Source organism: Bradyrhizobium sp. 190 (genome assembly GCF_023073415.1).
Lineage (GTDB): Bacteria > Pseudomonadota > Alphaproteobacteria > Rhizobiales > Xanthobacteraceae > Bradyrhizobium.
In genome coordinates this window covers 1-114018 of sequence record NZ_JADPJL010000037.1, presented here as the reverse complement: position 1 = coordinate 114018, position 114018 = coordinate 1, and the positions used below count along the sequence as shown (strand labels likewise).

The 114018-nt window shown below is 63.0% G+C and carries 108 protein-coding genes; 63 read left to right on the top strand and 45 right to left on the bottom strand.

Annotated features, from left to right (window positions below; genetic code table 11):
• Positions 1–36: 36 nt before the first annotated feature.
• The 6 genes from IVB22_RS22635 to IVB22_RS22610 all read right to left on the bottom strand — a co-directional run bounded on the left by IVB22_RS22635 (position 37) and on the right by IVB22_RS22610 (position 5630).
• Positions 37–1263, bottom strand: coding sequence for an ABC transporter substrate-binding protein (locus tag IVB22_RS22635; protein WP_247519455.1), 1227 nt, complete (start codon positions 1261–1263; stop codon positions 37–39).
• A gap of 17 nt (positions 1264–1280) precedes the next feature.
• Positions 1281–2294 (bottom strand): branched-chain amino acid ABC transporter permease, encoded by a 1014-nt coding sequence (locus IVB22_RS22630; RefSeq protein WP_247519454.1) that lies wholly within the window; start codon positions 2292–2294, stop codon positions 1281–1283.
• A 2-nt stretch (positions 2295–2296) separates the two neighbouring features.
• Positions 2297–3175, bottom strand: coding sequence for a branched-chain amino acid ABC transporter permease (locus IVB22_RS22625; RefSeq protein ID WP_247519453.1), 879 nt, complete (start codon positions 3173–3175; stop codon positions 2297–2299).
• Positions 3176–3186: 11 nt separating this feature from the next.
• Positions 3187–3900 (bottom strand): ABC transporter ATP-binding protein, encoded by a 714-nt coding sequence (locus IVB22_RS22620; RefSeq protein WP_065731784.1) that lies wholly within the window; start codon positions 3898–3900, stop codon positions 3187–3189.
• Positions 3897–4694: an ABC transporter ATP-binding protein gene (locus IVB22_RS22615; protein WP_247519452.1), complete on the bottom strand. Its 798-nt coding sequence runs from the start codon at positions 4692–4694 to the stop codon at positions 3897–3899. The genes IVB22_RS22620 and IVB22_RS22615 overlap by 4 nt, the downstream gene beginning before the upstream one ends.
• Before the next feature lie 69 nt (positions 4695–4763).
• Positions 4764–5630, bottom strand: a complete 867-nt coding sequence (locus tag IVB22_RS22610; protein WP_214489280.1) for an IclR family transcriptional regulator — start codon at positions 5628–5630, stop codon at positions 4764–4766.
• Between the two features lie 182 nt (positions 5631–5812).
• Between IVB22_RS22610 and IVB22_RS22605 the strand changes: the two genes are divergently transcribed.
• The 7 genes from IVB22_RS22605 (at position 5813) to IVB22_RS22575 (ending at position 15647) form a co-directional block, all read left to right on the top strand.
• Entirely contained in the window at positions 5813–7909 is a 2097-nt protein-coding gene (locus tag IVB22_RS22605; protein WP_247519451.1) for a 3-hydroxyacyl-CoA dehydrogenase NAD-binding domain-containing protein, read from the top strand.
• Between the two features lie 94 nt (positions 7910–8003).
• A complete protein-coding gene (gene pimA / locus IVB22_RS22600) occupies positions 8004–9692 on the top strand; it encodes a dicarboxylate--CoA ligase PimA (RefSeq protein ID WP_247519450.1) in 1689 nt (562 codons plus the stop codon).
• 179 nt (positions 9693–9871) lie between these two features.
• Positions 9872–11062 carry a pimeloyl-CoA dehydrogenase large subunit gene (gene pimC / locus IVB22_RS22595; protein WP_247519449.1) on the top strand — a complete coding sequence of 397 codons (1191 nt, stop codon included), beginning with the start codon at positions 9872–9874 and terminating at the stop codon, positions 11060–11062.
• 149 nt (positions 11063–11211) lie between these two features.
• Entirely contained in the window at positions 11212–12354 is a 1143-nt protein-coding gene (gene pimD, locus IVB22_RS22590) for a pimeloyl-CoA dehydrogenase small subunit (protein ID WP_247519448.1), read from the top strand.
• A 165-nt stretch (positions 12355–12519) separates the two neighbouring features.
• Positions 12520–13293 (top strand): SDR family NAD(P)-dependent oxidoreductase, encoded by a 774-nt coding sequence (locus IVB22_RS22585; protein ID WP_247519447.1) that lies wholly within the window; start codon positions 12520–12522, stop codon positions 13291–13293.
• 254 nt (positions 13294–13547) lie between these two features.
• Complete coding sequence (gene glpK / locus IVB22_RS22580) at positions 13548–15047, top strand: glycerol kinase GlpK (protein WP_247519446.1); 1500 nt, start codon at positions 13548–13550, stop codon at positions 15045–15047.
• A gap of 6 nt (positions 15048–15053) precedes the next feature.
• A complete protein-coding gene (locus IVB22_RS22575; protein ID WP_247519445.1) occupies positions 15054–15647 on the top strand; it encodes an N-acetyltransferase in 594 nt (197 codons plus the stop codon).
• Positions 15648–15773: 126 nt separating this feature from the next.
• Here the strand turns inward: IVB22_RS22575 and IVB22_RS22570 are convergent, their stop codons facing one another.
• On the bottom strand, positions 15774–16190 hold the full coding sequence (locus tag IVB22_RS22570; protein ID WP_247519444.1) for a DUF6636 domain-containing protein: 417 nt from the start codon (positions 16188–16190) through the stop codon (positions 15774–15776).
• A gap of 208 nt (positions 16191–16398) precedes the next feature.
• Between IVB22_RS22570 and IVB22_RS22565 the strand changes: the two genes are divergently transcribed.
• Positions 16399–17028, top strand: a complete 630-nt coding sequence (locus IVB22_RS22565; protein WP_247519443.1) for a glutathione S-transferase family protein — start codon at positions 16399–16401, stop codon at positions 17026–17028.
• 131 nt (positions 17029–17159) lie between these two features.
• Here the strand turns inward: IVB22_RS22565 and IVB22_RS22560 are convergent, their stop codons facing one another.
• The 4 genes from IVB22_RS22560 to metF all read right to left on the bottom strand — a co-directional run bounded on the left by IVB22_RS22560 (position 17160) and on the right by metF (position 23678).
• Positions 17160–17717 (bottom strand): group 1 truncated hemoglobin, encoded by a 558-nt coding sequence (locus IVB22_RS22560; RefSeq protein ID WP_247519442.1) that lies wholly within the window; start codon positions 17715–17717, stop codon positions 17160–17162.
• A 235-nt stretch (positions 17718–17952) separates the two neighbouring features.
• On the bottom strand, positions 17953–18615 hold the full coding sequence (gene maiA / locus IVB22_RS22555; protein WP_247519441.1) for a maleylacetoacetate isomerase: 663 nt from the start codon (positions 18613–18615) through the stop codon (positions 17953–17955).
• 289 nt (positions 18616–18904) lie between these two features.
• Positions 18905–22759 carry a methionine synthase gene (gene metH, locus IVB22_RS22550; protein WP_247519635.1) on the bottom strand — a complete coding sequence of 1285 codons (3855 nt, stop codon included), beginning with the start codon at positions 22757–22759 and terminating at the stop codon, positions 18905–18907.
• 4 nt (positions 22760–22763) lie between these two features.
• Positions 22764–23678, bottom strand: a complete 915-nt coding sequence (gene metF / locus IVB22_RS22545; RefSeq protein ID WP_247519440.1) for a methylenetetrahydrofolate reductase [NAD(P)H] — start codon at positions 23676–23678, stop codon at positions 22764–22766.
• Between the two features lie 382 nt (positions 23679–24060).
• Between metF and IVB22_RS22540 the strand changes: the two genes are divergently transcribed.
• Positions 24061–25077 carry an LLM class flavin-dependent oxidoreductase gene (locus IVB22_RS22540; RefSeq protein WP_247519439.1) on the top strand — a complete coding sequence of 339 codons (1017 nt, stop codon included), beginning with the start codon at positions 24061–24063 and terminating at the stop codon, positions 25075–25077.
• Positions 25078–25225: 148 nt separating this feature from the next.
• Here IVB22_RS22540 and IVB22_RS22535 read toward each other — a convergent pair whose 3' ends face one another.
• Positions 25226–26086, bottom strand: coding sequence for a prephenate dehydratase (locus IVB22_RS22535; RefSeq protein WP_247519438.1), 861 nt, complete (start codon positions 26084–26086; stop codon positions 25226–25228).
• Positions 26087–26206: 120 nt separating this feature from the next.
• Complete coding sequence (locus tag IVB22_RS22530; RefSeq protein ID WP_247519437.1) at positions 26207–26953, bottom strand: 3-deoxy-manno-octulosonate cytidylyltransferase; 747 nt, start codon at positions 26951–26953, stop codon at positions 26207–26209.
• A 210-nt stretch (positions 26954–27163) separates the two neighbouring features.
• Here IVB22_RS22530 and IVB22_RS22525 point away from each other — a divergent pair, with 210 nt between their 5' ends.
• The 6 genes from IVB22_RS22525 to IVB22_RS22500 all read left to right on the top strand — a co-directional run bounded on the left by IVB22_RS22525 (position 27164) and on the right by IVB22_RS22500 (position 35731).
• Positions 27164–27715 (top strand): cytochrome c family protein, encoded by a 552-nt coding sequence (locus IVB22_RS22525; RefSeq protein ID WP_247519436.1) that lies wholly within the window; start codon positions 27164–27166, stop codon positions 27713–27715.
• Positions 27716–28003: 288 nt separating this feature from the next.
• Entirely contained in the window at positions 28004–29905 is a 1902-nt protein-coding gene (locus tag IVB22_RS22520) for an extracellular solute-binding protein (RefSeq protein WP_247519435.1), read from the top strand.
• A gap of 14 nt (positions 29906–29919) precedes the next feature.
• Complete coding sequence (locus IVB22_RS22515; RefSeq protein WP_247519634.1) at positions 29920–31803, top strand: extracellular solute-binding protein; 1884 nt, start codon at positions 29920–29922, stop codon at positions 31801–31803.
• Complete coding sequence (locus IVB22_RS22510; RefSeq protein ID WP_247519434.1) at positions 31803–32915, top strand: microcin C ABC transporter permease YejB; 1113 nt, start codon at positions 31803–31805, stop codon at positions 32913–32915. The genes IVB22_RS22515 and IVB22_RS22510 overlap by 1 nt, the downstream gene beginning before the upstream one ends.
• A complete protein-coding gene (locus IVB22_RS22505) occupies positions 32915–34093 on the top strand; it encodes an ABC transporter permease (protein WP_247519433.1) in 1179 nt (392 codons plus the stop codon). The genes IVB22_RS22510 and IVB22_RS22505 overlap by 1 nt, the downstream gene beginning before the upstream one ends.
• Before the next feature lie 9 nt (positions 34094–34102).
• Entirely contained in the window at positions 34103–35731 is a 1629-nt protein-coding gene (locus IVB22_RS22500; protein WP_247519432.1) for an ABC transporter ATP-binding protein, read from the top strand.
• A gap of 80 nt (positions 35732–35811) precedes the next feature.
• Here the strand turns inward: IVB22_RS22500 and IVB22_RS22495 are convergent, their stop codons facing one another.
• Positions 35812–36684: an NlpC/P60 family protein gene (locus IVB22_RS22495; RefSeq protein WP_247519431.1), complete on the bottom strand. Its 873-nt coding sequence runs from the start codon at positions 36682–36684 to the stop codon at positions 35812–35814.
• Positions 36677–38059 (bottom strand): M17 family metallopeptidase, encoded by a 1383-nt coding sequence (locus IVB22_RS22490; protein WP_247519430.1) that lies wholly within the window; start codon positions 38057–38059, stop codon positions 36677–36679. Before IVB22_RS22490 ends, IVB22_RS22495 begins: the two co-directional genes overlap by 8 nt.
• A 137-nt stretch (positions 38060–38196) precedes the next feature.
• Here IVB22_RS22490 and IVB22_RS22485 point away from each other — a divergent pair, with 137 nt between their 5' ends.
• Positions 38197–39051 carry a tetratricopeptide repeat protein gene (locus tag IVB22_RS22485; RefSeq protein ID WP_247519429.1) on the top strand — a complete coding sequence of 285 codons (855 nt, stop codon included), beginning with the start codon at positions 38197–38199 and terminating at the stop codon, positions 39049–39051.
• 302 nt (positions 39052–39353) lie between these two features.
• On the opposite strand, the gene IVB22_RS22480 is transcribed toward IVB22_RS22485, so the two are convergent.
• The 9 genes from IVB22_RS22480 to IVB22_RS22440 form a co-directional block, all read right to left on the bottom strand.
• A complete protein-coding gene (locus tag IVB22_RS22480) occupies positions 39354–40328 on the bottom strand; it encodes a type II secretion system F family protein (protein ID WP_247519428.1) in 975 nt (324 codons plus the stop codon).
• A 10-nt stretch (positions 40329–40338) separates the two neighbouring features.
• On the bottom strand, positions 40339–41319 hold the full coding sequence (locus IVB22_RS22475; RefSeq protein WP_247519427.1) for a type II secretion system F family protein: 981 nt from the start codon (positions 41317–41319) through the stop codon (positions 40339–40341).
• 7 nt (positions 41320–41326) lie between these two features.
• Positions 41327–42790 (bottom strand): CpaF family protein, encoded by a 1464-nt coding sequence (locus tag IVB22_RS22470; protein WP_247519426.1) that lies wholly within the window; start codon positions 42788–42790, stop codon positions 41327–41329.
• 22 nt (positions 42791–42812) lie between these two features.
• A complete protein-coding gene (locus IVB22_RS22465; RefSeq protein WP_247519425.1) occupies positions 42813–44084 on the bottom strand; it encodes an AAA family ATPase in 1272 nt (423 codons plus the stop codon).
• Positions 44081–44821, bottom strand: a complete 741-nt coding sequence (locus IVB22_RS22460; protein ID WP_247519424.1) for a CpaD family pilus assembly protein — start codon at positions 44819–44821, stop codon at positions 44081–44083. The genes IVB22_RS22465 and IVB22_RS22460 overlap by 4 nt, the downstream gene beginning before the upstream one ends.
• 21 nt (positions 44822–44842) lie before the next feature.
• Positions 44843–46318, bottom strand: a complete 1476-nt coding sequence (locus IVB22_RS22455; protein WP_247519423.1) for a type II and III secretion system protein family protein — start codon at positions 46316–46318, stop codon at positions 44843–44845.
• A gap of 17 nt (positions 46319–46335) precedes the next feature.
• Complete coding sequence (gene cpaB, locus IVB22_RS22450; protein ID WP_247519422.1) at positions 46336–47127, bottom strand: Flp pilus assembly protein CpaB; 792 nt, start codon at positions 47125–47127, stop codon at positions 46336–46338.
• A gap of 126 nt (positions 47128–47253) precedes the next feature.
• Positions 47254–47778 carry a prepilin peptidase gene (locus IVB22_RS22445; protein ID WP_247519421.1) on the bottom strand — a complete coding sequence of 175 codons (525 nt, stop codon included), beginning with the start codon at positions 47776–47778 and terminating at the stop codon, positions 47254–47256.
• 191 nt (positions 47779–47969) lie between these two features.
• Positions 47970–48137 (bottom strand): Flp family type IVb pilin, encoded by a 168-nt coding sequence (locus IVB22_RS22440; protein WP_247519420.1) that lies wholly within the window; start codon positions 48135–48137, stop codon positions 47970–47972.
• A 462-nt stretch (positions 48138–48599) separates the two neighbouring features.
• Between IVB22_RS22440 and IVB22_RS22435 the strand changes: the two genes are divergently transcribed.
• From IVB22_RS22435 to IVB22_RS22410, 6 genes are all read left to right on the top strand, one after another.
• Positions 48600–50057, top strand: coding sequence for a hypothetical protein (locus IVB22_RS22435; protein ID WP_247519419.1), 1458 nt, complete (start codon positions 48600–48602; stop codon positions 50055–50057).
• Complete coding sequence (locus IVB22_RS22430) at positions 50054–51106, top strand: acyltransferase (protein WP_247519418.1); 1053 nt, start codon at positions 50054–50056, stop codon at positions 51104–51106. The genes IVB22_RS22435 and IVB22_RS22430 overlap by 4 nt, the downstream gene beginning before the upstream one ends.
• A 58-nt stretch (positions 51107–51164) precedes the next feature.
• Positions 51165–51992 (top strand): sterol desaturase family protein, encoded by an 828-nt coding sequence (locus tag IVB22_RS22425; RefSeq protein ID WP_247519417.1) that lies wholly within the window; start codon positions 51165–51167, stop codon positions 51990–51992.
• Between the two features lie 135 nt (positions 51993–52127).
• Complete coding sequence (locus IVB22_RS22420; RefSeq protein ID WP_247519416.1) at positions 52128–52628, top strand: pilus assembly protein N-terminal domain-containing protein; 501 nt, start codon at positions 52128–52130, stop codon at positions 52626–52628.
• 179 nt (positions 52629–52807) lie between these two features.
• Complete coding sequence (locus IVB22_RS22415) at positions 52808–53362, top strand: TadE/TadG family type IV pilus assembly protein (protein ID WP_247519415.1); 555 nt, start codon at positions 52808–52810, stop codon at positions 53360–53362.
• 20 nt (positions 53363–53382) lie between these two features.
• Entirely contained in the window at positions 53383–53955 is a 573-nt protein-coding gene (locus IVB22_RS22410; protein ID WP_247519414.1) for a TadE/TadG family type IV pilus assembly protein, read from the top strand.
• Between the two features lie 124 nt (positions 53956–54079).
• Here IVB22_RS22410 and IVB22_RS22405 read toward each other — a convergent pair whose 3' ends face one another.
• The 3 genes from IVB22_RS22405 to IVB22_RS22395 form a co-directional block, all read right to left on the bottom strand.
• Positions 54080–54292, bottom strand: a complete 213-nt coding sequence (locus IVB22_RS22405; protein WP_002714433.1) for a cold-shock protein — start codon at positions 54290–54292, stop codon at positions 54080–54082.
• 271 nt (positions 54293–54563) lie between these two features.
• A complete protein-coding gene (infA, locus tag IVB22_RS22400; RefSeq protein WP_247519413.1) occupies positions 54564–54848 on the bottom strand; it encodes a translation initiation factor IF-1 in 285 nt (94 codons plus the stop codon).
• A gap of 24 nt (positions 54849–54872) precedes the next feature.
• Entirely contained in the window at positions 54873–56357 is a 1485-nt protein-coding gene (locus tag IVB22_RS22395; RefSeq protein ID WP_247519412.1) for a DEAD/DEAH box helicase, read from the bottom strand.
• Positions 56358–56954: 597 nt separating this feature from the next.
• Here IVB22_RS22395 and urtA point away from each other — a divergent pair.
• From urtA to IVB22_RS22320, 15 genes are all read left to right on the top strand, one after another.
• Positions 56955–58238 carry an urea ABC transporter substrate-binding protein gene (gene urtA, locus IVB22_RS22390; protein WP_108514304.1) on the top strand — a complete coding sequence of 428 codons (1284 nt, stop codon included), beginning with the start codon at positions 56955–56957 and terminating at the stop codon, positions 58236–58238.
• 158 nt (positions 58239–58396) lie between these two features.
• On the top strand, positions 58397–60010 hold the full coding sequence (gene urtB, locus IVB22_RS22385) for an urea ABC transporter permease subunit UrtB (protein WP_247519411.1): 1614 nt from the start codon (positions 58397–58399) through the stop codon (positions 60008–60010).
• The gene (gene urtC / locus IVB22_RS22380) at positions 60007–61173 is read left to right on the top strand and encodes an urea ABC transporter permease subunit UrtC (RefSeq protein ID WP_247519410.1); all 1167 of its coding nucleotides are present in this window, start codon (positions 60007–60009) and stop codon (positions 61171–61173) included. Before urtB ends, urtC begins: the two co-directional genes overlap by 4 nt.
• Positions 61174–61177: 4 nt before the next feature.
• On the top strand, positions 61178–61939 hold the full coding sequence (urtD, locus tag IVB22_RS22375; RefSeq protein WP_247519409.1) for an urea ABC transporter ATP-binding protein UrtD: 762 nt from the start codon (positions 61178–61180) through the stop codon (positions 61937–61939).
• Between the two features lie 160 nt (positions 61940–62099).
• Complete coding sequence (gene urtE, locus IVB22_RS22370) at positions 62100–62795, top strand: urea ABC transporter ATP-binding subunit UrtE (protein WP_247519408.1); 696 nt, start codon at positions 62100–62102, stop codon at positions 62793–62795.
• A gap of 45 nt (positions 62796–62840) precedes the next feature.
• Complete coding sequence (locus tag IVB22_RS22365) at positions 62841–63677, top strand: urease accessory protein UreD (protein WP_247519407.1); 837 nt, start codon at positions 62841–62843, stop codon at positions 63675–63677.
• A 63-nt stretch (positions 63678–63740) separates the two neighbouring features.
• Positions 63741–64043, top strand: coding sequence for an urease subunit gamma (locus tag IVB22_RS22360; RefSeq protein WP_025588283.1), 303 nt, complete (start codon positions 63741–63743; stop codon positions 64041–64043).
• A 168-nt stretch (positions 64044–64211) separates the two neighbouring features.
• Complete coding sequence (locus IVB22_RS22355) at positions 64212–64517, top strand: urease subunit beta (protein ID WP_247519406.1); 306 nt, start codon at positions 64212–64214, stop codon at positions 64515–64517.
• Entirely contained in the window at positions 64514–66229 is a 1716-nt protein-coding gene (gene ureC, locus IVB22_RS22350; RefSeq protein ID WP_247519405.1) for an urease subunit alpha, read from the top strand. The genes IVB22_RS22355 and ureC overlap by 4 nt, the downstream gene beginning before the upstream one ends.
• A 46-nt stretch (positions 66230–66275) precedes the next feature.
• Positions 66276–66575, top strand: coding sequence for a putative quinol monooxygenase (locus IVB22_RS22345; RefSeq protein ID WP_247519404.1), 300 nt, complete (start codon positions 66276–66278; stop codon positions 66573–66575).
• 24 nt (positions 66576–66599) lie between these two features.
• The gene (locus IVB22_RS22340) at positions 66600–66899 is read left to right on the top strand and encodes a putative quinol monooxygenase (protein WP_247519403.1); all 300 of its coding nucleotides are present in this window, start codon (positions 66600–66602) and stop codon (positions 66897–66899) included.
• 21 nt (positions 66900–66920) lie between these two features.
• Positions 66921–67502 carry an urease accessory protein UreE gene (gene ureE / locus IVB22_RS22335; RefSeq protein ID WP_247519402.1) on the top strand — a complete coding sequence of 194 codons (582 nt, stop codon included), beginning with the start codon at positions 66921–66923 and terminating at the stop codon, positions 67500–67502.
• Complete coding sequence (locus tag IVB22_RS22330) at positions 67483–68220, top strand: urease accessory protein UreF (RefSeq protein ID WP_247519633.1); 738 nt, start codon at positions 67483–67485, stop codon at positions 68218–68220. The genes ureE and IVB22_RS22330 overlap by 20 nt, the downstream gene beginning before the upstream one ends.
• 153 nt (positions 68221–68373) lie before the next feature.
• Positions 68374–69012 (top strand): urease accessory protein UreG, encoded by a 639-nt coding sequence (ureG, locus tag IVB22_RS22325; protein ID WP_247519401.1) that lies wholly within the window; start codon positions 68374–68376, stop codon positions 69010–69012.
• 377 nt (positions 69013–69389) lie between these two features.
• Entirely contained in the window at positions 69390–71039 is a 1650-nt protein-coding gene (locus tag IVB22_RS22320; protein WP_247519400.1) for an HWE histidine kinase domain-containing protein, read from the top strand.
• Between the two features lie 236 nt (positions 71040–71275).
• Here the strand turns inward: IVB22_RS22320 and IVB22_RS22315 are convergent, their stop codons facing one another.
• A complete protein-coding gene (locus tag IVB22_RS22315) occupies positions 71276–71824 on the bottom strand; it encodes a sigma-70 family RNA polymerase sigma factor (RefSeq protein ID WP_247519399.1) in 549 nt (182 codons plus the stop codon).
• Complete coding sequence (locus IVB22_RS22310; protein ID WP_171709688.1) at positions 71824–72012, bottom strand: NepR family anti-sigma factor; 189 nt, start codon at positions 72010–72012, stop codon at positions 71824–71826. Before IVB22_RS22310 ends, IVB22_RS22315 begins: the two co-directional genes overlap by 1 nt.
• 306 nt (positions 72013–72318) lie before the next feature.
• Between IVB22_RS22310 and IVB22_RS22305 the strand changes: the two genes are divergently transcribed.
• From IVB22_RS22305 to IVB22_RS22295, 3 genes are all read left to right on the top strand, one after another.
• Positions 72319–73125, top strand: a complete 807-nt coding sequence (locus IVB22_RS22305; RefSeq protein ID WP_247519398.1) for a response regulator — start codon at positions 72319–72321, stop codon at positions 73123–73125.
• Positions 73126–73253: 128 nt separating this feature from the next.
• Positions 73254–74252 carry a DUF808 domain-containing protein gene (locus IVB22_RS22300; RefSeq protein WP_247519397.1) on the top strand — a complete coding sequence of 333 codons (999 nt, stop codon included), beginning with the start codon at positions 73254–73256 and terminating at the stop codon, positions 74250–74252.
• A gap of 704 nt (positions 74253–74956) precedes the next feature.
• Positions 74957–76231, top strand: coding sequence for an MFS transporter (locus IVB22_RS22295; RefSeq protein WP_247519396.1), 1275 nt, complete (start codon positions 74957–74959; stop codon positions 76229–76231).
• An 18-nt stretch (positions 76232–76249) separates the two neighbouring features.
• Here IVB22_RS22295 and IVB22_RS22290 read toward each other — a convergent pair whose 3' ends face one another.
• Positions 76250–76456, bottom strand: coding sequence for a hypothetical protein (locus IVB22_RS22290; protein WP_247519395.1), 207 nt, complete (start codon positions 76454–76456; stop codon positions 76250–76252).
• Positions 76457–76477: 21 nt separating this feature from the next.
• On the opposite strand from IVB22_RS22290, the gene IVB22_RS22285 reads away from it, so the two are divergent.
• Positions 76478–76690: a PRC-barrel domain containing protein gene (locus IVB22_RS22285; RefSeq protein ID WP_247519394.1), complete on the top strand. Its 213-nt coding sequence runs from the start codon at positions 76478–76480 to the stop codon at positions 76688–76690.
• Between the two features lie 546 nt (positions 76691–77236).
• On the opposite strand, the gene IVB22_RS22280 is transcribed toward IVB22_RS22285, so the two are convergent.
• Complete coding sequence (locus IVB22_RS22280) at positions 77237–77728, bottom strand: peptidoglycan-binding domain-containing protein (protein WP_247519393.1); 492 nt, start codon at positions 77726–77728, stop codon at positions 77237–77239.
• 518 nt (positions 77729–78246) lie between these two features.
• Between IVB22_RS22280 and IVB22_RS22275 the strand changes: the two genes are divergently transcribed.
• The 3 genes from IVB22_RS22275 to IVB22_RS22265 all read left to right on the top strand — a co-directional run bounded on the left by IVB22_RS22275 (position 78247) and on the right by IVB22_RS22265 (position 79757).
• Positions 78247–78489 (top strand): hypothetical protein, encoded by a 243-nt coding sequence (locus IVB22_RS22275; RefSeq protein WP_247519392.1) that lies wholly within the window; start codon positions 78247–78249, stop codon positions 78487–78489.
• A 3-nt stretch (positions 78490–78492) separates the two neighbouring features.
• Positions 78493–79101 carry a 2-hydroxychromene-2-carboxylate isomerase gene (locus tag IVB22_RS22270; protein WP_247519391.1) on the top strand — a complete coding sequence of 203 codons (609 nt, stop codon included), beginning with the start codon at positions 78493–78495 and terminating at the stop codon, positions 79099–79101.
• Between the two features lie 251 nt (positions 79102–79352).
• Positions 79353–79757 carry a hypothetical protein gene (locus tag IVB22_RS22265; protein WP_247519390.1) on the top strand — a complete coding sequence of 135 codons (405 nt, stop codon included), beginning with the start codon at positions 79353–79355 and terminating at the stop codon, positions 79755–79757.
• A 791-nt stretch (positions 79758–80548) separates the two neighbouring features.
• Here IVB22_RS22265 and IVB22_RS22260 read toward each other — a convergent pair.
• The 3 genes from IVB22_RS22260 to IVB22_RS22250 form a co-directional block, all read right to left on the bottom strand.
• Complete coding sequence (locus IVB22_RS22260) at positions 80549–81001, bottom strand: hypothetical protein (protein WP_247519389.1); 453 nt, start codon at positions 80999–81001, stop codon at positions 80549–80551.
• A 168-nt stretch (positions 81002–81169) separates the two neighbouring features.
• The gene (locus tag IVB22_RS22255) at positions 81170–81529 is read right to left on the bottom strand and encodes a YqjD family protein (RefSeq protein WP_247519388.1); all 360 of its coding nucleotides are present in this window, start codon (positions 81527–81529) and stop codon (positions 81170–81172) included.
• A 75-nt stretch (positions 81530–81604) separates the two neighbouring features.
• Positions 81605–82708 carry an AI-2E family transporter gene (locus IVB22_RS22250; protein ID WP_249805315.1) on the bottom strand — a complete coding sequence of 368 codons (1104 nt, stop codon included), beginning with the start codon at positions 82706–82708 and terminating at the stop codon, positions 81605–81607.
• Between the two features lie 308 nt (positions 82709–83016).
• Between IVB22_RS22250 and IVB22_RS22245 the strand changes: the two genes are divergently transcribed.
• Positions 83017–83775: a L,D-transpeptidase gene (locus tag IVB22_RS22245; RefSeq protein ID WP_247519387.1), complete on the top strand. Its 759-nt coding sequence runs from the start codon at positions 83017–83019 to the stop codon at positions 83773–83775.
• A gap of 35 nt (positions 83776–83810) precedes the next feature.
• On the top strand, positions 83811–84455 hold the full coding sequence (locus IVB22_RS22240; protein WP_247519386.1) for a DUF2865 domain-containing protein: 645 nt from the start codon (positions 83811–83813) through the stop codon (positions 84453–84455).
• A 75-nt stretch (positions 84456–84530) separates the two neighbouring features.
• Here the strand turns inward: IVB22_RS22240 and IVB22_RS22235 are convergent, their stop codons facing one another.
• Positions 84531–86624, bottom strand: a complete 2094-nt coding sequence (locus tag IVB22_RS22235; protein WP_247519385.1) for a methyl-accepting chemotaxis protein — start codon at positions 86622–86624, stop codon at positions 84531–84533.
• Positions 86625–86832: 208 nt separating this feature from the next.
• On the opposite strand from IVB22_RS22235, the gene IVB22_RS22230 reads away from it, so the two are divergent.
• Positions 86833–86988, top strand: a complete 156-nt coding sequence (locus IVB22_RS22230; RefSeq protein WP_247519384.1) for a Thivi_2564 family membrane protein — start codon at positions 86833–86835, stop codon at positions 86986–86988.
• Positions 86989–87054: 66 nt separating this feature from the next.
• On the opposite strand, the gene IVB22_RS22225 is transcribed toward IVB22_RS22230, so the two are convergent.
• The 4 genes from IVB22_RS22225 to cysD all read right to left on the bottom strand — a co-directional run bounded on the left by IVB22_RS22225 (position 87055) and on the right by cysD (position 92374).
• Complete coding sequence (locus tag IVB22_RS22225; RefSeq protein WP_247519383.1) at positions 87055–87255, bottom strand: CsbD family protein; 201 nt, start codon at positions 87253–87255, stop codon at positions 87055–87057.
• Positions 87256–87341: 86 nt separating this feature from the next.
• Entirely contained in the window at positions 87342–89504 is a 2163-nt protein-coding gene (locus IVB22_RS22220; protein ID WP_247519382.1) for a malate synthase G, read from the bottom strand.
• 134 nt (positions 89505–89638) lie between these two features.
• On the bottom strand, positions 89639–91555 hold the full coding sequence (gene cysC, locus IVB22_RS22215; RefSeq protein WP_247519381.1) for an adenylyl-sulfate kinase: 1917 nt from the start codon (positions 91553–91555) through the stop codon (positions 89639–89641).
• A gap of 24 nt (positions 91556–91579) precedes the next feature.
• A complete protein-coding gene (cysD, locus tag IVB22_RS22210; RefSeq protein WP_247519380.1) occupies positions 91580–92374 on the bottom strand; it encodes a sulfate adenylyltransferase subunit CysD in 795 nt (264 codons plus the stop codon).
• Between the two features lie 255 nt (positions 92375–92629).
• Between cysD and cysG the strand changes: the two genes are divergently transcribed.
• The 12 genes from cysG to IVB22_RS22150 all read left to right on the top strand — a co-directional run bounded on the left by cysG (position 92630) and on the right by IVB22_RS22150 (position 104096).
• Entirely contained in the window at positions 92630–94066 is a 1437-nt protein-coding gene (gene cysG / locus IVB22_RS22205) for a siroheme synthase CysG (RefSeq protein WP_247519379.1), read from the top strand.
• Positions 94063–94374, top strand: a complete 312-nt coding sequence (locus IVB22_RS22200; RefSeq protein ID WP_247519378.1) for a DUF2849 domain-containing protein — start codon at positions 94063–94065, stop codon at positions 94372–94374. Before cysG ends, IVB22_RS22200 begins: the two co-directional genes overlap by 4 nt.
• Before the next feature lie 25 nt (positions 94375–94399).
• Positions 94400–96055: a nitrite/sulfite reductase gene (locus tag IVB22_RS22195; protein WP_247519377.1), complete on the top strand. Its 1656-nt coding sequence runs from the start codon at positions 94400–94402 to the stop codon at positions 96053–96055.
• A complete protein-coding gene (locus IVB22_RS22190; protein ID WP_247519376.1) occupies positions 96042–96557 on the top strand; it encodes a DUF934 domain-containing protein in 516 nt (171 codons plus the stop codon). Before IVB22_RS22195 ends, IVB22_RS22190 begins: the two co-directional genes overlap by 14 nt.
• Before the next feature lie 5 nt (positions 96558–96562).
• Entirely contained in the window at positions 96563–97285 is a 723-nt protein-coding gene (locus tag IVB22_RS22185; RefSeq protein ID WP_247519631.1) for a phosphoadenylyl-sulfate reductase, read from the top strand.
• Between the two features lie 121 nt (positions 97286–97406).
• Entirely contained in the window at positions 97407–98396 is a 990-nt protein-coding gene (locus IVB22_RS22180) for a sulfate ABC transporter substrate-binding protein (protein ID WP_247519375.1), read from the top strand.
• A gap of 70 nt (positions 98397–98466) precedes the next feature.
• The gene (gene cysT, locus IVB22_RS22175; protein WP_256467445.1) at positions 98467–99273 is read left to right on the top strand and encodes a sulfate ABC transporter permease subunit CysT; all 807 of its coding nucleotides are present in this window, start codon (positions 98467–98469) and stop codon (positions 99271–99273) included.
• Between the two features lie 49 nt (positions 99274–99322).
• Entirely contained in the window at positions 99323–100258 is a 936-nt protein-coding gene (cysW, locus tag IVB22_RS22170) for a sulfate ABC transporter permease subunit CysW (RefSeq protein WP_247519629.1), read from the top strand.
• On the top strand, positions 100248–101297 hold the full coding sequence (locus IVB22_RS22165) for a sulfate/molybdate ABC transporter ATP-binding protein (RefSeq protein ID WP_247519374.1): 1050 nt from the start codon (positions 100248–100250) through the stop codon (positions 101295–101297). Before cysW ends, IVB22_RS22165 begins: the two co-directional genes overlap by 11 nt.
• Before the next feature lie 195 nt (positions 101298–101492).
• On the top strand, positions 101493–101990 hold the full coding sequence (locus tag IVB22_RS22160) for a CAP domain-containing protein (protein ID WP_247519373.1): 498 nt from the start codon (positions 101493–101495) through the stop codon (positions 101988–101990).
• A gap of 136 nt (positions 101991–102126) precedes the next feature.
• Positions 102127–103302, top strand: coding sequence for a DUF3734 domain-containing protein (locus IVB22_RS22155; protein ID WP_247519372.1), 1176 nt, complete (start codon positions 102127–102129; stop codon positions 103300–103302).
• A gap of 5 nt (positions 103303–103307) precedes the next feature.
• On the top strand, positions 103308–104096 hold the full coding sequence (locus tag IVB22_RS22150; RefSeq protein WP_247519371.1) for a 3-hydroxybutyrate dehydrogenase: 789 nt from the start codon (positions 103308–103310) through the stop codon (positions 104094–104096).
• Between the two features lie 29 nt (positions 104097–104125).
• On the opposite strand, the gene IVB22_RS22145 is transcribed toward IVB22_RS22150, so the two are convergent.
• From IVB22_RS22145 to IVB22_RS22135, 3 genes are all read right to left on the bottom strand, one after another.
• Complete coding sequence (locus IVB22_RS22145; protein ID WP_247519370.1) at positions 104126–104956, bottom strand: sulfite exporter TauE/SafE family protein; 831 nt, start codon at positions 104954–104956, stop codon at positions 104126–104128.
• Positions 104957–105238: 282 nt separating this feature from the next.
• The gene (locus IVB22_RS22140; RefSeq protein WP_374207606.1) at positions 105239–106606 is read right to left on the bottom strand and encodes a polysaccharide biosynthesis C-terminal domain-containing protein; all 1368 of its coding nucleotides are present in this window, start codon (positions 106604–106606) and stop codon (positions 105239–105241) included.
• A gap of 223 nt (positions 106607–106829) precedes the next feature.
• A complete protein-coding gene (locus IVB22_RS22135) occupies positions 106830–107666 on the bottom strand; it encodes a protein-disulfide reductase DsbD domain-containing protein (RefSeq protein ID WP_247519368.1) in 837 nt (278 codons plus the stop codon).
• A 135-nt stretch (positions 107667–107801) separates the two neighbouring features.
• On the opposite strand from IVB22_RS22135, the gene IVB22_RS22130 reads away from it, so the two are divergent.
• A complete protein-coding gene (locus IVB22_RS22130; protein ID WP_247519367.1) occupies positions 107802–108452 on the top strand; it encodes a YqgE/AlgH family protein in 651 nt (216 codons plus the stop codon).
• Positions 108453–108620: 168 nt separating this feature from the next.
• On the opposite strand, the gene IVB22_RS22125 is transcribed toward IVB22_RS22130, so the two are convergent.
• Both IVB22_RS22125 and IVB22_RS22120 read right to left on the bottom strand, forming a co-directional pair.
• Entirely contained in the window at positions 108621–109508 is an 888-nt protein-coding gene (locus IVB22_RS22125; protein ID WP_247519366.1) for a TauD/TfdA family dioxygenase, read from the bottom strand.
• A gap of 146 nt (positions 109509–109654) precedes the next feature.
• The gene (locus IVB22_RS22120; RefSeq protein ID WP_247519365.1) at positions 109655–110434 is read right to left on the bottom strand and encodes an SDR family NAD(P)-dependent oxidoreductase; all 780 of its coding nucleotides are present in this window, start codon (positions 110432–110434) and stop codon (positions 109655–109657) included.
• An 83-nt stretch (positions 110435–110517) separates the two neighbouring features.
• Here IVB22_RS22120 and IVB22_RS22115 point away from each other — a divergent pair, with 83 nt between their 5' ends.
• The 3 genes from IVB22_RS22115 to IVB22_RS22105 all read left to right on the top strand — a co-directional run bounded on the left by IVB22_RS22115 (position 110518) and on the right by IVB22_RS22105 (position 112267).
• Positions 110518–111024, top strand: a complete 507-nt coding sequence (locus tag IVB22_RS22115) for a GNAT family N-acetyltransferase (RefSeq protein WP_247519364.1) — start codon at positions 110518–110520, stop codon at positions 111022–111024.
• A 38-nt stretch (positions 111025–111062) separates the two neighbouring features.
• Positions 111063–111797: an SDR family NAD(P)-dependent oxidoreductase gene (locus IVB22_RS22110; protein WP_247519363.1), complete on the top strand. Its 735-nt coding sequence runs from the start codon at positions 111063–111065 to the stop codon at positions 111795–111797.
• A gap of 101 nt (positions 111798–111898) precedes the next feature.
• Positions 111899–112267, top strand: a complete 369-nt coding sequence (locus tag IVB22_RS22105; protein ID WP_247519362.1) for a CsbD family protein — start codon at positions 111899–111901, stop codon at positions 112265–112267.
• Positions 112268–112364: 97 nt separating this feature from the next.
• On the opposite strand, the gene IVB22_RS22100 is transcribed toward IVB22_RS22105, so the two are convergent.
• Positions 112365–114018, bottom strand: a 1654-nt coding sequence (locus IVB22_RS22100; RefSeq protein ID WP_247519361.1) for an SGNH family hydrolase, incomplete at its 5' end; no start/stop codon positions are given.

Sequence of the window (114018 nt, the reverse complement as noted above, 5' to 3'; positions counted from 1 at the left end):
TGATCCCCGGGAAACTACCGTCCGGCGGAATATTAGTTAATGGCCGGCGTCGCCGCTGATGACGTCGCCGAACAGGTCCCACTTCTCGCCCTTGAAGCGCATCATCTGAAGTTGCTCGATCGGCGCGAAGTCGGTGGCCGACGTGTTGATCTTGACGCCTGGCAGCAGCGTATCGGGCGTGAAGTCCTTCAGGTTCGCGGCCTGCTTCATGATGTTTGCGCGGGTGAGGTCGTCACCGCACATCTCGAGGATCTTGGCCAGGGTCTGGGCTGCGCCGTAGCCGTAGACCACCGAGCTGTTGAGCCTGTCGGCCTCGGGATAGTACTTGTCGAGCAGGGCGAGAAACTTCTTCATCCCGGGATCGTCTTGCCATTGCGGGTCGGCTGCGTCCTTGGCGTAGGCGGCCGACAGGATGCCTTGCGCGTTCTCGAATCCCGCCGGCTTGATCACGCTGCCGACCGAAATCGAAACGTTGGATAGGATGTGCATCGGCTTCCAGTCGATCTCGGCTAGCTTCTTGATCGCCTGGGCCGCGAACTTTGGCGTTGTGATGCTGATGAAGACATCGGCGCCCGTGGCCTTGAGCTTGACGATATGGCTGTCGATCGTCGGCTCCGAAATCTCGTAGCTTTCCTCGGCGACGATCATCGACGCCTTGGCGCCGAAGCCGTCCTTGAGTCCCTTGACGTAGTCCTTGCCGAAATCATCGTTCTGGTAGAGCACGACGATTTTGGCGTCCGGCTTTTCCTTCATCACGTATTTCGCGTAGATCAGCGCTTCGCTCTGATAGCTGGGCTGCCATCCGATGGTCCACGGAAAGTGCTTCGGATCGTTCCACTTGGTGGCGCCGGTGGCGACGAACAGTTGCGGGACCTTCTTGGAATTCAGGTATTTCTGGATCGCACTGTTGGACGGCGTGCCGAGCGGATTGAATACCACCAGCACCTCGTCGCTCTCGACGAGTTTGCGCACCTGTTCGACGGCCTTCGGTGGACTGTAGGCGTCGTCATAGGAAACGAACTTGATCTTGCGTCCGTTGATGCCGCCATTTTCGTTGACCATCTTGAAATAGGCTTCTTCGGTCTTGCCGATGACGCCATAGGCGGAGGCCGGGCCGCTGTAGGGCACGATGTGACCGATCCTGATTTCAGTATCGGTCGCACCGGTATCGTACTTCTTTTGGGCAAGTGCACTGCCGTTTGTGACAGCGAAAGTCACGAGCGCCGTCCAAAAGGCGGCGCTTCTTATTGTTGCGGAACGCATTGATTCTCCTGGGTGAGTTACTTCTTGAGTTTACCGATCAGTTGCTGGGCAACGATCGCGACCTGCCTTGCGCCGTGCGGCACGAGGAAGATGACGAGGAACAGGAGCACGCCGAATACGGCGCCGGAGAGACCCTTCGAGATATGCTCGGCGATATTCGGCACGAAGATGATGAAGGCGGAGCCTACGATCGATCCCGGCAGCCAGCCCACGCCGCCGACGACCATGCCGAGGAACAGCGAGATCGCGAGCGTGATGGTGTAGCCGTCGGGGGCCACGAACTGCACCGCGATGGCGCCGAGACCGCCGGCAACACCGGTGATGCCGGCTGAGACGCCGAACGCCAGCGTCTTGTACAGCGCAACGTCGACGCCCATCGCGGAGGCCGCGATCTCGTTGTCGCGGATCGCCATGAAGGCGCGGCCCGAGCGCGATTTCAGCAGGTTGACCGAGGCGATATAGATCCCGATCGAAACCACGAGCGTGAAATAATACAGCCACCTGTCCTGCGAGATCGGCAGCCCGAACGGCGCATCCGGCTTGGTCACCACCAGGCCCTGAACGCCGCCGGTCCAGTGTTCGAAGAAGCCGAGCTTCAGCAGTTGTGGCATGGCCACGGCCAGCGCGAAGGTCGCCAGGGCCAGATAGATGCCGCTCAAGCGCAGCGCCGGCTGACCGAACAAAAACCCGAAGCCAAAGCAGATGATGCCGGCAATGGGTAATGTCAGAGCGTAGTTTACGCCCATATGCTCCATCAGAATGGCGGAGGTATAAGCGCCGACCGCGTAGAAGGCGCTTTGGCCCAGCGAAAACTGGCCGCTGCCGCCGGTCAGGATGTTCAGCGCCAGAACCGCCAGCGCGTAGATCAGCAACATCGTCATCTGGAAAACGATGAAGTTCTTCACGAACATCGGCCCGATGATCAACAATGCCAGCACCACGAGCGAGGTGCCGTAGCCCAGTGTCATGGCTCGCTTCGGAACGGCCTCGACCGCCGGTGCCTCGTTTGCGACTTCGTCAACTGAGCTCATGATCAAACTCGCTTCACGATGGGCCGGCCAAACAGGCCCGCCGGTTTGAGAACCAATACGGTGATGATTAGGGCCAGCGCGATGGGCAATTTCAGTTCATTGCCGACGCCGGGGATATAGGTTCCAGCGAGATTTTCGAATACGCCGACCAGGAACCCCCCAATCACCGCTCCGAGCGGGCTGGTGAGGCCGCCGAGGACTGCGGCGGCAAACCCGTAGATCAGGACGCCGCCCATCATGTTGGGCTCCAGGAACACGACAGGTGCGATCAGGATGCCGGCGATCGCGCCGATCGCGGACGCCATGCCCCAGCCAAGCGCGATCATCCAGCTGGTGTTGATGCCGACCAGCCGTGCCGATTCCGGCAACGACGCGGCCGCGCGCATCGCAAGGCCAATCCGGGTGAACTGAAAGAACAGATAGAGCAGGATCAACAGTCCCACCGTGACGCCGATCATGCCGGCCTGATGGGTCGAGATCAGCTGACTGCCGAGAAAGGGCGAGGATCCGAACGGCGTCGGAAACTGCTTGATCGTGAAGTCCCAGGTCAGCCCCGCGACGCTGTTCACGATCGCAAACAATGCGATGAAGCCGGCGACGTTGGTCAGGACCGGCGCCTTGGCAAGCGGCTTGAACAACATACGCTCGATGGCGATGCCGCCCGCGAACGAGAACGCCAGGGTGAGAAGGAATGCCCACCAATACGGCACACCCCATTGCATCAGCTGCCAGGCGATGAACGTCGAGAACATCGCCATCTCGCCCTGAGCGAAATTGAGATGGTCGATCGCCTGGTAGATCATGACGACGGCGAGCGCCATGCAGGCATAGATCGCACCTGTGGCAATGCCAGCCAGGACTTGGTTGATAAAAAGTTCCACGGCTGCGCTCCTCAATAACCGAGATAGGATTTACGGACGTCTTCGTTGTTCGCGATTTCGGCAGCGCTTCCCGACATCACGATACGTCCGGTTTCAATAACGTAGGCCTTGTCCGCGAGCTCCAGCGCGAGTTGCGCGTTCTGCTCCACCACCAGAATGGTGACCTTGTCCTCGCGGTTGATCTTGCCGAGGATCTTGAAAAGCTCGCGCACGATAAGCGGCGCGAGGCCGAACGACGGCTCGTCCAGCAACATCAGCCGCGGACGCAGCATCAGCGCACGCGCAACCGCGAGCATCTGCTGCTCGCCGCCCGACAGTGTGCCGGCCTGCTGGGTGTGCCGTTCTTTCAGCACCGGGAAGTGCTCGTACATGCGCTCGATATCGGCCACCACGCCCTTCTTGTCGTTGCGGGTGATGGCGCCGAGCTGCAGGTTTTCCTCCACCGTCATGGTGGTGAAGGTGCCGCGGCCCTGCGGCACATGCGCAATCCCGAGACGAACGACGTTTTCGGTCGATTTGCCGGAGAGCGGCTTGCCCTCGAACTCGATCGCGCCGGTCGAACGCACCATGTTGCAGATCGCCCGCAAGGTGGTGGTCTTGCCGGCGCCGTTGGCGCCGAGCAGCGTGGTCAGGCTGCCCTCGTTGAGGGAGAAGCTCAGGCCATGAAGCGCCTGGACCTGGCCGTAATAGGCACGGAGATCCTTGATGTTGAGCATCGCGGTCATTGGTCCTTGCTCCCCAGATAGGCTTTGATGACATCCGGGTCGGCCTGGACCTGGGCCGGTGTTCCTTCGGCGAGCTTGCGGCCGAAGTTGAGTGCAACGACGTGGTCGGCGATCGACATCACCAGACCCATGTGATGTTCGACGAGCAGCACGGTCATGTGGCGCTCGTCGCGAATGCGGCGGATCAGATCGCCGAGCACATGGACTTCTTCGTGGTTGAGGCCACCGGCGGGCTCGTCGAGCAGCAGGATCTTCGGATCGGCGGCGAGTGCGCGCGCGAGTTCGACGCGCTTCTGGGTGCCGAAGGGCAGGCCGGAGACCACCGTGTGGGCGACGTCATTGAGATCCAGATAATCGAGGATCTCGTGGACCTTCTTGTTGACGTCGGCTTCGGTGCGGCGAACCCAGGCGAGCTTCAGCGAGTCCGAGATGATGTCGCTTGAAGTGCGCGCGTGGGTGCCGACGCGAACGTTGTCGAGCACCGACAGATTGGGAAACAGCGCGACGTTCTGGAAGGTGCGGCCGATGCCGATTTCGGCGATCCGGTGCGGCGGACGCGTCAGGATGCTCGCGCCCTCCATCAGGATATCGCCGGAGCTCGGCTGATAGAGTCTGGAGAGACAGTTGAACAACGTCGTCTTGCCGGCGCCGTTCGGTCCGATCAGGCCGAGGATTGCGCCTTTGTGCATGTCGAAGGACACGCCATTCAGCGCGATGATACCGCCGAACACGACGCTGACGTCGCGAACCGCGAGCAGGGGAGCATTTCCCTGCGCGAGCTGTGCCTGCGTCATGTCGTCTCGCCCGCCCTGATCACGGAGCGGGAATGACCGAGCGAAAATTTTCGCCGGTCATGGTGAAGGCTATCTGATCCCCTCGGCCAAACGTGCAACTTTCCCTCCTGCTTTCAACTTCTTGTTTTCTGTTTTTTTGGATTGCGGCGCTGCGCCGCCCAGCGCTGCCTCGATTTTCCTTACCATCGTGACAAGGCGAGGTCCAATGTCGGCCATCAAGCGTTCTTCCGTAAAGCGGAATGCCGGCGCGCCGCAATTGAAGGCATACGGCCCGGTTCCGTCATTGAGCTTCAGCGCCACACCTACCGCGTGCACGTCGTTCTGCCATTCACCTGCGGAAATCGCGAAGCCGTGTTTCGCCACGGTTTCGCCCGAGCGTTCGATGCCGTCGCGCATCCGTGCCCATCGGCTGCCGTAATGGTCGCGCAGGTCGCGCAATAAAGAGGCGCGTTCGTCGTCGGGCAGTGCCCAGATATAGGCACGTCCCATCGCCGAAGTCGCAATCGGTACGCGCGAACCGACGTCGAGCTGTACGCCGAGCGTCAACCCGTTACGGCTCTGCCCGAAATAGATCATGCTGTGACGGTCGCGTCCGCCGACGGCGACGGCGCCGCCGGTCTCGCGCATCAGTTCTTCACGATAGGGCTCGGACAAATGCCGAACGCCAAGATTGGCAAGGGCGGCATACCCCAGCGCCATGGCTGATGGCGCGAGCTGATACTTCTCGAAACGCGGAACGGGTGTAAGATAACCCAGCTTGGTCAGGGTGTAGGTCAGCCGGGAAATGGTTGGCTTCGGCAAATTAGTACGGGCGGCGAGTTCTTGATTGCCGAGCAGTCCGTCGTTGGGATGAAATGCGCGCAACACATCAAGTCCGCGGGAAAGCGCGACGACGAAGCTGCGATCGGTCGCCACTTTTTTCCCTGGACGCTTCATTACCCGCTACTGCTGATGAGCTCGTTGACAACGGACGTGCTTCAAAATAACCCTCCGTGTCAAGATGTGGAATTAAATTTCGCAGTGCGAAATTAGCGAAATCGACCCGTAGCTACTCAACGCAAGTTGAGCGGCATCCAAGAACAAACGATCCAGAGAACAAACGATCCAGGGAGAGTCCCGTGAGCGAAGTGGTAAAACTCGAGCGTCAAGACGTCATCGCCATCGTCACGGTCAACAGCCCTCCGGTAAACGCGCTCAGCGCCGCGGTGCGCGGCGGCATCTTCGAATGCATGAAGAGCGCGATTGCGGACGCCGAAGTGAAGGCCATCGTGCTGACCTGCGCAGGCCGCACCTTCATCGCCGGCGCCGACATCACCGAATTCGGCAAGCCGCCGAAGCCGCCGGGTCTCGCCGAAGTGCTTGTCCTGATGGAGAACTCGCCGAAGCCGATCATTGCCGCCATTCACGGCACGGCGCTCGGCGGCGGCCTCGAAGTCGCTCTGGCATGCCACTATCGCGTTGCGACCAAGGAAGCCAAGCTTGGCCTGCCCGAAGTGAAGCTCGGCCTTCTGCCCGGCGCCGGCGGCACGCAGCGCCTGCCGCGCGCGGTCGGTCCGGAACTCGCGGTCAAGATGATCGTCAGCGGCGATCCGATCAGCGCAGCGGAAGCCCTGAAGAACGGCCTGATCGAGGAAATCGTTGAAGGTCCGGCCGCCGGCGGCGTGGCCTTTGCCCTCCACGTGCTCGCGGAGAAGCGCCCTCTGCGCAAGCTGCGCGATGACGACTCCAAGCTCGCGGCGGCCAAGGCCGACATTTCGATCTTCACCAATGCGGTTGCCGCATTGACCAAGAAGGCGCGCGGACTGGAAGCGCCGTTCGCCGCAGCCGATGCGGTGCGCGCCGCCATCGAGCTGCCGTTCGACGAAGGGTTGAAGAAGGAGCGTGAAGGTTTCCTCAAGCTCGTCGCCAGCGACCAGTCCAAAGCGCAGCGCTACGCCTTCTTCTCCGAGCGCGAAGCCGCCAAGATCGCCGGTGTGCCCGAGGGCACCAAGCCGCGTCCCGTCGAGCGCGTCGCCATCATCGGCGCCGGCACCATGGGTGGCGGTATCGCGATGTCGTTCGCCAATGCCGGTATTCCGGTGACGCTGATCGAGACCGGCGAAGAGCAGCTCAAGCGCGGCCTCGGCGTGATGCAGAAGAACTACGAGGCAACCGCCGCGCGCGGCGGCATCCCCGCCGACGCTCCGGCCAAGCGCATGGGCCTGATCACAGGCGTGGTTGGCCTCGAGAATGTCAAGGACGCTGACCTGGTGATCGAGGCCGTGTTCGAAACCATGGCGGTCAAGAAGGAAGTGTTCGAGGCGCTCGACAAGCACGCCAAGCCGGGCGCGGTGCTGGCTTCCAACACCTCGTACCTCAACATCGACGAGATCGCGAAGGTTACAAAGCGTCCGCAGGACGTGCTCGGCATGCACTTCTTCTCGCCGGCCAACGTCATGAAGCTGTGCGAGATCGTCCGCGCCGACAAGACCGCGCCGGATGCGCTGACAACTGCCGTCTCGATCGCGCGCAAGATCGCAAAGGTGCCGGCCGTGGTTGGCGTCTGCGACGGCTTTGTCGGCAACCGGATGCTGGCCCAGCGCGGCAAGCAGTCGGAAAAGCTGCTGTTCGAAGGCGCGTTGCCGCAGCAGGTCGACGCCGTGGTGACGAAATTCGGCATGCCGATGGGCCCGTTCGCAATGAGCGATCTCGCCGGCCTCGACATCGGCTGGCGTTCGCGGAAAGACCGCGGCATCAAGTCGGAAATCGCCGACGCGCTGTGCGAGGCCGGGCGCTTCGGCCAGAAGACCGGCAAGGGCTATTACAAGTATGAAGCCGGGTCCCGCGCGGCGCTGCCGGATCCGGAAGTCGAAAAACTGATCGACGAGACCTTGCAGCGCCTCGGCCGCAAGAAGCGCGTCGTCAGCGACGACGAGATCCTCGAGCGCATGATGTACCCGATGATCAACGAGGGTGCGCGCATCCTCGAAGAGAACATCGCGGCGCGTCCGAGCGACATCGACGTGATCTGGCTCTACGGCTATGGCTGGCCGATCTATCGCGGCGGCCCGATGTTCTACGCCGATCAGGTCGGTCTCAAGCACATCGCCGAGCGTCTCTCCTATTACGCCAAGGAGACCAACGATCCCTCGCTCGAACCGGCGCCGCTGCTCAAGCGTCTCGCCGCCGAAGGCAAGACCTTTGCGTCGCTGGCCGCGCAGTCGAAGGCGGCTTGATGGCAACCACCCGTCATTCTCCGATGCGCAATTGCGCATCGGAGGTGCGCCGGGAGGCGCAAGTTCGGAATGACGACCTATCTTCTAGAGAGCCATGACCCACCCCGGCGAACAGTTCTATCCGGAAGGCGTCCGCTGGGACGACGCGATCGCGCGCGGCACGCTGCCGGACCTGTTGTCGGAAGCCGCCGCCGAATTCGGACCGCGCCCCGCGATCGAATTCCGCGACCGGCCGATCAGCTACGCCGAACTGGAAGACAGGGTCGAGATCGCTGCCGGCGCCTTCCTTCGCGCCGGCTACGGCAAGAACAGTTCGGTCGCGCTATTCCTCGGCAATTCGCCGGATCATCCCGTCAATTTCTTCGGCGCGCTGAAGGCGGGGGCGCGTGTCGTGCACCTGTCGCCGCTCGACGGCGAGATCGCGCTGTCGCACAAGCTCACGGACTCCGGCGCGCGCGTGCTCGTCACCAGCAATCTGTCGGTGCTGTTGCCGACCGCGCTGAAGTTTCTCGACAAGGGTCTGCTCGACCGCCTGATCGTCTGCGAGGACGATCACTGGGGCAAGGTCGGCACGCCGCAGGCGGCGCTGCCGGACAATCCGAAGATCATCACCTACAAACAATTCACCGATGGCGCGGCGAAGCCGGCGCAGTGGCCGGCGATCTCGGCGGATGACGTCGCGTTACTGCAATATACCGGCGGCACCACGGGATTGCCCAAGGGCGCGATGCTCAGCCACGGCAATCTGACTTCGGCGGTGTCGGTCTACGATGTCTGGGGCAGGCCGGCGCGCGCCGAGCGCAATGCGATCGAGCGTGTGATCTGCGTGCTGCCGCTGTTCCACATCTATGCGTTGACGGTGGTGCTGCTCTCCGCAATCCGGCGCGGCCATCTGATCTCGCTGCACCAGCGTTTTGATGTCGAGGCCGTGATGCGCGACATCGAGGTCAAGCGCGCGACCGCCTTCCCGGGCGTGCCGACGATGTGGATCGCGATCGCAGCACTTCCCGATCTCGACAAGCGCGACTTGTCCTCGCTGGTGTCCTGCGGCTCCGGCGGCGCGCCGCTGCCGGTCGAGGTCGCCAGAATTTTCGAGCGCCGGGTCGGCATGAAACTGAAGAGCGGCTGGGGCATGACCGAGACCTGCTCGCCCGGCACCGCTCACCCCAAGGAAGGCCCGGACAAGCCCGGGTCGATCGGCCTGATGCTGCCCGGTATCGAGATGGACGTGGTGTCGCTGGACGACCCGACCAAGCTGATGCCGGTGGGCGAGGCCGGCGAAATCCGCATCCGCGGTCCGAACGTCACCAAGGGTTACTGGAACCGGCCGAAGGAAACCGCCGAAGCTTTTGTCGGCGACCGCTTCCTCACCGGCGATATCGGCTACATGGACGCCGACGGCTATTTCTATCTGGTCGACCGCAAGAAGGACATGATCATCTCCGGCGGCTTCAACGTCTATCCGCAGATGATCGAGCAGGCGATCTACACCCATCCTTCCGTTCAGGAAGTGATCGTGATCGGCATCCCGGACGATTACCGCGGCGAAGCCGCCAAAGCCTTCATCAAGCTGCGTGCGGATGCAAAGGCCTTTACGCTGGATGAATTGCGCGCCTTCCTCACCGGCAAGCTCGGCAAGCACGAGATTCCGGCGGCGGTCGATTTCGTCGACGAGTTGCCGCGCACGCCGGTCGGAAAGTTGTCACGCCACGAATTGCGCATGCAGCAACAGCCGCAGGCTGCGCCATCGAAACAGCAAGCCGTATCGGGAGGTCGTTCCTAGACTCCGCCGTCGTCCCGGCCTTGAGCCGGGACCCATACGCCGCGGCCTTGGTTCGGGGCAGTCTGGGAGACGGCTTTTGCAACGCTAACGACGGTGGTTATGGGTCCCTGCGTTCGCAGGGACGACGAGATAGAGAGTTCGCGTTACCAATAAGTCCAATTCGCTCACAGGAGGATCCGATGGATCTCGCTTTCAGCAAGGAAGAAATCGCGTTTCGTGAGGAGGTGAGGGCCTTCTTCCGGGACAACGTGCCGCCGGAGACGCGGCGCAAGATGGTGGAGGGGCGTCACCTCTCCAAGGACGAGATGGTCGCCTGGTGGCGCATCCTGAACAAGAAGGGCTGGGGCTGTTCGCACTGGCCGAAGGAATATGGCGGCACGGGCTGGACCTCGGTGCAGCACTACATCTTCAACGAAGAGCTGCAGATGCACCCGGCGCCGGCGCCGCTCGCCTTCGGCGTCAGCATGGTCGGCCCGGTCATCTACACCTTCGGCAACGAGGCGCAGAAGAAGCAGTACCTGCCGCGCATCGCCAATGTCGACGACTGGTGGTGCCAGGGCTTTTCGGAGCCCGGCTCGGGATCGGACCTCGCCTCGCTGAAAACCAAGGCCGAGCGCAAGGGCGACAAGTACATCATCAACGGCCAAAAGACCTGGACCACGCTCGCCCAGCACGCCGACATGATCTTCTGCCTGTGCCGCACCGACACCAATGCGAAGAAGCAGATGGGCATCTCCTTCATCGTGTTCGACATGAAGTCGAAGGGCGTTACCGTGCGCCCGATCGAAACCATCGACGGCGGCCGTGAGGTCAACGAAGTGTTCTTCGACGACGTCGAGGTGCCGGTCGAGAATCTGATCGGTGAGGAGAACAAGGGCTGGGATTACGCAAAGTTCCTGCTCGGCAACGAGCGCACCGGTATCGCCCGCGTCGGCGTCTCCAAGGAGCGGCTGCGCCGCATCAAGGATCTCGCCTCCAAGGTCGAACAGAACGGCAAGCCCGTGATCGAGGACCAGGGCTTCCGCGAGAAGCTGGCGGCCTGCGAGATCGAGCTGAAGGCGCTCGAGCTCACGCAGCTTCGTGTCGTCGCGGATGAAGGCAAGCACGGCAAGGGCAAGCCCAACCCGGCGTCCTCGGTCCTGAAGATCAAGGGTTCGGAAATCCAGCAGACCACCACCGAACTCCTGATGGAAGTGATCGGCCCGTTCGCCGCGCCTTACGACATCCACGGCGACGACGGCTCCAACGAGACCATGGACTGGACCGCCCAGATCGCGCCGAGCTACTTCAACAACCGCAAGGTCTCGATCTACGGCGGCTCCAACGAGATCCAGCGCAACATCATCACCAAGGCGGTGCTGGGGCTTTAGTGGCGCAATGACGCGGCCGCACGCACCGTCGTCATGGCCGGGCTTGACCCGGCCATCCACGTCTTGACGCAAAGAAAGCAAGACGTGGATGCCCGGGACAAGCCCGGGCATGACGGAGAAATTTGGTTAAGCCGGAGAAAGTAAAGAACATGGATTTTGATTTGTCCGAGGAGCAGCGCCTTCTCAAGGAAAGCATCGACGGTCTCTTGACCGACTCGTACGATTTCGATGCGCGCAAGAAGTACCAGAAAGAGAAGGGCGGCTGGAGCAAGGCCGTCTGGGGCAAGCTCGCCGAGCAGGGCTTGCTGGGCCTGCCGTTCGCCGAAGCCGATGGCGGCTTTGGCGCCGGCGCGGTCGAGACCATGATCGTGATGGAGGCGCTCGGCAAGGCGCTGGTGCTGGAGCCGTATCTCGCCACCGTCGTGATCGGCGGCGGCTTCCTGCGTCACGGCGGCTCGGCCGAGCAGAAAGCCCAGCACATCCCCGGCATCATCGACGGCAGCAAGACCTTTGCCTTCGCGCAGCTCGAGAAGAACTCCCGCTACGACCTCGGCGATGTCGCAACATCAGCCAAGAAGAAGGGCGCTGGCTGGGTCATCGACGGCGAAAAATTCGTCGTGCTCAACGGCGAGAACGCCGACACCCTGATCGTGACGGCACGCACCAAGGGCGGCCAGCGCGACAAGACCGGCATCGGCGTGTTCCTGGTCCCGGCCGCCGCCAAGGGCGTCACCCGCAAGGGCTATCCGACCCAGGACGGCCTGCATGCCGCCGACATCACGCTGACCGGCGTCGAGGTTGGCGCAGATGCTGCGATCGGCGATCCCGAGAACGCTCTGCCGCTGATCGAGCGCGTGGTGGATGAAGCCCGCACCGCGATGTGCGCGGAAGCGGTCGGCGCGATGGATGAATCGCTGAAGGCTACCGTCGAGTATCTCAAGACCCGCAAGCAGTTCGGCGTGCCGATCGGCAGCTTCCAGACCCTGCAGCACCGCGCCGCCGACATGTTCGTAGCCCTCGAACAGGCCCGCAGCATGTCGATGTTCGCGACCATGGCGGCCGATTTCGACAGCGCGAAAGAGCGCGCGACCGCGGTCGCCGCCGCCAAGGTGCAGATCGGCAAGTCCGGCAAGTTCATCGGCCAGCAGTCGATCCAGCTTCACGGCGGCATCGGCATGACCCAGGAAGCCAAGATCGGCCACTACTTCAAGCGGCTGACCATGATCGAAAACACCTTTGGCGACACTGACTATCATCTCCGCCGCGTCACAGATGCGGGCGGGTTGGTATAACGCGTTCGTCGTAGGTCACGCGACCGCAGCCATATGAAAGTCGTCATGCCCGGGCTTGTCCCGGGCATCCACGTCTTGGCGGCAAAGGAAGTCGTGGATGGCCGGGTCAAGCCCGGCCATGACGGAAAAAGTTGCAACAAACAAAAACAACAGGGAGCACGCCTAGTGAAAAATACCCCGTTCGATCTCACCGGAAAAGTCGCCGTCATCACCGGCTCCAGCCGCGGCATCGGCCGTTCCTCCGCCGAACTGCTCGCCAAACTCGGCGCGAAAGTCGTGATCTCCAGCCGCAAGGCCGACGCCTGCCATGAAGTCGCCGAAGGCATCAAAAAGTCCGGCGGCGACGCCCATGTCATTCCCTGCAACATCTCGCGCCGCGAGGAAGTCGAGGCGCTGATCTCTGGCACGACCAAGCATTACGGCAAGGTCGACATCCTCGTCTGCAACGCGGCGGTGAATCCGTATTATGGCCCGCTGCTCGACATCAAGGACGAGGCCTTCGACAAGATCATGGGCAGTAACGTCAAGAGCAACATCTGGCTCTGCGCGCTGACGATCCCGCAAATGGCCGAACGCGGCAACGGCTCGGTGGTGATCATCTCGTCCATCGGGGGCCTGCGCGGTTCCACCGTGATCGGCGCCTACGGCATTTCCAAAGCCGCTGATTTCGCGCTGTGCCGCAGCCTCGCCGGCGAATGGGGCCCGAAGGGCGTCCGCGTCAATTGCGTGGCGCCGGGCCTGGTGAAAACCGATTTCGCCCGCGCCTTGTGGGAAGACCCGGAAAATCTCAAGCGCCGCACCGCCGGCACGCCCCTTCGCCGCATCGGCGAGCCCGACGAAATCGCCGGCGCAGTGGCGTATCTCGCCTCCGATGCTTCGACCTTCATGACCGGCCAGACGATTGTGGTCGATGGCGGCGTGACGACAGCCGCGACGTGATCTCTTACCCTCCCCTGGAGGGGGAGGGTCGACGCTCATGAAATGAGCGGCGGGGCGGGGTGACGGTCTCTCCACTCGAACAGTGCCCGAGCTGAGAGACCGTCACCCCACCCCGTCTCACATTTCGCTGCGCTCAACGTGAGCCGACCCTCCCCCTCCAGGGGAGGGTAAGGGCAGTCGGCTCCCCATATTGACCTCCGCCTCCCAATCGGATTGCCTCTCACGCAACCAAAACTTCCCGGGGAAGCAACGTCATGTCCTTTGTGCTGGCCATCGATCAGGGCACCACGTCCTCACGCGCCATGGTGTTCCGCAGCGACATCTCCATCGCCGCTACCGCGCAGCAGGAGTTTCCGCAGCATTTCCCGGCCTCCGGCTGGGTCGAGCACGAGCCCGAGGACATCTGGACCTCGACGCTGACGGTCTGCCGCGCCGCGCTGGAAAAGGCCGGCCTGAAAGCAAAGGACATCGCCGCCATCGGCATCACCAACCAGCGCGAGACCACCGTGGTGTGGGACCGCGCGACGGGGCAGGCGGTGCACCGCGCCATTGTCTGGCAGGACCGCCGCACATCAGATATCTGCGCCAAATTGAAGAGCGAAGGCCACGAGCCGGCAATCTCGGCCAAGACCGGCCTGATCATCGATCCCTATTTCTCCGGCACCAAGGTCGCCTGGATACTCGACCACGTCCCGGGCGCACGCGAGCGCGCCGGCCGCGGCGAGCTGATGTTCGGCACGGTCGATTGCTATCTCTTGTGGCGGCTGACAGGCGGCAAGATGCACGCGACCGACGCCACCAACGCCTCGCGCACGCTGCTGTTCAACATCCACACCGGCGAGTGGGACGACGAACTCTTAAAGCTGCTGCGCGTGCCGCGCTCGATGCTGCCGGAGGTAAAAGACTCCTCCGCCAAATTCGGCGACAGCGACCCGACCCTGTTCGGCGGCGCGATCGCGATTTCAGGTATCGCCGGCGATCAGCAGGCCGCGACCATCGGCCAGGCCTGCTTCACGCCCGGCATGATCAAATCGACCTACGGCACCGGCTGCTTTGCGCTGCTCAACACCGGCACGACGCCGGTCGCCTCGAAGAACAAGCTGCTCACCACCATCGCCTATCAACTGAACGGCAAACGCACCTACGCGCTCGAAGGTTCGATCTTCGTCGCAGGCAGCGCCGTGCAATGGCTGCGCGATGGGCTAGGCATCATCAAGCAGGCGTCCGAAACCGGCCCGCTCGCCGACAGATCCGATTCCATGCAGAGCGTCTATCTGGTGCCGGCCTTCGTCGGCTTAGGCGCCCCCTACTGGAATCCCCGCGTGCGCGGCGCGCTGTTCGGCCTGACCCGCAATACCGGCCCCGCCGAACTCGCGCACGCCGCGCTGGAGAGTGTCTGCTACCAGACCTCCGATCTCCGCGAAGCGATGCGCGCCGACTGGCCCGGGGAGAAGGCCGCCAACGTGCTGCGCGTCGATGGCGGCATGACGGCGTCGGACTGGACCATGCAGCGCCTCGCGGACCTGCTCGACGCCCCGGTCGATCGCCCGATGATCCAGGAGACGACGGCGCTGGGGGCCGCGTATCTCGCGGGGCTACAGGCCGGCGTCTATCCCGAGCCGGCAAAATTCGCCGACAACTGGCGGCTGGAGCATCGCTTCAAGCCGAACATGAGCAAAGCCACGCGCGATCGGAAGTTGGCGGGCTGGGCGAGGGCGGTGAAGGGCGTGCTGGCGAGCGACGAGGGGGAGTAGCGTCGGATGATTCTGCCCGACGGCTATTCCGACGTTCCCGCTGGCAAGGTCGCCGCCATCGTCACGCATCTGGAGATGACCGCGCGCCCCACGCCGCGTCCGGATCCCGCCGACGCGTGGTCGCTGCGCCGGATTGAGATGCCACCCCTCGACTGGTTTCGTGATCTCTATCGCCGCGTCGGTGAGGAATGGCTGTGGTTTTCGCGGCTGCGGATGCCACCCGCTGAACTGGCAGCGATCCTTCACTCCCCGCTGGTGGAAGTCTACGCGCTGGAGCGCGAGGGCCGCGACGAAGGCCTGGTCGAGCTGGATTTTCGTGACGCCGGCCAATGCGAACTCGTCTTCTTCGGCGTCACCGCAAAGCTGGTCGGCAGCGGTGCCGGCCGCTGGCTGATGAACCGTGCGCTGGAATTGGCATGGTCCCGGCCGGTCGACCGCGTATGGGTGCACACCTGCACTTTCGATCATCCGGCTGCGCTGGCGTTCTACCAGCGCTCGGGTTTCCGTCCGTTTCGGCGGCAGGTGGAGATCGCGGACGATCCGCGGCTTGACGGCACCGCGCCGCGCGATGTGGCGCGGCATGTGCCTATCATCGAGTGATGGGCGGGCACACTCTCAACCGTCATCACCGGGCTTGCCCCGGTGATCCAAGTCTTACTTTCTTGGTAGGAGACAAAGACGTGGATGGCCGGGACAAGCCCGGCCATGACGAACGAGAGCGTGGTCTCAAAACATCTCCTGCTTCACCCGCGCGAGCGAGAACCCGCGGCGGTCCGTGTTGAAACAGGTCACGCCCGCCTGCTCCGACTTGCACGTAAACCCGCCGCGCTGCCACACCTCGCCATAGCCCAGCACCGGCAGTGATTTGTCCATCACGGTGTCGCCGTGGCAGATGCGTGCGGCGGCGCCCTTGGCGTTCATCTCGAAGGCGCCGCCGTAGTCGAGCTCGCAATCGGCGGGGCGTCGCGGCTTGGTTTCCATTGCACTGATGTCGCAACGGAGGATGTTCTGCTTGTCGTAGTCGAAATATTGGCAGGCGATGTTTTTCGATGGCGACTGGAAGCCTGTGGGAGCGGTTTGGGCGTGCGCTGTGGCGGCAAGTGTCAGCACGGACAGCGCGGAAAGCATGGGTAAAGTGCGCATCGTCACGTGACTCGCCGGTTGCAATGTGAAGCAGCGTACTTAGGATGGCGAGGAGCGCAACCCCGCCCCGCGTGTCATGCCCGGACTTGATCCGGGCGTCCATCCCTCCTCGAGAGATTCTTTTGAAGAGGGATGGATTGCCGGGTCGAACTCGGGTGGACGCGCTTCGCGCTTTTGCCCGGCAATGACGAACCTGAGTGGGAACAACATGATCCTGATCGGCCAATACGACTCCCCCTTCGTCCGCCGCGTCGCCATCGCCATGCGGCTTTATGGCATCGCTTTCGAGCACAAGCCGTGGTCGACCTTCGGCGACGCCGACAAGATCGCACCCTTCAATCCGCTGCGGCGTGTGCCGACGCTGGTGCTTGATGACGGCGAGGCGCTGATCGAGAGCGCGATGATCCTGGATCATCTCGACGATGTCGTCGGCCCCGACAAGGCGATGATCGCGCGGAGCGGCGAGGCGCGGCGGCGGCACTTGCGGATCTCGGCGCTGGCGATGGGCCTCGGCGACAAGGGCGTCAGCCTGCTTTACGAGCGCGTGCTGCGGAAGGAGAAGCAGCTCGATCTCTGGGTCGAGCGCTGCAAGTCGCAGATATCGGGCGTGCTGGAGGTGCTGGAAAGGGAGCGCGCTGATGTCAAGACGCCGTATTGGTTCGGCGAAAACATCGGCCATGCCGATATCGCGGTCGCCTGCGTGTTGCGCTTCACCGGTGAGGCGCATCCCGCGCTGTTCGACGCGCGCTATCCCGCGCTGAAGGCGCATTCCGAGCGCTGCGAGGCGCTGCCGCCGTTCCAGGAAATCGTTCAACCGCTGGCGCCGCCGAAGGGGTGATTTTCGTAGGGTGGGCAAAGCGTAGCGTGCCCACCGTTCGGCAGCATTGAAGAAAGATGGTGGGCACGCTGCGCTTTGCCCACCCTACTTCTCTACTTCTCACGGCTGGCGATCGTCCCGAAACACGAGCCTCAGCCGCGCTTGGTGGCGACGTAGCCCGCGGTGACTTCGTCCTTGTGAGCGGCGAAGGCTGCGAGCACTTCGGCCTTCTCGCGCTTCGGGACTTTGGCGAAGTCCAGCGACCGCCCGAGTTCGGCTGCGACCTCGTCGAATTCAGCCGGTGAGATCCGCAAGTCGCGGTGGGCCTCCTCGAGGCCAAGCGGCGTCGTCCCGGGTTTGGTGGCCGTGAACTGGAGCGGTCCGCCTGAAACGTTGCAGACCCACAGGGTTCGCTGGAACTTGAGGCCGGGCAGCCTTGTCAGGTTCTTTGTGTGCCATTCCTTCAGCCGCGGATTCTTGGATTTCTGACCGACGACAGGGTTCTTCACGACGGCGTCGCTGAAGTGATCGACGACCGCCGCGATGGCGAAGACGCCGCCGAGCCGGTCATACAGGCTCTTGTCAGGCTTGGTTTGCTGGGCCTGAGCGTAAGCATTATTACCGCCCGCCAAAGTCATCGGGGCGGCGGCCAGCGCCAGCCCGGCGACGACGCGTCGTCTGGTAATGGAAGTCGAATGAGTCTTTGCCATTGGGCACCTCCTTTAAGTGGGATTCGAGACGCACTGCCGTCCAGCTCGGCATCGTCGGGTGCAATCGGGGCTGTCCGCATTGCACGCGTGACGATTTCCTTGCTGCCCATCGGATGCGATTTATGGCGAAAGGTTCCTGACAAAACGACGCTGGCGGAGCTATGCGGCAACGTTGTGCCACGCGCTGATCCCGAAGAGCAGCGATTGTCGGCCAAGCCGGGTAAGCGTACGGAACTTACGCCTTGGGCCGCATCGCTTCCGGGGTGTCCGGCTGCACCAGCGGATGCGCTCTTGCAAATTCCGGCAGCGTCATCGCGGTCGCGAAGATGCGCTTCACGGTCGGATAGATTTTCAGGTCGATCTGCTGCGTTACTGCGGCAGTGACGTGGCCGACCATGCAGATGTCTGCCAGCGTCGGTTGATCGCCATGGCAGAATTTTCCCGTGTCCTTCTGGCCGGCCAGATGCCCCTCCAGCGCCGCCAACGTCTCGACGGTCCAATGCCGCCGCCATGCCGCTTGCTGCGTGTCGCGCAGATTGAGTTCGTGATCGAGATAGCGCCGCACCCGCGGCGTCAGCAGCGGGTGGCCCTCGCAGGCCACCATCAGCGCCAGCGCGCGAACGCGGGCGCGGCCGTTGATATCGGCGGGCAGCAGCGGCGGGGAGGGATATTTCTCGTCGAGATATTCGAGGATGGCGAGCGACTGGAACAGCGTGGTGCCGTCGTCCTCGACCAGCGCCGGCAGCGCCATCTGCGGATTGATGCGGCGATACTCGGCTTCGCGATGCGCGTTGGCGTCGAGGTCGACGAACACGACATCGACAGGGACGTTCTTGAGATTGAGCGCGATGCGAACGCGAAAACTCGCCAGCGATCGCCAGAACGAGAAGAATTTCATGGGGGCTCCACGCACTCGTCATGCGCGGGCTTGACCCGCGCATCCATCCATCTTCGTGAGATGAATTAGCGGGTCAAGCCCGGTGATGACGAAGTTGCTGCAGTAGCGACGGTGCTTCTTACCCTCCCCTGGAGGGGGAGGGTCGGCTCGCATGGAGCGAAGCGAAGGGCGAGACGGGGTGGGGTGACGGTCTTTCAACTCGGGTACTGTTCGAGGGGAGAGACCGTCACCCCACCCCGCCGCTCCTTTCAGAAGCGTCGACCCTCCCCCTCCAGGGGAGGGTAAGAGCTCAGCCCGCCCCGACCGCTTTCTTGCGCCAGGCCAAGTGCACGGCGCAGGTACAGCCGGGCGGATGCGAGGAGACGTCGTTGGCAGGTACGATCTCCGCCGCCACCGGTGCCTTCGCCACCGCCTGCTCCTGCGACGGGATGTAATTCAGCACCGGCGCCAGCCAGCGTTCGGTCTCGGCCACTGTCATGCCCTTGCGCGCCGCGTAGTCCTCGACCTGGTCGCGCTCGATCTTGCCGACGCCGAAATAGAAGCTTTCGGGATGCGAGAAATAAAGTCCCGACACCGACGAGCCCGGCCACATCGCAAAACTCTCGGTCAGGACAACGCCGGCCGTGTTCTCCGCATCGAGCAGCCGGAACAGCGTCGCCTTCTCGGTGTGATCGGGTTGCGCGGGATAGCCGGGCGCCGGGCGGATGCCGGCATATTGTTCGAGGATGAGCTGATCGGCGGCTAGCGCCTCGTCCGGCGCGTAGCCCCAGAATTCCTTGCGGACGCGCTGATGCATCCGCTCGGCAAAGGCCTCCGCCAGACGATCGGCCAGCGCCTTGCACAGGATCGAGGAATAATCGTCATTGGCGTTCTTGAAGCGGTCGGCGACCGCGTCCTCGCCGATCCCGGCGGTGACGACGAAGGCGCCGATATAGTCGGGTACGCCGGACGACGCGGGGGCGATGAAATCCGACAGCGCGGCGTTGAAGCGGCCTTCGCGCTTCTCCAACTGCTGGCGCAGTGTGTGGAAAGTCGCGATCTTCCTGGCTCGCGCATCGTCGGCATAGACGGCGATATCGTCGCCATCGGCATTGGCCGGCCAGAAGCCGATGGTGGCGCGGGCCTTGAACCATTTCTCCTTGACGATGAGATCGAGCATCTTGCGCGCGTCGTCATAGAGCGAGCGCGCGACTTCGCCGATCTTGGGATCGTCGAGAATGGCCGGGAAGCGCCCGGTCAATTCCCAGGTCTGGAAGAACGGTGTCCAGTCGATGTATTCGGCAAGCTCCGCCAGATCATAGGCGTCAAAACTCCTGATGCCGAGGAATGCCGGCTTCTTCGGCGGCGTCTTGGCGAAGTCGGCCTTGACCGCGTTGGCGCGGGCGTCCGCCAGCTTGAGCCGTTTCTTGTCGGCCTGCGCGCGAAAGTGGGCCGCGGAAATCTTGGCGTATTCGGCGCGGATGTCGGCGGCATAGGCCTCGCGCCGCTCGGGCGAGAGCAGCGACGACGCCACGCCGACGGCGCGGCTGGCGTCGTTGACATGCACCACCGGCCCTCCCTTGTAGTTCGGGTCGATCTTGACGGCGGTATGGACGCGGCTCGTGGTCGCGCCACCGATCAGCAGTGGCATCTTCATGCCCTGCCGCTCCATTTCGCCGGCCAGGAAACTCATCTCGTCGAGCGAGGGCGTGATCAGGCCGGAGAGCCCGATGATGTCGGCGTCTTCCGCCTTGGCGGTTTCGATGATCTTGCTGGCGGGCACCATGACGCCGAGGTCGATGACTTCGAAATTGTTACATTGCAGCACGATGCCGACGATGTTCTTGCCGATGTCGTGAACGTCGCCCTTGACGGTCGCCAGCACGATCTTGCCGGCGGCGTTGCGGCCGTCGGTAGCAGTCCCATTCGCAAGGTTGCGCGCCTTCTCCTCCTCCATGAACGGCATCAGATAGGCGACCGCCTGCTTCATCACGCGGGCGGACTTCACCACCTGCGGCAGGAACATCTTGCCGTCGCCGAAGAGGTCGCCGACGATGTTCATGCCGGCCATCAACGGGCCTTCGATCACGTTCAGCGGCCGCTCGACCGTCAGCCGCACGGCTTCGGTGTCGGCCTCGATGAATTCGGTGATGCCGTGCACCAGCGCGTGGGAGAGCCGCTTCTCGACCGGCCATTCGCGCCAGGCGAGATCCTGCTCCCTGGTCTGCTTCTCCTTGCCGCGGAATTTTTCCGCCAGTGCAAGCAGCCGCTCGGACGCGCCCGCGTCGCGGTTGAGGATGACGTCCTCGCACACCTGGCGCAGCTCGGGGTCGATGTCGTCATAGACGATCATCTGCCCGGCATTGACGATGCCCATGTCCATGCCGGCCTTGATGGCATGATAGAGGAACACCGAATGCATGGCCTCGCGCACCGGCTCGTTGCCGCGGAACGAGAACGAGAGATTCGACACGCCGCCGGAAATATGCGCATGCGGCAGGTTCTGGCGGATCCAGCGCGTCGCCTCGATGAAGTCGACGCCGTAATTGTTGTGTTCTTCCAGCCCGGTCGCGATCGCAAAGATATTCGGATCGAAGATGATGTCCTCGGGCGGAAAACCGACCTCGTTGACCAGGATGTCGTAGGCACGCTTGCAGATCTCGGTCTTGCGCGCAAACGTATCCGCCTGGCCGACCTCGTCGAACGCCATCACCACAACGGCCGCGCCATGGCGGCGCGCGATCTGGGCCTCGTGGATGAACTTCTCCACGCCCTCCTTCATCGAGATCGAGTTTACCACCGGCTTGCCCTGAACGCATTTCAGGCCGGCTTCGATCACGGCGAACTTCGAAGAGTCCACCATCACGGGCACGCGCGCGATATCGGGCTCGGCGGCGACGAGATTGAGGAAGGTCACCATCGCGGCTTCAGAGTCGAGAAGGCCCTCGTCCATGTTGACGTCGATGATCTGCGCGCCGTTCTCGACCTGGTCGCGCGCTACCTGCAGCGCTGCAGTGTAATCGCCAGCGGTGACCAGCTTGCGGAATTTCGCCGACCCCGTGACGTTGGTGCGTTCGCCGACGTTGACGAACGGAATCGCCGGCGTCAGTTCGAACGGCTCGAGCCCCGACAGCCGCAGACGGGGCTCGATCGTAGGCACAGCGCGCGGCTTGTGCGGAGCGACGGCGGCGGCAATCGCCGCGATATGGTCCGGCGTGGTGCCGCAGCAGCCGCCGACGATGTTGACGAGGCCCGCCTCGGCAAACTCGCCGATCAGGCGGGCCATGTATTCCGGGCTTTCGTCGTACTGGCCGAATTCGTTGGGCAGGCCGGCGTTCGGATAAGCACAAACCAGGGTATCGGCCACGCGGCCGATGTCGGCGATATGCGCGCGCAGGTCTTCGGCGCCGAGCGCGCAGTTGAATCCGATGGTGATCGGTTTTGCGTGCCGCACCGAGTTCCAGAACGCTTCCGGCAATTGCCCCGACAGCAGGCGGCCAGATTTATCGGTGATGGTACCCGAAATCATCACGGGCACGTCGATGCCGCGTTCTTCGGCGATTTCCGAAATCGCGTAGAGCGCCGCCTTGGCGTTCAGCGTGTCAAAAATGGTTTCGACCAGCAGCAGGTCGGCGCCGCCGTCGAGCAGGCCGTTGATCTGCTCGCCATAGGCCTTGCGCAGATCGTCAAAGGTGACGGCGCGATAGCCGGGATTGGAAACATCAGGGGAGATCGAGGCGGTGCGGTTGGTCGGGCCCAGTGCGCCGGCGACGAAACGCTGTTTGCCGTCCTCCGCGCTGACGCGCATCGCCGCGGCGCGGGCGAGTTTGGCACCGTCGCGGTTGAGTTCGTAGGCGAGGTCCGACATGTCGTAGTCGGCCTGCGCGATCGAGGTCGAGGAGAAGGTGTTTGTTGCGACGATGTCGGCGCCCGCGCGTAGGTAATCGGCGTGGATGTCCTCGATCGCCTGCGGCTGCGTCAGGATCAGCAGGTCGTTATTGCCGCGGACGTCGCGGTGGAAATCGGCGAAACGCTTCCCCCGAAACGCGGCCTCGTCATACTCCAGTCCCTGGATCATGGTGCCCATGGCGCCGTCGAGCACCAGGATACGTTCGCGGGCGGCGGCGAGCAGGGCAGTGCGCTTGGACGAAATCTTGGCGGTCATCGGATCAGGCGGCTTTCTGTGCGCCATTGGGACGAATTCCCAGGAGATGGCTGATCGCAAACACGAGGTCCGCGCGGTTCATGGTGTAGAAATGAAAGGTATCGACGCCGTGCTTGGCGAGCTTTTGCACCTGACCGGCCGCAACGGTGGCGGCGACCAGCTTGCGCGTCTCGGCGTCGTCGTCGAGGCCTTCGAACTTGTCCGCCAGCCAGCTCGGCACCGTTGTGCCCGCGCGCGTCACGAAGCTGCGCGCCTGCTTGAAATTGTGCATCGGCATGATGCCCGGCACGACCGGAACATCGATGCCGCGGGCGCGGACGCGATCGAGGTAGCGGAAGTAGAGGTCGTTATCGAAGAACACCTGCGTGATGGCACGCGTCGCGCCGGCGTCGACCTTGGCCTTCAGCGTGTCGATGTCTGCGTCGATCGTCGGGCTCTCCGGATGTTTTTCGGGATAAGCCGAAACCGAGACTTCGATATCGGGATAGCGCTTCTTGATGCCTTCGATCAGGTCGGGCGAGCTCTGATAGCCATCCGGGTGGGCATGGTAGACGGTGCCGATGCCGGTGGTCGGATCGCCGCGCAGCGCCACGATGTGGCGGACGCCGATCTCGTGATAGCGCGCCACGACGTCGTCGATCTCGCCCTTCGGCGCGCCGACGCAGGTCAGATGCGCGGCCGGCGTCAGGCGGGTTTCTTTCAGGATGCGCGCGATGGTCGAATGGGTGCGTTCGCGCGTCGAGCCCCCGGCGCCATAGGTCACGGACACGAAATTCGGCACCAGCGGTGCCAGCCGGTTGATGGTCTCCCACAGGCTCCGCTCCATCTCTTCCGTCTTGGGCGGAAAGAACTCGAAGGAAATCCTTGGCGAATGCAGCGCGCGATGGCCGTCGAAAGCGGGGGGAGTAACCTCGGTCATGGCACTTCACAAAGCTCCACAGAAACGGACAGGCATCAGGCCTAGCGGCGAGGAGCTAAAATAGGCCAAACGGGGTTGGCCAAACAGCCCATCGGATATGGGAAATGGCCCAATTTATGCAAAATATACGATCCAAATGTTCCTGTGTGAAGATAGAGTGGGCCGTGCGACAATATATTTATCTAGAAAAAACAACATATTAGAAATTAGCTGGCTTCAGAGATAGCATGTTTGGTGATGGGCAGAGGTAGAAGTTATTGAATATGTCACATTTTGTCCCACCAGCAAGCGGCGACGCGGTGCTCCCTTTCCCCACAAGCGCGGGCCTGACCTGCGCCAGCCAGGCCTTTGTCGCCCTCGCTCGCCGCACTAGTTTAGCGCCATGATCCCGCTTTCAGTCCTCGACCTCTCCGTTGTCACCACAGGCACCCGCCCGGCCCACGCGCTGCAGAACAGCATCGATCTGGCGCGCCATGTCGATGGGCTCGGCTATGTCCGCTATTGGCTCGCCGAGCACCACAACCTGGCCTCGGTGGCGAGCCCGGCGCCCGATTTGATGATCGGGCAGATCGCGGCGGTGACGAACCATATCCGCGTCGGCTCCGGCGGCGTGATGCTGCCCAACCACGCGCCGCTGGTCGTGGCCGAGCGCTTCAAGATGCTGGAGGCGCTGTTTCCCGGCCGTATCGATCTTGGCCTCGGCCGCGCACCCGGCACCGATGGCGCCACGGCGCATGCGCTGCGCAGCCGGCTCGATCGCCGCGAAGGCGACGATTTTCTCGAACGGCTGAGTGAGCTGGTGTTGTGGGAGACCCGCGATTTCCCACCCGGCCATCCCTACAACAATGTGGTGGCGATGCCGGACGATACGCCGCTGCCGCCGATCTGGCTGCTCGGCTCGAGCGACTACTCTTCGGAACTGGCCGCGCAAGTCGGAATGGGTTTCGCGTTCGCGCATCATTTTGCGTCTTATGACGCGATCGCGGCGATGACCAACTACCGCGACCACTTCAAGCCGTCCGGCTGGCGCGCCAAGCCGCACGGCATTCTCGCCGTCGCTGCCGTTGCCGCCGAAACCGATGCGGAAGCCGAACATCTCGCTTCCTCGATGGACCTCAACCGCCTGCGCCGCGACCGCGGACAATATCTGCCGTTGCCGAGCGTCGAGGAAGCGCTGGCCTATGATTATTCCGACGCCGAGCGCGCCTCGGTCATGCGCAACCGCTCGCGGCTGTTCGTCGGCAGCCCGGCGACGATCATGGCGAAGCTTGAGCCTATGATCACGGCCGGCCAGCCGGATGAATTGATGATCATTACCGCGGTGTATGAGCACGATGCGCGCAAGAAATCGTATAGCCTGTTGGCGGATGCGTTTGGATTGGGAAAGAAGGCGGCGTAACAAGTGTCGTCCCTGCGCACGCAGGGACGCATACCGCGTGATCCATCGATGCGGCAGTGTGGCTGACGACTCTTAACCCAATTGCGTTCGGTGGCTATGGGTCCCTGCTTTCGCAGGGACGACCCTGTCGAGAGACCGTGCGCTCAGCTCAATCCAGCTTCTCGCTGAACGTCGCGCGGAACGGATGGGCCGGATAAACGCCGACGATGCGGAATTCGCGCGAGAAGAATTTCAATTCCTCCAGCGCAAAGGCGAGGCCCTTGTCCTCGGGATGGCCGTCGACGTCGGCATAGAATTGGGTCGCAAAGAAATTGCCGTCGACCATGTAGCTTTCCAGCTTGGTCATGTTAACGCCGTTGGTGGCGAAGCCGCCCATCGCCTTGTAGAGCGCGGCGGGAAGGTTGCGCACCCGGAAAACAAAAGTCGTGACCAGCGGCCCCGAGTCCTGGGCAGCCCATTTCTGGTCGCGCGCCAGCACCACGAAGCGCGTGGTGTTGTGGGCCTCGTCCTCGACGTCTTCGGCAAGAATGTCGAGGCCGTAGATTTGCGCCGCCAGGCGGGACGCGATCGCCGCAACGGCCTTGTCACCGCGCTCGGAGACATCGCGCGCGCTGCCGGCGGTGTCGGCCGCGACGATCGGCTTGATGCCGAGTTTTCGGATGATGCGCCGGCACTGGCCAAGCGCGTGGACGTGGCTCTCCACCGTCTTGATATCGGTGAGCTTCGTCCCGCGGACCGCCATCAACTGGTGGCGGATCGGCAGAAACCATTCGCCGACGATGAACAGGCCGGACGCCGGCAGCAAATGATGGATGTCGGCGACCCGCCCGGCGACCGAATTCTCGATCGGGATCATGCCGAGATCGGCCTCGCCGGAGGAGATCGCGGACAGCGCGTCCTCGAAGGTCGCGCACGGCAACGGCTCGGCGTCGGGATAGGCCTCGACGATGGCGATATGGGAATTGGCGCCAGGCTCGCCCTGGAATGCGATTTTCAGCTTTTTGGTCATGTCTCGTTTCTCTGGCGGGCCTTTTAGCAGCCGCTCAGGCCTTGGCTATAGCGTTTTCAAGCGAAGTGGATACCGGTTCGCGTGAAGAAAACGCGTCAAAACAAAAGGATAAAGCCTCGTTCAATCAGAATGAGGCTTTAGTATCCTGCGGGCGGTTTCGAGGTCGGCTGGGGTGTCGACGCCGCGGGGAACGCTGTCGACGATGGTGATGTCGATCCGCATCCCGGCCTCCAGCGCACGGAGCTGTTCGAGCTTCTCCTGCTGCTCCAGCGGAGACGGGGGCAGCGCCACGAACCGTTCCAGCGCGGCGCGGCGGTAGGCGTAGAGGCCGATGTGGTGGTAGCGGGGGCCGTCGCCATGGGGCGCCGTGGCGCGGGTGAAATAGAGCGCCCGGAGCCGGTTCGGGCCGATCGGCGAGCCGACCGCCTTCACCACGCTGGGGGCCTGGTCCTCTTCCTCGGTATGGATCTGCGAGGCCAGCGTCGCGATGTCGACCGTGGGGTCGTCGAGCGGCGGCAGCGCGGCCCGGATGGTGTCCGGCGCGATCGTGGGAAAATCGCCCTGCAGGTTGACCACAATCTCGGCCTGGCCACCGGGATCGATGGTCCGCATGGCCTCATGGATCCGGTCGGAGCCGGAGGGATGATCGGCACGGGTCATCACCACCTCGCCGCCGGCGGCTTTCACGGCGGCCGCGATCTCGGGCGTGTCGGTGGCGACCGCCACCCGGCCGATTTGGGCCTCCTCGGCCCGCCGCAACACGTGGACGATCATCGGCAGGCCGCCGATGTCGAGCAGCGGCTTGCCGGGCAGGCGGGTTGCCGCCATGCGGGCGGGAATCAGCACCAGGGTGCGGGTTTCGGTCATCCGGAACGAGGTCTGGAGGCCAACAAAAACAGGCCTGAAATGATGGGGGATTGGCGGAAAGTCGGCGCGTTTATACGGGTTGCCAGAGCCCGGGCAAACCGATATCTCAACCCTGCTGAGGGTGCGGCGCGAAAGGCTGATTCCTGATGCGCACCCGCGGCCGTTTTTCCGGCCTTAAGTCGACCTTCCGGCCTGGAGCCTGATGCCACTATGGACTCCTTCGAACTCAACAAGATTCTCGGCGCCGTCCTCGCTACCTGCCTCGTTATCCTGGTCACGAGCTTTGCCGCCCACGCGATTTTCGCGCCCGTGAAACCGGAAAAGCCGGGCTTCGAGATTGCCGTGAAGGAAGACGCTTCTCACGGCGGGGCCAAGGAGGCCGCCGCGCCGTCCGAGCCGATCGAGACGCTGCTGCAGACCGCCTCCGTCGAGAAGGGCACCGCGGCAGCCAAGAAGTGCGCCGCCTGCCACACCTTCGAGAAGGGTGGCCCCAACCGCGTCGGCCCGAACCTCTATAATGTCTTGAACGAGGCGAAGGGCCAAGGTCGCGGCGGGTTCAATTTCTCGGCCGCCTTGAAGGCCAAAGGCGGCACCTGGACCTATGACGATCTCAACAAGTTCCTCGCCAATCCCAAGGCCTTCGTTCCCGGCACGGCGATGGGCTTCGCCGGCATTTCGAAGGACAGCGAGCGCGCCGACGTGATCGCCTATCTGCGCAGCCTTTCGGAAAGCCCGGCTCCGCTGCCGACCGCGGCGAAGTAAGATTTCGACAGTCCTGCAGGGACTTCGCCACGACATGACGGCCAGGCAATGCCTGGCCGTTTGCGTATCAGGGATCGCATTGTTGCTATCGGAGTTGTTACCGGGGCTTTTCGCCGCAGCGGCGTTGTTCCCAAGCTGCTATCATGAGGAAAAAGCAACGTAATCTGTCGAACCCTTGCCTTATATTGGGTCCTCACTAACTCCGCCTCGTGTTTGCGTCGTTCGCGTCTGGGGCCGCCGCGGACTTCGACAGCACGAATACTGGCGTCAGCAACAGGAATTCTGCATTTGGCGATTACCCGACGACATCTTCTTCAGGGCGGCGCTGTCGCCGCCATGGCCCCCGCACTCGGGTTGACCCCGGGCACCCCAGCAATTTCGTCCGCGCACGCTCAATCTGGCGCGGGCGAACCAGCCTTTCGGCATGCGCTGTCGCTGTTCGGCGAAATCAAGTACCCGGCCGACTTCAAGCGCTTCGACTACGTCAATCCGGAGGCTCCGAAGGGCGGCACCGTACGTCAAATACAGATCGGGACGTTTGACAACTTCAACCTCGTGGTTGCCGGCGTCAAAGGCTCGCTCGCCGCCGGCGTTCAGCTGACCTACGAATCTCTCATGACGCAGTCGCTGGACGAGGTCTCGACCGAGTACGGCGAACTGGCCGAAGCTGTCAGCCACCCCGAGGATTTCTCCTGGGTCACGTATCGCCTCAGGCGAGAGGCGAAATGGCACGACGGAAAGCCTGTGACGCCTGACGACGTGATCTTCTCGCTTAACGCATTCAAGCAAAATCATCCGCAGTATTCGGCTTACTATCGCCATGTGGTGAAAGCTGAAAAAGTCGGTGATCGCGACATAAAATTCACCTTCGATGCGCCCGGCAATCGCGAGCTCCCGCTGATCGTCGGACAGCTCACGATCTTGCCGAAGCATTGGTGGGAGGGCACCGACAGCGAGGGTCGCAAGCGCGATATCGCCGCGACGACGCTGGAGAAGCCGCTGGGCTCGGGGCCCTATCGCATCAAGGAATTTGTCCCGGGAAGGACGCTGACGCTGGAGCGGGTGAAGGACCATTGGGGGCGCGATTCCAGCACGTATGTCGGCCTCAACAATTTCGACGAGCTGCGCCTGGAATATTTCCGGGACTCGACGGTCGCGCTCGAGGCGTTCAAGGGCGACCAGGTCGATTGGCGCACCGAAAACAGCGCCAAGAACTGGGCAACGGCCTACGACTTTCCCGCCGTCAATGACAAGCGCGTGCTGCTCGAGGAGTTTCCAAACCGCAGTTCCGGAATCATGCAGGCGTTCGCCCTGAATGTCCGGCGTGACCAGTTCAAGGATCCGCGGGTGCGTCGTGCGCTGAATTATGCGTTCGACTTCGAGGAAATGAACAAGCAGATATTTTTCGGTCAATACAAGCGCATCAGCAGCTATTTCGATGGCACTGAACTGGCTTCAAGCGGCGTGCCGGAAGGCAAGGAGCTGGAGATACTCGAAGCCGTTCGCGCGGAGGTGCCGCCCGAGGTATTCACGAAGCCCTATACCAATCCGGTCGGCGGTAGTCCCGAAGCGGTTCGCGAAAATCTACGTGAAGCGCTGCGCCTGCTGAAGGAAGCCGGCTATGAGGTGCGCGAGCGCAAGCTGGTCGATAGCAAGACGGGTGCGCAGTTTGCGCTCGAATTGCTCGGTGCAGACCCGAGCTTCGAACGCGTCATGCTGTTTTTCAAGCCATCTCTGGAGCGGCTCGGTATCGCTGTCGGCGTGCGAACAATCGACCCGATACAGTATGAAAATCGGCTTCGCAGCTGGGATTTCGATGTGGTCGTCTCGTCGTGGGCGGAATCCTTGTCACCCGGAAATGAACAGCGCGAATATTGGGGTTCGCAAGCGGCGGACATGGCGGGTTCGCGCAATATCATCGGCATCAAGAACCCGGCGATCGACAAATTGATCGAGCGGTTGATCTACGCCAAGGGTCGAGATGACCTGATTGCCGCGACCAGGGCGCTCGACCGCGTGCTGCTGTGGAATCACTATGTCGTGCCGCAGTGGAACTATCCCAAGGTCCGTACCGCGCGCTGGGATCGCTTCGGCCGGCCGTCTGAACTGCCCAAATACGGCCTGTCGGCTTTCCCGTCGCTATGGTGGTTCGACGCGGACAAGGCGGCGCGGATCGGAAGACGATCTTGAAGGACATCATGCGCATGGCGCAGTTCTCTCGCCGGCATGTGCTAGGCCTCGGTGTCGGCGCGCTAGGCGTTCTCGGGCTTGGGCCCGTTCGCGCCGCCGAAGAGAATGGCGCCGAGGTGCACGGCATCTCGGCATTCGGCGACCTGAAATATCCCGCCGACTTCAAGAGTTTCGACTACGTGAACGTCGCAGCACCAAAGGGCGGGATGTTCTCGACCATTCCCTCGACGCGCTCCTACAATCAGTCCTACCAGACCTTCAATTCGCTCAACGCCTACATCCTCAAGGGCGAGGGCGCGCAGGGCATCGACCTGACTTTCTCAGCGCTAATGGTCCGCGCCGGCGACGAGCCGGATGCGATGTACGGGCTCGTCGCAAAGTCGGTGCGAATTTCGCCGGACAAGCTGGCCTACCGCTTCACGCTGCGGCCGGAGGCAAAATTCCATGACGGCTCGAAAATCACGGCGCATGACGTCGCCTGGTCGATCAACACGCTGAAGGCCAAGGGCCATCCGCTGATCCAGGTGCAGATGCGCGATGTAAAGGGCGCCGAGGCGGTCGACGATGCGACCGTGATCGTCACCTTCGTCGAAAAACGCGCACGCGACGTGCCGCTCTATGTCGCGAGCCTGCCGATCTTCTCGAAGAAGTACTATGAGACACGGGCCTTCGATGAATCGACGCTCGATATGCCGCTGGGCTCGGGGCCGTACAAGGTTGGCCGGTTCGAGGTCAACCGCTTCATCGAGTACGACCGCGTCAAGGACTGGTGGGGTGCGAACCTTCCGGTCTGCCGGGGCTACTACAATTACGATGTCGTCCGTTACGAATTCTATCGCGACCGCGACGTCGCCTTCGAAGGCTTTACCGGCAAGAACTATCTGTTCCGCGAGGAATTCACCGCGCGCCTCTGGGCGACGCGATATGACTTCCCCGCCATCAGGGACGGCCGCGTCAAGCGCGAGCAGGTGCCGGACGAAAGGCCGTCGGGCGCGCAGGGCTGGTTCATCAACAACCGCCGCGACAAGTTTAAGGATCCCCGCGTGCGCGAGGCGTTGATCAACGCTTTCGATTTCGAGTGGACCAACAAGACCATCATGTACGACGCCTATGCGCGGACGCATTCGCCGTTCCAGAATTCGGACATGATGGCGAAGGGGCCGCCCTCGCCGGAGGAGTTGAAGCTGCTCGAGCCATTCCGCGGCCAGGTGCCCGACGAGGTGTTCGGCCAGCCCTACGTTCCCCCGGTTTCGGACGGCTCGGGGCAAGACCGCAACATGCTGCGCAAGGCGCAGCAATTGCTTAACGAAGCCGGCTTCGTCATCAAGGACGGCAAGCGAATGACGCCGAGCGGCGAAGTGTTCCGCATTGAATTCCTGTACGAGGAGTCCTCGCTGAATCCGCATCACGCGCCCTACATCAAGAACCTCGGCACGCTCGGAATCGAGGCGAGCCCGCGCCTGGTCGATGCCGTGCAGTACCGCGCGAGGGTGGAAGATTTCGATTTCGACATGACTATCACGCGCTTCTCGATGTCGACGACGCCGGGCGACGCGATGCGTGCCTTCTTCTCCTCGCACGCCGCCAAAACCAAGGGCTCCTACAACCTGGCCGGAATCGACAATCCCGCCATCGACGCGCTGATCGAAAAGATTATTGCAGCGGAGACCCGCGCCGAGTTGACGGTTGCCTGCCATGCCTTCGACCGCGTTTTCCGCGCCGGCCGCTACTGGGTACCGCAGTGGTACAACAAGACCCACCGGCTGGCTTATTGGGACATGTTCGATCGTCCGAAGGACCTGCCGCGTTATCAGATCGATGCATCAGGGTCTGGCGAGCGCGTTATCTGGTGGTATGACGCCGCCAAGGCCGGCAAACTCGAGCAGGCAAAGCAATAATGACTGCCTATATCGCCCGCCGCGTCCTTTTGATGTTTCCGACCCTGCTCGGCATCCTCTTCGTCTCCTTCGTAGTGGTGCAGTTTGCGCCGGGCGGCCCGGTCGAACGCGTCATCGCGCAACTCTCCGGCGCCGACACCGGCGGCTCCTCGCGCATCTCAGGCTCCGCCACCGGCGATTTCGCCGGGCGGACGCCGCAGGCCGGCGCCTCGGCCGATGCCGTCAATTCAAAGTACCGCGGCGCGCAGGGGCTTGATCCGGATTTCATCAAGAGCCTGGAAAAGCAGTTCGGCTTCGACAAGCCGGCGCATGAGCGCTTTGCGCTGATGGTATGGAATTTCACCCGCTTCGATTTCGGCAAGAGCTACTTTCGCGACACCACCGTGTTGCAGCTGATCAAGGAGAAGCTGCCGGTCTCGATATCGCTCGGCCTCTGGTTGACGCTGCTGACCTATTTGATCTCGATCCCGCTCGGCATCCGCAAGGCGGTGGCGGACGGAACGCGCTTCGATACCTGGACCTCGGCGGTTGTCATCGTGGGCTTTGCGATCCCCGGATTCCTGTTCGCGATCCTGCTCATCATCCTGTTTGCCGGCGGCTCGTTCTTCAACTGGTTCCCGCTGCGCGGCTTGACCTCGGATGGCTGGGCACAGTTTCCCTGGTACTGGAAGATCATCGACTATTTCTGGCACCTCACGCTGCCCTTGATTGCCATGGGCCTGGGTGCTTTCGCCACCATGACGCTATTGACCAAGAACTCTTTCCTCGATGAGATCAGGAAGCAATACGTCATGACCGCGCGCGCCAAAGGCTGCAGCGAGCGCCAGGTGCTCTACGGCCATATCTTCCGCAACGCCATGCTGATCGTGATCGCAGGCTTTCCCGGTGCGTTCATTGGCGCATTCTTCTCCGGCTCGCTGCTGATCGAGACCATCTTCTCGCTCGACGGGCTCGGGCTGCTAGGTTTCGAGAGCGTGCTCAACCGCGATTATCCGGTCGTGTTCGGCACACTGTTCATCTTTTCCCTCGTTGGCCTTGTGGTGGGTCTGATCTCCGACCTCGCCTACATGTGGATCGATCCTCGGATCGATTTCGAGGCGCGGGAGGTCTGATGACGATGCTCGCACCGCAGCCGATCGAGACCTCGACGCAGTCGCCGCTCGGTGCCGCCGTGCCGGTCACGCGTCATCCCCTTGCGATGTCGCCGCTCAACCGCCGGCGCTGGCAGAATTTCAAGGCCAACCGCCGAGGCTACTGGTCGCTCTGGATATTCCTGATCCTGTTCGTGGTGTCGCTGTTTGCCGAGTTGATCGCCAACGACCGGCCGTTCCTGATCAAGTATGACGGAAAGCTGTATTGGCCGGCCTTCGTCAGCTATTCCGAGACGACGTTCGGCGGCGATTTCGAGACCTCAGCCGACTACCGCGATCCCTATTTGCAGAAGCTGATCGCCGAGAAGGGCGGCACTATCATCTGGCCCTTGATCCGCTATTCCTACGACACCCACAATCTCGATCTGCCGACGCCGGCACCGTCGAAGCCGACATGGATGTTGACGGAAGAGCAGTGCAAGCCGGTGGTGGAGAAAAAGGGGCTGAAGAGCTGTCGCGATCTCGAATACAACTGGCTCGGCACCGACGATCAGGGCCGCGACGTGGTAGCGCGGCTGATCTATGGCTTCCGAATCTCGGTGTTGTTCGGTTTGACGCTGACCATCCTGTCCTCGATCATCGGCGTCATCGCCGGCGGCGTGCAGGGCTATTTCGGTGGCTGGATCGATCTCGCCTTCCAGCGCTTTATCGAAATCTGGAGCGCGATCCCTTCGCTCTACCTGCTGCTGATCCTGTCATCGGTGCTGGTGCCCGGTTTCTTCGTGCTGCTCGGCATCCTCCTGCTGTTTTCCTGGACGACGCTCGTTGGCCTCGTGCGCGCCGAATTTTTACGCGGCCGCAATTTCGAATACATCCAGGCGGCGCGCGCGCTCGGCGTCTCCAATGGCGTCATCATGTTCCGGCATCTGCTGCCGAACGCGATGGTGGCGACCATGACCTTCCTGCCGTTCATCGTATCATCCTCGGTGATGACACTGACCGCGCTCGACTTCCTGGGCTTCGGCCTGCCGCCGGGCTCGCCGTCGCTTGGTGAGCTGTTGTCGCAGGGCAAGGCCAATGTGCAGGCGCCGTGGCTCGGTTTTACCGGCTTCTTCTCGCTCGCGATCATGCTGTCGCTCCTCATCTTCATCGGCGAGGGCGTGCGCGACGCCTTCGATCCGCGCAAGACATTCAGATAGGGATCGGGCATGGACGCCATCAACCAGCCCTTGCTCGATGTGCGCGACCTCTCGGTGACGTTCCACCAGCCGAGCGGCGCCACGACTGCCGTCGACCGCATTTCTTTCTCCATCAAGCGCGGCGAGTGCGTGGCCCTCGTCGGCGAGTCCGGCTCCGGCAAGTCGGTCAGCGCGCTGTCGGTGCTGAAACTGTTGCCCTATCCGACCGCCTCGCATCCCTCCGGCACTATCCATTTCAAAGGCCGTGAACTGCTCAACGCCTCGGAGCGCGAGATGCGCGAAATCCGCGGCAATGACATTTCGATCATCTTTCAGGAGCCGATGACCTCGCTCAATCCGCTCCATACCATCGAGGCGCAGATCGGCGAGATCCTCTCGCTGCATACCGGCATCAGCGGATCGATGGCGCGGGCGCGGACGCTGGAACTGCTGACGCAGGTCGGCATCCCCGATCCGGAAACTCGTCTGCAAAGCTATCCGCACCAATTATCCGGCGGCCAGCGACAGCGCGTCATGATCGCGATGGCGCTCGCCAACGAGCCGGACTTGCTGATCGCGGACGAGCCGACCACCGCGCTCGATGTCACGGTACAGGCCCAGATCCTGGCGCTGCTCGCCGAGATCAGGTCCCGGCTCGGCATGAGCATGCTGTTCATCACCCATGACCTCGGCATCGTCCGCCGCATCGCCAACGTCGTCTGCGTGATGAATTCAGGCAAGATCGTCGAACAGGGGCCGGTCGAAGAGGTCTTCACCGCGCCGAAGCACGCCTACACGCGCGCACTGCTCGCGGCCGAACCCAAGCCAGATCCGGCGCCGCCGCGGCCCAACGAGCCGGTGGTGATGTCGGCCGACAATCTCAAGGTCTGGTTTCCGATCAAGCGCGGGCTGTTGCGCTCGACCGTTGGCCATATCAAGGCGGTGGATGGCGTCAGTGTTGCGGTGCGCAAGGGCGAGACGCTCGGCGTCGTCGGTGAATCCGGCTCGGGCAAGACCACGTTGGGGCTGGCGCTGCTCCGGCTGATTTCCTCTGACGGCCCGATCGTGTTCCTCGGCAACAACATTCAGGGCCTGCGCTTCAAGGCCATGCTGCCGTTCCGCCGCGACATGCAGATCGTGTTTCAGGACCCGTTCGGCGCGTTGAGCCCGCGCATGTCGGTCGGCGATATCGTCGCCGAGGGCTTAAGCGTGCATCAGAAGTCGCTGTCGTATGAAGAGCGCGATACGCGTGTCGTCAAGGCGCTGAGAGACGTTGGCCTCGATCCGCAGACGCGTTTTCGCTATCCGCATGAATTCTCCGGCGGCCAGCGCCAGCGCATTTCGATCGCGCGCGCGGTGGTACTGGAGCCAAATTTCGTCGTGCTGGACGAGCCGACCAGCGCGCTCGACATGCTGTTCCAGGCCCAGATGGTCGATCTGTTGCGCGAGCTGCAGCGCAAGCGCGACCTCACCTACATGTTCATCTCGCACGATCTGCGCGTGGTGGCCTCTCTCGCCAGCCATCTGATCGTGATGCGCCACGGCAAGGTGGTGGAGGAGGGGCCGGCCGCGGAGCTCTTCAAGAATCCAAAGAGCGACTACACCCGCGCGCTGTTCGCCGCCGCGTTCCGGATCGAGGCCGTGCCCGACCTGCAGTGATGGCCGTCATACCCCGCGCAGGCGGGGGATCCAGTACGCCGCGGCTTCTCGATTAATCACAACTGTCTCGGAGTACTGGATCACCCGCCTTCGCGGGCGATGACAGTGTCGGCCAACCGCTTGATTGCCGTGACCTCGCTACCGGCCGCCTTGATCCGCGCGATCGCTTCGTGCGTGTTCTCCACCACCGTCGCCATGTGATGGGCGTTGGCGTGCACGATGGTGTCGGCGTCACGGGCGATGGCGACATGACCCTTCCAGAAGATCAGATCGCCGCGTTGCAGTTTCTTCATCTCGGCGGCATTCAGCGCCCGCCCGAGGCCGTCCTGCTGCATGTCGCTGTCGCGTGGGCAACCGGTGCCGGCGGCGTTCAGCGACACCTGAACGAGGCCGGAGCAATCGATGCCGAGCGAGCTCTTGCCGCCCCACAGATAGGGCGTGCCGACGAAGCGTTCGGCAACCGCGACGAAATCCTTTTCCATCGCGTCGAGGCTGCCGACATGCCGGCGCGGCAGATACCAGCCTTCGCCGGTCACGGCGAACGCGCCGTCTTCACGGGCAATCGTTAGGCGCGCGCCCATCAGCAGCGTCTCTGCCGGCGGCAGCTTGATCGAGGGGCCCGGGAACGCGAACGTCCGCAACGCCGTGACCTTGTGCGTCGGAGCCGCAGCGGGCCTGGCCAGCGCAGCATCCGGAATCCAGCCGACATAGCCGTCGCCGTTCAATTGGCCCCAGGCAAAGCCTTCGCCGTTGCGGTCGTAGATCGTGACGCGTTCGCCCTTCAGCGCCTGCGTCGACAGCATGGCATCTGCCGATGGCGCATCGCGCAGCGGCGCGATGGCATCGCGCACGCAGTATTCCTCGCCGGTGACAAAGCGCGCGGCTTTCACCTTGCCTTCGAGATATTTCGCGGCAACTTCGGGCCGGGCCGGGGTCAGGCGCGGATCATCCATAGCGTTCGCTCAGCAGCTTGTAGATGGCGCGTGCGGCCTGGCATTCGCCGCCTTCGGGGCGCGCGGGTTTTGCGGACGGCGTCCAGCCGTAGATATCGACATGCAGCCAGCGCCTTGCATCCGTCACGAAGCGCTGCAGGAACAGCGCGCAGGTGATCGAGCCGGCAAAGCCGCCGGACGGCGCGTTGTTGATGTCGGCGACCTTCGAGTCCAGCCACGAATCATAGGGCGGCCACAGCGGCATTCGCCACAACGGATCGTTCTCCCGTTTCGCATGAGCTGCGACGCTTTCAGCAAGCGTCTCATCATTGGTGTAAAAGGGCGGTAAATCCGGCCCCAGCGCCACCCGCGCCGCACCCGTCAGGGTGCCGAGGTCAACAAGCAAGTCCGGCTTCTCTTCGTCCGCCAGTGCCAGCGCATCGGCCAGCACCAGCCGCCCCTCGGCGTCGGTGTTGCCGATCTCCACGTTAAGTCCCTTGCGCGACTTGAAGATGTCGAGGGGGCGGAAGGCGTTGCCGGCCACCGCGTTCTCGACCGCGGGGATCAGCACGCGCAGCCGGACCTTCAGCTTGGCATCCATCACCATCTGCGCCAGCGCCAGCACGTTGGCGGCGCCGCCCATGTCCTTTTTCATGATCAGCATGCCGCTGGACGGCTTCAGGTCGAGGCCGCCGGTGTCGAAGCAGACGCCCTTGCCGACCAAAGTCACCTTAGGGTTAGCGGGATCGCCCCAGCTCAGATCGATCAGGCGCGGGGCGCGCGTCGAAGCCATGCCGACGGCGTGGATCAGCGGAAAGTTCTGCTTCACGAGCTCTTCGCCGACGATGCAATTGAACTGGGCGCCGAACCGCGTCGCCAACGCTTGCGCAGCCTGCGCCAGTTCTTCCGGGCCCATATCGTTCGACGGCGTATTGATCAGGTCGCGCGCCAGCGCGGCCGCCTCCGCCATCCGCGCGACATCGGCGACATCGATGCCGTCGGGCGGCACCAGCCGGACCCCGGGCGTTTCGTTCTTGCGGTAGCGGCCGAAGCGATAGCTCCCGAGCGCAAAAGCGAGCGTTGCCAGCCGCACGTCGTGGGGTGCATTGGCGTAGCGATAGACGCCGGGCGGCAGCAGGCCGGGCAGCGCGCCCGGCCGGAACAGGTCGCGTGACTTGCTGCTCTCGTCTTCGAGGCCGAACACGACCTGCGCGATCTTCCCGTCGGCTGCGGGCAGCGTCAGGCATTTGCCGGGCTTGGCGGTGAAGTCGTTGGCCGCCGCAAATTGCCGGGCCTGTTCCGGGAGCTCCTTGGCGATCCCGGCCCATGTCGTCTTGGTGGCGAAAGTAATCGGAATGGCAGCGGCCTCGGGTGCGGTCTCGAACGGGGATTGCATGCTGGTCTCGCTAGAGGGGACGGGCAGGGGTGGTGCCGATGGCATAGCACGGCCAATTAACCGGCCGTTAGGGTTAACGGTCTATTGATGGCGCGTTCGGCTTCATTCGACAGCCATTTCCCGTGAGTTGAAGTGCCATGCGTCGACCGTCCAGCCATTCCCGGTCTCTTGCCGGGTCTCTCGCTCGGTTCCTCTCCTCCGCGGCCGTAACGGCGGTTCTCGCCGCGGGCCTTGGCGGCTGCCAGACCATGTCCGACATCACGGCGTCGCTGACCTCATCGTCATCGTCACCAAAAGCGCAAGCCGTTCCCGAAGATCCGCGCCGCGCGGTCGAGGTTTACGGCGAACGATATCGCGCCAATCCCAAGGATGCCGAGGCGGCGTTGGGATACGGCCAGGCGCTCCGGGCCACCGGCCAGCGGGCGCAGGCCGCCGCCGTGCTCGAGCAGGCCACCATCGCCCATTCCGGCAACAAAACGCTGCTTGCCGCTTACGGCCGCGCGCTCGCCGACAACGGCAATTCGCAGGCTGCCTTCGACGTGCTCAGCCGCGCCCATTCGCCCGCCAATCCCGACTGGCGCATTCTTTCGGTGCAGGGCACCACGCTCGACAAGATGGGCAAGCACGAGGAGGCCCGCCGCTATTACGCGACCGCGCTGAAGATCGTGCCGGAAGAACCCTCGGTGCTCTCCAATCTCGGTCTCTCCTACATGCTGACACGGGAATTGCCGCAGGCCGAGGAAACGCTGCGGCGCGCCTATTCCAATCCCCGCGCCGATGGAAGGGTGCGGCAGAACCTGGCGCTCGTGGTCGGCCTGCAGGGCCGCTTCGCAGAAGCCGAGACTATCGCCAAGGGCGATCTGCCGGCCGACGAAGCGACCGCCAATGTGGCCTACTTGCGGGAAATGCTCAGCCGCAAGGACAAGGACAATTCGCGTCCTCCCGGCAACAAGGCGGCCGTCCCGGTCGCAGCCCTCAACCGACCGGACTAGCGCCTCCGTTCTGATTGAATCAGAACCAAGGCTCCAGATTCTTGTTTTGACGCGTTTTCTGCGCAGATAAGTCTACGCAATCTGCGTAAACTTGATTGCTATGCGAACCGGTAATCCGCCCCGGATCAAGTCCGGGGCAAGCTTTCGCTCGAAAACGCTATGGGCCGGCCGCGAGCCGTCGTCGCCAGGCAGGCGAACTTCCCAATCTTCAAGGCTGTCTCAAATCAATTCAGCGTCGCATGTGCCGCGGCGAGCCGGGGTTGATGACGGCAAAGGGCGCGGCATCGGCCGCGCCGATCGCCTTACGGCATCGCCTGGATCTTGATGTAGGTCGGTCCGAGAATGACGATGAACAGGCACGGCAGGAAGAACAGGATCATCGGCACGGTCAGCTTCGGCGGCAGCGCGGCTGCCTTCTTCTCGGCCTCGTTCATCCGCATGTCGCGGTTTTCCTGCGCCATCACGCGCAAGCTCTGGCCGAGCGGGGTGCCGTAGCGTTCCGACTGCATCAGCGCCAGGCAGACCGATTTCACGCCCTCGAGGCCGGTGCGCTTGGCGAGGTTCTCGTAGGCCACCTTGCGGTCCTGCAGGTAGGACAGTTCGGCCGTGGTCAGCGCGAACTCCTCCGACAGCGCGATCGATTGTCCCGCGATCTCGGTGGCGACCTTGCGGAAGGCGACTTCGACCGACATGCCGGACTCGATGCAGATCAGCAGCAGGTCGAGTGCGTCCGGAAAGGCGCGCTTGATCGAGAGCTGGCGCTTGCTGATGGCATTCTTCAGGAACAGCATCGGGGCCTGCAGCCCGAGATAGGCGGCGGCGACGCAGATGCCGAGCTTCACCGTCAGCGACTTGTCCATCTGCGTGATCACGAACACGTAGAGCGCCGCGCCGAGAAATAGAACGACCGGCGTGACCGCACGGGCAAACAGGAACGTGACGTAGGGCGCGTGGCCGCGATAGCCGGCCATGATCAGCTTGTCGCGTGCGGCTTCCTGCGCCAGCCATTTGGTCAGGTTGAAATCTTCCACTACCTTGGAGACGAGTTGCTTCGGGGACTGCCGCAGCGATACCTTTTCCGACTTGTTGAGGCGATCGCGCTCGCGCTGCCGGAGCCGCTCGCGTTCGCTGGCGACCGCCTTCATGCGTTTGGCCAGGCCTTCGCCGGCGAACAGTGGCATGATCAGCGTATAGGCGGTCGCGCTTGCCGCGATGGCGGCAAGCAGCATGGTCATGAACCGCGCGTCGTGCATCTTGGAGATCAGAAAATCAATCATGGCCGCACCATCAGAAGTCGAAATTAATCATTTTTTTCATCACCAGGATGCCGATCGTCATCCAGCCGACGCAGCACACCAGCATGAACTGGCCGAGACTATGGGTCCAAAGGATCGAGATGTAGTCGGGCGTCGACATCCAGACCAGCAGCATCACGACCGGCGGCAGCGAGCCGATGATGCCGGCGGAGGCCTTGGCTTCCGTCGACATCGCCTGAATCTTCTCCGCCATCTTCTTGCGGTCGCGCAGCACCTTGGAGAGGTTGCCGAGCGCTTCCGACAGGTTGCCGCCCGACTTCTGCTGAATCGCGACCACGATGCCGAAGAAGTTCGCCTCCGGTAATGGCATCCGCTCGTACAGCCGGGCGCAGGCTTCTCCCAGCGGCATGCCGATGGTCTGGGTTTCGATGATGGCCAGAAACTCGCCCCTGAGCGGCTCCGGCGAGTCGGCTGCGACGACCTTGATCGATTCGAACAGCGGCAGACCGGCCTTGATGCCGCGTACGATGACGTCGACGGCGTCGGGCAGCGCCTTCAGAAACGCCTTCTCGCGGCGCTTCTTGAGATAGCCCAGGACCCAGCGCGGCAGGCCGAGGCCTGTGCCGAAAGCCATCACGGCGGCGCCCAGCAGGTGGCCGCCGACCACGAAGGCGACGGCGAATCCGACCGCGCCGGATACGCCCGACATGATCCAGAATTTCTGCGGCGTCCAGGATCCCAAACCAGCCTGGGCGAGGCGGGTGGTGAGCGGGACGGACCTCTCCTTTTTGCGGCGGGCGTCGAGTTCCTTCAGCGACCCCTCGACCTGCTCGCGGCGCGAACGCTGGCTTTTCTCGACTTGACGCGCGGCGGCTGGTTCGGAACGTGCGACCGAGGCGCGACGGGACTCGGCCTTCCTCTCGCCCGACAGCAACGGATAGATGAAGACCCATGCCAAGCCGCCGATGGCGGTGGCGGCCATAAAGGCCAGTGCGAGCGTCTGCATGCTCATCGCCCTCTCAGTTCGTCTCGGCGACTTCGGCGGCATCGAGCGCAGCGGCGAGCCGCTTCTCTTCGCCGAAATATCGCGCGCGCTCCCAGAACCGCGGACGTCCGATCCCGGTCGAGCGGTGCCGCCCGATGATCTTGCCGTTCGCGTCCTCGCCGATCATGTCGTAGAGGAACACGTCCTGGGTGATGATGGTGTCGCCTTCCATGCCCATCACCTCGGTGATGTGGGTGATGCGGCGCGAGCCGTCGCGCAGACGCGCGGCCTGCACGATAACGTCGATCGAGGCGCAGATCATCTCGCGGATGGTGCGCGAGGGCAGCGAGAAGCCGCCCATCGTGATCATGGATTCGCAGCGCGACAGCGCTTCGCGCGGATTGTTGGCGTGCAGCGTTCCCATCGAGCCGTCGTGGCCGGTGTTCATGGCCTGCAGCAGGTCGAACGCCTCGGGTCCGCGGACTTCGCCGACGATGATGCGTTCAGGGCGCATACGCAGGCAGTTGCGGACAAGTTCGCGCATCGTGATCTGGCCTTCACCTTCGATGTTGGGCGGGCGGGTTTCCAGCCGTACCACATGGGGCTGCTGCAATTGAAGTTCGGCGGCGTCTTCGCAGGTGATGATGCGCTCGTCATGCTCGATGAACTGGGTCAGGCAGTTCAACAGCGTGGTCTTGCCGGAGCCGGTACCGCCGGAAATCAGCACGTTGCAGCGGACGCGGCCGATGATCTGCAGGATCTGCGCGCCTTCCGGCGAGATCGCGCCGAACTTGACCAGCTGGTCGAGCGTCAGCTTGTCCTTCTTGAACTTACGAATGGTGAGTGCGGGGCCGTCGATCGCCAGCGGCGGAACGATGGCGTTGACGCGGGAGCCGTCGGCGAGGCGGGCGTCGCAGATCGGCGAGGATTCGTCGACGCGGCGGCCGACCTGGCTGACGATGCGCTGGCAGATGTTGAGAAGCTGCTGGTTGTCGCGGAAGCGGATGCCCGTCTTCTGGATCTTGCCGGCGACTTCGATGAACACCGTGCCGGCGCCGTTGACCATGATGTCGGCGATGTCGTCGCGCGACAACAGCGGCTCCAGCGGACCGTAGCCGAGCACGTCGTTGCAGATGTCGTCGAGCAGCTCTTCCTGCTCGGCGATCGACATCACGATGTTCTTGATCGCGATGATCTCGTTGACGATGTCGCGGATTTCCTCGCGTGCCGACTCGCCGTCGAGCTTGGCGAGCTGGGCAAGGTCGATCGCCTCGATCAGGGCACCGAAGATGGTCGCCTTGACCTGGTAGTAGTTGTCGGATCGCCGCGCCTCCATGGCCGGGGCGGGCGGTGGCGCCTTCATGGGCGCGATTGGAGGCGAAGAGACGGCCGGCGCCGCCGTTTCGCGCGCTGCTACCGCGGCGCTGGAAACCGGCTCCGGCGCCTGAATGGCGGGCTTCATTACCCGCGTATCGTTATCACTACGCTTACCGAACACGATGGCACTCCACGCGGGCGACCTACTTCTTGGCCCGCAACTTCTCGATCAAAGGCGACAGCAACGAACTCTTCGGCTTCTTGGTCTCGCCGCGGCCGGTAAGCCGCTGCGCGATCTGCAGGAACATCTCGGTGGTGCGATGCGTGGCGGAGATTTCCGCGATCATCTGGCCGTTGTTGGCGGCCGAACCGAAGATTTGCGGCTCGAACGGAATCGTGGCGATCGGGTGGTTTTCGATCGCCTTGGCGAATTCGGCGGCGGGAATCTCCGGACGCTTCGGGATGCCGACCTGATTGAGGCAATAGAGCGGCGCGCGATCATTCGGCCGCGATGCCTTCAGCAGATCGTAGATGTTCTTGGTGTTGCGCAGATTGGCGAGATCGGGCGCCGCGACGATCAGGATGTCGTCGGCCGCGATCAAGGCGCGCTTGGTCCATCCCGACCATTGGTGGGGGACGTCGAGCACGATGCAGGGCATCGTGGTGCGAAGCGTATCGAAGATCGAGTCGAACGCCTCCGCGCCGAAATCGTAGACCCGGTCGAGGGTTGCCGGCGCCGCCAGCAGGCTGAGATGGTCGGTGCATTTCGACAGCAGGCGGTCGAGGAACGCGGTATCGACCCGGTCGGGCGAGAATACCGCATCCGCGATGCCCTGCGGTGGGTCCTGATTGTAGTCGAGGCCGGCGGTGCCGAAAGCGAGGTCGAGATCGGCGACCACGGAATCCAGCGCCAGATCGCGCGCGATCGCCCAGGCTACGTTATGGGCGACGGTGGATGCGCCGACGCCGCCCTTGGCGCCGACGATGGCAATGATGCGGCCGACCGCCTTGGCTTCCGGCGACGAGAACAGGTTGCAGATCGAGCGCACGACGTCGATCGCGTTGACCGGGGCGATGACGTAGTCGCTGACGCCACGGCGGACCAGTTCGCGATAGAGCATGACGTCGTTGATGCGCCCGATCACGATCACGCGGGTTCCGGCGTCGCATACGGTGGCGAGCTGGTCGAGGCCGAGGAGGATGTCGTTGCGGCCTTCGGTCTCCAGGATGATGACGTTCGGGGTCGGGGCCGAGCGGTAGGCCTCGATGGCGGCGGCCATGCCGCCCATCTGGATCTTGAGATGAGCCTTGCCGAGGCGGCGGTCCTCGCCCGCCGACTGCACGGCGGCCGCGGTTTCCATCGTCTCGCAGAAAGCCTGCACCGACACCCGCGGCGCCGGCGCAATGTGATCCTCGGTGGACGGCGCCGTGATTTCCGGCTGCTGTTCTGTGTTCTGGCGCGAGTAAGTGATCATTTGCCGGTATCGCTGAGTTTGGCCCTGTCGCTCTGGGGATAGGTTGTCGCGGTGGACATGCCCTTGCGATATTTGTCGAAGGCTATGCCACGGCGCGGCGCAAAGGCTGGGGTTTCGGGACGCGGCTGCACGAGATCCGACGGGTTGTCGATCATCGACGCCAGATTGCGCTGATTGGAGCAGCCGAAATTGTAATAGGGCTTGTTGTCGAAATAGCCCTTGTTGTTGACCGACGGCCCGATATCCTCCGGCCACAGCCCGCATGGGCCGGCCACCGCCGAAATTTTCGGGTAGTTGAGGCGGATCGCGGCCATGTGCCTGGGGTCTTCGGGGCGATACTGGCGGACATTGACCCCGCGCGGCGGCACGCCGGCGGCGGCAAGTGTCGCCTGGATCTCGCGCAATGAATCTTCGGCCGCCCGCGCGTTTGGTGTATTGACGGGCACGTCGATGCTGATGACGCCGGTACCTTCCCGCATCCAGGTCTGGCCCACATACATCACGTCGGCGCGCTGGGAGGCGGAAAGGCCGCCGCGTCCGCGGCCGACGAAAACGACGATCGAGCTGTCGGCTTCCTGGACCGCGATCGGATGGCGCAGGCGATAGTCGTCGGGCACGCCCGCCGTCGTCACGACATCGGTAGTGTGCTTGCAGGCGCTGAGCGCGATGGAAAGACCGATCAGCGCTCCCGCCAGGCAAAGGGCGCGCTTGGGATCGGCTGGCCTTGTGGATTTCATCCTCGGTGTCATCGTCCCGCCTCAGTCCGTAATAAAGCCGTAGGTGCCGCGATAATTCCGTGCCTTCTCGACGCGGCCCGGAACGCCGTAGATGCGATTGATGCTGCCGAGCAGATCGGCCTGTGGATCCGACGCGCTGGCAAAGCCGTCGTCGGGGCGCGACAGGTCCTTCTGCGCCACCGCACGCACCACATAGGGCGTGACCAGAACCATCAGTTCGGTCTGGTTGTTGACGTAGTCGCGGCTGCGGAACAGCGAGCCGAGAACCGGCAGTTGCGCCAGACCGGGAAAGCCGTTGATGGCCTGCTTGGTCTGTTCCTGGATCAGGCCGGCCATGGCCATCGAGCCGCCCGAAGGAATTTCCAGCGTGGTTTCCGCGCGGCGGGTCTTGACCGAGGGAATGGTCAGCGAGTTGACCGTCGAAGCGGTCACCGACTGCGAGAGCGTGATCGAATTGTCGTTCGACAGCTCGGATACTTCGGTCATCACGCGGAGGCTGATCCGGCCTTCGGTCATCACCACCGGCGTGAAATTGAGCGAGATGCCGAATTTCTTGAACGAGATCGAGGTCGTACAGACATGCGTGGTCGGGTCGCAGGAATAGCCGGCGGGAACCGGAAACTCGCCGCCGGCAATGAAGGTCGCGGACTCGCCTGAGATCGCGGTCAGGTTGGGTTCGGCCAACGTGCGCACGACGCCGGCGGTTTCCATCGCGCGGAGTGTGGCTGTCACCGTTGCAGGGCTTCCGAACGCTGCCGACGCTAAGTTGGTGCCAACCAGGGGACGGCCGAGAGCGGTAAACGGGTTGGTGTTGTTGAAATTCACGACCGCGGTGCCGTAGTTCATGCTGGCCGTGAGATCGATGCCCAACTGCTTGACGATGTTGCGGGCGACTTCGGCAACCGTAACTTTCAGCATCACCTGGTCGCGGCCGCGGACGGCGATCGAATTGACGACCCTGTCCGAGCCGCCCACGAGGCGGGCGGCGATATCGGCGGCCTGCTGCGCCTCGACCGGGCTCGCCGCGGTGCCGCTCAATACCACGCCGTCGCCGACGCCCTCGATCAGGATGTCCGAATTCGGCAGCGACTGCTTCAGCGCGGCGCGCACGCCGTTGAGGTCGCGCTTGACCGCGATGTCGTAGGCCGCGATCTGCGCGCCCGTGGAATCGAAGAAGACGATGTTGGTCTGGCCGACCGCGGCGCCGATGATATAGGCGCGCTGGGTCGAGCGGACGACGGCGTTGGCGATCTTCGGATCGGCGACCAGCACGTCCTTGATCTCCCGCGGCAGGTCGATCACGAACGATTTGCCGATCCCGAGCGAAACGAACCGTGCGTTCATCTGTCCGTCGGTGGTGGCCGGCGCAGCAACGCGATAGTCGCTCGCCACCACCGGCGTCAGTGCCGGATTGAGCGTGAGCGCAGCCACGGCCGAATACGACAGGGCGCGGACGACGAACGTTCGCATCATCGGCTGAATTTCCCTGCACTTCATATCGTGCGTCCTTTCGGTCACTTCTGCATCGTCTGCTGGCTGGCAACGCCGTAACGGATGACGTTGAGGTTCTCGCCGCGCTTGTTGATTTGTTCGTCAGGCTTCTCGACCGCGTTGATGTCGGCGATGCTGCGCAGCGCCAGCGTCAGCGAGCCGCCCTGGCGCGATCGCGCCAACGTCTCGGCTTGCTCGGGCTTCAGTTCGAGGGTCACCGTCTTGCCGACCAGTGAGTTGGTGCCTTCTTTTTCCTTCGGCGCCTGGTCGATCGCGAGAACGCGAACATTGGTGAGGATGACCTCCGCACTGGAGATGTCCGGGCCTGCCTTGTCCGGATTCTTCTCGCGCTTGGTAAGAAGCACGTCGACGCGGTCGTTCGGCAGGATGAAGCCGCCAGCGCCGGTTTCCGGTGAAATTTCGGTGGAGATGGCCCGGTAGCCGGCGGGCAGGATCGCCGCCATGAAGCCGGAGCCGTCGGCCTTCACCAGCTTCTGTTCTCGAATCGGTTCACCCGCGATGAACGGCGCGCGCGCGATGGAGCCCGTGATCTCCTTGATGGCGTCGGCCTTGCTGGCGCGGCTGATGAAGTTGCTGCTGGCGGTCGCGGCCGGCCAGGTCTGCCATTGCAGGTCGTCCGGCTTGACCGAGCGGCCAAGGCCGATATCCGATTTGGCGACGAGAATATCGACGGTCTGCATCTGCGCAACCGGCTGGGCCGGCGCTGGTTTGTCGCCGGACCCGCTGGCGAGATATGCGGCAATGCCGCCGGCGCCGATGGCGATGGCCAGGACCACAATGCGTGCGGTATTCATACGCTTCACTTTCCACATTACGCCGCGACGCTTCCGCCGCCGTGATGGGAGTTGACCAGCTATTCGTCAAAGCATGGTTAATGAGGCGTGTGTAAATTGCCTTAACGGAAAGTTAGCGGCGCTGGATCAGCGCATGGCGAGTTGAGCGAGGTCTACGGCCTTGATCCATTCGGTTTGCGGATAGATCATCAGTGCGCCGAGTGCGAGCGCGATGCCGTAGGGGATTCCGGTCCGCTTGTCGTGCAGTCGGTTCAGCCAAGCCTGTCCCGCAAGCGGGTAGGGCAGCGGCCATTGCCGGAATTGCAGCAGCAACAGCGTCAGCGCGCCGCCGAACAGCGAGGCATAGACCAGATAATCGAGCAGATGTTCGAAGCCAAACCAGAGCGCCACGCCGGCCGCGACCTTGGCGTCGCCGCCGCCGACCCAGCCCATCGCAAAGCAGGCAAAGGCAACAACGAGGACGGCTGCGCCGGCGCCGATGTGCAAGAGCATGTCGTGCAGGCCCATGCCGCCCAGCAGCGCAAGGACCAGAAAGCCCGCGATCAGCGCCAGCGATATCCGGTTCGAAATCGTCATGGTGAAGAGGTCGCTCGCAGCCACGAACGCCATCAGGGCGGGAAACAGCAGAAGGCGCGCCAGATCGATCATCATGAGAGTGAGAGCCGCAGTGGAAGAGGCTTATGGATCGGAGCGTCGCCACAACCTAGTCGTGATTGGTGAAGAATCTGAAAAGCGGCGCGATCGGAGCAGGCGATTCGAATTGCGGCGCTTGCGGGGTGGGCGCAATTGGCGCGCCGGAAGCAACAAGGGCCCCGGATAGCCCGGGGCCCTTGGCGCAATCTTTACTTCGCCAGTTCGGTCTTGATGTTGCCGAAGTTGGTGGAAAGCTGGGTACCCACGCCCTGCACCGCGGCGATGATCGCGATCGCGATGCCGGCGGCGATCAGGCCGTATTCGATGGCGGTGGCGCCGGACTCATCCTTCACGAAACGCGAAACGAGATTCTTCATAGATGATAACTCCTGTGTACAGGTGGCTGGTCGAACTAAAATTTGGTCTCGCGGCGTTCTCAGCACCGTGACCATGGCGTTACCCTAGGGTGCGACAATTTCGGCGCAGTTAATTCGACTGTGCAAAAATGCTTGGAACTTGCTGTTCTTGAGCAGAGTAAACACCGCATTAAGGTATCCGATAAGATGCAAGCGGGCTGCGGGGGGCCGTTCGTCGCGGTCGCGCGCGGTGTCGATAGACTCCTTTGATTCACGGCTCCTTAAGCGCGAACAGATAGCCCTGAAGTCTCCGATTGAACGGGGCCGTCATGTCTAGTTTGCCAACGGAAGTCATCGAGCTGGTAGGCCAGACGATGGGCAAGGGTCGTTCCGGTCACGATCGCGCTCGCTCTTGTGTTCACGGTGCTCTCTCGCTTGAAGAGGACGGCAATATTCCGTCACCAATCCGGCCGGTAGTTTAGCATGAGCACTGAAGCTGCGGCGATCCAGCGGGAGAAGGCCTTCAGCCTTGCCGACATCCCGGCATGGCTCTGGCTCGGAATTGGCGTCTACGCGCTGCTGCTGATCGGCGGACGGGCGCTTCTGAACGATTCCGATACCTACTGGCAGATCGCCGTAGGCCAGTGGATCCTCGATCACCACGCATTGCCGCGCGTCGACATCTACTCCTTCACCAAGGTGGGCGAGCCCTGGACGTCGTCGTCCTGGCTGGCGCAGGTGCTGTATGCGACGAGCTACAATCTGGCGGGCTGGACCGGGCCGGTGGTTCTCGCCGCGACCTGCATCGCCGCGACCTTCGCCTTGTTCACTCATATTCTCGGCCGCCGTATTCCCACGACCTATGCGGTCGCCGTCGCGATGGTGGTGCTGGCGCTTTCGATGGGGCATTTTCTGGCGCGCCCGCATGTGCTGGTGCTGCCGATCATGCTTGCGTGGGCGAACGGGCTGATATCGGCGAGCGAGCGCGGCCAGGCGCCGTCGCCATGGCTGCTGCCATTGATGGCGGTGTGGGCGAACCTGCACGGCGGATTCGTGTTCGGCCTCGTTCTGGTCGGCGCGTTCGCGCTCGATGCGCTGTGGAATGCCGATCGCGTGCAGCAAAGATCGGTGGCGCTGCGCTGGGTGGCGTTCGGTGTTGGCGCGTTGGTAGCCTGCTGCGCCACGCCTTACGGGTGGGGATCGATCCTTGCCGCACGCAAGATCCTCGATCTCGGCGAACTCCTGCATCTGATCTCTGAATGGATGCCGGCGGATTTCAGCAAATTCAGCGCGTTCGAGATGGCGATCCTCACGCTGACCGCCGGCGCGCTTTACGGCGGCGTCAAGCTCACGCCGCCGCGGATCGCGCTGGTGTTGGGCCTGCTGCACATGGCGCTGTCGCATGTCAGGAATGTCGAGATCTTCGCCCTGCTGCTGCCGATCGTGGTGCTCGCGCCGGTGGCATCGCAGTTCGCGCTGCGGCCGGCATGGGCCGCCCGTACTGGCGTCCCGATGTCCGTGATGGCGGTGGTCCTGGTCCTGCTCGGCGGCTGGACATGGCTGCTGGCGGCCACAACCACTTTTGCACCGCCCGAAAGTCAATCGCCGGCGGCGGCCGTCGATGCGCTGAAGGCGCATAATTCCAAACGGGTTCTCAACGATCTCTCGTTCGGCGGCTATCTGATCTGGCGCCAGACACCCGTGTTCGTCGGCGGGCGCGCCGAGCTCTACGGCGAAGCGTTCGACATGGCCTTTTACCGCGCCATGCAGCTCAAGGACGTCAACCAGTTCCTCCAGCTCCTCGATAAATGGGACATCGACGCCGTGCTGCTAACGCCGTCTACGCCTGCGGTCGGCCTGCTCGATCATATCGGTGGCTGGCGGCGCGCTTACGCTGATGGCAACGCCGTGTTGCACGTCCGTACCGGCCGCACGCCATGACACGGCGCAACCAATCGCTGGATCTTTTGCGCGGCTTGGCCATCCTGCTGGTTGTCCTGGTGCACTGCCAGCAAGAATCCACCGGCGTCGTTCCCGGCCTGAGCTGGTTTGCCAAGGAGTATGGCGAACTCGGCGTGCAGCTCTTCTTCATCGTCAGCGGCTATACGATGATGCTGACGTTCGGCGACAGGCTCGATCTCGCCGCCACCCGCTCGTTCTATCTCCGGCGCGTCTTCCGGATCGCGCCGCTGTTCTGGATCGCCATTGTTTTCTATCTCCTGGTGACGAAGGGCCAGGGCACCAGGAACTTTGCGCCTGACGGCGTCGGTGTAAGCGACGTCCTGCTGACGTTCTTCTTCCTGCACTGGAGCAGCGTCACCGCGTATAATTCGGTCGTTCCCGGCGGCTGGAGCATTGCGGTGGAAATGCAGTTCTATCTGCTGTTTCCGCTTTTGATCTCCCTGTTTCGCCGGTCGGCTAACGGCCCGTTGCTCGTGTATGCGCTGATCGCGCTGGTGAGCGTCATCGGGCAGTTTGCCGCCGACCACTACCTGATCCCGCGGCTGGCCGCGTCGTTGCCCGCCAGCCAGGCGCCTCTGGCTGAAGGCTTCTTCTATTGCTGGCTGCCGCGCCAGGCGATCTGCTTCGGGTTTGGCATTCTGCTGTACGACTATATAGAACTGAAAAACCGGCCGACATTCGGCGCGCTGCTCCTGCTCGGCGCTTCGCTGTCCTCTGCATGGGGTGCCGAAGTCGCGCTGCTGGCTGCGTTCGCATTCGCGGTCCTGATCTCAAACGTCTCGATGTCGTGGGTGGGGCTGTTCGGACGTCACTCCTACGCCATCTATCTCATTCATTTTGTCGTGGCGTTGGCCGTCGCCGCGCTCTTCCCGATGGGCCTCGTGCCACTGTTCGTGCTGGTCTTCGCCGTGTCGCTGGCGCTCAGCTCTTATCTGATAGAGCCTCTGATCGAGCGGCGCTTCAATCGGCTGGGCCACGCGCTGGCGTCGGCTGGCCGCGCCCCGAAGGCCGTCTTGACGACCTCCTGACACCCTTGACGGACGTGCGATCTGGCGGCGAGGCAGGGATTCTGGTACGCCGGTCGAAATGAACCTGCCGACCGAAGTCATCGAAATGCTCGGCCAGACCTTGGCCAAGGTGGTGCCGGTTACGATCGCGCTGGCGCTGGTGTTCTCGGTGCTGGCGCATTTCTGGGCCTGCAACCCCGGCAGGCCCTGGTGGCGCAAGCGCGAGCTCGTCACCGACATCTGCTACTGGTTCCTGGTGCCGCTGTTCGCGCGCGTGTTCCGCATCGGGCTGTTGGTGCTCGGCGCCGCCCTGGTGTTTGGAATTCGCGACGCCGACGAGCTGATAGCCTTCTACGACAACGGCCATGGCCCGCTGTCGAGGCTGCCATTGTGGCTGCAGGCGATCCTGTTCCTGGTCGTGGCTGATTTCATGATGTACTGGCTGCACCGCATGTTCCATGGCGGCGGGTTCTGGAAATACCACGCCATCCATCATTCGTCGGAAGATGTGGACTGGATCTCGGCGGCGCGCTTTCACCCCATTAACCTGCTGTTAGGCACCATCGGCGTCGATGTCGTGCTGCTGATGGCCGGTATTTCGCCGGGCGTGATGCTCTGGCTCGGGCCGTTGAACATCTTCCATTCGGCGTTCGTTCACGCCAACCTCAACTGGACGCTGGGTCCCGTCAAATACGTCGTGGCGACGCCGGTGTTTCACCGCTGGCACCACACCTCCCGCGAAGAGGGCGGCGACACCAATTTCGCGGGCACCTTTCCGCTCTGGGACATCCTGTTCGGGACCTTCCGGATGCCGAAAGGCACGCTGCCGGACCAATATGGCGTGGACGATCAGCCTTCGTTTCCCCGAGAAATCATCGGACAACTGGCCTATCCGTTCCGCAAATAGGCAAACGACGGATTTCTTGCCTCAAAACGGGGCCTATTTGCCCTTTGTTCATGAATTGTCGTCAGATTCACCGTGTCGGGCGCCGGTTCCGCTGCGTATCGCCATTGCCGGCTTGTTGATGCCCCGGGGTAAAGTATGTCGTTCACGTTCCAGCGTATTCGCGCGCACGCGCGTTTTGGATTGTCCCTCGCCGTAGCAATCCTGCTGTGGCCGGCCGTCTGCATGGCTGGGCCCGATCCCGACCGAATCGCCGTCTATGTCGATCAGGCAAAGCTCGTGAAGCTTCCTGCCAAGGTCTCCACCATCGTGGTCGGAAACCCGCTGATCGCGGACGTGACCCTGCAAAGCGGCGGCATCGTCGTCGTCACCGGCAAGGGCTACGGCGCCACCAATTTCATCGCCATGGACCGCAACGGCGAGGTGCTGGTGGACCGCCAGATCCAGGTCGAAGGCCCAACCGATCAGCTCGTCACCGTCTACCGCGGCGTCGAGCGCGAATCCTATAGCTGCATGCCGATCTGTCAGCGCAGGGTCACCCTCGGCGACGGTGACGGCTACTTCAAGACCGCAATCGATCAGGCTGGCTCGCTCTCCAGCCAGGCTGCCGGCTCGGCATCCGGCGGCAAGGCGAACTGACCAGTTGCGCGAGGCTGCCGTCGGCTGCATCTGGCTGATGGCACCGGCGCCGTCTCGCGCCACGGTAAAGACCCGGTTAACGGCGCGGGCCGCTCTGTCTGGAACGGCCGAAACAATTCAATAATCAGTTTCGGATAGGTTTTTGCGGCAATTCCTCCTCGCGCTCTGAGGTTTCTTCGATGCCGCCTTCCACAGCTCCCAAGACCAACATCCTGCGCCGGTTTCGTCGCAACCGAAGGGGCTCTGCCGCCGTCGAGTTCGCGCTGGTTGGGCCGATGTTTTTCGCCGTTCTGTTCGCGATCATCGAACTGGCGCTGGTGTTCTTTTCCACCCAGATCCTCGAGACCGTGACGCAGGATACGGCGCGCCTGATCATGACCGGCCAGGCGCAGAACGCCGAGTATTCCCAGGCGACGTTCAAGGAAAAAGTTTGCGAAAAGCTCAAGCTGATGTTCGATTGCGAAAACGGTGTCTCGATCGACGTGCAGAGCTACAAGGAGTTCTCCGCCGTCGACGTTAAAGACCCGATCGTCTCCGACCCGAAAGACGGGAAGAACGATTTCGTTCCTCCGAACAATTATCTCCCCGGCGGGCCCGGCGACATCGTCGTCGTGCGGCTGTTCTACAAATGGCCGCTGTTCGTTACCGGCCTCGGCTTCAATGTCTCGAATCTCAGGGATAACAAGCGGCTGTTGACCGCGACCGCCGCGTTCCAGAATGAACCTTACAAGTAAGGCCAAGGGCAATGAAATCGATGAGGACAATTTGGCTTCGCATTCGCCGCCGGGCGTTCGAATTGCGTGGCAACAACAGCGGTCTTGCCGCCGTCGAATTTGCCATGATCATCCCGGTCATGGCGGTACTGCTGGTTGGAACCAACGAGTTCTCCGCCGGCGTCGCCATCGACCGCAAGGTGACGATAATGGCGCGCACGCTGTCGGACCTGACGTCCCAGAACACCTCGGTCGACGACGCCAAATTGACCAACTTTTTCAATGCCGGCAAGGCGATCATGACGCCATATTCGTCGACGCCGGTGAAGGGCAAGATCTCGGAACTCTATATCAATCCCACCACGCTGAAGGCGCGGGTGCAGTGGAGCCAGGGTTTTGAGGCGCATTCGCCGGGCGACATCATCGAGATCCCGGAGGCGCTCAAGATCGGCGGCACCTACCTGATTTTCAGCGAGGTCAAGTATAAATTCGTGCCCAGCGTAGCCTGGTTCATCAACAAGGAGGATGGCATCACGCTGAGCGACGTCAGCTACACCCGTCCGCGCCAGGGGCTTTGCGTGAACTACAAAACGGAGGTCTGCGAAACGAAGTGAGACGGCCGCGGCCTGATCGAACGCAAAGAAGAATGATCGCAAAGAAAAAGGCCGCGCCATGGGCGCGGCCTTTCGCTTTATTCAGAGGCAATTTTCCATGGCGCGCGCGCCCTGGAAAATCGCTTTATCCGGCGGCGCGCAGATTGTCGGCCGAAGATTTGCCAGAGCGGCGATCTGCTACGATTTCGTAGGAGATCTTCTGGCCTTCACGCAACGTTCCAAGGCCGGCACGCTCGACAGCGCTGATGTGCACGAACACGTCATTGCCGCCATCATCCGGCTGGATGAAGCCATAGCCCTTGGTTGCGTTAAACCACTTCACGGTTCCCATGCTCACGGGGGTAGTCCCTTCTCAGATATACAAGTCGTAGCCCACCCTTCGATGGGCTGGTGAGATCGAATTTTTGGAAGGGTCGTCAGCGTCTAAACCGGCTGTACCGGTGGATAGCTAATGTCGTCCGGCCGAAAATCGATGGCTAATATTATTCGATAGTAGTGGTCAAAACAATCCTGACGTGCACGATTTTTTGATTCGGCCGGCCAGCCGGTCGCGACCGCGCACGATATGGACGTATCGGGCGCGTTTTCGGCAGGCGTTAGTGACGCGTTTACCGGCGGCGGAACTGGCCGCCACGCGGTGGTCCGCTACGCGGGGCTCCGGTATTGGGACGCTCGTCCTTGTGACGGAAGATCAGGCGGCCCTTCTCCAGATCGTAGGGCGACATTTCGATCGTGACCCGATCGCCTGCCAGCGTCTTGATCCGGTTCTTCTTCATCTTGCCGGCGGTGTAGGCAACAATCTCGTGTCCGGCATCGAGCTGCACGCGGTAGCGCGCGTCGGGGAGGATTTCGGTCACCAGTCCTTCGAACTGGATCAGCTCTTCTTTAGCCATAGTGGTCTCCAGGTCGATCGAGGCTTAGCGCTGCGGTCGGTGGGTACGGTTGGGTTGAGTATTCGGACGGCTCTCGCGATGCAAGAAGGCGACGCCCTGAATGCCCTCACTTTTCCCGCCTTGGCTCTTGCCGGCCTGCTGCGCCGGACGCGGCTGTTCGTGCCGGCTCGGCTGCGGTGCGGCATTCTTACCACCACCGCGGCGGGGACGGCGAGGGCCTTTTGATCCCGGTGCCGCTTCATGTCCCCGGGATTCGTGACCTCGGGATTCATGTCCCCTGGAGTCCTGGGATCTGGCGGTGTGGGCGCGCGGTGCGGACCGTCCGCCCCGGTGTTGTGCAGGGCGCTGCGAGGGGGCTGGCGCGGCGTCGCGGCTGCCCGGCGTACGCTGGTCTTCCCGCGGCAACGTGATACGGATCAGCCGCTCGATATCGCGCAGATAGCCCATCTCCTCGGCGCCTGCGATCAGCGAGATCGCAACGCCTTCGGCGCCGGCGCGCGCGGTGCGGCCGATGCGGTGGACATAGGTTTCCGGGATGTTGGGCAGATCGAAATTCACCACATGGCTGATGCCGTCGACATCGATGCCGCGGGCGGCAATGTCGGTCGCCACCAGCGTGCGGATCTCGCCGGTGCGGAACGCGGCCAGCACGCGCTCGCGGTGGTTCTGCGACTTGTTGCCGTGAATGGCGTTGGCTGAAATGCCGGCCTTTTCGAGCGTCTTCACCACCTTATCGGCGCCGTGCTTGGTGCGGGTAAAGATCAGCGCGCGGTCAACCGGTTCCTGCTTCAGAAGCTGCGCCAGCACGCCCGATTTGGCCGAGAAATCGACCTGGATGATGCGCTGGGTGATGCGCTCGACCGTCGAGGCCACCGGCGTCACCGCCACACGGGCGGGGTCGCGCAGCATGGCTTCGGCGAGTTCGGCGATGTCCTTCGGCATGGTGGCCGAGAAGAACAGCGTTTGCCGCTTGATCGGCAGCTTGCCGACGATTTTGCGGATGTCGTTGATGAAGCCCATGTCGAGCATGCGGTCGGCTTCGTCGAGCACGAGGAATTCGACCTGGCCAAGCTTCAGCCCGTTGCTCTGGACGAGATCGAGCAGGCGGCCGGGGGTCGCGACCATGACTTCGACGCCCTGCATCACCGAGCGGACCTGGCGGCCCATCGGCACGCCGCCGATCGCCAGCGCCGAACTCAGGCGGATGTGGCGGCCATAGGCGTTGAAGCTGTCGAGGATCTGACCCGACAATTCTCGGGTGGGCGAGAGCACCAGCACGCGGCAGGTCTTGGGCTGCGGCCGGATGCGGTTTTCCAGAATGCGGTGCAGGATCGGCAGCGCAAAGGCTGCGGTCTTGCCGGTGCCGGTCTGGGCGATGCCGACGACGTCACGGCCGGTCATTGCGAGAGGGATGGTCTGAGCCTGGATGGGCGTGGGCGTGTGGTAATTTTCTTCCTTGAGTGCACGCGAGATGGGATCGGCGAGGCCGAAATCCTGAAAGGAGGTCAAAAGAGGGTTCTTTCCATTAAAAAAGGCAGGCACCCGGCCTTCATGGCCAGGAGCGCGCGAGTGTGTCTGAGACACCCGCGTGTTTGGGGCGTCGGTTGTGCTAGCTGAAAAGGGGCAAGCCAGAAACCGTTGAACGGGCTCAGAACACGCGGCTCGCAAGGACCTGATGATTCTCTAGGTCACGCAGTTCATATGGAGCACCCGCGCGGCGCTTTCAAGGTGAATTCCGCGCATGTCGTCCGTGCGGTTAAGGAAACACCGCCAGCTAGGCCGAACTGTTGCGCCCGTTAGAAATCCAAACGACCAAAAATCGTGCAAGAAATTTAGCCAAATTGCGCCATTTGCACAAAAAATAGATAGTTTGCCGCCAAAGCATACATTTCCGCAGTCTAAAAAATAAGCAGCTTTGCCGCCGCGGATTTCCGCGCGCTCGGGATTCGAAAGCGATTATATGGGCTTATCCCGTTTTCAGCCGATGGCATGGTTCTTGCGATTCCGTTAACGCAGGCGGCCGTGGGGCCGTTCGCAGCGCGTTTAACGTCTGCGTCAGGGAGATGACACCTCATGCTTACTCAATTGACTCACGATATAACGACGATGAGCCGTCGTCGCTGGCTGGCGGCGACCGCCGGCCTGGTTTTGGGCCTGGCCGCATTTTCAAACGCCAAGGCGCAGGAGACCATCAAGGTCGGCGTCCTGCACTCGCTCTCCGGCACCATGGCCATCAGCGAAACCACGCTGAAGGATACTGTTCTCTTCCTGATCGACGAGCAGAACAAGAAGGGCGGCGTGCTCGGCAAGAAGCTCGAGGCTGTCGTCGTCGACCCGGCGTCGAACTGGCCGCTGTTTGCGGAAAAGGCGCGCGAGCTGATCACCAAGGACAAGGTCTCGGTCGTATTCGGCTGCTGGACCTCGGTGTCGCGCAAGTCCGTGCTGCCGGTATTCAAGGAGCTGAACTCGATCCTGTTCTACCCCGTGCAGTACGAGGGTGAGGAGAGCGAGCGCAACGTGTTCTACACGGGTGCTGCGCCGAACCAGCAGGCGATCCCCGCGGTCGATTACCTGATGAAGGACGAGAAGGTGAAGCGCTGGGTGCTGGCCGGCACCGACTACGTCTATCCGCGCACCACCAACAAGATCCTCGAAGCCTACTTGAAGTCGAAGGGCGTCAAGCAGGAAGACATCATGATCAACTACACGCCGTTCGGTCATAGTGACTGGCAGACGATCGTGGCCGACATCAAGAAGTTCGGCTCGGCCGGCAAGAAGACCGCCGTGGTCTCCACCATCAACGGCGACGCCAACGTTCCCTTCTACAAGGAGCTCGGCAACCAGGGCATCAAGGCGACCGACATTCCGGTTGTCGCGTTCTCGGTCGGTGAAGAAGAACTCGCCGGCATCGACACCAAGCCGCTGCTCGGCCATCTCGCCGCCTGGAACTACTTTCAGTCGATCAAGGACCCGGCCAACGAGAAGTTCATCAAGGCCTGGCAGGCCTACACCAAGAATCCGAAGCGCGTGACCAACGATCCGATGGAAGCGCACGTCATCGGCTTCGACATGTGGGTCAAGGCGGTCGAGAAGGTGAAGTCGACCGATCCGGACAAGGTGATCGACGCGCTGCCCGGCATCGAAGCCAAGAACCTGACCGGCGGCACCTCCAAGATGCTGCCGAACCATCACATCACCAAGCCGGTGTTCATTGGCGAAATCAAAGCCAACGGCCAGTTCGACGTGGTGTGGAAGACCCCGGGCCTGGTGGCCGGCGACGCATGGTCGAAGGAGCTCGACGGCTCCAAGGACCTGATCGGCGACTGGGTCGGCAAGAAGTGCGGCAACTACAACACCAAGACCAACAAGTGCGGGGGTCAGGGCTCCTGATCTCGATCTGATCCGACAGGATCATGATCTCGATCTGATCCGACAGGATCGTGGTCTGTCTGAGTTGCAAGAATAAACTTCCAAGAGAACTACCAAGAGAGACCGGAGAAGGCGGCGGTGCCGCCGCCTTCTCCCCACACTCCTGCCGGGGTCGTATTGTGCCTGCCAATTTCCTCCACCGTATTCGCGCGGTTCTGCTCGCAATCCTCCTGACTGCAACTTTCGCCGTGCCGGCGCTGGCGGGGCCGTTCGAGGATGCGGTCGCCAAATTCGCCAATGACGATTTTTCCGACACCGACGAGGCGATCGGCGCGGTTGCGACGTCGGGCAATCCGCTAGCCTTTCCCATCATCAGCGCGCTGCAGGAAGGCCGGCTGTCGGCCGATCCGGATACCAAGAAGGTTTTCGTAACGGGAAGCGACGGCAAGATCATCGATGCCGCCACCGGCGCCGCCGTCGACAAGCTGCCGGACAATGCCGCCGCCGTCCGCCTCAACAACCGCCTACGCCGCGCCGTGGAGGCCGCGCTCGGTGGCCTGACGCTGCTGTCGCCCGATCCTGCCAAGCGGATCGCGGCCGCGCAATCGGTCTTCAAGAGCCACGAGGAGAGCGCGCTTGCGGTCATCGACGACGCGCTCGCCAAGGAAACCAACAAGGGTGCCAAGGCGGCCTTCACCGAGGCCCGCGCTGCGATCCTGCTCTACAAGCCTGACGCGACCGAGGTGGAAAAGCTCGAAGCCGTCGCCGTCGTCAAGGCGCGCGGCGACCAGGAAGCGATGGCGCTATTGACCGGACTGAGCGGCGACGTGCCGCCCAATGTCGCGCGCGCCGCCGCCAGCGCGATCACCTCGATCCAGAGCAATCTGGCGATGTGGTCGATGGTGCAGAACGCCTGGTACGGCCTGTCGCTCGGCTCGGTGCTGCTGCTCGCCGCGATCGGGCTGGCGATAACCTTCGGCGTCATGGGCGTCATCAACATGGCCCATGGCGAGATGGTGATGATCGGCGCCTACACCACCTTCGTGGTGCAGGAAGTCATTCGCACGCGCTATCCGGGCCTGTTCGACTATTCGCTGCTGATCGCGGTGCCGCTGGCTTTCCTGGTTGCGGGGGCCATCGGTGTCCTGATCGAGCGCGGCATCATCCGCTTTCTCTATGGCCGCCCGCTGGAAACGCTGCTCGCGACCTGGGGCCTGTCGCTGGTGCTGCAGCAGGCCGTGCGCACGATGTTCGGCCCGACCAACCGCGAGGTCGGCAATCCATCCTGGATGAGCGGCGCGTTCGAACTCGGGCAGATCACCATCACCTATAACCGGCTCTGGATCCTCTGCTTCACGCTGGCCGTCTTCGTCATCCTGCTCGCCATGCTGCGCTACACGGCGCTCGGGCTCGAGATGCGTGCGGTCACTCAAAATCGCCGCATGGCGGCTTCGATGGGCATAGCCACCTCGCGCGTCGACGCGCTCACCTTCGGCCTAGGCTCGGGCATCGCCGGGATTGCCGGCGTGGCGCTGTCGCAGATCGACAATGTCAGCCCCAATCTCGGCCAGAGCTACATCATCGACAGCTTCATGGTCGTCGTGTTCGGCGGTGTCGGCAATCTCTGGGGCACGCTGGTCGGCGCCTTCACGCTCGGCATCGCCAACAAGTTCCTGGAGCCGGTGGCAGGCGCTGTCCTCGGCAAGATCGCCATTCTGGTGCTGATCATCCTGTTCATCCAGAAACGGCCGCGCGGGCTGTTCGCGCTCAAGGGCCGGGCGGTGGAAGCATGACGCCGCACGTGCTGACGCGCTCGCTCGATCGCAGCGCCACCATCTTCCTCGTCGTCGTCGCCGGCCTCGGCGTGCTGATCCCGCTGTCGAACCTGCTGTTGCCGGCGGGTTCGATGTTCCAGGTGCCGACTTATCTGGTCGCGCTGTTCGGAAAATACGCCTGTTACGCTATCCTCGCGCTCTCGATCGACCTGATCTGGGGCTACTGCGGCATTCTCTCGCTCGGCCATGGCGCGTTCTTCGCGCTCGGTGGCTACGCGATGGGCATGTACCTGATGCGCCAGATCGGCAGCCGCGGCGTCTACGGCAATCCGATATTGCCCGACTTCATGGTGTTCCTGAATTATCCAAGCCTGCCGTGGTACTGGTACGGGTTCGACATGTTCTGGTTCGCGGCCTTGATGGTGCTGGTGGTGCCGGGCCTGCTGGCGTTCTGCTTCGGCTGGCTGGCGTTCCGCTCCCGCGTTACCGGCGTCTACCTCTCCATCATCACGCAAGCGATGACTTACGCGTTGCTGCTCGCGTTCTTCCGCAACGATTTCGGTTTCGGCGGCAACAACGGCCTGACCGACTTCAAGGACATCCTCGGCTTCAACGTGCAGGCCGACGGCACCCGCGCCGCGTTGTTCGCGCTGAGTTGCCTCGCGCTGATCGTCACTTTCCTGATTTGCCGTGCGGTGGTTACCTCGAAACTTGGTAAGGTCCTGATTGCGATCCGTGACGCCGAATCCCGCACGCGCTTCCTCGGCTATCGCGTGGAGTCCTACAAGCTGTTCGTGTTCACGCTGTCGGCCTGCATGGCCGGTGTTGCCGGCGCGCTCTATGTTCCGCAGGTCGGCATCATCAACCCATCCGAATTCGCGCCGGGCAATTCCATCGAGGCGGTGATCTGGGTCGCCGTCGGCGGCCGCGGCACTCTGGTGGGCGCGGCACTTGGCGCGGTCGTCGTCAACTACGCAAAAACCTACTTCACGTCGGGCCCGCTGGCGCCGTACTGGCTGTTCATGCTGGGCGCGCTGTTCATCCTGGTGACGCTGCTGCTGCCGAAGGGCATCGTCGGTACCTTCAGTGCCTGGCGCGCGTCGCGCAAGGAAACACAACGGGCCAATGCCGAAAGCGCCGATCTCGAAGACGGCGTCGGCGAACCGAAGCCGGCGGAGTGAACGCATGAGTGTCATGGAGGGAAGGACCACTTCCGCGCTGCTCTATCTCGACGGCGTGCACGTCTCGTTCGACGGCTTTCACGCCATCAACAATCTGTCACTGACGCTCGAGCCTGGCGAGATGCGCGCCATCATCGGCCCGAACGGCGCCGGCAAAACCACGATGATGGACATCATCACCGGCAAGACCAAGCCGGACGAGGGCACGGTGCTGTTCGACGGCATGACCGACCTGACGCGGCTCGACGAAACCCGCATCGCCGAACTCGGCATCGGCCGCAAGTTCCAGAAGCCGACGGTGTTCGAGAGCCAGACCATCGAGGACAATCTGCTGCTGGCGCTCAATGTCGATCACAGCGTCAAGGGCACGCTGTTTTGGCGCGGCAGCAGGGACGAAGCCGAGCGGATCGACCGCGTGCTGGAAACCATCCGCCTGAGGGATGCGCGCAACAGATTGGCAGGGAGCCTGTCGCACGGCCAGAAGCAATGGCTCGAGATCGGCATGCTGCTGGCGCAGGATCCGAAACTTCTGCTGGTCGACGAGCCGGTCGCCGGGATGACCGACGTCGAGACGCATCAGACCGCGGAACTGCTCAAGGAAATCAACAAGGAAAAGACGGTCATGGTCGTCGAGCACGACATGACCTTCGTCCGCGAACTCGGCGTCAAGGTCACCTGCCTGCATGAAGGCACGGTGCTGGCGGAGGGGACCATCGATCAGGTCTCCTCGAACGAGCGGGTGATCGAAGTGTATCTGGGAAGATAGGCGTGGAAGCAAATATTCAGTTTCATGTCCCGGGCACAGCGCAGCATGAGCGCAGCGAAATGGTGCGCTGTAGAACCGGGACCCGTTCTGGATCCCGCATCTGCGGTGCATCACTGCGTGCTGCACCGCGCGCGGGACACGAGATGGGAAGGCCGAGGGCATGCTGAAGGTCGACAATATCAGCCTTTACTACGGCGCAGCCCAAGCCCTGCGCGGCGTCTCGCTGTCCGCCGAGCCGGGCAAGGTTACTTGCGTGCTCGGCCGCAACGGCGTCGGCAAGACCTCGTTGCTGCGTGCCATGGTCGGCCAATACCCGATCGCGGGTGGGTCGATCACGCTCGATGGCAGCGACATCACCGGCCTGAAACCTTACGAGCGCGCACGGCGCGGCATCGGCTTCGTGCCGCAGGGCCGCGAGATTTTTCCGCTGTTGACGGTGGAAGAAAATCTCAAGACCGGTTTCGGCCCGCTCAAGCGCGAGGATCGCCATATCCCCGACGACGTGTTCTCGCTGTTTCCGGTGCTGAACACGATGCTGGGCCGGCGCGGCGGCGACCTCTCCGGCGGGCAACAACAACAATTGGCGATCGGCCGCGCGCTGGTGATGCGGCCGAAATTGCTGCTGCTCGACGAGCCGACCGAAGGCATCCAGCCCTCGATCATCAAGGACATCGGCCGCGCCATCACCTATCTGCGCAGCCTCGGCAACATGGCGATCGTGCTGGTCGAACAATATCTCGACTTTGCCTGCGAGCTCGGCGACAATTTTGCGGTCATGGACCGCGGCGCGGTGAAATATGCCTGCGACCGCGCCAACCTCGATCCCGCCGAGATCAGCCGCCAGATGGCGCTGTAACGTCGCTGGTTCGATTGCGGCTCCATAACGCGGTTTGGGGGACGGATGCGGACCGATATAGCGCACGGCGCTTCAGCAACATTCGCGGCCAACCGCGCCCAGGGCGCGGTGCGGTTCGGCGTGCATCTCAAGAATGGGGTCACGCGCCGCGGGGATCTGCATGAATCCGGCTCGCTGCGCGTGCGCTTTCCCTCGCCCGAAGCGGAAGGGCTGTCGGGCGTGTTCGTCAACACCGCCGGCGGCATCGCCGGCGGCGACCGCTTCGACATCGACATCGCGGCAGGCGAGGGATCACGGCTGACGCTCACGACGGCGGCTGCCGAGAAGGTCTATCGCGCGCCGGGTGCGGCTGCCCAGCTCAGCATCACTCTGAAGGCGGAGGCAGGCTCGCACCTCGCCTGGTTGCCGCAGGAGACCATCCTGTTCGATCGGGCTCGAATTGTCAGGCGCATCGACATCGACCTGGCCGAAGACGCTTCGCTTCTGCTCTGCGAAATCGTGGTGTTCGGCCGCGCGGCGATGGGCGAAAAGATGCTGCACGGCGAGTTCGTCGATCGCTGGCGCCTGCGCCGTGGCGGCCGACTGGTATTCGCGGAGACTGTCCGGCTCGACGGCGACATCGGCGAAAAGCTGGCGCGACCTGCCATCGCCAAAGGCGGCGTTGCCATCGGCACCGCGCTGATCGTGCCCGGCGACGAGGCCGTGGTCGAGCGCATCCGCGAAGCATCGGAAACGTTCGGCGGCGAGGTCGGCATCTCCTGCTGGAATGGATTTGCAATGGCGCGCTTCTGTGCCCAAGATGCGGCCCGGCTCCGCGCCGATATGATGGCCGTGCTTGGCCGCGCCAGCGGCGTGGCGCTGCCAAGACTTTGGCTTAACTAATAAAGGCTTTGGCTAAATTAGAGGCTTTGGATCAACTAGGTCTACAATCACCCGAGTGCTCGCATGAATCTGTCTCCCCGCGAAAAGGACAAGCTCTTGATCTCGATGGCGGCCATGGTGGCACGCCGCAGGCTGGAGCGCGGCGTCAAGCTCAACCATCCGGAGGCGATCGCCATCATCTCCGACTTCATCGTCGAGGGTGCGCGCGACGGCCGCACTGTCGCCGAGCTGATGCAATCGGGCGCGCAGGTCATCACCCGCGCGCAATGCATGGACGGCATCCCGGAGATGATCCACGACATCCAGGTCGAGGCGACATTTCCCGACGGGACAAAACTCGTCACCGTGCATGAGCCGATCAGGTGAGACGCGCCGATCTATCAACGTCGTCATGCTCGGGCTCGTCCCGGGCATCCACGTCCTTTGGACGGGGCGGTTAGGCGTGGATGGCCGGGCAAAGGCGAGCGAAAGCGACGCCGTCCTTCAGACGGCTATGCCCGGCCATGACGCAGCAGAGCAATACGAGGTACCAAGATGATCCCCGGCGAACTCTTCATCAAGGACGGCGAGATCGAACTCAATGCCGGCCGCAAGACGGTGACACTCACCGTCGCCAACACCGGCGACCGCCCGATCCAGGTCGGCTCGCACTACCATTTCTTCGAAACCAACCCGGCCTTGAAATTCGATCGTAGAAAAGCCCGTGGCATGCGGCTCGACATCGCCGCCGGCACCGCGGTGCGCTTCGAGCCCGGCCAGACCCGCGATGTGCAACTCGTCGCACTCGCCGGCAAGCGTGTCATCTACGGCTTCCGCGGCGACGTGCAGGGGAAACTATGAGCGTCAAAATCAAACGTTCCGTCTATGCCGACATGTTCGGGCCTACCACCGGCGACAAGGTGCGGTTGGCCGATACTGATCTCATCATCGAGGTCGAAAAGGATTTCACCACCTATGGCGAGGAGGTGAAGTTCGGCGGCGGCAAGGTGATCCGCGACGGCATGGGGCAGTCGCAGGTCACCAACCGGCAGGGCGCCGCCGATACCGTCATCACCAATGCGCTGATCGTCGATCACTGGGGCATCGTGAAGGCCGACGTCGCGATCAAGGAAGGCATGATCGCTGCGATCGGCAAGGCCGGTAATCCCGACATTCAGCCCGGCGTCACCATCGTGATCGGCCCGGGCACCGACATCATCGCGGGCGAGGGAAAGATCCTCACCGCCGGCGGATTCGACAGCCACATCCATTTCATCTGCCCGCAGCAGATCGAGCACGCGCTGATGTCTGGCGTCACCTCGATGCTGGGCGGCGGCACCGGTCCCTCGCACGGCACGTTTGCGACGACCTGCACGCCCGGGCCGTGGCACATGGGGCGGATGATCCAGTCGTTCGACGCCTTCCCGGTCAATCTCGGTATTTCGGGCAAGGGCAACGCGGCGCGCCCCGCCGCGCTGGTCGAGATGATCAAGGGCGGCGCCTGCGCGTTGAAGCTGCACGAGGATTGGGGCACCACGCCGGCCGCAATCGACAACTGCCTCGCCGTCGCCGACGATTACGACGTCCAGGTGATGCTGCATTCGGATACACTGAACGAGTCAGGTTTCGTCGAGGACACCGTGAAGGCGTTCAAGGGCCGCACCATCCATGCCTTCCACACCGAGGGCGCCGGCGGCGGCCATGCGCCTGATATCATCAAGATCGCCGGCTTGAAGAACGTGCTGCCGTCCTCGACCAACCCGACGCGCCCCTTCACGCGCAACACCATCGACGAGCATCTGGACATGCTGATGGTGTGCCACCATCTCGATCCCTCGATTGCCGAAGACCTTGCGTTCGCTGAAAGCCGCATCCGCAAGGAAACGATCGCCGCGGAAGACATTTTGCACGATCTCGGCGCGCTCTCGATGATGTCGTCGGACTCGCAGGCGATGGGGCGGCTCGGTGAAGTCATCATCCGCACCTGGCAGACCGCCGACAAGATGAAAAAACAACGCGGCGCGTTACCGGAGGACAAGGGTAACGACAACGACAATTTCCGCGTCAAACGCTACATTTCGAAATACACAATCAACCCGTCGATCGCACATGGCGTGTCGAAACTGATCGGCTCGGTGGAGAAGGGCAAGCTCGCCGATCTCGTGCTGTGGTCGCCGGCCTTCTTTGGCGTCAAGCCGGATTGCATCATCAAGGGCGGCTCGATCGTGGCGGCGCCGATGGGCGACCCGAATGCGTCGATCCCGACGCCGCAGCCCGTGCATTACCAGCCGATGTTCGCCGCCTACGGCAAGTCGCTGACGGCATCTTCCGTGGTGTTCACCTCGAAAGCCGCGATTACGGGCGGGCTGGCGCGCAAGCTCGGCATCGAAAAGAAGCTTTACCCTGTGAAAAACACTCGCGGCGGCATCTCCAAGAAGAGCATGATCCATAACGGCGCTACCCCTGCTATCGAGGTCGATTCCGAGACCTATGAGGTGCGCGCAGACGGCGAGCTTCTGACATGCGCGCCGGCCGAGGTTCTGCCCATGGCGCAGAGGTATTTCATGTTCTAATGTCGGTCCCGGAACAGTATCCAGAACAAAAGTCCGGGAGGATCGAGTGATTTACGTCGTTGCCACGCTGACCGTGAAACCTGAAACGCGTGCCGAATTCATTGCGGCGGCCACCGCCTGCATCAAGGAAACAAGGAAAGAGCCGGGTAACATCGCCTACGACCTGCACGAGAGCGTCACCGATCCCTCGAAAATGGTGTTCGTCGAGCAGTGGGAAAATGCCGAAGCGCTGGTGCCGCATCGCGGTGCCGAGCACATGAAGACCTTCGGCCGCGTCGCCGTGAAATGCATGTCGGCACCGCCGAAGATCGAAGTGATCACACCGGAAAAGGTCGACGTCCGCTAACAAGAAAAGCAAGGGATAAAACTCATGATCTACGTCATCGCCACCACGCCGATGAAGCCGGAAAACAAGGACGACTTCATCAAGGGACACAAGGCCTGTACCGCCGAAACGCTCAAGGAGAAGGGCTGCATCTCCTATGAAGGCCATGTCAGCGTGAACAATCCCAATCTGTATGTGGTGGTCGAGCGTTGGGAGACCCGCGACGACCTCAATGCGCATGGCCGTGCGCCGCATATGAAGGTGTGGCGGGAGTATTCCTCGCAGATGAAGACGGCGCCGACGGTGATCGAAATCATCAGCGACGGCAAGGTGGAGAAGTTCTGACGTGTCGTTGAGCAAGCTAGCATGATCCGCACGACAAAAGTCCTTGGCCAGCACCGCTGGACGCAATCCGCGGCCGATACCGTCGTGCTCGATTTCGACGACCGGCACCGGCGGCGGATGGCGATGACGGGGACGCGCGGGCTGGAATTCCTGCTCGATCTGGAGAACGCCGTGGCATTGCGCGGCGGCGACGCGCTGGTGCTGGAGGACGGCAGGCTGATCGAGGTAGTCGCGGCCGCTGAGCCCTTGATCGAGATCAGGGGCGCCGATCCGCTGCATCTGGTTCGCATAGCCTGGCATCTCGGCAACCGCCATCTGCCGACCCAGATCATGCCGAAGGGCCTGCGCATCCGCAGGGATCACGTCATCGAGGCGATGGTGAAAGGATTGGGCGCGCGCATCATCGAGATCGAGGCGCCGTTCGATCCCGAGGGCGGTGCGTATGCGCAGGCGGCGCATGATCATGCCGCGCAAGATCACGGCCATCATCATCACGACAGTCAGCTTCACCACGGTGATCACGACCACCATCATCACCACGACGAACATTGCGACCACGATCATCACCACCACGATCACTCCCATGCTCATGACCACAAGTGAGCCCGCGCCGGCCGACGCGCGCAGCGGAATGAAAGCGGATGAGGCGGCGGCGCTGTACCGGCTGATGACCTGGCTGTCGCCATCCTTTCCGGTCGGCGCATTCTCCTATTCCAGCGGCATCGAATGGGCGGTGGAGGCGGGCGACATCACGGATGCCGCATCGCTGCGCGACTGGCTGGCCGCAATGCTCGGCGATGGCTCGGGCTTCTGCGATGCGGTGTTTCTGGCGCAGACGTATCGCGCCGCATCTGCGCAGGACGAGGTCGCCCTGCGCGAAATCGCCGAACTCGCGGCAGCCTTCGTGCCCTCGCGCGAGCGCCAGCTCGAGACCTCGACGCAGGGCCGCGCCTTCATCGAGATCGCGCGCTCCGCCTGGGCCTGCGACGGGCTCGACGAAATGGTGGCTGCTTGCAGCAGCGGCATGGTTTATCCCGTCGCGGTCGGCGTTGTCAGCGCGGCGCATGGCATTCCGCTCACGCCGGCGGTGCATGCGTTCCTGCATGCCGTGGTATCGAACTGGATTTCTGCCGGCGCCAGGCTGGTTCCGCTCGGGCAAACCGACAGCCAGCGCATTCTCGCAAGCCTCGAGGCTGATGTTGCCGCCACCGCGAAGCGCGCGCTGGAAGCTTCCATCGACGATCTCGGCAGCGCCACCTTCCGCGCCGATCTCGCCAGCATGCGCCACGAGACGCAGTACACGCGGCTGTTCCGGTCATGATGCTGCACACTCTTTCGTCGTCCCTGCGAACGCAGGGACCCATAGCCACCGGCCTCGGTTGTTACAAACGGTGTCGGCCGTTCTGCCTTATTGATAGATCACGCGGTATGGGTCCCTGCGTTCGCAGGGACGACAACAAAGAGGGCTGCGCACATGTCTAAATCTCACGGCCCGTTACGCATCGGCGTCGGCGGTCCCGTCGGCTCCGGCAAGACCGCGCTGATGGACCTGCTCTGCAAGTCGATGCGCCAGCGCTACGACATCGCCGCGATCACCAACGACATCTACACCAAATGGGATGCGGAGTTTCTGGTGCGCTCGGGCTCGCTGACGCCGGACCGCATCGCCGGCGTCGAGACCGGCGGCTGCCCGCACACCGCGATCCGCGAGGACGCCTCGATGAATCTCGCAGCGGTGGCCGACATGCGCGCGAAATTTCCCGATCTCGACCTGGTGCTGATCGAATCCGGCGGCGACAATCTCGCCGCGACGTTTTCGCCCGAACTCGCCGATCTCACGATCTACGTGATCGACGTCGCCGCCGGCGACAAGATCCCTTCCAAGGGCGGGCCGGGCATCACCCGCTCGGACCTGCTGGTGATCAACAAGATCGACCTCGCGCCGCATGTCGGGGCATCGCTCGAGAAGATGGAGCTTGATGCGAAAAGGATGCGGGGCGAGCGGCCGTTCGTGATGACCAATCTGAAGAAGAGCGAGGGGCTCGATCGCATCATCCGCTTCATCGAGACCAAGGGCGGTCTGCGCCCGGCCACGAAGGCCAAGGCCGGGTAGGCCGAGAGAAACGACCAAAGACGGTCAAGACAAACGGGCCGGGCCGGGCGGACAAACAGCAGGACTAGCGGTCAGGCCAGCGGCCGGGGTGGGGCGCGTTAACATTAATATTCGGTCCGCTGCCGCAGCCCCCTGATTTGTCCGTCCTCGGTGGAACCAAATCCGCGCTGTCAGATTATCAATCTCTGGCCCCGCCAAATCAGCGTTAACGGCGGCCGTGTTGTTTACCTCGCTGCCACCTGTCAGTTGCGTGCTGATGAGCGCTCCGTCATATTCGCCGCGGTTGGCCTTCGCGCTATTGCCATGCGTCTCTGCCCCGGCAGACCCAAAGATGCTTCCGATACGTCTTCGCCAATACGTCATTTCCGAGTAAGCGAGTGGTTCGGCTGGGCTTCATTATCGGCTTTATCGCGCTGATCGGAGTTCTGCTCTCCGGTCTCGCGGCCTATCGCGTTCACGAACAGGAACTGGCGATCGACGGCATCGCGCTGTCCCGCGCCATCGACGTTCATGCCAGCCTGGTGCAGGACCGCCTGACCGAGCGCGAATTGCTCGCGCGCGTTGCATCCGGATTGTTTCGCACACCTTCGGTGGTGAAAGCCAACATGCTGCAGCCGCTGCGCTCGGCGATCTACGCCTTCAAGACCGACTTCGTGGTCGCGTCCTGGATCGCGCGGCTCAAGCCGGCCGATCTGCCCACAGCGCAGGCGGAGCTGAAGAGCGCGGGCTTCACCAATCCGACGATTCGCGATTTCGACGATCGTCCGATCGACATCAAGACCGTCGACAGGCCGCTCGACGTCCTGATGGACCAGGAGCCACGCAGTGCGGACACGTTGGGCATTCCGGGCCGCGCCTTTGACCGTCACTCGGTGATCGGGCCGATGCTGGCGAAGGCGGCGGAGACCGGCAAGCCGGTGGCGTCCGACCCGATTCCGCTCCTGAGGCAGAGCGGGCAGATCGGCATCGTGCTTGCCTCCGCCATTCTGAAGGAAGGCACCGCGGAGCCCGTGGGCTTCGTCACCTTTTCCTACGAGTTGGCGCCTTTGATGCTGACCAACGACGACCGCTCGCTGTTTTCGGTGGTGCTGAAGGACCCCGATGACGCCAGCGACGAATATGTCGCCAACGACCAGGGCGAGATCTCCTTGCGGGCGATCAAGCAGGGCGATCCGTTGCCGTCGGTGGTGCGGACGGTGACGTTCGGCGGCCGCGACTGGTCGCTCGCCTACTATGCCAAGAACAACGCCGTACAGCGCGCGCAGCAGACGGCGATCATCGTGGCGGCCATCGGCTTCGCGCTCACCGGCATCGTCTGCGGCCTGTTCGGCTATGTCGCCTACAACAACCTGCGGCTCAGCCGCGAGATCGAGGTTCGGATCGGTTTCGAACGGCGGTTGACCGCCGTCATCGACGAGCTCAACCACCGGGTCAAGAACATCCTCGCCGTGATTCAGTCGATCGTGACGCGCACGCTGCGCCACGGCTCCGACATGGACGTGTCGCGCGAGCTGCTGATCGGCCGCATCCATGCGATGTCGAACGTGGTGACGCTGCTCAGCGAAAGCCAGTGGCAGGGCGTAAAGCTCAAGGGCCTGTTCGAGTCGCGCGCGATCCCGCATGCCGACCGCATCGTGGTCAACGGTCCGGATATCGCCGTCAGCGCGCGCGCCGCGCAGTCGCTGTCGCTGTTGTTCTTCGAACTGGCCTCGCATTCCGACGAGGGGCTGTCGCTGGTCGGCAAGCACCCGCACATCGTCGCCAACTGGGAAGTCTCGGGCGAGGAGCCGGATACGGTCTTTCATTTCCGCTGGGAAGAGTTCAACACCAGCGCAGCGACGCGGCGGGAAGACAGTGATTTCGGCCTCATCCTGCTCGACCGCGTCGCCCCCGAAGCGCTCGGCGGCACCGCGAAGCGCTACTTCACCGACGTCAGCTACGTCTACGAACTCACCGCGCCGATGGTCACCGTCGTCGACATGACCGAGCGCGACCGCACCGAGCAGATTTCCGCACCGGTGCGGTAGGTGAGGTAGGGACGGCCCCTAAATCGTAGGGTGGGCAAAGCGAAGCGTGCCCACCACTCACAGCCATGATGTGAATAGCGTCGCGGCAAAGACACTTGCATCATTTCTGTCACCCTCACACGCCGCGCAGATGGTGGGCACGCTTCGCTTTGCCCACCCTTCGAAACTACGACATCGACACACACAAAAAAGGCGGCCCGATCGGGCCGCCTTTCCGCGTCAGTTCGATAGCGTCATCACCCGCCATTGCCGCCGATCACGGCGCGCACCGTTTCATCGGGACCAAAATCCTCGGCGCCCTCGACATAGAGTAGCGCGGAGAGTTTCGAGCGCGCGCGGTTGACGCGGCTCTTGATGGTGCCGACCGCGCAGCCGCAGATGGCGGCGGCGTCCTCATAGGAGAAGCCGGAGGCGCCGACCAGGATCAACGCTTCGCGCTGGTCCTGCGGCAGCTTGTCGAGCGCGGTGCGAAACTCCTCGAACTCCAGATGCGCGTTTTGCGCGGGCTGGGTCTTCAGGGTTTTCGCGTAATTGCCCTCGGCGTCCTCCACCTCGCGCCGCCGCTTCCGGTAGTCCGAGCGGAAAAGGTTGCGCAGGATGGTGAACAGCCAAGCCGGAAGGTTCGAGCCCGGCTGGAACGAGTCGATGTTGGCAATCGCACGGAGCAATGTTTCCTGAACCAGGTCGTCCGCACGGTCGCCATTACCAGAGAGCGAGATCGCGAACGCGCGCAGGCTAGGTACCGACGCCAAAATGTCGTCGCGAAGAGAGTCTGTGAGAGGCATTAGTCTCTCCCGTCTTTGTCGTCGATTTGGGCCGCCGCCGCTTCCGGCCCATCGAGCTTTCGGATCAGTTCTGCAAAGCGGTCCGGCACGCCCTGTCGGACCACGTCGTCGTACATGGCGCGGAGCTGATGCCCGATCCTGGATTGAATCTCGGCGTTAAGCCCGCCCTGCTTCTTTACTTCCTTCATGGTCTGATCCACGCTTCCCCGAGAGTTAAGTCTCTGTGGTTTCAAGAGGTTACCTCGAAATTGGGCCTAGGTCGCCGCGTTGTAGGTTGAAGGCTAATGCGAATACGTGCGGATGGTTCCGAATTCTGGGAACTTTTTCTGGAACTTTTTTGCCCCTCGCGAGTAATCGGGGTGACAGGGGAACCGGGGTCCCCCCGCCGAAACTAAAATTGACGCCCGACGCGGCGCTTTAAGGTTACGTCCGCCCGGCTGAGACCCTAAGTAAGTACGGCCAAGGATACGGCCCAAGATAAGGATGAAATGGGGATGTCCCGATCACAGCTCGTTGCTGAACATCTGCCGCTCTTGCGGCGCTATGCCCGTGCGCTGACCGGAAACCAGGCCTCGGGCGATGCCTATGTGGGTGCCATGCTGGAGGCCCTGCTGCAGGACGGCTCGCTGCTCGACGAACGACATGGCCCGCGCGCCGGCCTGTTCAAGCTTTTCACCCAGATCTGGAACTCGGTCTCGCTCAACGACAACCCCGACGTCACGACGCTGGCGCTGCCGCCGGAGCGGAGGCTGTCGAACATCACGCCGCTGCCGCGGCAGGCGTTCCTGCTGCTCTCCCTGGAAGGCTTCTCCGAGGAGGAGGTGGCGTTCATTCTCAACACCGACATCGCCGAGACCCGCCAGTTGACGGACGCCGCCGGCCGCGAGATGGCGGCGGAAATCGCCACCGACGTCCTGATCATCGAGGACGAGACCTTCATCGCGATGGATCTCGAGAGCCTCGTGAAGAACCTCGGCCACAACGTGATCGGCGTCGCCCGCACCCATGCCGATGCGGTGGCGCTTGCCAAGAACAAGAAGCCGGGCCTGATCCTCGCCGACATCCAGCTCGCCGACGGCTCGTCGGGCCTGGATGCGGTCAACGAACTGTTGAAGGTGTTCGAGGTGCCGGTGGTGTTCATCACCGCCTATCCCGAGCGCTTCCTGACCGGCGAACGCCCGGAGCCCGCGTTCCTGATCTCGAAACCGTTCCAGCCCGCGATGGTCTCCGCCGTCGCCAGCCAGGCGTTGTTCTTCCAGCGCAACTCGCGCAACCGCGCACCGCGGGCGGCCACGGGCTGATCGAAGCTTGTTAGCGTAGAGTTTGAAATGATCCGGCGCGCTCCCCACTGCGCGCCGGATTTTTGTTGGGCCGATCTGCTACGGTCCTCCTGGTGATGAACCCTTGATTGGATGTGGAGTAGGGATCGATGAGTGTCGGGCTGATCGGCCTTCTCGACGATATCGCGGCGATCGCCAAGGTGGCTGCAGCGTCCCTCGATGATGTGGCGAGCCAAGCTGCCAAAGCGGGTGCGAAGGCAGCAGGTGTCGTCATCGACGATACCGCGGTCACGCCCGGTTACGTGATCGGATTCGAGCCGAAGCGCGAGCTTCCCATTGTGGGCAAGATCGCGGCGGGATCGCTGCGCAACAAGATGCTGATCCTGCTGCCCGCGGCCCTGGTGCTGAGCTACTTCCTTCCCTGGACCATTACGCCGCTGCTGATGCTGGGCGGCGCCTACCTCTGCTACGAAGGGGTGGAGAAAGTGCTGGAAGCGGTGATGCCCCATCAGGCGCATCAGCATGAAGCCGAGCTCGGCACCGTCTCGTTGAACGCACAGTCGGTCGAAGACGAGAAGGTCGCAAGCGCGATCAAGACCGACTTCATCCTGTCGGCCGAGATTATGGCGATCACGCTGGCGGCGCTCCCGGTGGAGAGCATCTGGAAGCAGGCGCTTGTGCTGGCGGTCGTGGCTATCGGAATCACCGTCGCCGTGTATGGCGTGGTGGCGCTGATCGTGAAAGCCGACGATGTCGGTGTGGCGCTGGCGCGGAGCGACCGTGCCTCGGCCATGGGCCGCGCGCTCGGACGCGGCATCGTTCGCAGCATGCCTGTGCTTCTGAAGATTCTCAGCGTGGTCGGCACTGCCGCCATGATCTGGGTTGGCGGCGGCATCATCCTGCATGGCGTCGAGGTCTACGGTCCGCCGGCAATCCACCATGCCGTCAAGGCCGCTGCCGAGGCTGTGGCCCACGCATTCCCGCCGCTTGCCGCGATCCTCGAATGGACGGTCGAGGCAGCCATATCCGGCGTGATCGGCCTGTTGGTCGGCGCCGTATCGATTCCGGTCGTCGGATTTGTCTTCGCGCCTGCATGGAAATCGCTGAAGCGCTTTCTGCCCCGCCGTGAGAAAACGCCCGCTCAGTGAATAGCGCCTGTCGCCACTGTATCGATCGTGCCCGGTTCCGCTGCGCCAAGCCGGGGCTCATAAACCTTGGTATAGCCGGTCCATCCGTTTCGGTGTCGGCCATCTACCTCGGTACAATAGAGCATGGCGCGCGCGGACCTTAACGTCGTCACGTCGAGGCAGGATGTACATCCTCGCATTGCCTGCGCATCGTCGATCTCGTCTCCGGTCGTCGCGCCGCCTGCCTCGACACCGCGGGCACCGAAATTTTGGTTCGCGCGCGACGATCAAGTGACCTCGCGAAATGATTTCTGATTGAGCGCGCTATGTGAACCAGTTCACCTCCGGATTGTGAAGCTGGCGGTATCATTGTCTCTGCTGATTCACCGCCGACACTGGCGATTGCCGGCGTTATCGAGTTCGCGGCCAGGCACCTCCCCCTGGCTCGGGCCACCAGCCTCGAAAGCTGGTCGGACTTATCCGGCGCGCGCCATCTGCGCGCCGGATTTTTTACGTGCAAGGGTCATGCACCCGGCTCGCCATGGAGCCGCGGGTTCCAAGCTGCTAAGCAACCAGAATGGATGCGGTGCGGCGCGGCAAATGGATCGGATTTCTCTGCTGGCGCTGCAGAAAGCGTGAGGGGCGGAATGCTTGTTGAACTGCGCCCCACGCCCGCATAGGGTCGCTGCAGCAACAAGAAAATAAACGGAAACGTCCCTTTACCTATGCAGCCCGCCGAGCGGCCTTTCCCCTACCGCCGGGGCCTGATCATCGTCGCGACATTGGCCACCGCCTATGTCGCCAGCCATTTTTTCCGCGCCTCCAACGTCACCATCGGTCTCGACCTGATGCGCGATCTGGCCATCGGGCCGGAAGCGCTAGGGGCCCTGACCGGCGCGTTCTTCTTCGGCTTCGCCGCGATGCAGATTCCCTGCGGCTTCTTCTTCGATCGCTTCGGGCCGCGCTATACCGTGGTCGGCATGTTGATCATGGCCAGTCTCGGCGGCGCCCTGTTCACGCTGGCGCCGAGCTGGCCGGTTCTCTTGACCGGCCGGGCGCTGATGGGCGCCGGCTGCGGCGTGATGCTGATCGGCAGCATGGTGGTGATCTCCCGCTGGTTTCCGCCGGACCGCTTCTCGACGCTGACAGCCATGGTGTTGTCCATCGGCCTGCTCGGCAACCTCGCCGCCACCACGCCGCTCGCATGGGCGTCGCAGGCGGTCGGCTGGCGGGCGGTGTTCGGCGCCGTCGTCGTCTTCACCGCGCTGGCAACTATCGCGATCTGGCTGGTGGTGCGCGACGCGCCGCCCGGTCATCCCTTTCTCTCCCGCAAGGTGGAACCATCAGGCGAGATGCTCAACGGCTTCCTGGAGGTGCTGCGCAACCCGCGCCTGAAGCCGATCCTGGCGCTGAATTTCTGCAACTACGCCTGCACCTTCACCGTGCAGGGCCTGTGGGGTGGCGCGTTCCTGCGCGAGGTGCACGGCTTGAGCCCGATCGCGGCCGGCAACGTCCTGCTCTGCGCCGTGATCGCCTACCAGGCCGGCATGCTCGTCTTCGGCCCGCTGGACCGCCGGCTCGACACCCGCAAGGGTATCGCAATCGGCGGCACGCTGGTGATCATTGTCCTGCTCGCGACCCTTGCGCTGTTTTCCCACCCGCCGGTCTGGCTGCCGGTTGCCGCCATCATCGCCATGGGCTTCTTCTCTGCCTCCAGCACCATGGTGATGACGCACGGCCGCGGCATCTTCCCCGACCGGCTGATCGGACGCGGCATCTCGACCATGAACACATCAGTGATGCTCGGCGTCGCCTGCATGCAGACGCTGTCGGGAATCATCATCGGCGCGTTCGAACCGCTCGCGAGCGGCGCCCGTACCGAGGACGCTTACCGCGCCTTGTTCGGCGTGTTGACATTGGTGCTGATCGTGGCGGTCGCGATCTACAGCCGCTCGCAGGACGTCAAGCCGAGCGACGAGATGCGGGCGGCGCGGCAGTAGCGACGATCAGGCACGGTATCATTTCATCCGGATCGAACAGGCCGGAACAGGTGCATTTCTTTCCGGGATCGCTCGGAAGATTCGCTCACAAATCGCCGTAGGGCGAATGCGTAACAGAGGCGCGGTAATTGCAACAGTTCCGATAACATCATACGAACACACAAGCACCGCCTTGGGAACAAGCGGGAACTGGCTTTCGGTGCGACCGTTGGTGAGCTCAATCAACTTTGTCTCCGGGGACCCCCCATGCCAACTGTGAAAATTCGCGCGTCCACGATCCTCGGTGAGTTCGAGCAAGCTCAGACAGATCTTGTCGACAAGGCTGTGGTCCTCACCGACGGCATATGCGGGACCGTGGACAAGATATGGCTTGACGAATTGCACGGCTTGCGAATTTCGATCCGAGGTCACGATGGAAAGTGGCCAGTCTCGACAGTCAAGTTCTCGCAGAAAGGCTGAGTCGGTCAGGCCGAAATGCCAAGTGATCTCACATACTCGCTTTGGCCAAAACGTTGCATCTCGAGCCCCAGGCTAGTGAGAGCGCCGAGCGCGCCGATGCGTCAACTTCGCAGGCAGAAACCGGCGAAATTCCTCTACATCCATCCTCTCCGTTATGGCTCGTGGCCACCCGGCGCGTGCGACCGACAAAGTTGAACGGTCCAAAGGTTCAGGAACTTGTGAGAGAGCGGGCCGTTGGCCCTTCACAGGAGATTTCAATGCATAAAGATGGAAATCAAGTAGTTGAGACGGCAGTGGAGGCAAGAGGCGGTCTTTTAGGCAGGCCGGTTCTGCTGGTGCTGCTTGTTAGCTGCGTTCTGGCAGTTGCCGCACTCATCGTTACGTATTCGGGCGCGTGAAAGAGAAGCGCTCCCCTGAACGATGTCCGCGCTTACCTCGACGAGCACACATCACCGGGCGGGAGCGTAAGGTCGGATAAGTGCTTACGCGACGTTATGCTCATGCGCCGGACGCGCTGAGAACCAACGCTCCGCACAATCTGTCGGATCATCTGCGTCCGAACAGGCCGCCCACCACGCCGCCAATCAGTCCACCTGGACCGCTACTACTGCGGTGATGGCTACCGCCGCGACGACGGGCCGGACGGTCGTCATCGGATTTGTCGCTGCTGCCAAGGCTGGCGCGCGCCGCTGAGACGGACTCGGTCAGTAGCGCCTGATGCTGCAGCGTGTCGAGGAAGCCAGTCTTGGGATAGCCGCGTGCCGCCTGCCAACGCGTGATCACGGCGCGGGTCGACTTGTCGAACCGTCCGTTGATCTTGGTGTCGAAGCCAAGACCGGTCAGCCGGCGCTGCACGTCGCGACGCTTTCTCTTGTCGAGTCCTATCTGATCTTCGGTTTCCTGAGTTGCCTCGTGGACAAGAGTGGCCGGATCGGCGGATGCCACCAGGTCGCGGTCGGTCGTGCTCGGACCGGCTTTGGCAACATTTGCGCTGACGAGAATTCCAAAGACTGACAACGCGAGGATGAAGACGCGCAATGGCTTATCTTCCCTGATCTAAAGTCTCTCGACGATTTCGCTTTGAGAACCTGTGCCGGTTCAAATACACCGCCCTGAACCTCGAACTACCGGCGGCGTCTGAATCAAAGGTCAACTCGGGCTTCGTCACGGAGCAACTGTTATCCGGATCACTTGTTCCTCATCGTGCGTCGAATGTTAAGCTGCATTTGCACTGAGACCGGCCAGCAAAAGAGCCGGTGCGGAGAGGGCAGTCTGTGCGCCACGTCCGCTTTGGGAAGAACAACCTCGCATCGCCCATTTTGATGGCTGCTCTTGCTCCGTAAGCGCACATGCATCGCCAGGGTGTTCGACGTCCGTTTGGAGCCAATTCCAGGCTCATCCACGGCAACGGGCGGGCGCCGGTTCGATGGCCGTTTCGGCCGCGGCGACCCTAACAGGATGGCGCGATAAGCCCGGTCTAATTCCCGGTTGCAGTGCACGATTGCCATTCCGCCCCAGCGGGAGGATGTTTCAAGACAGGCACAATGGAGAGCGGCATGAGCAAGGCAGTTCCCGACAATCAGCACCGCAACCAGGATGGCGAAATCAGCCACAAGCACGGCGCCACCCCCATCGGCACATTGCGCAAGATTTACGGGCAGGGTTTTGCCGCCGGTTATCCCCCAACCGACAGGCTGAGCGAGGCTTTGCCTTACCTGAACGAGACATCGCTGAGCCAGCTTCGCCGCGACTACAAGACCGGTCATCTGGATCACAAGATCACTCACGCCTCGGGCTGAAGCGTGCCGGTCACCATCGACTACTACATGACGCTCACCTCGCCGTGGACGTACCTCGGCAGCGCGCCGTTCGCCGGGATCGCCGAACGAAACGGCGCGACCGTCAACATCAAGCCCTGCAAGTTCGGGCCGATCTTCGAGCAGACCGGCGGGCTGCCGTTGCCGAAGCGCTCGCCGCAGCGGCGCGCCTACCGGATGATGGAGTTGAAGCGCTGGCGCGAGGTGCTGGGCATTCCGATTAATCTTGAGCCGAAGCACTTCCCCTGCGACGACGCCGCGGCGACCCGCCTGGTGATCGCGGCCAAGTTGCAAGGCAAGAATGCCCACAGGCTGTCGCTGGAGCTCTCCCGCGCGGTGTGGGAACGTGAGGAAACGCTCGCTGATCCCATAGCGATTTCATCGGCCGCCCAGCGCGCTGGCCTCGACGCCGCCGAGTTGCGTGCAGGCGGTCCTTCGGACGCCGAACTCGATAAGCTGCATGAGAAGTTTACCCAGGAGGCGCTGAGCGTGGGCGTCTTCGGTGCGCCGAGCTACGTGCTGCCTTCGGGTGAGATCTTCTGGGGCCAGGACCGGCTGGAACTCCTGGAACGCGCTTTGAAGAAACTGGCTTAAACAAAAAAGCAGGAACAAAAAAAGCAGGGTGCGACCGGCATCACCACGGTCGCACCCTACGTCGCCGGTCAATGGGGCAGGGGGAATAACCGGCTGCCGGGATGACTCCGAGCCCCCCGGAGTCGTTCCATGGGGCCGCAAATATTTTTCGATTTTTTTCGAACACGGTTAAGTGATCGAGAAGCGCCGGACCCCCTTCGGCTCGGCTCGGGTTGTCTGTGTGATCGCCATGGGGCGAGGGACAAACCGTCATGTCACAGATTTTCAAAGCAATTTTAGCCGCTCTCGCCATCACTGCAACATTTGGCGCCTTCCAGCTTGCATCGGGTCACGACCTCACCGGCCGCCGGCAACTCGCCGCGACCGCACCCTCGGCCGACATCAACCGCGCCGCCAAGGCCGACCGTGCGGCGCTCAGAGCCGCGACAGGTCAGACCGAGACGTTTACGATCCGAACCGTCGGCCTCGCGGACACGTCCGTGGTGGTGCGTGTTCCCGTGGCCCAAGAGGAGGTACGGAACCGCCCGGCGCCGCCAGCCCAGCCCGCCGCACCAAACAAGCGTGGCCCCTCGAAGATGACGGTGGCCTGCGAACCGCCGGTCAGTGTGTTGACCGAGGTCGCAAAGCTGCTTCAGCCCGGCCGCTGCGTGACCTGATCGCGCGTCGATATTTTTCGTAGGGTGGGCAAAGGAGCGTAGCGACGTGCCCACCATCGATCATCGATTGCGCTCCTTGATGGTGGGCACGCTGTCGCTTTGCCCACCCTACGGACCGCGAACTGATTTGCTTCACGCACAAGTGCAATTTCAATCCGCAACTGCGACACGTTGGCACGACGGGCAAATCAGTAAAAACCTGTCCAGCCCTTGTCGCAAAAATATTCCGCTTAACTTGTCACGCAAATCACCGGCATAACTCCGCCCGTCTCACGGCAGATGAGGGGCGTTGGCCATCGTCACGAACGCGCGGTGAGATGCGATGGACGCGAGAGCTGCGACTGACGTGTGTGGCTCAAGCGTACGGCGAAGTCGTGTGGTCCTGACGCCGCGGTGCTGGCGCTAAGTTCGCGAAAGCAAGCTTTCGCGGGCGACGGTGGCAAGAAAGCCGTTCACCGGGGAGAGCTCGAAGTAAGCCGTAAAGCCATTGCGCAGGGAAGGCCGGGATGCTCCCGCTGGACCTGTATGCTCGTGTGCGCGTTCCTTGTGCGCAATTGCACACGAGACCGCGGGTGCAGCGCGCACCCGGTCTTCCCTGCGCCCTCTGTTTTGAGAGGGCGGGAAGTTGATAGCAAACCTCGGGCGAAACCGCGCCGCGAGAACGTGAAATCGTTTTCCGTAGGATGGGTGGAGCGAAGCGATACCCATCGCCACACGCACCGGCATTGATGGGTATCGCTTCGCTCCACCCATCCTACGGAAGGGCAACTATGGAAGGCGCGACGCCAGGCCTACTCCGCCGGCGCTTCGTTGGCGCCGCTGCTCCCGTTGGCGCGGGTGGCGAGAAATCCCAGCGCAAGTCCGCCGACCGCGAGGATCGGGATCAGCTTCTTGACGCCGATGGCGCGGATCACCTGGATGCCCGCCGCAACCAGCATCGGATCGGACAGCACGGTCTGCGCGGTAGACTTCGCCATCCTCGCCGCCTGTTCGGCGCGTCTCTCGATCTGCTTCTTGCGCACCATGTAACTGCTGGCTGCGATCAAGGTGACGACGAAGAAGATGGCGGCTCCGGTCAGGCAGGCTTGGACGGGACCATAATTCTGCAGAACGAATACGAAGGCTGCAGCACACAGAAACGCGGTGGTGACCAGCAGGGCCACAGCCGCCGCTGCCGCGAGCGAAGTCAACCGGAGAGCGGTGCCGGTCGATTCCTTGAAATCATCGATCAGTCGCTGAAACATGGCCAAACCCCGATCCGAAAGCCTCGATCTGAAAACGACGTCAACGAAACCAACCGCAATACGAAACGACGCCGCGGCGTCCGGCTTGCCGGCACGCGCCATCGAAGACTCTCTGCGCCAAAAGCCCCTGCGCCAAGAATGCCTGCGCCAAACCTATCAGCGCCAAGACTACCTGCGCCACGTCACGCCGATCAGAAAGCCGACACCAAGCGCCAGCGCGACGGTCGCCAGCGGACGCTGTGTGATGGCGTCTTCCAGCGTTTCCTCAATCGAGGACGCGGCGTCATGGGCGGCGTCCATCATCGCGCTGCCGCGTTCGGACATGTCGTCGACTGCCTGTTCCGCATTGGCGCGCGCCTGCTTGTAGCCGCGCTGCGCCTGTTTGGAGGCGCTGCCGGCAAAACTGTTCAACGCATCGGTGATCTGCTCGGTCAGGGCTGCGATATCGTTTTTCACGGCGATTACATCCTTCTGCAGGCGTTCATAGGTGGCTTTGTCCGTCAGATTTGTCGTTGCGGCGTCAGACATCGAAAGCTCCCGGTACTGAATTTAGTTGCCGAACAAACGCTTCGTCGAATGGGAAGTTCCAATTGCGAAACCGGTTTAGTCTTCCGGCAGCTGCGGCTGATCGGGCGGCATCAAATGCTCTTTCACGATCAGCGCGATGATCAGCAAGGGCGACGACAGGAATGCTCCCATCGGGCCCCACAGCCAGGTCCAGAACGCGAGCGTCACGAACACGGCGAGCGCATTCAAGGCCAACCTTCGGCCAACGATGGTCGGCGTCAGGAAATGGCCTTCCATGAAGGTCATTACCGCAAACAGGGCCGGCGCGATCAATCCGGCGCTGATGGTTGGGAGCGCAACGAGGCCGACCACGACCAGGACGGCGAACATCGCCACCGGGCCGATGATCGGAATGAAGTTCAGGATCGCGGCCAGCGCGCCGAGGCCGGCGGGGTTCGGCATGCCCGTCACCGCGCAGATCAGGCCGGTCACGATACCGACGCCGATATTGATCATCGTAACCATCAGCAAATAGTTGCCGAGGTGCTCCTCGATCTCGTTGATCATCCGCAGCGTTCGCAGCCGTGCCGTTCGGTCGGCGAAATTCATGATCAGCGCCCGGCGCAACTCCCGCCAGCTTGCGATGAACAGGATCAGTGTTGCGATGAACAACAGGAGTTCGGCGAAGGTCGGCGACAGGAATTCCAGCGTCGGCTGTACCCAGTCGAACTTCGGCAGATGGAACGTCGACAGCGAATCGGGACCGCCGAGCATGCTCTGCAACTCCTGCCAGCGCGCGAGCGGCCGGTCGAAAATGTTCAGCTTCTCCTTCAGGATCGACCCCAGTTCCGGCAGCTTGCTGCTCCATTCCATGACGGGCGAGGCGAGCAGGCCGATCATGAAGGCGGCGCCTGCACAGACGGCGGTGACGATCAGGACGGCAGCGACCGCGCGCGGGACGCGGTAGCGCTCGAGGAAGCTGGCGGCGGGCGACAGCATGGTGCCGACGATGAAGGCCATCGTGATCGGCAGAAAGAACGCCTTGGCAAGATAGAGGCCGGCGATGATGCAGATGATCAGCAGGCCAACGAGGGCGATGGCCACCACTTCCGTGCGGCGGATGACCGGCGGCAATTCGCTTCTGCTGTCGGGGACTGGAATGCCTTCGTGCCCGTTGGGATGCTGGCGTTCGCTGGGCAATGGTTTTGTCGGCGGAGATTTGGAAGCCAAAGGCTTGGCAGGCGTAGGCTTGGCGGGCGGAGGCTTGGTGGGAATGACGCTCACAATGGCTTTCCCCCGCCCGAGGCGGCGATTCCAGGCAGACGCGACCTCGCGATCCGGACTGGCATCACAACGTGGCGCAGACCCGCGGGTTCCAATCGCGCAGGTGTGAGCCTTGTCGCGCTCGACACGGTTGCGCCGCAAGCTCGGCCAAAAGGAACTGCCGGCCCCCGGGTGCGTTTGTTGGTGCAGAGCATCCAATGATGCACATCCAGCGGGGCAGTCCTATGACACAGTCCTCTTATCGCCGACCTTCGTCGCGCGTGGCAACCGCGCTCGTCTTCGTCGTCGCCGTCTTGCTCATGCTGGCGATGGTCTCGATCGCGGCGAACGCGCAGACGCTCGGCTACGCTTCCGCCCAACGGAGTGCATATCCTACCGATGAGGTGATCGCCTCCGACGAGGGTGCGACGCCCGAGCGGCTTCGCCGCGCCGTCGTCGCCTTCGGCACGGCGGAGGCGCCCGGCACCATCATCATCGATACCGGCAACACCACACTCTACTACGTGCTCGGACAGGGCCGTGCCATCCGCTACGGCGTCGGCGTCGGCCGCGACGGCTTTACCTGGTCCGGGGTGCAGACCATCAGTCGCAAGGCGGAATGGCCGGACTGGCATCCACCAGCTGAGATGATCGCGCGCCAGCCCTATCTGCCGCGCTTCATGGCCGGCGGGGCCGGCAATCCGCTCGGCGCGCGGGCGATGTATCTCGGCACCAGCCAGTACCGCATTCACGGCACCAACGATCCCTCGACGATCGGGAAATTCGTCTCGTCGGGCTGCATCCGCCTGACCAACGAGGACGTCACTGATCTGTTCAGCCGGGTCGATGTCGGCACCAAGGTCGTGGTGCTGCCGAAGATGGCACCGGTCATGGCGCGGGGCGGGGATACCAGGAGCCGTCCAGCCAGCGCTCATCCGCGCCCGGTCGCGCTGACGCCCTCGGGCCGCCAGGCGATGAACCTGACGGCGCCGCAGGCCAACTGAATGGACGCGTCGCGTTGCATGAGAGGAGAAGCTTGATGCGATCGGGAAAACTGGCAGCATGGGGGGCAGCCGCATTGGTGTGCGCTTCGGCGCTCGCGCCTGCCGCCCAGGCCCAGGACTTCTTCTCGCAACTGTTCGGCGGGTTCGGGCGTCAGCGCCATCAGCCCTATATCCAGATGCCGTTCGGCGACGACGACGGACAGGTCCGCCCGCCGCGTGGCGAGGGACGTGTCCGCTACGGCGGTGGCGGTGGCCAAGCGTTTTGCGTGCGGACCTGCGACGGACGTTATTTCCCGGTCACCGCATCGGACAATGCGAGCCGCGCGGCCTCCTGCAACAGTTTCTGCCCGGCGAGCGAGACCAAGGTGTTCTACGGCAGCGCCATCGACAACGCGACCGCCGACAACGGCAAATCCTATTCGGAACTGCCGAACGCGTTCCGCTATCGCAACGAGCTCGTCAGCGGCTGCACCTGCAACGGCAAGGACCAGGTCGGCCTCGCGCCGGTCAAGATCGAGGATGACCCGACGCTGCGCAAGGGCGACATCGTCGCCGGCCAGAACGGCCTGTTGGTTGCCGGCCGCAGCGCCGACAAGCGCGGCGCGGAGGTGAATTTCTCGCCCGCGTCCGAAAAGGTCCGCGCCAAGTATGGCCGCGTGCCGGTAGTGGCACGGGAGTGAGAGTGATTGCCGGCTGTCATCGCCGCGCAAAAGCGCGAAGACGCGCTTCGCGCTTTTGCCGGGCATGACGAGTCCTTAAGCCGCGCGGATCTTGCCGAGGAAATCGGTGACCTGATTGCCCAGTTGCTGGCTCTGCGTTTCCAGCGTTTGCGAAGCGTGCTTCACATCCTCGGCGGCGGCTGCCGCTGCGTCCGCATCGGCTTTCACGCCGGTGATGTTGTCGGACACGTTCTTGGTGCCCTGCGCCGCGAATTGCGTCGAGCGGGTGATCTCCTGGGTGGCGGCGCCCTGTTGCTGCACGGCGGCGGCAATCGCGGTCGCGACCTCGTTGACCTCGCCGATGATGCTGCCGATGCCCTTGATGGCGTCGATGGCTTCACCCGCAACCCGCTGGATGTCGGCGATCTGCTCGGAAATCTCCTCGGTCGCCTTCGCGGTCTGGCTCGCCAGCGATTTGACCTCGGAGGCGACCACCGCGAAGCCGCGGCCGGCCTCGCCGGCACGCGCGGCCTCGATGGTGGCGTTGAGCGCCAGCAGGTTGGTCTGGGCAGCGATGGTGTTGATGAGACCGACGACTTCGCCGATCCGCCCTGCCGATTGGGCGAGCCCCTGGACGGTGCCGTCGGTGTTGCGCGCCTGGCCGACCGCGCGGCTGGCGATGCTGGCCGCATGCGCCGCCTGCTGGCTGATGTCGTTGATCGAAGCGCTGAGCTCTTCGGAAGCCGCGGCGACCGTCTCGACGCTCATCGAGGCCTCGCCGGAAGCCTTGCCGGCGACCTGCACGCGCTCGTTGGTTTGGCGCGAAATCGTCGACAGGCCGGCCGAGGTGGTCCGCATCTGGCCGGAAGCGTCGCCGAGCTGGTTGAGCGTCTGGCGCACCATGCTCTCGAACTCGCCGACATAGCTCTCGATCGCCTGCTGCCGCGCCGTGGCGCCGGCGTTGCGTTCGCGCTCCTGCGCCTCGAACCGGGCCTTGTCGGCGGCCTGCTGCTTGAAGGTCTCCAGCGCGCCGGCCAGCGCGCCGATTTCGTCGTGGCGCGCGGCGTAGCCGGTATCGACGTGGAGGTCGCCGGCTGCGACCTTCAGCATGGCGTCGCGCATGATGTGCAGCGGATTGATGACGCGGCGGGTGACGATCGCCATGGCGCCGAACGCCAGCGCCAGCGCGCCGGTCAGCAATGCGAGTTGCATCGTGAGCGAGCGCTGGACGCTGGAGCGCAGGTGCGCGGCGTGATCCTTGGCGGCGTCGAGCGCGGCTTCGGCGACAGTGACGGCGGCGCCGAGACGCCCGACGGTGACCGGGGTCCACTGGTTGGCAGTCAATTCCGTTTTCTCGCCGGCCACAATCTGCGTCAGCAGCCGGTCGCGCAGGCTGAGATAGGACGGTTCGAAATAGGCGGTCTTGGTCGCGGCAATCGCGCTCGAGATCGCCGGTGGCAACTGCATTCCCGACGCGGTGAGCTGCAGCGCGCTCCATGCGGCGTCGATACCGCCACTATATTTGGTGTAGGCAAGGTTCGCCTCCGGAGAGACCTTCCCGGTGCTGAGCCCGGTCGAGACGATCAGCGAGGCCTCGCCGGCGGTGTTACGCAACAGCCATGCGATCTGCTTGATAGCCAGTAACTGGTCGATGGTCGCGTCCTGGTGGTTGACGGCGGCGGCAAGGGCTCCGGAAAGCTTCTCCAGCACCTCCAACATCGCATTCGCCGCAGCCATGTATTCCTTGGCCAGTTCGGGCCGGCGCTGTGCCTTCGGCTTGGCCACGGCTTCCCAGAACTCCTTCTGCAGCGTGCCCATCGTCTTGAACACGCGGTCGAACTCCGGCACGAGCGTTTGTTGCTGGGCGAATTCCAGGCCGCCGAGCAGGCCGAGCGCGTTGCTCATCGCCGGCATTTCGGTGTCACGGATGTTGCGCAGGTACTTCTCGATATTGGGGTCCATCGGCGCGTCGGAATTCAACAGCCGGTTGGTCGTGGAGCGGTCGGTGCGCAGATTGTGCATCGCCTTGAAGATGTTCGCCGAGGCGTCGGCGATGACAGCGATGCGGCTCGCCGCCTGCAGGCGGCCCCAGGAGTCCCAGGCGTTGAGCGAAAATCCAACCACCACGCAGAAGGAGGTGACGAGGATGACGATCTTCAGCAGCGTGGACACGGTCAGACGGTTCAACATGATGCTCCCCCCAGAGGCTCGCGGGCCATTTGGCGGGAAAACGGTAAATTAGTTGGACAGCGTTATTGCCGTATAAATACTAGGATTTTTGAAATGATTGTGGTTTCCCGAGCGATTGAGGTTCCGCCGGCGGGAACCCGATGCCCCCACTCACGTTAACAAAACACTACCAGCGCATTTTTCGGCAAATGCCGAGGGGGGACCCCGCATGCTCGTCAGTGTACTCATCACGTTCCTGGTCGTTATTCTCGTTCTCTATCTCATCAACCTGCTGCCGCTCGATGGCCGCGCCAAGCAGATTGCCCGCGTCGTCGTGATCATTCTCGGCGTGATCTCGCTGTTGAAATACATCGCCGTCATCTAGCGCCGACCTGCCAAAGCAAAAAAGCCCCGGCATCTGCCGGGGCTTTTCATGCTCGGAAGCGCGAGCCTATTTCAACGTCCCGAACCAGTCGTCCACGTCCTTGCGGATCTGGTCCTTGGCAAAGCCGTAGCGCTGCTGCAGCTTGCCTTCGAGCTGTTCGCGGCGGCCCTCGATCACGTCGAGATCGTCATCGGTGAGCTTGCCCCACTTCTCCTTGGCAGAGCCCTTGAACTGTTTCCAATTGCCTTCGACCCTGTTCCAGTCCATCGCCATCTCCTTCGCGGTTGGGATGACAATCAACGGGTAAGAAGCTCAGGTGTTCCTCGCGATCGATGCGGCATCGTGACCGCGGGTTACACAGCGGCCTTCGCTTCCCTGCGGCGCGCAGTGAGAATGTACTCGGTGTAGCCGTTCGGCTGCTCGCGGCCCTTGAAGACGAGGTCGCAGGCGGCCTGGAAAGCGACACCGTCGAACGAAGGCGCCATCGGCTTGTAGAGCGGGTCGCCGGCATTCTGCTTGTCGACCACGACCGCCATGCGCTTCAAGGATTCCATCACCTGGTCCTTGCTGACGACGCCATGCGCCAGCCAGTTCGCCAGATGCTGACTGGAGATGCGCAACGTCGCACGGTCTTCCATCAAGCCGACGTCATGGATGTCGGGCACCTTGGAGCAGCCGACGCCCTGGTCGATCCAGCGCACGACATAGCCGAGGATGCCCTGGCAGTTGTTGTCGATCTCCTGCTTCACATCGTCCGGCGCCCAGTTCGACTGCGACACCGGAATGGTGAGGATGTCGGAAAGTTTTGCGCGCTGGCCGCCCTTGGCGAGCTCCTGCTGGCGGGCCTGAACATTGACCTGGTGATAATGCAGCGCGTGCAGCGTGGCGGCGGTCGGCGACGGCACCCACGCGGTGGTCGCGCCGGCCTGCGGATGGCCGAGCTTCTGGGTCAGCATGTCAGCCATCTTGTCGGGCGCGGCCCACATGCCCTTGCCGATCTGGGCATGGCCGGGCAGGCCGTCGATCAGGCCCATGTCGACGTTCCAGTCCTCATACGACTTGATCCAGGGCTGCGCCTTCATGTCGTTCTTGCGGATCATCGGCCCCGCTTCTATCGAGGTATGGATTTCGTCCCCGGTGCGGTCGAGGAAGCCGGTATTGATGAAGCAGATGCGCTTCGACGCGTTCTGGATGCAGGCCTTGAGGTTGACCGTGGTGCGACGCTCCTCGTCCATGATGCCGACCTTCATGGTGTTCTCGGGCAGGCCGAGCAGCTTCTCGACTTCAGCAAATAATTCGCAAGTTAGTGTGACCTCGTCGGGGCCGTGCATCTTCGGCTTGACGATGTAGACCGAGCCGGTGCGGCTGTTCTTGGTCTTTGACGAACCCTTGAGGTCGTGAATCGCGAGCAGGCCGGCGACGGCGGCGTCAAGCAGGCCTTCCGGAATCTCCTCGCCCTTCTCGTCGAGCACGGCGTCGGTGAACATGTGATGGCCGACGTTGCGCATCAACAGCAGGCTGCGGCCGTGCAGCGTGAGTTGCTTGCCGTCGGGCGTCTTGTAGACGCGGTCGGGATTGAGAGAGCGCTTAAGGGTCTTGCCGCCCTTGTCGAAATCGGCCGAGAGCGTGCCGTCCATCAGGCCGAGCGTGTTGCGATAGACCAGCACCTTGTCTTCGGCATCGACAGCGGCGACCGAGTCTTCCATGTCGAGAATGGTGGAGACCGCCGATTCCAGGATCATGTCGGCGACGCCGGCCGGATCGTCCTTGCCGATGACGTGGCTGCGGTCGATCTTCACTTCGACATGCATGCCGTTGTTGACCAGCAGGATCGCGGAAGGCTGAGCGGCATCGCCCTGGAAGCCCGCGAACTGCGCCGCCGTCTTCAGCGCGGTGGCGTTACCGCTCTTGAGCTTCACGGCGAGCTGGCCGGCGATGACGCTATAGGACGTCACGTCGGTGTGGCTGCCGGTCGCGAGCGGCACGGCTGCGTCGAGAAAGGCCTTGGCCTTGGCGATTACCTTGTCGCCGCGCGCCTTGTTGTAGCCCTTACCGCTTTCGCTCGGATCGTGCGGGATCGCGTCGGTGCCGTAGAAGGCGTCATAGAGTGAGCCCCAGCGCGCATTCGCCGCGTTCAGCGCGTAGCGGGCGTTGGTCAGGGGAACGACGAGCTGCGGTCCGCAGATCTTGCCGATTTCCTCGTCGACATTGGATGTCTCAACCTTCTGCGTGGTCGGCTCCGGCAGGAGATAGCCGATCTCCTTGAGGAAGGCCGAATACGCGTTCATGTCGAACGGCTTGCCCTTGTTGGCGCGATGCCAGCCGTCGATCTTGGCCTGCAGCGCATCGCGGAAGGCGAGCAGCTCGCGGTTTTTCGGTCCTAATTTTTGGATGATGGCGGCGACACCGGCCCAGAATGCATCGGGCGAAATCCCGGTTTTGGGGGCCGCCTCCTTGGCGATGAAATCGAACAGGACAGGGGCGATCTTCAATCCGTGGGCATCGACACGATTCATGATGGGCTTTCTCGGTAGAAATTGGCGTTGAAAGGCTGTTTTCTGGCGAAAAGCAGCAAAAAACGCACCAAAAAGGGCAGCGTCGGCCGCCCTTTTAGCCCTAAAGCCGGGTCGATGAGAAGGCCCCAAAAAGCCTAGATATTGGCCGCCAGATCCACCAGCTCGTCGAACAGAATGCCGCTCTCCGCCAGCATCCGCTCGATCTCGTCGGTCGCATCCGAAACCGTCTTGGCCGAGGTGTCGATGCTCAGCTCCGCCCGGGCCGGCGGCTGGTAATCGTTGCCGATCCCGGTGAACGCCTGCAGCGTGCCGGCGCGCGCCTTGGCGTAATGGCCCTTGGGATCGCGGCTCTCGCAGACTTCCGCAGGCGTCGCGACATAGATTTCGCGGAACGAATTGTCGGCGATGCGGCGCGCGGCGGCGCGATCTTCCGCGGACGGCGACACCGCGGCAACAACGGCGATATGTCCATTGCGCGCCAGATGGGTCGCGACTTCGGCGAGTCGCCGGATATTTTCGGTGCGGTCGTGCGCGGAGAAACCGAGATCGCCGTTGAGGCCGGCGCGCAAGGTGTCGCCGTCGAGCAGGATCGGCGAACCGCCGCGCGAAAACAGCCGGCGCTCCAGCGCGCGTGCCAGCGTCGATTTGCCGGAGCCCGGCAAGCCGGTCAGCCAGATCACCGCGCCGTTGTGGCGATAGCGCGCCGAGCGTTCTTCAGGACGCAATGCGGATTCGACCGGTACGATGTCGATCGGGACGGCGCGCTGTCCGGCATCGACCGACAGCACGAGACCACCGCCGGCGATGCGGCCGTTGACCTCGATCACCAGCCGTCCGGTGCGCGGATTTTCCTGATAGGGGTCGGCCGCGATCGGCTGTGCCAGCGAGATATCGATTTCGCCGACATGATTGCGCGCGATCGCCTTGGTCTCCTCGTTGGAGAGTTCGCCGGGATCAACGGCCTTCTCGATCGCGACCACACTGGCGCGGCTTTCCCGCGTGCCGAGGCGGATCAGGATCTGATCGCCCTTCGACAGGGGCTTGTCGTGCAGCCAGAAGATCCGCGCCCGAATTCGCCGCGTATCGCGCGGGGTCGCGCCCACATGGGCGATGACATCGCCGCGTTCGATGAACAATTCACGGTCCAGCGTGATACCGACCGAGCGCCCGGCACCGTGACTGCCCTTCAGCGGCGTCACTGGCCAGCTCTCGACGGTTTTGATCTTCGCGATCTTGCCGGCGGGCATGATGACGATCTCGTCACCGGTGCTCAAGCTGCCGGACTCGATGCGGCCTGCAACGATGCGGCGGTCGTCGAACTTGTAGATCGCCTGCACCGGAAGGCGCAGCGCCAGTTGCTCCAGCGGCCGCGCCGGTTCGAGCGCGTCGAGCGCCTCGACCACCGTCGGCCCCTGGTACCAGCCGATCCGCGGCGTCTGTTCGGCAACGCCGTCGCCGTCGCGCGCGGAAATCGGAATCACCGCCGTGGGCGTCACGCCGAGGCCGATCAGATGCGCGGAAATCTCGTCGCTGATCGCCTTGAATCTGTCAGCGCTGAAATCAACGCGGTCCATCTTGTTGACGACGATCGCGACCTGCTTGATGCCGAGCAGATGCAGCAGATAGCCGTGCCGCCTGGTCTGGTCGCGCACGCCTTCCAGCGCATCGATGATGAGCACCGCGCCATCGGCCTGCGAGGCACCCGTGATCATGTTGCGCAGGAATTCGGCGTGGCCGGGCGCGTCGATCAGCACGACGTCGCGCGAGCGGGTGCGGAAGCGGATTTGCGTGGTGTCGATGGTGATGCCCTGGTCGCGCTCGGTTTGCAACGCATCGAGCAGGAACGACCATTCGAACGGCATGCCACGCCGCGCGCTGACGGCTTTGAGCATCTCCAGCTTGCCTTCGGGCAGGCTGCCGGTCTCGTGCAGCAGGCGGCCGACCAGCGTGGACTTGCCGTGATCGACATGGCCGACGATGACGATGCGGACCTGCGGGCGGGTGGTACCGTTCGGCGTGGCCGAAACGCTGGCGGGAAGGATCATGTTCATAGCGACGCTCACACCAAATGTCCGTCAGAGATAGCCGGCGACACGCAGCCGCTCGAAAGCGTCTTCGGTCTCGTGATCCAGCGCGCGGCCGGCGCGCTCCGGCACCTTGGTGCCGTCGAGTTCGGTCAGGATTTCATCGATGCTCGAGGCGGTCGACGCCACCGGATTGGTGATGTCCTGATCGCCCAGTGAGCGATAACGCTTGCCGTCCTTCGAGAGATAGAGCGGGATGATCGGAATGTTCTCGCGCTTGGTGTAGGCCCAGATGTCGGCCTCGGTCCAATGCAGGATCGGATGGATGCGCAAATGCGCGCCGAGTGGCGGCGAAGCGTTGAACTGGTCCCAGAATTCCGGGGGCTGATCGCGCACATCCCAGCCGCCTTCGAGCCCGCGCGGCGAGAACACGCGCTCCTTGGCGCGGGTAGCTTCCTCATCGCGGCGAATGCCGGCGATCAAGCCGTCGAAACCATACTTGGTTAGCGCCCACTTCAGTCCCTCGGTCTTGCGGGCGGCAGAGCGCGCGGCCGGCGGCAGGGTCGGATCGACGCCGTCGATCGGCGGGCAGGGCTCGATCTTGAGATCGAGATCCCATTCCTTGCCGAAGCGATCGCGGAACGCATACATCTCGGGAAATTTCTTGCCGGTGTCGACGTGCAGCGCCGGAAACGGCACGCGGCCGAAGAAGGCCTTGCGTGCCAGCCAGATCATCACGTTGGAATCTTTCCCCAGCGACCACAGCAGCGCGAGCTTCTTCAGCCGCGCGAACGCCTCGCGCAGAATGTAGATGCTCTGCGCCTCGAGCTCGTCGAGGTGGTCCATGGAGGGTGGCGGCAGCTGTCCGTTGGCCAAAATTTTCGGCACGGATGATGCTTTGGTGAAGGCTCCGGGCCGCGACCCGTGTCCGGCGGATTCATTGTCGAGAAGATGCATCTCTTGGCCTTGGACTTCGGAGTGGAAAAATTCTAAAGTTGCGCTGCAATAGAGAAGAAATAATTTTCTCTTTGTAGCCCTTGATCGAGAGATAAATAGAAAATAATTTCAGTCAAGCCCCAAGTTGGGGAAAGCGAGTATCTGATGCGCTATCTGCCTGTGTTCCTGGATTTGCAAAGCGGCAAGGTGTTGCTCGTTGGAGCGGGTGAGCTCGTGCGCGCAAAATTGCGCTTGCTGGTTTCCGCGGGCGCAGGAGTCCGCTGGTATGCCACCGATGGCAATCATGATCTGGCCGGCCTCGACGCTACGGACGCAGCGCGGATTGAACAGGCTTCGGGCGATCCGCTCGCAGCCGACCTCTCGGGGGTGATCGCAATTCTCTGCGCCGGCGCCGGCGACATCGGCGTTGCGATGTCGGCGCGCGCAAAGGCGGTCGGGCTGCCCGTCAATGTGATGGACGACCTCGCGCATTCCACTTTCATCTTTCCCGCGATCGTCGATCGCGGCGACGTGGTCGTTGCCGTCGGCACCGGTGGCACATCGCCGGTGGTCGCGCGCCGCATCCGCGAGCGCATCGAGGCGGTGCTGCCGGCGCGCATCGGCGATCTCGCCGCCTTCATCGGCAGCTTTCGCAAAGCGATGCATGCGCGCATTCCCGAATTCCCGTTGCGCCGCCGCTTCTGGGAGCGCGTGATCGATGGCCCGATCGGCGCGCTTGTTCTCGCCGGCCGCAAGGACGAGGCTGAAAAAGCGCTGAACGAAATCGCCGACCCCTCCGCCTTCGCTGGCGCGAGCAAGGACGGCAAGGCCGAGGGCCGGGTGACGCTGGTCGGCGCTGGTCCGGGCGATCCGGATCTGCTCACCATCAAGGCGCTACGCGCGCTGCAGGATGCCGACGTCGTTTTCTACGATGAACTGGTCTCGCCGGAAGTTCTCGATCGCATCCGTCGCGATGCCTCGCGCATTCCGGTCGGCCGCCGTGTCGGCAAGCCCGGCATCGGCCAGGATGCGATCAACAAATTGCTGATTGATGCTGCAAAGGCCGGACAGCGCGCGGTGCGGCTGAAGGGCGGCGATCCCTTCATCTTCGGCCGTGGCGGCGAGGAAATCGAAGTGCTGCGCGCCGCAGGCGTCGCCTATTCGGTGGTGCCGGGCATTACCGCAGGGCTTGGTGCTGCCGCGCAATTCGAGGCGCCGCTGACCTATCGTCACGAGGCGCTGCGCATCACCTTCCTGACTGCGCACAAGGCCAGGGACGCCGAGACGGTCGATTGGTCGGTGCTGACCGACAAGAAGATGACTATCGTGGTCTACATGGGCATGACCGCGGCGCCGTCGGTGCGCGCGGGATTGCTCGCTGCCGGACGATCGCCGAAAACCCCCGTCGGCATATTCGCGCGGGTGACGCGGCCGGATGCGCAGGCCGTGGTCGGCACGCTCGAAAACCTTCCCGCGCTGGTCGAAAAAATCGATGGCGGTCCCGCCATCCTCATCATCGGCGACGTCGTCGCGCATTCCGCGCCGTGGCGCCAGTCGAACCTCAATCAAGTCATCACCAAACTGCTGGATGCTGCCGAATGACCTCTCCGCTTCAACAAAAAATCAAGATCACGGGTCCCTCGATGGTGACCGCCAACCGCACCTCGGATGGCATCGTGATCTATCGCACCGCGCAGCAGGGTTGGTCGGCAAGCTTGTCGGACGCCGCAATCGTGCGCACCTCCGATGAGGCGCGGGCGCTGCTCAATGAGGCCAACGCCGATGACGTCGTCGCGGTCGGCGCCTATATCGCGCCGGTAGAACTCAAGGACGGCGGGGAGATCAAACCCGGCAACTTGCGCGAACGCATCCGCTCGAAGGGCCTCACCATCGACCTGCTTCCGGCCTAATACGACCTATCAAGGCTGATCATTCATGTACGCATATGACGAACTCGATCGCACGCTGATCAACGAACGCGTCTCCGAATTCCGCGATCAGGTGAAGCGCCGGCTCTCCGGCGAACTCACCGAGGACGAATTCAAGATGCTGCGGCTGCAGAATGGCGTCTACCTCCAACTGCACGCCTACATGTTCCGCGTCGCGATCCCCTACGGCACGCTGTCTTCCAGGCAGCTTCGGGCGCTGGCCCGCGTCGCTCGCCGCTACGATCGCGGCTACGGCCACTTCACCACGCGGCAGAACATCCAGTACAACTGGATCAAGCTCTCCGAGCTGCCCGATGCGCTCGCCGATCTCGCCGAGGTCGGCATCCATGCGATGCAGACCTCCGGCAACAACATGCGCAACGTCACCTCGGACCAGTGGGCCGGCGTCGCGCCGGGCGAGGTCGAGGATCCCCGCATCTGGTCGGAAATCCTGCGCCAGCACACCACGCTGCATCCGGAATTCTCGTTCCTGCCGCGCAAGTTCAAGATCGCGATCACCGCGTCCGAGCACGACCGCGCCGCGATCAAGGTCCACGACATCGGCCTGCGCCTGCACAAGAACGCCGACGGCGAGACCGGCTTCGAAGTGCTGGTCGGCGGCGGTCTCGGCCGCACGCCGTTCATCGCCAAGACCATCAAGCCGTTCGTGCACGGCCGCGATATCCTGAGCTACGTCGAGGCGATCCTGCGGGTCTACAACCAGTACGGCCGCCGCGACAACATCTACAAGGCGCGCATCAAGATTCTGGTGCATGAGCTCGGCATCGAGAAGTTCGCCAAGGAGGTCGATGAGGAATGGAAGCAGATGGGCCACAGCGCCCTGACGCTCGACCATTCCGTCATCGAGGAAGTGCGTTCGCGCTTCTCCTATCCGGTCTATGAGAAGCTGCCGCACATGCCGGACGAGCTGAAGCAGGCCGCGCATGATCCGTTGTTCGAGCGCTGGCGCAAGAACTCTGTGGCCCCGCACAAGGTGCAGGGCTATTCGATCGTGACGCTGTCATTGAAGCCGGTGGGCGGCCCGCCCGGCGATGCCACCGCAGACCAGATGGATGCGGTCGCCGATCTCGCCGACAAGTACTCCTTCGGCGAAATCCGCGTCGGCCACGAGCAGAACTTGGTGCTGCCGCATGTCGCCAAGCGCGACCTGCCGCAGCTATGGAAGGCGCTCGACCGGATCGGGCTCGCCACCCCGAACGTCAACCTGGTCACCGACATCATCGCCTGCCCGGGGCTGGATTACTGCTCGCTGGCCAATGCGCGCTCGATCCCGATCGCGCAGGAACTGACCCGGCGCTTCGCTAATCATGACACCGCCGAGATGATCGGCCGTCTGCACATCAACATCTCCGGCTGCATCAACGCCTGCGGCCATCACCATGTCGGCCACATCGGCATTCTCGGCGTCGAGAAGAACGGCGAGGAATTTTACCAGATCACGATCGGCGGTCGCGCCGACGAGAACGCGCAGATGGGCGCACTGATCGGCCCGGCCGTTCCCTACGCGGAAGTTGCCGATGTGATCGAAGACATTGTCGAAGCCTATCTCGCGCTGCGCGATCGTCCCGAGGAACTGTTCGTCGATACGGTGAAGCGTCTGGGCGTCGAGCCATTCAAGGAGCGGGTTTATGCCACTCGTTAAGAACGGAAGAATCACCACTGACTTGTTCGTCCAAATTGCCGACGGTGCCGAACTGCCAGGCGATGGTGCGATCCTCGTTCCAGCGGCGCGGTTTCTCGAAGATCCGGAAGCCATGCTGCGGCGCGCGGGCAAGCTTGGGGTGATCTGGCCGAACAATCGAAATCTCGACGATCTCGTGCCGTATCTCGATCGTCTCGCCGCGGTAGCGCTGGTGTTCCCGTCCTTCCGCGACGGCCGCGCCTACAGCCAGGCGCGCCTTTTGCGCGAGCGGCACGGCTATGACGGTGAGCTACGCGCCACGGGCCAGGTGCTGCGTGATCAGTTCGTGTTCATGTCGCGCGCCGGCTTCGACGCGTTCGAGGTGAAGAAGGACGCCGATGCCGATGCTTTCGCCGAGACTGTGAAGCGCTATTCGGTGTTCTACCAGCCGACCGGCGATGGCCGCGTCACCGCGCTCAATCGGCGGATGCAGTTGCGTCATTCGGAGAGTGCCGGCCAGTGAGCGCGATCCTACAGCAGACCCTGACCACGGATGCGGCGAATATTTCGCAGGCTCAGTTGCTCGATCGCGCCTTGCGCGATGCGTCGCCGGCGGAAGTCATTGAAGCCGCACTGAAGACTGTCGGCCGCGAGCATCTCGCGCTGGTCTCGTCGTTCGGCACGGAATCGGCGGCGCTGCTCAAGGTGATGGCGGATGTCGATCCTGCAATTCCCGTGGTCTTCCTCGATACCGGCTGGCTGTTCGAGGAGACACTCGCCTATCGCGACACGCTGATCGCTACGCTTGGCCTCACCGACGTTCGCTCGATCAAGCCCCTGGAAGAGACGCTGTCGCGCGAGGACCCGGAACGCGAATTGTGGTTCTCCGATCCCGATGCCTGCTGCCGTATCCGCAAGGTGGAACCGCTGGCGCGGGCGCTCAAGCCGTTCTCGGCCTGGATCAACGGACGCAAGCGTTTTCAGGGCGGGGCACGCGCCGAAATACCTGTTGTCGAGGACGATGGCGCCAAACTGAAGTTCAACCCGTTCGCCAATGTTTCGCGCGAAGAGATCGAAGCGATCTACAAAATGGCAAAATTGCCGGCGCATCCGCTGGTCGCCTCGGGTTACCTGTCGGTCGGCTGCATGCCGTGCTCGAGCCGGACGGCGCCCGGCGAGGATGCGCGGGCCGGCCGCTGGCGTGGCCAGGCCAAGAGAGAATGCGGCATCCATACGACGAAGACTTCTTAGGACAACGCCGTTGCGGAACCGCAAACAATGAAATGCGGTTTCGTTGACTAAGCGGCCTTTCGTCGCGACTTATGCGTTCGTGGTTGATGATATACTTCGTCAAGCCGAATGGAGATCAACGATGATCCGTCGCATTCTGCCGCTCGTCGCGGGACTGCTCTGGGCGAGTTCGGCCTTCGCTGCCGATTACACCTTGCTCAACGTCTCCTACGATCCGACGCGTGAGCTCTACGCCGATTTCAACAAGGCGTTCGCGGCGGCCTATCAGAAGGAAACCGGCAAGAGCGTCGAGATCAAGCAGTCGCATGGCGGCTCGGGCTCGCAGGCGCGCTCCGTTATCGACGGCCTGCAGGCGGACGTGGTTACGCTGGCGCTGGCCTATGACATCGACGCCATCGCCGCCAAGGGGCTGGTGGCGCCGGACTGGCAGAAACGCCTCTCGCTCAATGCCTCGCCCTATACCTCAACGATCGTGTTCCTGGTGCGCAAGGGCAATCCCAAGGCCATCAAGGATTGGGACGATCTGATCAAGCCCGGCGTGCAGGTGATTACGCCGAACCCGAAGACCTCGGGCGGCGCGCGCTGGAACTATCTGGCGGCGTGGGGCTTTGCGGAAAAGAAATTCGGCTCCGCCGATAAGGCGAAGAAATTCGTCGGCGACCTCTTCAAGAATGTGCCGGTGCTCGATACCGGTGCGCGCGGCTCGACGGTGACCTTCGTCGAGCGCGGCGTCGGCGACGTGCTGCTGGCGTGGGAGAACGAGGCGTTCCTGGCGCAGCGCGAATTCGGCAAGGACAAGTTCGAGATCGTGGCGCCGCCGCTGTCGATTCTGGCCGAGCCGCCGGTCGCGGTAGTCGACAAGGTTGCCGACAAAAAAGGCACCCGCCCGGTCGCCGAGGCCTACCTGAAGTATTGGTATACCAAGGAGGGTCAAGAAATTGCCGCGCGCAATTCCTATCGTCCGCGCGATTCGGAGATCGCGAAGGAATACGAAAAATCCTTCGCCAAGGTCGAACTTTTCACGATCGACGACGTTTTTGGTGGTTGGACCAAGGCGCAGAAGGATCACTTCGGCGAAGGCGGCATTTTCGACCAGATTTACAAGAATTGATCTGGCCGACAGCCAGCCATAGCCGGAAGCAGGGGGATTTGTGAGCACAGCGGTCGCGCGGCGAAGCAGCTTGCCGGGGTTCGGTCTCACCATGGGACTGACCCTGACATGGCTCTCCGTTATCATCCTCATCCCGCTCGCCGGTCTCTTTCTCAAGACGTTCGAGCTTTCGCCCGCACAGTTCTGGGAAATTCTCACCAGCCGCCGCACGCTTAATGCGCTGAAGATTTCGTTCGGCCTCTCCTTTGCCGCAGCTTGCGTCAACCTGGTGATGGGAACGATCATCGTGTGGGCGCTGGTGCGCTATCGCTTTCCGGGCCGGCGGCTGTTCGATGCCATCGTCGACATTCCCTTCGCGTTGCCGACCGCGGTCGCCGGCGTGGCGCTGACGCAATTGTTCGCGACAAAGGGCTGGCTCGGTGCGCCGCTGGCCGAACTCGGCATCAAGGTCGCATTCACGCCGATCGGCATTTTCATTGCGATGGTCTTTATCGGCATCCCCTTCGTGGTGCGCACGGTTCAGCCGGTCCTGATCGATCTCGATCCTGAAATCGAGGAGGCGGCCGCGAGCCTCGGCGCCAACCGCTGGCACACGGTGTTCAGAGTAATCCTGCCGAGCCTGATTCCGGCGCTGCTGACCGGCTTTGCGCTGGCGTTCGCGCGTGCGGTCGGCGAGTACGGTTCGGTGATCTTCATCGCCGGCAATCTGCCGAACGTATCGGAAATCGCGCCGCTCCTGATCGTGATCAGGTTGTCCGAGTTTCGTTATGCCGACGCGACGGCAATCGCCGTTATCATGCTGCTGGCTTCGTTCCTGATCATCCTTGTCGTCAATCGCCTGCAACGCTGGGCGCAAGCCCGCATCCCCGTGCATTGAGGGACGGTCAATGCCGACGCAATCAAGCTTTGTGACGCCAGCGACACCGATGCGGGCCTATGCGTCAACAGCCGACCTCGCGATCTCCCCGCCATCGCACCGCGAGGCGAGCGACCGGGCACGCGCGGTTGCTTCGCCGAAAGACCTGCGGACCGAGCCCGCACCCGTCCGCTTCGTCATTATCGCGCTTGCCGTCACTTTCCTCACCGTCTTTGTCGTGCTGCCGCTGGTCGTGGTGTTCGCATCGGCCTTTTCGAAAGGCATCAGCGCCTATTTCTCCGCGCTGGCCGAGCCGGAGGCGCTTTCGGCGATCAGGCTGACGCTGCTGGTTGCGGCGATCTCGGTCGCCTTGAACCTCGTGTTCGGCGTGATCGCGGCCTGGGCAATCGCGAAATTCGAATTCCGCGGCAAGACTTTCCTGATCACGCTGATCGACCTGCCGTTCTCGGTCAGCCCGGTTATTTCGGGTCTCGTCTTCGTGCTCTTGTTCGGCGCGCAGGGCTATTGGGGCACGTGGCTACAGGCGAACAACATCCACATCCTGTTCGCGGTGCCGGGCATTACGCTCGCCACCATCTTCGTGACGTTTCCATTCGTCGCCCGCTCGCTCATTCCGCTGATGCAGGAGCAGGGCACGCAGGAGGAAGAGGCCGCGATCTCGCTGGGAGCATCAGGCCTGCAGACCTTCTTCCGCGTCACTCTGCCCAATATCAAATGGGGCCTGTTGTATGGCGTACTGCTGTGCAACGCGCGCGCCATGGGCGAGTTCGGCGCGGTGTCTGTCGTGTCGGGCCATATCCGCGGCGAGACCAACACCATGCCGCTGCTGGTCGAAATTCTCTATAATGAGTATCAGTTCGTGGCGTCGTTTGCGATTGCCTCGCTGCTGGCGATGCTGGCCTTGATCACGCTGGTCGTGAAGACCGTTCTCGAACAGCGTCTGGACGAAGGACAAACCCCAAGGGACGATCCACGTGACCATTGAAGTCAAAAATATCGTCAAGAAATTCGGCGCGTTCGCAGCGCTTGACAATGTCGATCTTAAGGTCGGCAAGGGCGAATTGCTGGCGCTGCTTGGTCCGTCCGGTTCGGGCAAGACCACGCTGTTGCGGATCATCGCAGGCCTCGACTGGCCCGACGCCGGGGAAGTGCGGATCGACGGCGAGGATGCGCTGGGACACGGCGCGAGCGAGCGCCATGTCGGATTCGTGTTCCAGCACTACGCGCTGTTCCGCCACATGACGGTGTTCGAAAACGTCGCCTTCGGCCTGCGCGTGCAGCCGCGTGCCATCCGCAAGGACGAGGCCACGATCCGCGCGCGCGTCAAGGAATTGCTTGATCTGGTGCAACTCGACTGGCTGGCCAATCGCTATCCCAGCCAATTGTCCGGTGGCCAGCGGCAGCGCATTGCGCTGGCGCGTGCGCTGGCGATCGAGCCGCGCATCCTGCTGCTCGACGAGCCGTTTGGCGCGCTCGACGCCAAGGTGCGCAAAGAGCTGCGGCAATGGCTGCGGTCGCTGCACAATGAGATCCACGTCACCTCGATTTTCGTCACTCACGATCAGGAAGAGGCGCTCGAAGTCGCCAACCGCGTGGTTGTGATGGACAAGGGCCGTATCGAACAGATCGGCTCGCCCGGCGATGTCTATGACAATCCCGCCACCGCCTTCGTCCATGGCTTCATCGGCGAATCCATCGTGCTGCCGGTGGAGGTTACCGGCGGCTCGGTGCGGCTCGGCGGCCGGCCGCTCAATATCGCCGCCGACGGCGCGGCCTCCGGCGCCTCAAAACTGTTCGTCCGCCGCCACGACATGCAGATCGGGCCGGCGGGAACCGGCTCGCTGGAAGGCGCGGTGCGCCACGTCCGCTCGTTCGGCCCGATCCAGCGGGCGGAGGTCACGCTCTCGGGCGGCGAGGGCAAGACCGTGATCGAGATCGACGCTCCCCGGGACCGGGAACTCCAGGCCGGCGAGATCATCGGCCTGCAGCCCCGCCGCTACCGGATCTTTGCCGCCCAGGAGTGAATTCCGTAGCCCGTAGCCCGGATGGAGCGCAAGCGTAATCCGGGGCCGCTTGCCACGCGGACGGACCGTTCCCGGATTGCGCTTCGCTCCATCCGGGCTACCGCGCCCAGCAATGACCGCCAAATCGCACCCCCGTTCACCATTCAGCCACGGTTGGTATGCAACAACGGCCGTCCAGCCTTGGGGGATTCTTCAGTGAAACGGGCGACTACCGCGATTATCGGGCTCTTGCTGCTTGCCGGCTGCTCGGCAGACGTCAAAATCCCGGATCAGCCGGCCATGTATCTCGACATGGCGCAACCCGGCGCCACGCTCGACACGGTCGCCGCCGCGATCATGATCTCGCAGTACCGCCAGAACAACGGCCTCGGCACCGTGGTGGTCGATCCCGAGCTAACCCGGCTCGCCGAACAGCAGTCGCAGGCGATGGCGGCCCGCAACAAGATGGACCACAATGTGAAGGGCCCGCTGGACAAGCGGCTGGGAGCCTCCGGCTATCCGGCCAAGCTCGCCGTCGAAAATGTCTCGGCCGGATATCACACCCTGGCGGAAGCCTTCTCCGGTTGGCGCGACTCGCCGCCGCACAAGGCGAATATGCTCAAGAACGGTGTCACAAAATTGGGCATCGCGGCGGCTTATGCTCCAGGCACCAAATACAAGGTGTTCTGGACGCTTATCCTTGCATCAACCTGAAGCAGGTCCGGTTGCGGGCTTCGATGCCTCACAAGGCGGTAAACTCGGCGTGATCCTTGCTTCGATCTCGCCGATTGACGCCGTCGCGAACTGCCGCCACGGTGCCGGCCTCTCTGCCCACTGATTGACGGTCACGATGGATCATTCAAACCCCGCGCCCGCAACCACGCCTGCCAAAGCGCAGCGCGTGCTGGTCCTGCAGGGTGGCGGCGCGCTCGGATCCTATCAGGCCGGCGCCTTTCAGGCGCTGTGCCGCTCGGGCTTCGAACCGGAATGGGTCGCGGGCATTTCGATCGGCGCCATCAATGCCGCGATCATTGCCGGCAATGGCCCTGAAACGCGCGTCGATCGCCTCAAGGAATTCTGGGAGATGGCGTCGTCTCCGGTACCGTGGAATCCCGTACCGACCGGCGACCGCGCGCGCTCGCTGTTCAACGAGACCAGCGCCGCCCTGATCGCCACCTTCGGCGTGCCCGGCTTCTTCACGCCGCGCATTCCGCCGGCGCCGCTATGGCCGCCGGGCAGCCCGCAATCGCAAAGCTATTACGACACCGCGCCGCTGAGGAAGACGCTGGAGCGGCTTGTCGACTTCGATCGCGTCAACGATCTGAAGACGCGGCTCAGCGTCGGCGCGGTCGGCGTGACATCGGGTAATCTCAAGTATTTCGACAGTTTCGAATTCAGGAAGCACGGCAAGAAGATCGGGCCGGAGCACATCATGGCCTCCGGCGCGCTGCCGCCCGGCTTTCCCTCCGTCGAGATCGAAGGCGAGCATTACTGGGACGGCGGCATCGCCTCCAATACGCCGCTGGATTACGTGCTCGGCCATGAAACCCAGCGAGATCTCCTGATCTTCCAGGTCGACCTGTTCAGCGCGCGCGGAGAATTGCCGACGTCGCTACTGGAGGCCGCCGAGCGCGAGAAGGATATCCGCTATTCCAGCCGCACCCGCATAACCACCGACAAGAACAAGCAGATCCACAACGCGCGGAAGGCGGTGCGCGATCTGCTCGGCAAATTACCGGATCATTTGAACAACGATCCGTCGGTCGAATTCCTGCGCAAGGCAGCGAAGGAAAACACCGTCACGGTCGTGCACCTGATCTACAAGAGCAAGAACTACGAAACCTCATCCAAGGATTACGACTTTTCGCATGTCGCCATGGTCGAGCACTGGAACGCAGGCGTCCGCGACGTTCATCAGTCGATGCGTCACAAGGACGTGCTGGAGGGTCCGCAATCCGGCGAGACCATGATGGCCTACGATATGACGAGGGATGCTCCCAAATCCCCCGGAGCCAAGCAGGAGTGAATGCAATGGGTACATTAAAAGGCAAGACCGCCGTCGTGACCGGCTCGACCAGCGGCATCGGATTGGCTTACGCGCGCGCTTTCGCCGGCGCCGGCGCCAATGTCGTCCTCAACGGCATGGGCGTCCCGGCCGATATCGAGCGCGAGCGTTCCGGCATCGAGACCGATTTCAAGGTACGCGCGGTGCATTCGCCTGCCGACATGACCAAGCCCGCCGAAATCGCCGAAATGGTCGCGCTCGGCGAGAAGACCTTCGGTTCGGTCGATATCCTCGTCAACAATGCCGGCATCCAGTTCGTCGCCCCGATCGAGGAGTTTCCGATCGAGAAATGGGACGCGATCATTGCGATCAATCTGTCATCGGCGTTTCATGCCATCCGTGCCGCCGTGCCCGGCATGAAGAAGCGCGGCTGGGGCCGCATCATCAACACCGCTTCCGCGCATTCGCTGGTGGCTTCGCCATTCAAGTCGGCCTATGTCTCTGCCAAGCACGGCATCGCGGGGCTGACAAAAACGGTGGCGCTGGAGCTTGCGACCTTCAAGATCACCTGCAACTGCATCAGCCCGGGCTACGTCTGGACGCCGCTGGTCGAGCACCAGATCCCCGAGACCATGAAGGCGCGCAACATGACCAAGGAGCAGGTCATCAAGGACGTGCTTCTTGACGCCCAACCGACCAAGGAGTTCGTGACGTCAGAGCAGGTTGCTGCGCTGGCACTGTTCCTGTGCAGCGACGATGCAGCCCAAATCACCGGGTCCAACTACTCCATCGACGGCGGCTGGACCGCCGAGTAGGGCGAATACGAAATTGCCGGGAGCACGCTCTAATGGGTGCTGCTCCTGGCAAAGGCCGCGATGCTCTCCGGCGACAAATGCAGCTCATTGACGACAAGCTTGCCGGCAACCAGAACCAGAACGGAGGCCAGTACCAGCCTCAACACCGTCTCCGGCACGCGAACCGCACAGTAGCTGCCGATAACGATGCCGGGCAATGAGCCTATCAGCAGCACACCCATGAGCGCCCAATCGACGGAACCGAGCGCCCAGTGGCCGATGCCGGCCACCAATGTCAGCGGCACCGCATGCGCGATGTCGGAGCCGACGATGCTCGCCATCGGCAGGCGTGGATAGAGCAGCAGGAGCGCGGTGACGCCAACTGCGCCGGCGCCTACGGACGAAATCGAGACCAGCACGCCCAGCGCGACGCCGACCACCACGGTCGCGCGGCCAGTCGCCGAGGTATCGAGCTGTTCCATATTCGGGCGGTATCGATCCATGATCGCCTTGCGGAAGATCAGCGATGTCGCCGTGAGGATGAGCGCAAAGCACAGCACCAGATTGACCAGGCTGCGCGCGGATTCCCCGTTGAGGTCGAGCTGCCACAGCACGAGCAGCGTTACGATGCTCGCCGGGATGCTGCCGCTGGCAAGGCGGATCACCGCCGGCCAGTGAATGCTGCGGGCCCAGCCATGCACCAGACTGCCGCCGGTCTTGGTCGCCGCGGCGTAGAGCAGATCGGTGCCGACCGCGGTCGATGGATGGATGCCGAACAGCAGGATCAGCAACGGCGTCATTAGCGAGCCGCCGCCGACGCCCGTCATCCCGACCAGCACGCCGACGCCGAATCCCGACGCTACGTAGAGGGGATCAATCATATCGGGGAGATAGTTTCATTCGCATGCTCGACATATAGCAGCGCCGCCCGCAGGGGGCCTAACAATCGTGCCGGTTTGGCTGAAATAAGAATGTTTCTTGCGCACATTGGAGTTCGCTGGTTTTTTTCCCCATCATGCCAGCGCCTGACGATAACGACGTCCTGCCGCCTCACATGAAACAACCGTTCAGGCGCCAGCGGCCAGCGCACTCGGGATCGTCGGTTTCCAGGGGGCAGGCTGGCTCAAGTGCGCCGCACATCAATGCCAGTTGGGTCGCCCGGATCAGCGTTTGCCGAACGCCAGCACGTGCAGTCCGAGCCGCCGGCGCACGATCCAGAACAGCAGCACCGTCTCGAACGCCAGCGAGATCGAGGTCGCGGCCGCAGCGCCATGGCCGCCGAAACGCGGCACCAACATCACGCACAGCACGAGGTTCATGGCGAAGGCGAGCGCATAGGCCAGCGCGCAGATGTGCTGGTGGCCGAGCATGTTGAGCAGCCGCTCGACCGGACCGATGGCGGATCGCACCACGAGGCCAATTGCGGCAATGAACATGATGTCGTAGCCGACCACGAATTGCGGTCCGAACAGCCACAGCAGCGGCTTGCCCAGCGCCAGCAGCAGGATGGTCGCGGCCAGCGACGGCCAGAATGTCCACTGGATCGCGTGTGCCACATAGGCCGACAGCCGCGCCTTGTCGCCCTGCGCGTGGTACTCGGCAAAGCGATGCGCCGTCGTCGCCGCCATCGCATAGTGAATGAAGGAGACCAGCGCCAGCGTCTTCACCACAGCGAAATAGACACCGACTTCTTCGGAGGAGCGGAACTGTTGCAGCACCAGCACGTCGGTGTAGGACAACAGCAGATAAAAGCTTTCCACCATCAGGATCGGCAGCGAGACCGCGAGCCAGCCGCGGAAATCATAGGCCTTCGGGCCAGGCGCGATGTGGCCGCCGAGCCTGCGGTTCAGCACAATCATCTGGCCGATCATCGCGATCCAGACCGCCGCGGCGCTGGCCCACATCGCGGCGGTGGCGCCGAGATTGAAGCCGAGCACGAAGGCGCCGGCGGTGAGGCCGATGATCAGCGACTGGCGCACGATGAATTGCGGCATCAGGCCAAGCCGCATCCAGTCATGCGAGCGCGCGATGCCGTCCTGTGTGTTGGCGACGACAAACGCCGGCAGCGTCAGGCAGCCGATATAGAGGGGAACGATCGCGTTGGCGTCGATCCACGGCGACAATCCCTTCACCACGCCCGCCAGCAGTAGCGATACGATGGAGGAGACGGCGAACGTCATCCAGCGGCTGCCGGAGAGGAAGCCGCGCAGCAGGGCGTGCTCGCCGCGGGTTCGATACTCCGGAATGATCTTCTGCGCGGATGCCGAGATGCCGAAATCCATCATGCTGCCGAGCAGCAGCACCCAGGTCCAGACATAGACATAGACGCCGTAATCCGAGCCGCCCATCCAGCGCGCCAGCAGGATCTGCGCGAAATAGGCGAGCGCCGCGCTGAAGACGCGGATGATGAAGATCGTGCCGGCCAGCCGCTTGGTGACGGAGGCCTCATTGGAGCCGCCAAGCAGCGCGCGCAGGCGCGCGATTACGCCGGCAGGCGAGGCGGTTGCGGATTGCGTATCCATCACGGCCACAAGGGTGCATCCCCGAAACGCGCCGCGAGGTGGCGGCGATGACCGGATGTATCAACCATTCGTTAAGATTCGGTTGGGTGGGAGGCTTGTCGTTCCTGCGAACGCAGGAACCCATAACCACAGGGCGTAATGGTGTGAAAAGAGGGAAACTACCAGATCGCCTCACGACGTCCGCCGCGGCGTATGGGTCCCGGCTCGCGCTTCGCTTGGCCGGGACGACGAGCTAGTTCAAACTGACGTTGAACTCGTAGGCCCGGTCGCCACCGACCAGCGTCAGTTTGAGCGCGGCGCCTTCAGCGCTGGCGCCGGGCGGCAGGCCGTCGAGTTCGAAGGCAAAGCGTTTGACGCCGGGCGGGCTTTGCTCGACCAGCTTGGGAACCGGCAGCGCCCAGTCGGGCGTCGGCCCCTCGACGAACAGGCTGACCTCCTTGGCCTCGGGCGCGGTCACGTCGACCAGCACGTTGCTTTTGCCCTCGCGCTTGACGTCGCGGATGGTCAGCGGATTGGGGTCGCCGACATTGGCGGGCTTCGGCACGGTATTGAGCGCATCGGACAGGGTGCCGTCCTCGGTGCTTGCCACGCTCGCAAAAGCGAGTTCGGCATTGGCTTCGACCGGAATGCAGAGCTTGTCGCAGACGGCATAACTGACATGGGCGCGCAGCGTCACCGGCTTGTCGGCATTTTTGGCGACGATCCGCAACGGCAGCACGACCTGCTGCTTGTATCCCAGCGCGGTGCCGCCGGCGCCGTCGTCGAATTTCATCGGCGCCGGCCACAGCACGGTCACGGCTTCGACATTGTCCGATTTGGAAAAGTCGAAGCGGGGCGGGACGCCGGAATCGCCGGGCGTCCGCCAATAGGTCTTCCATCCCGGCTGCAACTGGATGGCGACGCCGCCGAGCAGTACCGTGCCGCTGCGCGATCCCGCCAGCAAGCGCACTGCGGAATGTGCGTCGCGTTGCCACGGCGAGGCATCCTCGGCGCGAACCTCCGACGTAGCACACGCGACACATAGGGCGGCGACGCCGAGCGCGGCGCGCAGGGGAACCATCACGATCATGGGACGTCTTTACAGGCAAGTTTCGAAGCAAACCATTGAATTGCGTGTGATCGGCAGCCGAATGATGCCGGAAGCTTGATTGACAGAAACCGCACCCGATATCAGGATGTGTATGAGCAGGAGAGGCCTTTGCGGATGAGCCCTGAAGGCAAGACATCGAAGCCCGTCCGCCGCAAAGCCGCCGGCTTTGGCGACAATTCGTCCGGCGAGGGTTACCTGGACGGCCGGCTGCTGATCGCCATGCCGGTCATGGGCGACCCGCGCTTCGAGCGCTCCGTCATCTATATGTGCGCGCATTCGTCGGAAGGGGCGATGGGCATCATCGTCAACCGCCCGGCCGGCAGCATCGATTTTCCGGGATTGCTGGTGCAGCTCGACATCATCGAGAGGGCCGACCAGATCAAGTTGCCGGAACATGCCGAGACCATGCAGGTGCTGAAGGGCGGCCCGGTCGATACCGGCCGCGGCTTCGTGCTGCATTCGAGCGATTTCTTCATCAAGGACGCGACGCTGAACATCGACGACGGCATCTGCCTGACCGCGACGGTGGACATCCTCAAGGCGATCGCCAAGGGCAACGGGCCAAAGCACGCGATCCTGGCGCTGGGCTATGCCGGCTGGGCGCCGGGCCAGCTCGAGAACGAGATCCAGCACAATGGCTGGCTGCATTGCGACGCCGACGCGGATCTGATCTTCGGCGACGACGTCGATGAAAAATACCAGCGTGCCTTGCGCAAGATCGGCATCGATCCCGGCATGCTGTCGAACGAGGCCGGGCACGCGTAGGCCGGCGTCGGCGAACGGTGCGACACTCTCGGTGTCGTCCCTGCGAACGCAGGGACCCATAACCACCGATGTCGGTTGTTGCAGTTGATGACTGCCACATCGCCTTACCGATAGGCCGCGGCGTATGGGTCCCTGCGTTCGCAGGGACGACGATAGTTGTGTCGTTCCCTACTCCGCCGCCTGCTGCTGCACCGTCGGCTCGGTGCCGGCTACCGTCGCGCGGCGCATGTCGCGCGGCTGCGACTGGTCGTAGCGCCGCACGCGGTGCATGGTCTGGCGGTTGTCCCACATCACGAGGTCATGCAACGTCCATTTATGGACGTGGACGAATTCCGGCTGCGTGGCGTGCTCGGTGAGGTCGCGCAGCAACAGCCGCGCCTCGGGCATGCTCATGCCCCTGATGGCGCCGGCATGTGATGACAGATACAGCGACTTGCGGCGGTGCACTGGATGCGTGCGCACCAGCCGCTGCAGCACCGGCTTGAACATCTCTTTCTCTTCGTCGGTGTAATCCAGGAAGCCGAGCGAGCCGCGCGAATACATCAGCGAGTGCTCGCAGATCATGTCCTCTATCTCGGCCTTGGTCTCATCCTCGAGCGCGTCATAGGCCGCGCGCATGTCGGCGAATTCGGTGTTGCCGCCCTTGGGGTTCACTACCCGCGCCGACAAAAGCGAAAATTTTGCCGGGATCGGGCGGAACGAGCTGTCGGAATGCCACAGGCAGTTTCCGAGGTTGAACAGATGGGTGCGGTTGTCGCGCGCCAGCGGCTTGCCGTCCTTGCCGAGGTTGGAGACGTCGTTCAGCCCCGACGTCAGGCGGTAGTCTTCCTTCTTGGTGATGGTGCCGCCCCGCGCCTTTTCGCGCTCGCCGAAATTCAGCGCAAAGGCCAGTTGCTGTTCGTCTGATATGTCCTGGTTGCGGAACAGCAGCACGGCGTATTTGTCCATGCCGGCCTCGATGTCGGCCGCCTCCTGCGGCGTCAGGGGCTTTCGCAAATCAACGCCCGAAACTTCGCCGAAGAAATGTGGATGAAGCTGCCGGATCGTAACCGTCATGGCGTCTCTCCCGTATGCGGCGGGCGGGTTAACCCGCTTCGTTTGCAGAAAAAGTTACTCCGTGGCGGCCGGGTGTCAACGTTTGGGGACGCATGCGGCATTGCGTTATCCGTGTCCCGGACGCGGCGCAGCATCTGGGGCACGCCTCACGCATTCCGCGCCATTAGGCCGCCGTCCACGGGGATGACAGCACCGGTCAGGAACGAGGCCGCCGGCAGGCACAGGCTCAGCGTCATATGCGCGACTTCCTCGGGGTCGCCGTAGCGCCCGAGTGCAGTGCGGCGTTTGGCGTAGATCGCCTTGTGTTCGGCGGCGATCCGGGCGGTCATGCCGGTGAGGATCGGGCCCGGGCAGATGCAGTTTACCGTGATGCCGTCGCGGCCAAGCTCAACCGCAAGCGAGCGCGTCAGGCCGACGACGCCGGCCTTGGCGGCGGAGTAGGGGCTGTGCAATGCGGTAGCGCCGAGCGCTTCGGTCGAGGCGATGTTGACGATCCGCGGCGATTTCGATTTGCGCAAGTAGGGCAACGCGGCGCGGATGATGCGCTGATGCGCGGTCAGCATCACCGCCAACCCTTTTGCCCAGGACTCGTCATAGCCCTCGTCGTCGATCGCGACGCGAACGGAGATGCCGGCATTGTTGACGATGATATCGAGTCCGCCGAAATGCGCCGCGACCTCGTTGACGACGGCGGTGATGTTGTAGCGGTCGGTGACGTCGAGGGTCCACGCCTTTGCCGCGCCGCCGCTTGCCGTGATCTCGCTGGCCACGGCCTGCGTGGCCTCGGCGCTGATGTCGGTGACGGCGACGTTGGCGCGGTCTGCGGCGAACACCTGCGCGGTGGCGCGGCCCATGCCGCTGGCGGCGCCGGTGACGAGGACGGTCAGGCCTTTGACCGAGCGGCTGAGCCGTTTGAAATCTGACATGCTGGGGTCCGGACAAGGTGCTGGATTGACAAGGCTGGCACCGATCCGCAGACAGGTCAAACCAGGCAGGAACAGGTGCAACGGTGGCCGATATTTCCCCTCTGCAGATTCGTCGCCTTGAGACTTCAGACGCCGCCCTCTACAGGGACATCCGGCTGGAGGCGTTGGAAAGAAATCCCGAGGCTTTCGCCAGCACGTTCGAGAGGGAAAACGCGCAACCGCTGTCGTGGTTCGAAGCGGTGGTTGTCCGCGCAGATATCTTCGGCGCATTCCTTGACGGGGCGCTCGTGGGAATTGCCGGATACGCCGCGCCGGAAGGTTCGAAGCAAGCGCATAAAGGGCTGCTTTGGGGCATGTATGTTCGAGCCGCTGCGCGAAATTTGAATCTTGGAAAAAGACTTGTTGCCGCCGTGCTCGACCATGCACGCGGGCGCGTTGAGATGGTTCAACTGACTGTGGTGAACGAGAACAAGGCAGCGTGCCGGCTTTACGGCGCCATGGGCTTTGTCGAGTACGGCTATGAAAAGCGAGCCCTGAAGCAGGACGGCCAATATTATGATGAGGTTCTCATGGTCAAATTCCTCGACTAAGATTTAGGTTAGGACGAACCAAGAAAAGGACCGCAGGGATGAATGAGCTCGATTTCAGCGGCAAGCAGGTGTTGGTGGTCGGCGGCTCCAGCGGTATCGGCAACGGCATCGCGCAGGCCTTCCGCGGCAAGGGCGCGCGCGTCGCCGTTTGCGGCACCCGCGCGAACCCTGCCGATTACTTCGCCGGCGAAGGATCGGATCTCCAGGGCCTCGAATACTCGCAGCTCGACGTCAGTAACCCGCAGGCGATCGAGAAATTCGAGCCGTCCTTCGAAAAGCTCGACGTGCTGGTGCTGGCGCAAGGCGCAGTGATCTATCGTCGCGGCGAATTCGAGATGAACGGTTTTCGCAAGGTCCTGGAAGTCAACCTGATGAGCCTGATGGCATGCGCAACCAAATTCCAGGCGATGCTGAGCGCGAGCCAAGGTTCGCTGATTATCGTCAGTTCGACCGCCGCCTATCATTCCACCATGGGCAACCCGGCCTATAACGCCTCGAAGACCGGCGCGGTGGGCTTGACGCGCACGCTCGGCGAGGCGTGGGCCGAGAATGGCATCCGCGTCAATGGCATCGCCCCCGGCCTGGTCGACACCAAGATGACCAAAGCGACGACATCAAATCCGAAGCGCCTCGAAGGTGCGCTGGAGCGGATCCCGCTGAAGCGGCTCGGCACGCCTGCCGACATGGCCGGTGCGGCGCTGTTCCTGGCCTCGCCGCTTTCGTCCTACATCATCGGCCAGACCATCGTGGTCGATGGCGGGCTTATACTTTGAGCCAAGCGTTCTGAACCGAGGCATTCCGAGCGTTTTAGGAACCCGAACGGGTCTCGCCGGTTAGCTCCCCAAGAAGGACAAGGAAAACAGGAGCGACCGCGATGGACAAGGATCGGATTGCCGGCTCGGCCAAGGATTTTGCGGGTAAGGTCGAAAGCACTGTCGGCGATATGGCTGGCGATGCGAAGACGCAAGCCGAGGGCCGCGCGCGCGAAGCGGCCGGCGCGGTGCAAAATCTCTACGGCCAGGCCAAGGATGCCGCCCGCGATGCTACGGATGCCGCCGTCAACTATGCCAAGGACGCGTATGAAAACAGCGGCGACACCGTTCGCAGCGGTCAGCATGCGGTGGCGAAGACCGTGCAGGAAAATCCGCTCGGCGCGCTGCTGGTCGCAGGTGGAATTGGATTTGCGCTGGCGCTGTTAATGACGCGCCCGCCGCGCCGCCCGCCGCCGCGCTGGCGCTACTAAGGATAGAACGGTCTTCATTGGTTTACCGGGCGATGCGATGCATCGTCCGGTCCCGGCGATGCGATGCATCGTCCGGTCCGCGTCTCACCGTGAGGCATCAGAATCGTGTGAGATTGCCCGGCGGGACCGGCGGAACCTCGGCCGATCGTCCGACACTACCCGGCGGGCGCGGCACGCCTGGGGCCATGGGTCCCGGGGCCACGGGTCCGCGCGGCGGTGCGGCCGCAGGCGGCGCGGGCTGACGCGGCGCCGCGCCGAACCCGCCCGCGCCGAAGCCGCCGAAGAAATCGCGCAGCGACGGCCCATTGTTTTGCGCGGGTCGGATCTGCATCGGCTGCTGCGGCTGCTGCCTCTTCTGTTGTTGAAATGTTTGCTGCGGCGGCGGTAGCAGAAGCTGCTTCTGTCCGGGCACTGCCGCCACCGTTCCGCTCGGCGAGGCGGCTGCTACCGGCGTGTCGCCTTTGGCCTGCTCGCGGCCGATTTCCCGGCGCGGCCAGGCATAATCGTCGGCGCGGCCAGCCGGTGCCGCCAGCGCTTCACCCTTCACCAGCGTGCGCGCAGCGAGCGCATCCACCCCGGCCGGGCGCGAGCCGGGACCACCGAGCAACTGATCGGTGCCGACAGAAGAGGCCACCAGCGGCATGACCGGTCCGGCCAGTGGACGCGGCGCCGGCTGGCCGGGCGCGACATTGGCCTCGGGCGTTGCCGGCTCGATCGGCACGGCGATCGGCCCGGAGCGCGAGGCAAGCAGGCGCGTCACCTCGCGTTCGACATAATGCGCGAGCTTGCGCGCGCCGGGCTTGGTGAAGAAGACGCCGTCGGCCGTGCGCAACTGGCGGATCTGGCCTTCGAAGTCGGGACCTTTTTGCAGGAAGCGGCCGGCTTCATCGACGAAGCCATCCCAGACATCGACATAGGTGATGCCGGCCTTGCCCGCGCCATCGCGATACAGCGCATCCAGGAACAGCATGTCGGATGTTCCCTTTTGCCCGCGGATCGCAGGCAGGCCGACCCACAACACCGGCACGCCCTTGGATTTCAGTACGCCAATTAGCTCTTCGATCTTCTTGGCGTAGAGCTCGACCCAGCGCTCGTCGCGAAACTCGTAGAGCCCGCCGCCGGAGCGCGCGCTCTTTTCAGGGGCGGTGATTTGCGCCGCATCATCGTCCTCGGCATCGTCAGCCTTCGCGGTATCAGCCTTCGCGGTATCAGTCTTGGCGGTGTCTGCCTTGGTTCCATCAGCCTTGCCGGCATCGGCCTTGGCAGTATCAGTCGCGCCTTCGGGCTTGGGCTTTGCATCGCCCGGCTTGCCGCGCGCGTCCTTCTTGTCTTCCTTCTTGTCGCTCTTCTTCTCAGGCGCCGCCTCGCGGATGGCCTGGCGGTCGTGGAGGCCGAGCATGACGACGATGGCATCCGGCTTTTCGGTGGCGAGGATGCCCTTTGCGGCCGCGGCCCAATCGGCGGGCTCGCCGCGCGGCTGATACTTGATCAGGCCGGAGACGGTCTTGTGTTTGCGGATCACGCCCATGTCGGGCTGCTCGCTATAGGCGTCTTCGAGACCATAGCCGAGCCAGTCGGCCGCGGCATCGCCCAGCACCAGCACGTTACGTTCCGGCACCGTATCGCGCTTGGCGGGCCCAGGCGCGCGCGAGAAATCCTGGCGCGGCGCTTGTTGCGGGGCCTGCTGCTGGAATGGCGCAAAGAAATCGCCGCCGAACCAGCTGCCGCCGCTGCGCGGGGCGGGGCGGGAG

What these genes read in the sequence shown, in the direction of transcription:
- IVB22_RS22220 (WP_247519382.1), bottom strand. Translation starts at nt 89,504, where the DNA reads ATGAATCGTGTCGATGCCCACGGATTGAAGATCGCCCCTGTCCTGTTC.
- IVB22_RS22275 (WP_247519392.1), top strand. Translation starts at nt 78,247, where the DNA reads ATGAGCAAGGCAGTTCCCGACAATCAGCACCGCAACCAGGATGGCGAA.
- IVB22_RS22515 (WP_247519634.1), top strand. Translation starts at nt 29,920, where the DNA reads ATGGCGCAGTTCTCTCGCCGGCATGTGCTAGGCCTCGGTGTCGGCGCG.
- IVB22_RS22200 (WP_247519378.1), top strand. Translation starts at nt 94,063, where the DNA reads ATGACCTCTCCGCTTCAACAAAAAATCAAGATCACGGGTCCCTCGATG.
- metF (WP_247519440.1), bottom strand. Translation starts at nt 23,678, where the DNA reads ATGACCGAGGTTACTCCCCCCGCTTTCGACGGCCATCGCGCGCTGCAT.
- IVB22_RS22475 (WP_247519427.1), bottom strand. Translation starts at nt 41,319, where the DNA reads ATGAGCATGCAGACGCTCGCACTGGCCTTTATGGCCGCCACCGCCATC.
- IVB22_RS22105 (WP_247519362.1), top strand. Translation starts at nt 111,899, where the DNA reads ATGGACAAGGATCGGATTGCCGGCTCGGCCAAGGATTTTGCGGGTAAG.
- IVB22_RS22525 (WP_247519436.1), top strand. Translation starts at nt 27,164, where the DNA reads ATGGACTCCTTCGAACTCAACAAGATTCTCGGCGCCGTCCTCGCTACC.
- IVB22_RS22530 (WP_247519437.1), bottom strand. Translation starts at nt 26,953, where the DNA reads ATGACCGAAACCCGCACCCTGGTGCTGATTCCCGCCCGCATGGCGGCA.
- ureE (WP_247519402.1), top strand. Translation starts at nt 66,921, where the DNA reads ATGATCCGCACGACAAAAGTCCTTGGCCAGCACCGCTGGACGCAATCC.
- IVB22_RS22415 (WP_247519415.1), top strand. Translation starts at nt 52,808, where the DNA reads ATGCCGCCTTCCACAGCTCCCAAGACCAACATCCTGCGCCGGTTTCGT.
- IVB22_RS22500 (WP_247519432.1), top strand. Translation starts at nt 34,103, where the DNA reads ATGGACGCCATCAACCAGCCCTTGCTCGATGTGCGCGACCTCTCGGTG.
- IVB22_RS22435 (WP_247519419.1), top strand. Translation starts at nt 48,600, where the DNA reads ATGAGCACTGAAGCTGCGGCGATCCAGCGGGAGAAGGCCTTCAGCCTT.
- IVB22_RS22630 (WP_247519454.1), bottom strand. Translation starts at nt 2,294, where the DNA reads ATGAGCTCAGTTGACGAAGTCGCAAACGAGGCACCGGCGGTCGAGGCC.
- IVB22_RS22635 (WP_247519455.1), bottom strand. Translation starts at nt 1,263, where the DNA reads ATGCGTTCCGCAACAATAAGAAGCGCCGCCTTTTGGACGGCGCTCGTG.
- cpaB (WP_247519422.1), bottom strand. Translation starts at nt 47,127, where the DNA reads ATGAATACCGCACGCATTGTGGTCCTGGCCATCGCCATCGGCGCCGGC.
- IVB22_RS22445 (WP_247519421.1), bottom strand. Translation starts at nt 47,778, where the DNA reads ATGATGATCGATCTGGCGCGCCTTCTGCTGTTTCCCGCCCTGATGGCG.
- IVB22_RS22305 (WP_247519398.1), top strand. Translation starts at nt 72,319, where the DNA reads ATGTCCCGATCACAGCTCGTTGCTGAACATCTGCCGCTCTTGCGGCGC.
- IVB22_RS22425 (WP_247519417.1), top strand. Translation starts at nt 51,165, where the DNA reads ATGAACCTGCCGACCGAAGTCATCGAAATGCTCGGCCAGACCTTGGCC.
- pimD (WP_247519448.1), top strand. Translation starts at nt 11,212, where the DNA reads ATGGATTTTGATTTGTCCGAGGAGCAGCGCCTTCTCAAGGAAAGCATC.
- IVB22_RS22510 (WP_247519434.1), top strand. Translation starts at nt 31,803, where the DNA reads ATGACTGCCTATATCGCCCGCCGCGTCCTTTTGATGTTTCCGACCCTG.
- urtE (WP_247519408.1), top strand. Translation starts at nt 62,100, where the DNA reads ATGCTGAAGGTCGACAATATCAGCCTTTACTACGGCGCAGCCCAAGCC.
- IVB22_RS22505 (WP_247519433.1), top strand. Translation starts at nt 32,915, where the DNA reads ATGACGATGCTCGCACCGCAGCCGATCGAGACCTCGACGCAGTCGCCG.
- IVB22_RS22315 (WP_247519399.1), bottom strand. Translation starts at nt 71,824, where the DNA reads ATGCCTCTCACAGACTCTCTTCGCGACGACATTTTGGCGTCGGTACCT.
- IVB22_RS22355 (WP_247519406.1), top strand. Translation starts at nt 64,212, where the DNA reads ATGATCCCCGGCGAACTCTTCATCAAGGACGGCGAGATCGAACTCAAT.
- IVB22_RS22240 (WP_247519386.1), top strand. Translation starts at nt 83,811, where the DNA reads ATGCGATCGGGAAAACTGGCAGCATGGGGGGCAGCCGCATTGGTGTGC.
- IVB22_RS22310 (WP_171709688.1), bottom strand. Translation starts at nt 72,012, where the DNA reads ATGAAGGAAGTAAAGAAGCAGGGCGGGCTTAACGCCGAGATTCAATCC.
- IVB22_RS22340 (WP_247519403.1), top strand. Translation starts at nt 66,600, where the DNA reads ATGATCTACGTCATCGCCACCACGCCGATGAAGCCGGAAAACAAGGAC.
- IVB22_RS22460 (WP_247519424.1), bottom strand. Translation starts at nt 44,821, where the DNA reads ATGAAATCCACAAGGCCAGCCGATCCCAAGCGCGCCCTTTGCCTGGCG.
- maiA (WP_247519441.1), bottom strand. Translation starts at nt 18,615, where the DNA reads ATGAAATTCTTCTCGTTCTGGCGATCGCTGGCGAGTTTTCGCGTTCGC.
- IVB22_RS22615 (WP_247519452.1), bottom strand. Translation starts at nt 4,694, where the DNA reads ATGACGCAGGCACAGCTCGCGCAGGGAAATGCTCCCCTGCTCGCGGTT.
- urtA (WP_108514304.1), top strand. Translation starts at nt 56,955, where the DNA reads ATGAGCCGTCGTCGCTGGCTGGCGGCGACCGCCGGCCTGGTTTTGGGC.
- IVB22_RS22565 (WP_247519443.1), top strand. Translation starts at nt 16,399, where the DNA reads ATGATCCTGATCGGCCAATACGACTCCCCCTTCGTCCGCCGCGTCGCC.
- IVB22_RS22195 (WP_247519377.1), top strand. Translation starts at nt 94,400, where the DNA reads ATGTACGCATATGACGAACTCGATCGCACGCTGATCAACGAACGCGTC.
- glpK (WP_247519446.1), top strand. Translation starts at nt 13,548, where the DNA reads ATGTCCTTTGTGCTGGCCATCGATCAGGGCACCACGTCCTCACGCGCC.
- IVB22_RS22260 (WP_247519389.1), bottom strand. Translation starts at nt 81,001, where the DNA reads ATGTTTCAGCGACTGATCGATGATTTCAAGGAATCGACCGGCACCGCT.
- IVB22_RS22245 (WP_247519387.1), top strand. Translation starts at nt 83,017, where the DNA reads ATGACACAGTCCTCTTATCGCCGACCTTCGTCGCGCGTGGCAACCGCG.
- IVB22_RS22135 (WP_247519368.1), bottom strand. Translation starts at nt 107,666, where the DNA reads ATGATCGTGATGGTTCCCCTGCGCGCCGCGCTCGGCGTCGCCGCCCTA.
- cysD (WP_247519380.1), bottom strand. Translation starts at nt 92,374, where the DNA reads ATGGACCACCTCGACGAGCTCGAGGCGCAGAGCATCTACATTCTGCGC.
- IVB22_RS22620 (WP_065731784.1), bottom strand. Translation starts at nt 3,900, where the DNA reads ATGACCGCGATGCTCAACATCAAGGATCTCCGTGCCTATTACGGCCAG.
- IVB22_RS22430 (WP_247519418.1), top strand. Translation starts at nt 50,054, where the DNA reads ATGACACGGCGCAACCAATCGCTGGATCTTTTGCGCGGCTTGGCCATC.
- IVB22_RS22495 (WP_247519431.1), bottom strand. Translation starts at nt 36,684, where the DNA reads ATGGATGATCCGCGCCTGACCCCGGCCCGGCCCGAAGTTGCCGCGAAA.
- IVB22_RS22535 (WP_247519438.1), bottom strand. Translation starts at nt 26,086, where the DNA reads ATGACCAAAAAGCTGAAAATCGCATTCCAGGGCGAGCCTGGCGCCAAT.
- IVB22_RS22540 (WP_247519439.1), top strand. Translation starts at nt 24,061, where the DNA reads ATGATCCCGCTTTCAGTCCTCGACCTCTCCGTTGTCACCACAGGCACC.
- IVB22_RS22575 (WP_247519445.1), top strand. Translation starts at nt 15,054, where the DNA reads ATGATTCTGCCCGACGGCTATTCCGACGTTCCCGCTGGCAAGGTCGCC.
- IVB22_RS22150 (WP_247519371.1), top strand. Translation starts at nt 103,308, where the DNA reads ATGGGTACATTAAAAGGCAAGACCGCCGTCGTGACCGGCTCGACCAGC.
- IVB22_RS22130 (WP_247519367.1), top strand. Translation starts at nt 107,802, where the DNA reads ATGAGCCCTGAAGGCAAGACATCGAAGCCCGTCCGCCGCAAAGCCGCC.
- IVB22_RS22225 (WP_247519383.1), bottom strand. Translation starts at nt 87,255, where the DNA reads ATGGACTGGAACAGGGTCGAAGGCAATTGGAAACAGTTCAAGGGCTCT.
- IVB22_RS22420 (WP_247519416.1), top strand. Translation starts at nt 52,128, where the DNA reads ATGTCGTTCACGTTCCAGCGTATTCGCGCGCACGCGCGTTTTGGATTG.
- IVB22_RS22180 (WP_247519375.1), top strand. Translation starts at nt 97,407, where the DNA reads ATGATCCGTCGCATTCTGCCGCTCGTCGCGGGACTGCTCTGGGCGAGT.
- IVB22_RS22255 (WP_247519388.1), bottom strand. Translation starts at nt 81,529, where the DNA reads ATGTCTGACGCCGCAACGACAAATCTGACGGACAAAGCCACCTATGAA.
- IVB22_RS22480 (WP_247519428.1), bottom strand. Translation starts at nt 40,328, where the DNA reads ATGATTGATTTTCTGATCTCCAAGATGCACGACGCGCGGTTCATGACC.
- IVB22_RS22485 (WP_247519429.1), top strand. Translation starts at nt 38,197, where the DNA reads ATGCGTCGACCGTCCAGCCATTCCCGGTCTCTTGCCGGGTCTCTCGCT.
- IVB22_RS22410 (WP_247519414.1), top strand. Translation starts at nt 53,383, where the DNA reads ATGAGGACAATTTGGCTTCGCATTCGCCGCCGGGCGTTCGAATTGCGT.
- IVB22_RS22120 (WP_247519365.1), bottom strand. Translation starts at nt 110,434, where the DNA reads ATGTCAGATTTCAAACGGCTCAGCCGCTCGGTCAAAGGCCTGACCGTC.
- urtD (WP_247519409.1), top strand. Translation starts at nt 61,178, where the DNA reads ATGAGTGTCATGGAGGGAAGGACCACTTCCGCGCTGCTCTATCTCGAC.
- metH (WP_247519635.1), bottom strand. Translation starts at nt 22,759, where the DNA reads ATGACCGCCAAGATTTCGTCCAAGCGCACTGCCCTGCTCGCCGCCGCC.
- IVB22_RS22110 (WP_247519363.1), top strand. Translation starts at nt 111,063, where the DNA reads ATGAATGAGCTCGATTTCAGCGGCAAGCAGGTGTTGGTGGTCGGCGGC.
- IVB22_RS22155 (WP_247519372.1), top strand. Translation starts at nt 102,127, where the DNA reads ATGGATCATTCAAACCCCGCGCCCGCAACCACGCCTGCCAAAGCGCAG.
- pimA (WP_247519450.1), top strand. Translation starts at nt 8,004, where the DNA reads ATGACCCACCCCGGCGAACAGTTCTATCCGGAAGGCGTCCGCTGGGAC.
- IVB22_RS22230 (WP_247519384.1), top strand. Translation starts at nt 86,833, where the DNA reads ATGCTCGTCAGTGTACTCATCACGTTCCTGGTCGTTATTCTCGTTCTC.
- IVB22_RS22570 (WP_247519444.1), bottom strand. Translation starts at nt 16,190, where the DNA reads ATGCGCACTTTACCCATGCTTTCCGCGCTGTCCGTGCTGACACTTGCC.
- IVB22_RS22295 (WP_247519396.1), top strand. Translation starts at nt 74,957, where the DNA reads ATGCAGCCCGCCGAGCGGCCTTTCCCCTACCGCCGGGGCCTGATCATC.
- IVB22_RS22455 (WP_247519423.1), bottom strand. Translation starts at nt 46,318, where the DNA reads ATGAAGTGCAGGGAAATTCAGCCGATGATGCGAACGTTCGTCGTCCGC.
- IVB22_RS22285 (WP_247519394.1), top strand. Translation starts at nt 76,478, where the DNA reads ATGCCAACTGTGAAAATTCGCGCGTCCACGATCCTCGGTGAGTTCGAG.
- IVB22_RS22465 (WP_247519425.1), bottom strand. Translation starts at nt 44,084, where the DNA reads ATGATCACTTACTCGCGCCAGAACACAGAACAGCAGCCGGAAATCACG.
- IVB22_RS22560 (WP_247519442.1), bottom strand. Translation starts at nt 17,717, where the DNA reads ATGGCAAAGACTCATTCGACTTCCATTACCAGACGACGCGTCGTCGCC.
- IVB22_RS22125 (WP_247519366.1), bottom strand. Translation starts at nt 109,508, where the DNA reads ATGACGGTTACGATCCGGCAGCTTCATCCACATTTCTTCGGCGAAGTT.
- IVB22_RS22145 (WP_247519370.1), bottom strand. Translation starts at nt 104,956, where the DNA reads ATGATTGATCCCCTCTACGTAGCGTCGGGATTCGGCGTCGGCGTGCTG.
- ureG (WP_247519401.1), top strand. Translation starts at nt 68,374, where the DNA reads ATGTCTAAATCTCACGGCCCGTTACGCATCGGCGTCGGCGGTCCCGTC.
- cysW (WP_247519629.1), top strand. Translation starts at nt 99,323, where the DNA reads ATGCGGGCCTATGCGTCAACAGCCGACCTCGCGATCTCCCCGCCATCG.
- IVB22_RS22330 (WP_247519633.1), top strand. Translation starts at nt 67,483, where the DNA reads ATGCTCATGACCACAAGTGAGCCCGCGCCGGCCGACGCGCGCAGCGGA.
- cysG (WP_247519379.1), top strand. Translation starts at nt 92,630, where the DNA reads ATGCGCTATCTGCCTGTGTTCCTGGATTTGCAAAGCGGCAAGGTGTTG.
- infA (WP_247519413.1), bottom strand. Translation starts at nt 54,848, where the DNA reads ATGGCTAAAGAAGAGCTGATCCAGTTCGAAGGACTGGTGACCGAAATC.
- IVB22_RS22490 (WP_247519430.1), bottom strand. Translation starts at nt 38,059, where the DNA reads ATGCAATCCCCGTTCGAGACCGCACCCGAGGCCGCTGCCATTCCGATT.
- IVB22_RS22300 (WP_247519397.1), top strand. Translation starts at nt 73,254, where the DNA reads ATGAGTGTCGGGCTGATCGGCCTTCTCGACGATATCGCGGCGATCGCC.
- IVB22_RS22360 (WP_025588283.1), top strand. Translation starts at nt 63,741, where the DNA reads ATGAATCTGTCTCCCCGCGAAAAGGACAAGCTCTTGATCTCGATGGCG.
- IVB22_RS22235 (WP_247519385.1), bottom strand. Translation starts at nt 86,624, where the DNA reads ATGTTGAACCGTCTGACCGTGTCCACGCTGCTGAAGATCGTCATCCTC.
- IVB22_RS22610 (WP_214489280.1), bottom strand. Translation starts at nt 5,630, where the DNA reads ATGAAGCGTCCAGGGAAAAAAGTGGCGACCGATCGCAGCTTCGTCGTC.
- ureC (WP_247519405.1), top strand. Translation starts at nt 64,514, where the DNA reads ATGAGCGTCAAAATCAAACGTTCCGTCTATGCCGACATGTTCGGGCCT.
- IVB22_RS22265 (WP_247519390.1), top strand. Translation starts at nt 79,353, where the DNA reads ATGTCACAGATTTTCAAAGCAATTTTAGCCGCTCTCGCCATCACTGCA.
- urtC (WP_247519410.1), top strand. Translation starts at nt 60,007, where the DNA reads ATGACGCCGCACGTGCTGACGCGCTCGCTCGATCGCAGCGCCACCATC.
- IVB22_RS22365 (WP_247519407.1), top strand. Translation starts at nt 62,841, where the DNA reads ATGCGGACCGATATAGCGCACGGCGCTTCAGCAACATTCGCGGCCAAC.
- IVB22_RS22190 (WP_247519376.1), top strand. Translation starts at nt 96,042, where the DNA reads ATGCCACTCGTTAAGAACGGAAGAATCACCACTGACTTGTTCGTCCAA.
- IVB22_RS22440 (WP_247519420.1), bottom strand. Translation starts at nt 48,137, where the DNA reads ATGAAGAATCTCGTTTCGCGTTTCGTGAAGGATGAGTCCGGCGCCACC.
- cysC (WP_247519381.1), bottom strand. Translation starts at nt 91,555, where the DNA reads ATGAACATGATCCTTCCCGCCAGCGTTTCGGCCACGCCGAACGGTACC.
- pimC (WP_247519449.1), top strand. Translation starts at nt 9,872, where the DNA reads ATGGATCTCGCTTTCAGCAAGGAAGAAATCGCGTTTCGTGAGGAGGTG.